Source organism: Caballeronia sp. LZ043, from assembly GCF_031451075.1.
In the GTDB taxonomy this organism is placed as follows: domain Bacteria; phylum Pseudomonadota; class Gammaproteobacteria; order Burkholderiales; family Burkholderiaceae; genus Caballeronia.
In genome coordinates this window covers 112,975-228,317 of the sequence record NZ_JARUXT010000057.1, presented here as the reverse complement: position 1 = coordinate 228,317, position 115,343 = coordinate 112,975, and the positions used below count along the sequence as shown (strand labels likewise).

Genomic DNA, 115,343 nt, shown 5'->3' with positions numbered 1-115,343 from the left:
CCGTCACGGTCAGCGCATCGCGATGAAGCCGGCCCGCATGGAGCAGCTCGCGCATCACGCCAGGCACGCCGCCGGCACGGTGAAACGCTTCGCCGAGAAAGCGCCCCGCCGGCTGGCAATCGACCAGGAGCGGAATCTGCGCGCCCACGTGCTGCCAGTCGTCGAGCGTATGGTGCACGCCGATGTGACGCGCGATCGCGATCATGTGTATCGGGCAGTTCGACGATGCGCCGATTGCCGCGGCGACCACGACCGCGTTCTCGAAAGCCTCACGCGTCATGATGTCCGACGGCCGCAGGTTCTCCGCGATCATCGACACGATCCGCCTGCCCGTCTCGTAGGCGAACCAGCCGCGTTCGCGGTACGGCGCGGGCACCGACGCGCAACCGGGCAGCGACATGCCCAGCGCTTCGGCGAGTGCGTTCATCGACAGCGCGGTGCCCATGGAATTGCAATGTCCGGCCGATGGCGCGGAAGCCGCCACTTTCTCCATGAACCCGTCATAGTCGATCTGTCCGGTCGCAAGCTCCTTGCGCGCCTCCCACACGACCGTGCCGGAACCCGCCAGCTTGCCGCGATGCCAGCCGTCGAGCATCGGGCCGCCCGACAGCACGATCGACGGAATGTTGACCGTCGCCGCCGCCATCAGGCAGGCGGGAGTGGTTTTATCGCAGCCGGTCGTGAGCACGACGCCATCGAGCGGATACCCGTGCAGCACTTCGACCAGGCCGAGATAGGCGAGATTGCGATCGAGCGCGGCCGTCGGACGCTTGCCGGTTTCCTGGATCGGATGCACGGGGAACTCGAGCGGAATGCCGCCCGCGTCGCGAATGCCGTCGCGTACGCGCTTCGCGAGTTCGATATGGTGGCGGTTGCACGGCGCGAGATCCGAGCCCGTCTGCGCAATGCCGACGATCGGCTTGCCGGACTGCAACTCCTCGCGCGTGATGCCGTAGTTCATGTAGCGTTCGAGATACAGCGCGGTCATGCCGGGATTCGCCGGATCGTCGAACCAGCGGCGGCTGCGCAGGCGCTTCGTTTCCGCCTGTGACTGATGGGATATCAACGAGGTCTCCGTGAACGATTCAGCGCGTGCGCAAGAGCACGTCATGACGATCGACGAACGACGTCACCGCTTCCGCGAAACGTTCGAGATCGCTCTCGTCGTGCGCCAGCGTCAGCACGATGAAGCCGCGCCGCGCGACGTAGCAGCCGCGCTCCAGCATGTGAAAGAAAAACAGGTCCTTGAGCGGCGACTCGCCTTCGACGAAGTCCTGCACCGAATGAATCGGCTGTACGCCCGCATGCAGGTTCATCAGCGAGCCGATGCCGGAGAACTGCATCGCCACGCCGCGCTCGCGGCACAGCCCGTTCAGGCGCGCGCGCAGCCGCTCGCCCTTCTCGCTGAGCGCGGCGGCCGCACCCGGCGTGTAAAGCTGCGATAAACCCGCATGGCCCGCGGACATCGACAGCACGTTGTTGTTGAAGGTGCCCGCGTGCGGCGTGGCGCCGGGTCTGCGCGGGTCGAACTGCGCCATCACGTCGGACCGTCCGCCGAATGCGCCGAACGACATGCCGCCGCCGATGTATTTGCCGAAGGTCGTGAGGTCCGGCCGAATCCCGAGCAGCGCCTGCCGCCCGCCGCCCGAGAGCCGCGAGGTCACGACTTCATCGAAGATCAAAAGCGCGCCATGCTGCCGCGTGAGCTCGCGCAAGCCCGCAAGAAAAGCCGGCTCGCCGACGATGCATCCGCCCGCCACCTGCATCGGTTCGACGATGACCGCGGCGATCTCGTCGCCGTGCGTGGCGAAGATCTGCTGCACGCCGGCCAGATCGTTGTAGGTCGCAACGATGAACTCATGCGGCACGTTCACAGGACTGTTGCCGCTGCCGAAGGTGAGCACGCCGCCGTGATATCCGCCCGTGAAAGCGACGACCTTCCTGCGCCCCGTGAAGATAAGCGACGCCGCGATGGCCATCAGGTTCGATTCGGTTCCGGAGTTGGTGAAACGCAAGGACTCGACCGACTCGAAACGCTCGCGCAACAGGCGCGCGAGCGGCACTTCCAGCGTGTTGTGGCCCGTCAGATTCAGGCCATTGTCGAGCGCCGCGATAATGGCCGCGCGGATCACCGGATGGCTGTGGCCGTACATCGCCGTCGTGTATTCGGCAAGAAAATCCGTGTACGCGTGGCCGTCGAGATCCCACAGGCGCTTGCCCTCGCCGCGCGCGATCGTCAGCGGAAACGGCGCGTAGAACAACACGGAGCGCGTGTTTCCGCCGGGCATGACCGCGAGCGCATCGACATGCGCAGCGGCGCTCTTCGGATTCGATTCAGCGAAGCGTTCGGCGGCTCGTTCCGCGGCGCGGGCGAGTCCTTCCACATCGAGCTGCGGGGTGGATGTGCTTTCAATGAGCATACATTTCCTGGATGGTTCGAGATTCGTTCATGACCGGTGTCGTGTTTCGGCTCAGTCGACCGGCACGATCGATCCGCCCGCCGACCAGTACACCGTCATCGGCGCCTTGATCCATTCGCCGCGCTGATCGAATCGCACCTGACCGAACAGCGTGTTGAAGGTTGTCTGATGCAGCGTCTTGTCGAGTGCTTCCGGAGACAGCGACTGCGCGGCGGCGATCGCGTCGCCGATCATCATGGTCGCGGTGTAGAACGACGGGCCCTTCTGGTCCGGATTCACGCCGTACGCCGCCTTAAAGCGCGTCTCGAAGCGCTTTCCTTCCGGCAAGGCGCCGAGCGGCGTGCCGCCTTGCGGGCAGTACATCTTCTTGTCGAGCGCGCCGTCCGCGAGGCGCGGAAATTCGCCGACGCACAAGCCGTCGCCGCCCATCAGGACGCCGTTGACTGCCAGGTCGCGCATCTGCCGCGCCAGATAAGCGGCCTGACCGTAGTAGCCGCCGTAGAAGACGCCGTCCGGCTTGGTCGGCTTGATCTTCGACAGCACAGCCTTGAAGTCCACCGTGTGATCGGTCGAGTACTCGCGCGTCACGATATCGATGCCGAGCTTCTTCGCGGTGGCGACGAACACATCCGCGACGCCCGAACCATACGCGGTGCGATCGTCGATGACGGCGACGCGCTTCAGATGCAGCGTGTTGGCCGCGTAGTCCGCCATCTTCGCGCCGAGCACGTTGTCGTCGGTGGTGAGGCGAAACACGTAGGGATAGCCCGGCACGGTCAACGCGGGGTTCGAGGCCGCGGGCGTGATCATGATCACTTTGGCGTCGTTGTAGATCTTCGACGCGGGAATCGTCACGCCCGAGTTCCAGTGGCCGATGACCGCGATCACGCCGCTGTCCACGAGTTGTTGCGCGGCCGTGACGCCAGCTTTCGGATCCGACTGGTCGTCCACCGAAATCAGCTCGAACCGGAGCGGCTGGCCGCCGAGCATCATGTGTTTGGTATTGAGGTCGTCGACAGCCAGTTTCGCGCCGCGTTCGTTGTCCTTGCCGCTTGCGGCCTGCGACCCCGTCAGCGGCCCCGCCACGCCGATCTTCACGAGCGTGTCCGCCTGAACGACCGGCGCCGCGAACGCCACGCTCACGCATAGCACGAGCGTCTTGATTGATGAGATGCGCATGATCGTGCTCCTGTTACCTGTCGATGAGACGTTCCAGCACGCTGCGCACGGGCACTAGCGTGGGAAATTCATAGTCCGGACGCGCCTGCCAGTCGCCCAGACGTTCATCGCCGCGATTGATCCAGGCGACCCGGATGCCGAGCGGCTTCGCGCCGTCGATGTCCGCCCAGGTCCCGATCGAGCAATGGAAGACCTCCTCGGCATTCAGGCCGAGCGTCGCGAGTCCTTTCCTGAAGATGGTTTCCGAGGGCTTGTACGCTTGCGCCATTTCGGCCGTCGTCACGTGCGTGAAATAGCTCACGAGGCGGCTTCGGCGCCACAGGTCCGTGTCCATATTGGTGATGGGCATCAGCGTGAAGTGTTCGCGGGCCCAGTCGAGAAAGGCGACGGCGTCGTCGAAAGGCGGCGACGACTCGACCAGATGCGTGAGCAGAAACTCGGTCAGCGCCGCCATGTCGCGGCCGTCCGTGCAACCTTCCGCAAGCGCTTCCAGTGCGCCCGTGAGCGCATGCTGCGCCACCACGCGATAGCGCATGTAGGCGTGGCTTCGGTAGGTCTGCACCGCGCGCATGTCCCAGTCGAGATAGACCTCGGCGGCAGACTTCGCCGAGTCGAGAGACAGACGCTGCAGCACCGCTTCGATGCCGCGTATGCCTCCCGCGGTCACGTCGACAAGCGTGCCGAAGTAGTCGAAGGTAAGCGCCTTAAGTTTCATGAGTCGGTCCTTTGCATAGTATGACTAATCAAATAGGAAATCCCGCCACTTGCGCCGGCGGCATTCATTTTCAGCGAGATACGGCAAGTAAGCAGCGTCCGTCCTGTCGACTGGATTTTAATGTACGCCGTACAATTAAATCGTGCAAGCGACCGTGTTCCCGGGTTTTCCCGGACGTGTCGCGTGACGGCACCGATTGCAGTAGAGTGACGCTCGGTCAAGTTTGAATTCGGGAAGTCACGTTGAGAAAAAAGAAAGAGGCTGCGCCGGAAAAAAAACGCAGGGGGCGCTCGGCACGCGATCAGGGGCTTTCGCGGGAACGCGTCGTGGAAGCCGCACTCGCGCTGATCGATGCCAAGGGTTATGCGTCCTTTAGCCTGCGAGATGTTGCGCGAGAACTCGGCGTCTATCCGACCGCGATCTACTGGTACGTGACGAGCCGCGACGAGTTGCTCGTCGAGGTAATCACGCGCGCGCTAGGCGACCTCACCCCCCCGCCGCTTCCCGCCGGCCGCTGGCGCGACTGGCTGAAAGAACTGTTTCATCGCTATCGTTCCGCAATTGCACGACATCCGAACGTCGCGCCGCTGCTCGGGTCGCAGATCATATCGAATGCCAGTATGAATCCCGCTATGGTCGAGGCGATACTGCAGACGTTGCTATCGGCGGGCTTCGAGTCGGAGGAGCTGATCCATGTCTACAACACTGTGATCACTGCAATGGTCGGCTTTGTCACGCTCGAATTCGCCGGGCACGGCGCCGATGAGCGCGACGAATGGGAGAACCGGCTGCGCACACGTTTCGAAGAGCTTGGCCGGGATGCTTTTCCGCTGCTGACCGCAAACATGACACGTATGTCGAATCAGGCGTTCATCGTGCGATGGAAGGGAGGGACGAACCGCGCGCTTGGACAGAGCTTCGATCGCTACATCGACGTCGTGCTCGATGGATTGCAGAGGCAACTGGCGGGCGATACCGAGGTCAAGAAGCATCCGCTAAGGGAATCTCGGGGTCCTGGTCGCTGACTGGCCTTGCCGATCCAACGAAGCCCTCGGATGGACGGGCATCGGGGTCGAACTGAAATTTGTCGTGCTCGATAGCGGCGAAAATCGTTGCAAGCCGTTAGCGATAAGCGCACAGACTTGGAAATCTTCGTAATCGCTCCGCTGTGCGGCGACCATTCGGTTTACCGCACCTTATGTGTTGACCGACGCGCCGCAGCGGATCTGCTCGCGCGATTCTGAAGGAAGTGAAGCTAAACGTTCGCCGCAGATGCGGTGAATCGGCACCGGATTGACACCGCTCTCGTGGCGTCTGCAGCACTGGCCTTGTTGCAATGTGCTGGGAGCGACTGTTACTGGCCGAGCCGTCCCGGATGCGCGACGCGCGTATTTCGGCCATTGCGGACGTTTATGCTGGCTGAGTTTCGCGTCTGCAGCCTGCTGGATTGCTGACGTTGGTGGGACCGCGCAGGTGGACGGTAGTTGCCCCCATCAGTGAACCCCCGCTCCCGACCCGTACTTGTCGATTGAGCTTCTGATCCGTCGATGACGGCTTTCAAGCATCTTCGAAAGTCAGCTTTCGGAAGGATCTCTGCTACGCGGCCAATCCCCACATTAGAGGAGAGCCCCAGCGGACTTAGTACAAACGACGCGCCCAACAATTGAGGCGCGTCACTGCCATGAGCGGTCAACGCGAAGTTTTCACGATGAGAGTGTCAACATCGCCGACCGATTATGAGATGGCTCCCAGAATGTTTGCTCTCTTCAATGTGGACGAGCCGTCATTACTAGGCTCTGCGTCGACTTGTCAGATGCCACCCGTTCCGATGTGGACAAGCATATACTCGGAGCCACACGCCGCGCTCTAGCTCCAGTAGCTCGGCACGACGCTCGGCGGTAATCTCCGACTCGTAGGCCTGTTTTGAACAAAAATCACAATGTTCAGATGGTGTGTAACGGGTCATGGGGCACAGATGCCATAAGCCGCAGTCCGTGCAACGATACGGCACCATGTGACTTTTGTACTTTGACAAGACAAGCTCTGCTCCAAGTTCGGCGGCCACGCGATCCGGATAGGTGCTTCTCGGGGCTCCACGGCGGCTGAAGCAGCTTTTAGCTGTAGCGGTAAGCATAGACTCACTCCGCGAGATCAATGACAAGACGGAAGGTAACCTTAACGTTCTTGTATGCGCCCCAGCAGTTTGGCGCAATTTGGCCCTCCCAGAAACGTCCGCTAATCCAGCCTTTCTCTTGACACCATTCATAGGCATCCCATGCGTCGATGAATTCGAGCCCGTCATACGCGGCTATCGGCAACGGACTCTTCCAGCAACCCCGCGGGGGAAAGTCGGCTATCCGCCGCTTACGTGATTTTTTATAGTATCCGCTGTCTGCTGGATACTGCGGCAGGTCTGCATGAGGCTCGAGGAAGCGAGGCTCAGACCATACAAGTGCCGATGGAACCTCGCACGCAATATCCGACGCGTTATCGGCAGCTATCGGCCGAGGCGGGAAGTCCTCCCAAGGGAAATCACGTCCCGCAAGCCTCCCATAATGGGACGAAAAAGCGGGCCTGATTGCCCGAAGCTCCTCCCTTGTCGGAAGCCGCAATGCGACGCCGATCTTCCGCTCTTTCCACGAGCAATAGACTTGAGCGTCAGTCCAGGAAGCACCGACGGGGGCTTTGATCGACGTATCTCCATTCGCAAACTCCCACGGCTCGTCGCTCATGGAGCGTCGGTCACCGTATCCGGTTTCCACGAGCATTCGCCGATAGGAATCGACAGTAATCATGTCGCTCAATGCGACCCTGCGCTCCCCAATTCGAACGATCCTGAAGCCATGAGGGAGCGGTCCCTCCCACCTAACGCGATCAGGTGTTGAAAGCAATCCCTTCTCTCGGATCCATGCTAACAGTACGTCGGCGTCACTCGTCGTCTGGCGTCGTGCGATGCTTCCGCCTCTGTCGTAAAAAGCTTGCTCAGCTTCGTGCGCTTCCATCTCCTCCCACACGTTTTTTCGGAAGTGAAGCGCGCGCCGGCGGTCGCTCTCGTTCATCAGATGGGATGGAAGGTCCTCCACGCTAAGTTGTAAAGCGTTTCCGACGAGCATAGGATTTGGCGGCTCCTTCTCCCGATAGTCTCGCCACAACAGGTCCCATCCGCCATCGTGCGCGCGAAGCACAACAAGACGGTCGCGATAAGGAAGCACATCCACCCATCCCTCAACCTGGCCGTCAAACACCGCACGAAACGCACTGACCGCGGCGGTGATCTTCTGCAAGCTTCGTTCTCGCTTATTGCTGTCCGAACCAAGTGTCCAATACGTTTTATCGACGACGATTCTCGGCGACCCATCGACCAACTTGTCATCAATGAACCCGAATTGCCCAAGTAAGTCATGGCGACGCGAGAAGAGATCGGCCGCACGTCGACGTGCAGTTTCGCCATCAGCCGGCGTCGGAGCAACGGCCGCGAAAGGAACCGTGTTGCCATTGCCGCAGTCCCAGGCCGCCCAATCAACGCCATAGCCCAAGAACACGCGCTTCGGGCGAGCGTTCGGTGCCTCGAAGATGCGATCTGCGAGTTGTCGCGGCTGCGGGCCACCATACGAGCCAAAATGCAGGTCGATGCTCCCGCCGTGATCGACTGGGAAAACTCCAACTCTGCGCGTGCAGCCATTACGATTTAGGAATTTTTGAAAATCGGGCCAACCTTCGTTTTGGAAGGTGCCGAAATCGCCGCTGAAACCAAGTCGATCGACAATGGCGTTGAGGCACTGGCGATGCCGCAAAGGCTCGACATCAGGGTTGGGCACGCGATGTTTCGCGCCAGCCTTTATTTCTTCGGGGGATATACCGCGGAGCGGTACAGCATGCCCGTCACGGAGCAGAAGGTAACCGAGCCGATTGCCGGCGAATGAGGGATGGTGAGACACACAATTCTCCACTTCAATGCCATCCCCTTCCCCAAGGCCGCCATTGGGAAGAAAGATAGCCCATGTGGGCGCGTGTCGTGATAGTCGTCCGTTTACCGATACGAGAAGAACTTGCTCTCGGCGTTGGCGGCGCCGACGATCCAGCAGGGTGTCTCCAAACCCGTTGGAAAGGTTACCGTCGGATTCCGCGCGTGTCAATGTCATTGCATAGCATAAACATCGACGCCTTCGACTCATCGCGTGCGCGTTCTGGAGGTGAATCCGGATTGCCCAGACGTCTTTCCGCTTCAGAGGTCGCACCCGCGCGGTTTCCATTCTAGGGCCATTCAATCTTGCGATCGACAGCAAGCGGCGAGTTCTGACCAACTAACTTGCGTTTGTTCCAGGGCTCACGGCTTTGATTGCTTTCCATGACAGACTCCCATTGAGTTGATGGGAGTTACATTTTCTTCCTCCATTCTTTTTCGCCGTGACCGTCGGAGCAATCGCATTGCCGAACTCGGCCATCTTGCGACGTTGAGTAGCGTTCCAATACGGACGTCCAAGTGGCGGCTCCGTCCTTAACAACGGACCGCAACGCACCGATGAAATAGGTGATGGCGTCAGAGGGACACCCTCACGTTCGCTCTAGCCTGAAGGCGATGAGTCTGCGCATTAGAGAGGTATCATGTTGAAGCCCGAACACTTTGCCAATGCCAATATGGTTACCCCCAAACTCGTTGCCAAAATCGAAGCGGAAGAACCTGCTCTGCGGCTTGCCGTCCTAATCGACGCCGACAATGCTCAAGCTGCGGTCATCGAGGGGATTTTGGCGGAAGTTGCAAGATTCGGGGAGGCAACTGTGAAACGCATCTATGGGGACTTCACTTCTCCGCACAGCGCTTCGTGGAAGAAGGTCCTCCAGAAGTACGCCATCAAGCCAGTCCAGCAGTTCGCGTACACCACGGGCAAGAACGCAACCGACAGCACCCTCATCATTGATGCGATGGATTTGCTGTACACGCGGCGCTTCGATGGCTTCTGCCTCGTGACAAGCGACAGCGACTTCACCGGGCTGGCGACCCGAATTCGAGAGGAAGGGTTGGTCGTGTTGGGCTTTGGGGAACAGAAGACCCCCGACGCATTCCGGAATGCCTGCAACAAGTTCGTCCTGACGGAGTTGCTGCGGCCTGCTGAGACCGGATCCCTATCGGCAGCGGTCAAGCCCGGACTCACGGCGGCGCCTGCGCTGCCGCCGGCAACAGCGCTTACCCAAGCCGCGGCACCTAGTCTCCCGCAGGATTTCATGCTTTCGGCGCTCGACCAGTCGTCGGGCGAGAATGGATGGGCGCATTTGGGCACGTTTGGGAGCTACCTCACGAAACTCAAGCCGGACTTTGACCCCCGGGTCTATGGGTTCAGGAAGCTATCCGACTTGGTGAGGTCGCGCAAGGACATCTTCGTGACGGAAGAGCGTGCCCTACCCGGTCAGGCTCAGAAGCAGCTTTATCTAAGGCCCCGGTGAGATGCCAGCGAGGACTCAAAGAGAAAACCCTTGAATTTCAGAAAGGGCAAGCGCGGCACGCGATAGTGCGCCACGGGTGTATGCCCAGACTGAAGTCTCTGGTAGGACCGACGCCCTTATGGACCTTTGGGGACGTTGAAGCCGCGTCTATTCGACGTCCGCAGCTCTGCGGGATGCTGACATCGCCGCCCTCCCACAGAAGGGACCGCAACTTGTGCATCAGCGAGTTCGCACTTTCGACCCTCAGTCACCATTCGACGCATGCAAAGCCCCCACGCCGCTTCGAACCTCATAATCGCCATTTACTTGCTCACTCCAGAGGACGTTCGCTCGGCCAACATTCAGATTCGGTTAGACTCTTTAATCACAAGTGGCCGGGTTGGTTGAGGAAGCGACAGCACCTTCAAACCGACGTCTTCGGCTACCCGAGCGGAAATTCCAATTGCAAGAGAAGCGCGGGCGAACGTCCGCAATACGTGGCCTATTCCAACCAAACTAATAGAACGAGAGATATGGAGCGAACTGGACGCAGACGAAGGGTATGTATATATCCTTGGGGTTGCAGACATCGATCTGCCGGTCAGCAAAATCGGGCGAACAGCTGGAGATCCGTTCGCGCGCTGTGCAGAGATCAATCGAAGCTCGACAGGCGAATTTATTTGGGAAGTAACTCATCAACTCGCAGTGAATGACTGCCGAAAATTCGAATCACTTGTACACGCCAAGCTATTCCCTTTTCGGCAGCGACGCCGCGAATTTTTCAATCTCCATCCCGACGACGCCATCGTCGCGGTTCAATCCATATTGACAAGCTCGGCAGACCTGAAGGAGATCACAATCGCGCGGAGCGAGAGGGTATCGGCAGTGAGCAAGGGAAAAGTGGGGGTACGAAAGAAACTCGAGGGTTCAAGCCGGAATTCGGAATCAGTGACGGATGCGAAGGTGTGCAATGGAATCTCAAGGTGTTTCCGAATGAAGGGAGAGCTCGTTTAGGAGTAAACCTCGAGGGATTGGCATATCGTGACTGGCCTATTGCTTCGTTAATTCGATCTGAGCTGGCTGTCCCTACGTTGTTGCATGTAGCCGCAGGTAAAGACGCAAAGAACATCAGCCTGCGATTTGCTCGCGATGCATGGCAAGGTCCCTCTAGGCCCGAGATAGTCCAGAAGCTCATCGGCGGGGAGGAGTTTCAACTTGATGACCTCACCAACGAGATTTGGCTGAATGTCCTGACAGAAGCACTTGGATGTTTGGACGCAGATCGCAATTATTCTTGGCCGCAGTCGCCAGACAGTGAGCGTGCTGAAAAAGGATGGTTTAAAGCCAGAACCCAAATCGATGACTGTATCCCCGCACCTTACGATCTCGACGGCGCTCAATCCTGCTACCGACTCTCTCGAAGATCTCAAAGCAGCGATAGAGCACTTAGAACCTTTCCACGACTGGGCAAGGAAGGTAAGTAGGTCATAGGGAAGACAGAACCGGCATCGGCGCGAGCTGGTTGTCCCGTATCCGCAGCCAAGCAACAAGCGATAGTAGGCAGCGGGGGCGTGGATCAGCAGCTTGCGGGGATCCGCGCAGCCGCCGATGGTGATCCTAGACGTCAAGGATGAGCGGTTGCGCACCGACGACCGGTCTTCAAGCGAGGTGGTCGCATGAGTGACGCAACCCTACGAAAACTAACGGCCCAGATTGTGTCAAAACACGTAATCTGTGGGAATCGACGAAACCTGTCCCAGCGCTGAGCGCAGCTTGTCGACCCGGCAAGCCGAACGTCAACTCACAGTCACCAGATTGCGAAGGATCAAATAAGCCCGTACGGGCTTCACGCCCGCATCGCACTCGTAAGCGCTTCTGAACCGAGTAATTTGATTACTCGCTTCATGTTGTACGCCAACACCTGCAAGCTCATCTCAGTACTCACCCGTTCAATGGTTCGTGTCAGGAAATGAGTGGCGCCCATCCATGCCTTGATCGTGCCGAACGGGTGCTCGACAGTCTGTCTCCGGATACGCATCATCTCGGGCGCATGATCAAGCCGTGCCTGCATCTCATCAAGAACAGCTTCGTGCTCCCAGCGCGCTACGCGACGTTGGGGCCCCGGCGTGCATTCCCCTTTTAGCGAACATTGCTGGCATTTCGAACTCCAGTACTTACTGATCTTCAGGCCGCGCTCAATGGTTGAGAATCGCCAGATGAGCCGCTCGCCGGCCGGGCATCGAAATTCGTTGGTCTTTGCGTCGTAAATGAAGTCTTCCTTGCCGAAGCGGCCATGAGCCGCTGCGCTCGATGTCACCGTCTTCGGAACGAATACGGTTATTCCAGCCTGATGACATGCGAGTATCTCCTCGCTCTTGTAGTAGCCACGGTCTGCAACTGCAGTCAGCTTGCCGACGCCCATCTCTGTACGGGCAAGCTTCGCCATCGACGCCAGCTGATCACGATCAATGCCGTCGTTGGTCACGACGTGTGCGACGATCAGATGGTGCTTCGTGTCTACCGCCGTTTGGACGTTGTAGCCGACGACACCAGTCCCGCGCGTCTTCATCGAACGGGCATCCGGGTCCGTGAGCGACACCTGTCGGTCCGGTGCTTCGTTCAGCCTGACCTCAATTGCCTTGAGGCTTTGCATCTGTTCCTTCAAGGCTGCAATCTTGTCCTGTAGTCGCTCTGTTCTGGCCTTCGCGATTGCAGGCTCCTGACGATCCGCCGTGTCCATCGCCTCGAGATAGCGGGCGATACTTGATTCGATATCGCGTATGCGTCGTTCGAGCTTGGCGCTCGTGAAGTTGCGGTCGCGATTATTTACCGCCTTGAACTTGCTGCCGTCTATTGCAACGAAGGCTTCTGCGAACAGGTCAAGACGCTGGCAGAGCATGACAAACTGACGACAGACGCTGCGGATTGCTTTGCCGTTGTCTTTACGGAATCGCGCAATGGTCTTGAAGTCCGGGGCAAGGCGACCCGTGAGCCACATCAGCTCGACGTTGCGCTGAGCCTCGCGTTCAAGGCGCCGACTGGATTGAATACGGTTCAGGTAGCCGTAAATATATATCTTGAGCATCACCTCCGGATGATACGAAGGCCGACCCGTTAGCGCTGGCTCGACACCTGCAAACCCGAGTGTCTGAAGATCAAGCTCGTCTACAAAAACGTCGACTACGCGCACGGGATTGGTGTCCCTCACGTAATCATCAAGTGCTTCAGGGAGGAGAAAGCTCTGTGTACGACTGTCGCCTTGAACGAACCGCTTCATCTCGCTCATCCTCCGCTGTAGGATGAGCCATTTTAATGCGTCAAAAATTGCGTTTTGACACAGTCTGGGCCGAAACTGGCCGCAATCGGCACTTCTCCACTACCATCGCGGACAGATGAGATTTTCTGCGGTCCGATCGCCGCCGCATTTGAGTCAACGCCCTCCTCGAGCGACTCAAGGCGCCAGGCTAGCACACACTAGCGACCTAGGGACGGAGTTGATGCTCACAGCCGGCATGCTGATGGCGCTACCGGTGGTGGCCGCGGTCCTCATCGCGAACCTCGCGCTCAGCATCCTGAATTGCGTCGCAAATCGGAATTTTCCAAATTGAGTTTCCCGTCACCATGCTGCTCCTGCACGTGATGCTGCCGAACATGATTCGCTTCTTCTCGCACCTGTTCGATCTTGGGATCAACGAAGTTGAGCGAGTTGCCGGCGGACTCGCCTCACGCTAAACGACGTGCCCATGCCACGCTAATACTGCCTGTACGGCGCCGGATCTAACGCATTATTTGTCTCCCCGCGCCCGAGAATATCGCAATGAGCTCGAGCGCAACGGCGCGACGTTCGAACAAGAATTGGAAGCGGACGGCTTATCGCCGGATGAGGCGTTCGATCGCGAAACGCGAGATATCGAAAGGCACTTTCGCGAACGGGCCGTCGGTCAAGTTGCTATGACCGCGGTGGTGCTCATGGGCATGAAGGCTACCCTCGTGCTGGCACTCAGTGATGTTCCAACCTGGCTCGCCTGCCTTTCGCAAGCGACCGGTTGCGCGCTGTGGTTTATCGCACAGTGTCACTACCATTGCCGGCCCGCGGCCGGCGATCTCGCAAAACGCCACGCCCGGAAGTGCCGCACTCGCACTTCCCCATGGCCCGCGCGCGACAACCTCAACGTTGGCGACGAGCCAAAGCCCAGCTTTCAGCTCGGAAAAACTTGCAGGGATATCGTCAGCAAATTGAGGGCTTCTGTTAGCTGCCGCACCATTACTAACCCTTCCTCTGCATATTATCCCGCCGACGTAGCAGTGTTTTCATTAAAAACCTAATAAATCGGGGATCGGGATGAAGACTTACCTTGCCTTGCTTACCGCCGTGGCTTTGGCAGCCTGCGGTGGCGGTGGTTCGAACGACTGAGACGTCCTCGGTTTGCTACATCAACGGCAAACTCGCGAAGACCTATGTGTACGTGATGCCGAAAACGGTGCTCGACAGCACGACGATCATCAAGGAAAACACGACCTGGACGGCTGAGAAATCGCCGTACTACGTGCCCAGCGGTGTTCAGGTTGCGGCAAACGCAACGTTGGCGATCGAGGCCGGGGCCGTGGTCGAAGGTCCGCGGTACATGCCGTGCACGGGCTGCGTCTCGACGCTCGTAGGCACCTCGCCCATTACCAATGCGGGCGTGATCAAGATCCAAGGCTCTCAAGCGCAACATGTCAAGCTATACAGCGCCGGCATCAACAACGCGCAGACAGGCAGCGTCAGCATCCAGTATGCGGACCTTTTTGAGACACCGCTGCCGTACAGCTCGGCGGGCAAGGTCGTTTTGCTCGACTCCCGCGTTGAGCGCGCAAACGTCCTGTTCAGCACGGAAGCCGGGGCTCAGAGCTTCAATGCGAATGGCGCACCGAGCGTAGGCCGTAATGGCGATATCGAGCGCAACACGTTCATCGACTCCGCAGGCTTCTCATTCGACGCCAGCACGACGGTCAAGAACAACTTGTTCGTCAGCATGGCGGGTCCGCTGACCTTGAGCACCGGCGACCTGGTGTACACCCCGGGCACGAGCCCGACGGAGCCGGCTGGCTACAACTGGACGCCGACTAACGTGACATTGAACTCGTTCATATTCACGTCGGACAACAAGAACGCAAATCGGCTTGCAGTAACGCTGTACACCACCGTCGGCAATTGCTATTCCATCGGCACGAGCTGCTCGCCGTACGCCTTCGATATGTCCAACAACTACTGGGGGACGGTCGACAACACGGTGATCATGTCGCGCATCGCGGACAAGAATAACAACGTGAACATCACGGGCGAGATCAGGTTCCTGCCTCCGCTGGAAGCACCTGATCGTACGACGCCGACTGTGAGCACGGCCGCAGCGGCCAACTAAGCTACAGCGTTTTCATGCGGTCGAAGAGCTGCTGACGTATCGCTTCTGACGCCTGGATTCCCGCAAGGGAGTCTGGGCTTTTGCGCTTACACTGGCGGCAACTCGAGAGAGCCAGAGATGCAAAATATCCACTCCTCATCCCGGAGCTTTAACCCGATTCGCGTTCAGACGGTGGGCCCTCCGCCTGTGCGAGCAAGGAAGTCTACAGTTGAAAAAGTTAAATCGTGCGGTTCGCCGGTAACGTGGCGGACGTCTGAAGCACAACTGCTATCTTCATTGAGCTACGGAGCTTTCAGTTATGAGCATCCATGCGCACTCGAGCGGATGACTCATAGGTTTTCGGCATGTTCGTGCAACCGCCTGTTTCTCTAGACCGCAGGCGAAGCAATCCGGTCATTCAAGCCGATCTCTCCAAAACAGTAGATCGGCCATTGCCGTCATTCGAGGATCGGCTTTGGTCAGGCGGCTGACCGCCGCTTTCCGGCCATTCGCTCGTCAGCCGTTCTTACATGACCGGTCACGCCGTCAGTGAATGCCAACTCGCGACCCATAGCTTAATCTCGTCGCGACAGGGCTCAATGGCGCGGATAGGACTTTTATCTTCACCGATCGGCCTACATGCTTGAGCGCACAACGCCTGGCCTTTCGCTTCAGAGCCTGCATATGAGCGCGCGTAGCCTGCCTCAACCTGCCGTGACCATGAAACCTTTCGGAATTGCTAGGCGGAGCGTGCGCCAGCGCGCTGATGGAAGGAACAGGTAAGCACACAATTCATAAAAATAAAGAGATAAACAGACATGAGGCGAGAACACGGGGAGTGCCTGGACCGTCCGCGGCAGGCCATTAACGATATAGATGCGCGCACGGAAAGCCGAAGCGTCAGCGCGAAGCAGGCTACTACTCCGGTCGTTCACCGAATGGTGGCCAGCTTTGCACTATGTGTCGTCGCAGCTCTTGCCTGCCACTTATTGATCCGGACTGTCAGTCCCGGCATTCTAGACGCCGCCGACCTCTTACTCGGAGTCGCAACGCTCCTGACGATTCTTGAGGTGCTGGACATTCCTGCCTGGCGTTTTGTCGGAAGCTGGATCTGGCTGCTGGTCGTGCTCATCATTCTCAAGATTCTGCACCGCTATAAGTCCGCACCTCCTGCCTAGCAGCTTTCTCGAGGATGCCCTGAGTGAGAAAAGATTTGCTAGATTGCTCATGTGCGAATGCACAGCTCTCGCGGCGAGATGCACGACGAACCGGCTGTCTATGCGGTCAAGAATCGGTTGAGCGTGCACGCTTTTCTCTTGTGCGTCGCCACGGTTTTGTGGCTCTCTAACTGCTTATCTGAATAGCCATGCCATATATCACGCTCTTGCTCAGCGGCTCTTGCAGTGCGCTCGCTAGTATTCTCCTTCGAGTGGCCGGGAAACTGCCGCCGAATAGTGGCACCGTGTTTTTCGAACTGCTCACGCGGCCAATGTTGTACCGTCTGGGCGCGCTTGGTGCCTATGGCACCGGATTCATCCTGTATGCCATTGCGTTGAAACGCTTGGAACTGAGCGTTGCCTATCCAATGATGGTCGCTGTCACGATTCTTGAAATCATGCTGCTGGGCACCGCCTTAGGGGAAAGCGCTTCTCCACGTACGCTTGCCGGCGCTGCACTTCTCATTGTGAGCGTGTTGTTGCTCTACGCTCCGAGTTCCGCGACGGCATGACGTCGCCAGCGTACTTCGCTAAGTCGTGTTACGTCTTTCCTTGATTACCTGACAGAGAACGAGGGCGTTCTAATGGTCCAGCAATCCAGATTCATGCGTCTCAGCGGTTGGATCTTTCTAGTGTTCATCTACTACATGGCCGCCGCGTCGTCGTTTGGCGGATTCATGCTCAAGTGGCAATTCTCCGAAGGCACACACTACACCCTTCCGATGATGCTCGACGGAACAGCGGACCGTCCATTTGTCTATCGCCAGCTATTGCCGATGGTCGCCAATGAGGTCGAAGCTCTGATTCCGGGGCGAGTGCAAGCGAGCTTCCTGACCAAGCTTGCAGAAGATCCGCCGGTGTCAAACCCGCTTCACCGATACTTTCCGAATGCCAGCGACGCAGCGAATCCGCGCTATGCGCTGCGCTACTTCGTGGTCTATGCGCTGTCTTTCCTTTCGATGTTCCTGACCATGTTCTTGATTCGCGCTGTGTGTCTGGAATATGAATTCGACAAGACCGCAGCGACGCTGACTCCGCTGGTCATTGCCCTGATATTTCCACTCATTCAGACGGAAGGCGGATACTTCTATGACATGCCGGAGCTGATGTTCATGGCTCTCGGCACCTTGCTTGCCGCAAGGGGAAAGACGGTCATGCTCGCGCTCGTCACAATTGTCGCAACGCTCAACAAGGAGTCGTATCTCCTTTTCATTCTGACGCTAATGCCGCTCATGGTGACGCGCTTTTCCATCAAACGCACCGCGCTCACATCGGGAGGATTGCTTGTCGTCGCAGCAGCGGTCAACATGGTAATCAAGCACAAATATGCGCTTAACAATGGCAGTGTCATGGAGTTTCAATTGTCGTCACACCTTCAGTATCTGCTCAATCCGCGCAATTATCTAAGAACGGAGATCAACTACGGGATGTTGATGACCAAGGGCTTCAATCTTCTGAATCTGCTGTTGGTCGCCCTCGTCGTCAAATCAGGATGGCATGGGCTGCCCAAGCACGCCCGGCAGCAGGGTTTGATCGCGATCGTTCTGACCGTACCTCTCTTCATCGCTTTCTGTTACCGGGACGAACTTCGCAATCTGAGCTTCATGTGGGTGACATTCGCGCTTGTGGTCTGCGTGACCATTTCAACCGCTCTGGCGGCAGCACGTGTGCGCGGCCAGGACGAATCAAGACCAAATCGGGCCAGGCACGATCTAGAATCGACGTTGCCGCATACGCAGTGAGCGGCTGCCACACGCCAGGGGCCTGAACGGGATAGTCCTCTTGCGTTTTCAAGTGCCCATAAAAAAGACCCAGCAGCGCCAATACCCGCTAACGCGTGCAACGACGACGAACATAGACATTCGCATCGTCGGCATAGCGTACGAACAAGTGGTCCCACCGCTCCAGTTCACCCTTCATTTCATCGAGCAGCAAATGGGCCAGAAACGGTGATCGCGGTCCGCCCTGCGGTGTGCCCCGATCGAGCCGCTGAACCATCCCGCCGTTCATGATGGCGCTGTTTAAATACGCCCGTATCAGCCGGATCACACCAGCGGCTCCGATACGTTTATGCAATCGGTCGATCAAGATGTCGTGGTTGACCCCGTCAAAGAACTTCTCCAGGCCAACGTCCGCTACGACTCACCGGCCCGATTGCACGTACGACTGCGCGGCCAAGACCGCGCCGTGCACACGCCGTCAGGGCCGGGAGCCGTAGCGGTGCACGCTGACGCCACGGTCCAGAATTGGTTGCAGCATTTGCAGCAGCGCCTGCTAGATCAGCCGGTCCGTCACCGTCGAGATGCAAAGCTTACGCTCGCCTTCGTCCGGTTTCGGGATCGCTACCCGCCGTACCGGACGGGGCCGGTACGTCCCCTACAACAAGTGCTCACGGATCGCTGGCCACGCCGTCATCAGATAGCGCGACGGCTGGTCAATGTCCAGACCATCAACGCCTGCGACGCCTTTGTTCGCCCCTACCCGTTCGAATGACCGCTTCAGGTTCTGACGCATCGCTTTCGGAAGAGCTTCTAACGGGATTTGTTCGACGCGCCGTGCGCCAGACTGGATCAACGCGACGTCGACTAGCAGGCGGGCCCCAAGCGAACGGCGAAGTGTTCAACAAAGCACGCGTCCGAATCGTTGTCCCCACACATCGCGCGCAAAACTACCATCCGCGCGGACCGCTCAGCCTTGTCCGAATCGTCTTGACTTAGCCTGTACTCGCGACGCTTGAACTCTGCCTTCAGCACGACGCGCGCGATCAGCGCGCTTCATCCCTCGGCGAGCCCTCAAACTCTTTCTCGTCAAACATCCCGTCGCGCGAGCGCGATCACCGCCGCGATTTGTTCCCACGATATTCGTCATACGATCCCTTGGGCCATAGGACGTGAGACCGGAGCAGGCGTCGCGGACGTCAGCGCAATGTTCTGCGCTTCAGACAGTGACTTTGATCCATAGCTCACTAGTCTCCGCATGCGATACTGCGCGCTCTACTCAAGACTACGATTCAATCAAAGTTTGATCACGACAAGACACTTATTGACCCTCTCGATGAATCTGAAAAAAGGTCGGTACGACTTCCGGCACTGCGAGGCCGTTACTGCTCCCTCACAAGTCGCGCTTCCTGCCTGCAGTCGGTTTCGTCGCAACAAGCATGAGCGAGGCCACGATAGGGCATGGTCAGTCTGGCGCATGCTTGTTGCTTAAAGTCACACCCCGCGCGTCCTGCCAGAGGGTGCGCAGTGCGACGACAGACTCTCCTGTTTCGAGCGTCACAAGCTGCTCTTTGTCCTCGACCCCTTCCAATGCTTCGATTAGTTGTCTTACGTTCATGCTTTTCCCTTTTGTGTCGATATGTGTGCGGGTGATCCCGCAGACCCAAACCAACTAATCATACGCCGTGCACGTACGAAGTATATGCGTTTTCGTCTGTACATCTGCACTCATATTGTCCAGTTTAAGCCTGCATCTCGATACCGTTGCCGTGAAAGGCGAAGCAGCTCTCAGCGCGAAAAGCACACACCTCGGGTCCTTTCATCGAGCATCCGTAGCTGGTACGATCCATTACCGATTCGCCATACCGCCGCGTCTCGATTGCTCTACTCTGTGAGTCGATGCGCGACTGCACAACAACATTGTCGACCCAGAACTAGGACTACCCGGGCTAGCTGATCCGGCAAGCGGTCTGATGGTGAACGGCATAAAGCAACTCTAGCTACTAAGAAAAGTGTAGAATCGGGACCGTCCTACGAATGGTTTACTAAGATGCACGCATTATTGATTCATCCTTTCCTTAAAAATGTTATCGAATTAAGACACACAGCCATTTTGCAAGACATCTACAGCACTCTTGGCTGCACGGTCGTCAACGCAATACACATAACGGAAAGAGATTCTATATTTATTGATGACGAAGCGTTGTTGAAACCAATCGATGGCAACTCCTTTTGGTCGCTGCCACAGCTTTACGGCACAAAACGAGCTTGGACTGGCAAAGGCCTGGTACTAAGTCGAGACAGAACAGGTGCTCCAAAAGACGAGCCCAGAATTACGCTGCAGGAAATGAAATGCCTTGTGCGATTTCTAAATCCGGACGAGCTACTGAGCTACCTTGAAGATTGAGCTGATAGCCGAAACGAACGGTTGACGCCTGACGCTTGCACTAGAAGATTATTAATCGAACGGTGCCATCTGCTTAGAATTTTGTAAAACGGAAAGCTCTAGCGCAAGCAATGCACGAGAAATCCTTAAGAGCCAATCGCGCCTTGCAAGCATCGCCAGATTACTTGTCGAAGATTTCAAAAAATCCTCAATTACTTTCAAGTGTCTTAGAAATAACGTCTCGCCAGCGTCGCTGCCATTCAATTTTAGAAAACGCTTGCGCCGATAAAACGCCATTGGCAGCAAACAAGGCCAGCTTTATGCGATCATCGACCAGTTCATCGATAGCCTCAACCAATTCCATGTAATCCGCGCTGATCATCCTGCCGTTGTAGCCATCGACGATCAAGTTGGGAAGGCCCCCTACGTTTGAAGCAATTACAGCATTATTAGTAGCCAGTGCCTCGATACAAGACAACGACGTTCCCTCTGAATACATTGTGGGAACGAGTACAATGTGGCTGTCAATATACGCCGCCGGCATATCCTCCATGGTGTATTCAACCCAAGTAACGTTGGATGGGTGCCTAGCTAGAAAATCGCGAATTGCGTCTGCATCCGTGCCACTTGCTTGACCACACAGCACTAGGCGGAGATCGGAGCGCCTCTCGAAGAGAATATCGAAAGCGTTGATTGTTAAATATAGCCCTCGTGCCTCGTAAAGCCGTCGAGGCAAAAGCACGCGCACCTCGTCATCGTCAAATTTTTTTTCATGCGCCTTGAACGTCTCTAGGTCAACATAATTTGGTATGTATGTAAGTGTATTCGCAAGTGCCCAATCGTACGTACGCAGCCAATTTATGAAATTGGTATCAACACAGACGCATCGGTCGCTGTTTCGTAGAGCCTTGAAAAGCTGATCGTATCGCGCATGGTCATATGAGGTCAGCTTATTTGACGTCCAGTCCCAATGCACACCGTGGTTTATAGAGATCACTCGGGTAAAACGGTCCAGCGACGCCGCAAGTTCGGTGGGTGATGCAATCACAAGGTCAGCATCTCCACATTCCTCTGCGTATCGGTTCGACATCGCACCAAAGTCGTGGGTTGCGCCCCCTGGAAAGCCATGGACCTTAAAGCCGCGGAACTCTCGAACGAAAGGAGTGGCGGCATTTTGTAATAACCGCACGCGGCATCCCATGCTCCGTAGAAGTACCGCTAGGTCATAGACGTAACGTTCTGCACCGCCTTTGTAGACCGTCTCTCCTTTTGAGTCGAAGAAGTTGACATTTACAATGTCGACGGTGATCTCAGCGCGTTCATGCTTAGCAGCTCTCCAAGCTATGCACCGTGAATTGACTAGCTCAAGTAAGGGCGCATGTAGCGCTGACCACTGGTGTTGACGAAGAACCTCCTCCAACGCCTCCGTGTTACTCCAAGATTCTTGAGCGATCGCCTCAACAAAATCTGCACCGTGCTTTATCGCGATCACCGATTCGAAATGATTCAACATGCGCGTCGGAGTTCCAACCACGGGTTTACCCGCAGCAAGAAACTCGAACAGCTTCAGCGGCAGAATCGAGTCTGTCATCGCGCTGACGACAAGTGGCAATATTCCGACATCGATCCAGGCAAGATAGTGCTTCAACTCAGAGTAACTCTTCGCCCCGATATGAAAGAAGTTTGAGCACCCGCGCAGACGTGTAATCCGCTCTTGAACCCTCAGTTCGTTCTTCGGGTCGAACGACAATACTGGGCCAACAAACAGAACAGCGACATTGCTCAGTCGCACAACTTCATCGAGTAGATCGAAATCAAGTAGATCGGAGATTGTACCGTGGTAGCCGACTACCTTCCGAGTTTCAGCCAACTCCCGCAGAGCTGCAGGAATCGCGAACCCGTCTCGACTGCCGTTACGGAAGTCTTCCGGATAAACTCCATTCTCTAGCAAGAGTGCGCTCGCCACTCTGTTTTGATTCTTAGTCAGCAAATCCTTCGACGAAAACACAACCAGATTCGCCGTCTGGATCAATACTTCGTGATCGTGTTGCATCACGTCGGAATAGCCTCTGAAGATTTTGAGATCGTCGAGAACGTCGTAAATTGTATAGGCAGAACTACAAAATTCAGCAAGATACCGAAAGCCTGGCCAATGAAGGTAGATGGTAACTGGCTCAAACCTGAAAAATGCGAAAAAATCGTCAAACATGTTCGATACAAAAACGCCTCCAGCCTTCGGATAAATGACCGGAAAAGCATCGTCCATGTGTAACATCACGCATAAGTAGCCGGCTCTTGTGAACTCGGCCATAATGTGGTCCGGACGTTGCTTTAAAGAAGCGTCATAAGCTACCGGGCACAGGATCACGCCCCGTCGCTGCGGATGCGCAGAAAGCAAGCGAGCGATCTGTCGTCGCTTTTGCCTGGATGGGTTTTCCGCATAGGATGCGACGAATGCCGCTTTCGCACGCGTCTCCGTCTCATAATCGCCAACCGACGAGATGGACTCTTTTAGAAGCGCATCCTGAACAATAGACACCTTTCCAAACTGTGCAGCCTTCTGACCCCGTAGCCCAGATAAGAAGGCATGAGCCGCCATAATCACCCACCGCAAGGGAGCAGTTAGTCTCCAAGACCTGCTGTCAAAAACCTCCCTCAGGGCTGTCTGAATGCGCTCTCGCTCGCGCGTTTCCAGTGCAAGGTTGTCAGTCGAAACACTAAGAGATTTCCGGAGGGTTCTGTTCTCCTCCATCGCCTCTGCGAGACGTTTCACGAGTGTAAAACGCTCGGCGCGTGCAAGTCGCTGTTCTGCAGCAATCCTGTCGACCTTGTCACCCGTCACAATTTCCTCTGGAGCAGGCTGAAGCTCACGCTTTTGATTTTTGTAGTGCTCTTCCGGCATGTTGACACTCGTTGGTTGTCTCTCTTGCATCTTGCCCTATTGTCCGTAAGTGTCAAAGATGAAAGTTTGCCTTAGGACGGATATCACGCATGTATCTCGCTAACGAGGTCTATCAGATCGCTGCAATGTTTGCGAGCTTGATAATATTCTGAAATATAAAGATGCGATTCCTGTCTACGGTTTCGCATTAAGACCTCTCGCAACACCCGGGCGAAATCTGCTGGATCTTCCGGCTTAGCGAGATCAAGGTAGGATTCGTATCCCCGCCGCATCGAAAGATTATTAAACTCCACCATTCCGGGCAGACCCGACGCCACCACAGGTATATTGGCCGCCAAAGCCTCAAGTACGGCAACAGGCAAGCCCTCGACTCTTGAAGGGACGACAAAGCAGCGAAAGTCTTTCATCGCCTCCCAAGGCTCTCGCGTCGCCGGAAGGAAAGTGGCGTTCACTCCAAGCTCAGCCGCGAGTTGTTCCAACTTAGGCAGATCATAACCGTCCCCATAGAATTTGACCGGGGTATCAGGAAATTCTGATTGCAACATAGCCCAAGCGCGGAGGAAGATATCGATTCCTTTAGTCTCGTAATAACTCGTGATAGCACCAACACATCCGCCGGCGTCCTTCTCTGGAGTAAAGCGCTCGATCGCGATAGGGTGGTCGATAACGCGGCAGAAGCGCCCAAAGTTTTCGTAGATGTACCGAGCTAGGAAGGCTGAGTGCGTAACAAGGCTCGTCGGTACCGTTTTGTCACATTCACTGGTGTCAATCCTATGAATAAACTCAATTGACGTGCAGTTGCTTTCCTTGACAACCTCCACAGCCCATTCCGGAATCCAATGGTATAGGACAACATCGAACCCGTTCAATGCTCGGCTAAGGGTCTCTCGATCATCCGCACGAGTATATGTAAAGGGACAAGTGTCGAATTTGTCGTGACCTCCACAAACGATGACGGGTGCGTTGAGGATTCTTGCCTCTTCGCGGATCAAGCTTTCCACTCCACCGTGGATTGCGTTGCGAGTGAGAATAATCCAGTTTTGAGACCGCTTTTTCTCTGCGATGACTCTCTCAGACGATGCGTCGCTTCTCCATTGCCGCACGATGTCATCGTTAATCCAGCCGTGGGAATGCAAAAGTTCTACCCAGCGACGACGCCAAGCGTTTAGCTCGAAATTCGACGCTGTCTCTGAAGCGCTACGTTGTAGGCGCTCACGCAATGAGTCGTCCTCGATAAACCTATTAATCGCGTGCGCAATAGCGCCGGCGTTAGGATCAACGAGTAATCCGTTAAATTCGTCGAAGATTACGTCAGGCAAACCACCGACGTTAGTAGAAACCACAGCACAACCACAAGCTAGCGCCTCAATGCACGACAGGCTTGTTCCTTCGCACGCGATCGTGGGGATAACTGCGATATCAGCCTTCTGATACCAAGCCGCCATCTCATCAAAATCCGCTACGTGGAAGCTCGCGCGATTGTCCGCTCGACATACTGCTTTGACGATCTCCGTATCCACCGGGTCGCCTTCCCCCAACCAAACGATGTCGACGTCGTGTGGAATCATCTTTAATACATCACCGAATATTCGGGATCCCCGATTGATTTGACTTCGCCTCGGGAACAAGACGGTCAACCGCTCCTTATTGCGCTTAGTTGAGTCAGGAAAGTACCCTTTCTTATCGAAAAAATTCGGTATAAAGCGCATGTTTTCCGATAGTTTTGGCCAAAAACTTCGGATCACCCCAATGGAGTTTGTATCGACGCTCACCACAGCAGAAGGACTAGCAAACGCATGATAAAGGTGTTCGAACCAAGGCGCCGTTCTGAACAACGCGCCTGGGTAATTGTCATGGTCGAACCATATTCCATGACATGTCATGATCGCATCTTCTCGCACTAATCCACTGGCGTATTCAGGAAGATGATAGTAGACGTGGTCATAGTCGGCAGTAAGTTCAGTAAAGTTGGTGCAGATACCATGACTGAATTCCCCCACCGCTTCATTAAGCCCAAGAAAATTCACCTCGAACGAATAATATTCCCCAGACTGCGCCGCTCGAATCGTCGGTTGAAAGAAAGTGACTTCAATCGACAAGTCGCGAAGCAATCTTGCAAGCTCAAGGGCATAGCGTTCGCCTCCGCCAAAACGAGGTCTTCCGTCATGCCAATCAAGCAACTGATTGGTCAAAATTGCCGCGCGACGCTTGCCGTGCGGCTGTCGAACGCCAAAATACGGAACCACACGACTATCATGCTTTTGGGCACCATTTATGTCGGCTGCTAAGGTTTCGAAAGCATCGTCTGCGGCCTCCTTCATCGGAGCGAGCGCACGGTCGCGAGGACCGTTGGAACTATCCAACTGGTTTAATTCTGCGCTTATCGCTACGTTTTGCGAGTGCTTATCCAACTCTGAGAGCTCCGGACGGTCGACGACCGGCCTTTCACTGCCAACGTAAGAACCTCGAATAGTTCGAGCGAGTACTCGCCTAAGTGCGGATTTCGGCTTGGATGGCAGCGGAAGATATCGATACACTGACTCCCCATAAGAGCGGAGCTTTGCCCGTTCACCTGCGCTAACCTGCTGTCGCGAGATAAGCCGACGAGCGAATCTCAAAGGCCGCGTTATCCTCCAGGAATGACTTTGGAGGATGCGATTAATGAGCGCATCGGATGAAAAGATATGGTTATCTCGTGCTTTGAGTAACAGATTCAGCTCGACTACGTCACTTTCGCGCTTCATCAGAGCCGCCTCGTATTCCGCTTTGGCGCTCTCAAGGGTACCGACCTCTAACACATACCGATCCAAAGCTATCGAAAGCTTCTCGGAAAGCTCAGCTTCGCGAGCTGCTGCAGCCTCATTCATACTCTCGACTCTAGACGCATACTCATTGTTACTGCTGCGGAGCTTGGATATCTCTACTTGTCGAGCAACAAGATCACGGCTGAGTGCATCGGCGTGCGCGTCGCGACTCACCAACAGCTTGGTGAGTTCGTCGACACGTGCTTCGCGATCTGAAAGCAGATGGCGAAGAGATGAATCATTTTCCATCTTCATCCTTCTGAAGTTCTCGTAGCTTCCGGCCAACTGAGCTTGAAACCGGCCCGCGGCATAAATAAGCTTGCTGAGGCGTTCGACAAGTTCGACGGATGCTAGATACGGCCCGGTGTCTGTCAGTGCCTCTATTTCCAACATGCGATACAAATCGCCCAACACCGTGGACGTACTTGCAGCATTACTCTCAATGGCGGTCGAGAATTGCAGCCACAACTTCTGTTCGCTGAACCTGTTACCGACCAAAGCATGAAGCGCTTCGAGATCAACGGCTGAGACACGGCTCGCCTGCTCAAGAAAGGCCTCAGCACTCATTGTGGAAAGGTTGCGCCCTGAAAAATTTGCACGCGCCGCTACAGCCACCAAGTCGCCATCCATCAAACCCTTTACACCATCGTATCCTACCAAGAAGACTGGTTTTCTACTCGCGAGGCCTTCTAAAACCACCCTTCCCATGCCTGCAACTCCCCCTGCGGCGGCCATGAGTTCATCAATGTTTGTGTGAGCCCCGATTAAGCGGGCGAAGTTTGTAAGCCCCTTCTCCGAAAGGCAGTCTTCTAACAGCGAGCGTGCGGGCCCATCTCCTACTACGAGGACACCTGGCAAGGCGGCATCAAATGCCTTGAGAATAAAATCGACAATCCCTGGAACCTTGGCGTGGTCGAGTCGACTTATGACCAACCAATGAGCGCCTGTGTCGCTGAGGGCTCCCTTATTTCCAAACGCGCTTGTGTCGACACCGTTAGAAATGACGATCAGATTATTGTTCGATAGATAGGGTGAAGCGATAGCCGCCGTTTCCTCAGATACACATGTGATTACACTTGCATTAGGCAAGATGACAGAAGTCAAAAGGAAATCGTAGATAGGTCCGTAGCAAGGCGCCAGTGATGCTGGACCATGAAGCGTCATGACGAAGGGGAGGTTCTCAAGCTCCGCGACCAACATGCCCGGAACTAGCGAGGTAAAGGGATGGGCATGGACGTAATCGATGGAATACGTGCGAATCAATTCTCGAAGTGACTCTATCGTTTCGAGAGCCTGCGCCCAAGTCGCCTCAGGACCAAGAGCCAGATCGCTTGTCACGCTTGAAACTTCGGGCGGGAGAAGCGCATTGTCGAAGCGCGGGCCAGTTGCAAGATGCACAGCATAGCCGTTGCGGGACAACCAAGTAATTTCGCCCCGAAGATGTGTTTCGAGTCCACCAATCTCGAACAGCTCCGTGATGATGAGTATTGACTTCATGTCACGTCCGTATAGCTTGAATCGAAGAAGGGAGTGCTGCAATGCCTGTGGACAGCGTGCGCGCCTCGCTGACATGGAGAACGATTACATCAGTTTTTCTATCGAGATACATCATGTCAGCGGACGACACCGCCTCTGCTATTGCAATTGTCACAAAATAGATGCCCGGGCAAAGTTTGAGTTCGACGTTGAACTTATATGAGACACTCGTGCCTGCTTTAACATCGAGCAGATTCTTTCCATGATAGAGTGAACTGGTTCCGAATGCCGTCACGCCTTCGACTGTCCGGATTAGTACTCCGGCTTGGATTTCATTAATCTCGTCAAAAACGCTCACGCCGAAGCAAATTGCAGCTTTGTCGCCGGATCGAAACGCCTCGGTCGGTGTGCCATCCTCGGCTACCAACTCCCAACTACGGATTACCGCACGCAATCCCCCTGATTCCCCTTCGGGTGGGCGTTTTTCCGCGGTAGTGTCTATGCCCGCTACTTCGTGGTCGCTCTGCTGAGCATTTGAATGCCCCTGATTGAGATACCGCAAGTACGCCTTTTCATCCGAGTAGAGCAAGGCATGATATTGATCGATGATCTCACTGGCTGGCCCAATTCCATGCACTTCACCCTGGTGCAACAGTACGCATCGCTGGCAAAATTTTTCAACCGTCGCGGTCGAATGGGTAACAAGGATTACCGCGCAGCCGCCAGCACGCAGCCGCTCGATATAGTCGAAACATTTGCGTTGAAATTTTTCGTCACCCACTGACAACGCCTCGTCGACAATCAAAATTTGGGGCTGCACACAAGCTTGTACCGCAAATGCAAGCCGTACATACATGCCGCTCGAATACGTCTTTACAGGTTGGTCTATATGTTCGCCAATGTCAGCAAAGCTGGCGATGCTTTCAAAGCGTTCCTGCATCTCCTCTCTCGAGAAGCCCAGTATGAAACCATTGAGAAATACATTCTCCCGACCGGTGAAGTCGGGATTGAACCCGGACCCTAATTCGAGTAACGCCGCCAATGTGCCGTGCGTGCGGACTGAGCCTCGATCGGGGTCCAGAGTACCGGCTATAATTTGGAGCAACGTGCTTTTGCCGCTACCGTTTCTCCCAATAATTCCTAACGTTTCACCCTTACGAACGTCGAATGAAACATCGGAAAGAGCCTTAAAAACCTTGAAATACTTCCTTTTTCGTAAAGAGACGTATTGACGAAGGCGATCAGCTGGGCGGCTGTACATCTCAAACGATTTAGAGACGCCGTTGACTTCGATTGCAACGTTGTTAGAGGACATCCGCAAATCCTCTCTTCGTGAGGCGGAACCAGTTGAATCCAAGCGACGCCACCAGTATGGAGATAAGAAAATAGACGAACCAAGCGGTCCAGTCAGGAAGCGTTGCCCATAGCATGACACCTCTTGCTTGCTCCACAACCAAGGTGAGGGGGCTGAGCAACATAAACGGCCTGAACTGAGGTGGCAACGTTGACAGCGGATAGAAGACTGGCGAAAGGTACATCAGCACTGTGATCGCAATGCCAATAACCTGGTTGACGTCCCGCAAAAAAACTCCAAGAGACGCTAAAAACCAACTTACGCCCGCAGTCATAGCGACCAGCGGCAGGAGCACTATTGGGAGACAGAGGATAGTCGCGCTCGGGATTCCAATCCACACGAGATGGAAAATAAACCACACAATAAGGTTGATGGCTAACTGGAAAGCCGCAGCACCTAGTGTGACGATGGGCAACACTTCAAGTGGAAAAACGACCTTTTTAACGTAATTGACATTCGCGATCACTAGGCTTGGAGCTCGATTCACACACTCCGCGAAGAAGTTGAAAACGATAAGGCCAGCATAAAGAATCATTACGAACTCTGATCTTGGGCCCGATTGCGTCCACTGCGCTTTGAGAACAGCAGTGAATACAAACGCATAGACGCCAAGCATAAGAAGAGGATTCACGAAAGACCAAAGGATCCCGAGCGTCGAGCCCCTATAACGAGAGAAAATTTCTCGCCAAATTAAACCCCTAATTAGGGTGTGATTTTTTCTTATCACGCGCAAAATTTCATAAGGCGCAGTAAAGAGATTTCCAAGCAAGTTCAATTATTTTCACCATATACTGGATAAAGTTATTCACACGGGCAAAACCGGTCACACGTCAACTGCTAAAACAGCACTTTATATTTAGGTCTGACTTGTATGCTCGCTTACAATCATCGGTTGCAGGGAAGAAAACCACTCCCTAATTCCGCTTCTAAGATATCTGTTATACGACGAGCCGATTGGCCGTCACCATAGGGAGATGCACCCAACGCCATCTTCGTATAAGCGACGGGGTCATCAAGCAACTGCTGCACAGCGTTGACAATAACCGAAGTGTCAGTTCCGACAAGTTGGGCGACCCCTGCCGCCACCGCCTCCGGTCGCTCAGTCTCATTCCGCAGCACTAAGACGGGCTTGCCCAAAGCGGGAGCTTCTTCCTGAACGCCACCGGAGTCACTAAGGATAATGTAAGACGCTTCCATAGCCGCAATAAAAGACAAGTAATCGAGCGGCTCGCATAGGGTCACACGTGCATGCTTACTAAGTAGCTCGCGGACTACTGAAGAGACGTTGGGATTCGGATGAACGGGAAATAAGAACTCCAACGCTGGATTGCGTTCCAAAAGCTGCAGCACTGCGTCGCAAATACGCTGCAACGGCTTTCCAAAATTCTCGCGCCGGTGTGTCGTCACGAGAATCATCCGTCGTCCTTCAGCGACGCTTCGGACTTGCTTCGATGGGTGCCGCCGCCCCTCCAGGAGCGCGTCGATTACAGTATTTCCCGTGAGGTAAACCTTCTCAGGAGAATACCCTTCTCTGATTAGATTCTCGGCCGACGACTGAGTTGGAGCAAAATGCCACCGCGTCAATCTTCCAGTCAAGACTCGGTTCATTTCCTCCGGAAATGGATTGCGAATATCGTGTGTGCGCAGTCCGGCTTCAACATGCCCGACAGGAATGTTGTTGTAAAAGGCGACCAACGTTCCTGCAAGAACGCTTGTTGTGTCACCCTGCACCAAGATTGCAGCGGGAGCGGTCTCTCGGACCACATCATCGATTGTCGCGATAAGACGTGATGTCAGGCCCGCGAGTGTCTGGTTCGGACGCATCAAGTCCAAGTCAAAGTCAGGCTTGACGTCGAACACCCGGAGCACCTGATCGAGCATTTCCCGGTGCTGCGCGGTCGCGATAACAAGCGGTTCGAGGTGTGAGGATCGTTGGATGGCACTCACTACCGGAGCCATTTTGATGGCCTCCGGCCGCGTACCAAACAGGACAGCGATCTTTTTCTTCATATTCGGTATAAATGACTCGACAATCGTATAGCACGGCGCGGCTATCGTGACGAGGTCATCGGAAGCTTGCGACACACAGATGCGGTGTCCCAGCAACTGAGCAAACCTCATGGGCCGCCGCCCGGCGTACCTTCGTTGGATAGGGGTTTACCACAATCCGCTTCGTTAGACCCCTCAGGTGGGCGATTCTACCTTGAAACGCGCGTCGCCTATCCAGCCTACGCTTGCGCCATTAGCTGCAATCGTCAGCGGATATTGTCGGTGATAGAGCGCGGCCAGGCGTGGCGCCGTTCTATGATCCAATTATGCTTCGCTCGCCTGCTAAAGCCGCGACATAATTTCTCTTTCGCCCCCGGCCGCGGTGGATGGTCGGAGTGTTCGCTGCGTCGGGTCACTCTCATCACCCCAGCGAGGCGACAAGCACACATCACTGCATTTGTAATCGATTAAGTTCGTGCTGCACGAAAACCTACATTGTGTATCATCCACCTATATTTTCAACACTCTCGTTCGCATGTCAGCCTCCTACAAATCGCAGCCCACTGCTCAAGATCTGAAATTTAGGCCAGAACTTGACTCGCTTCGGGCCGTTGCGGTGATCACAGTTCTTCTAAGTCACTGGGTCCCTGGTTTCGCCTGGCCAGTAAATTGGGGCTATGTTGGGGTGTACCTCTTTTTTGTGATAAGTGGATACGTTATTAGTCGGGGATTGCTAAGAGAGAGAGACAATAACGCGGGCGTTATAAACTTCAAGTTATTTTACGCGCGTCGAATAATCCGCATCTGGCCAATATACTATTTATGCCTTGGTTTTATGTATTTCATCTATCCCGGCATTGAAGCGGGACAAATAGTTTGGCACATAACATTCCTGACGAACGTTCTCTTCGGGCTGCAGCACAACGGTAGCTTTCCGGTACATTTCTGGTCTCTTTCGGTAGAGGAGCAGTTTTATTTATTTTGGCCTTTCGTCGCTCTCCTGCGAAGGCGCTACCTAACGGGATTTTGTCTCGCCTGCATTATGATATCGCCTGCTGCGCGGTGGGTTCTCATGATATACGGACACAACCTGACCGCTTCCGTGTTTTCTTTGCCCTCTAATTTAGATTGTCTCGCCGCCGGATCATTGTTGGCAATCTCAGAGCAATCATCATCCCCGTTTCTGCGTAAGGGGATCGAATATTCCGGTTGGGCAGGCGCGGCGGTGTTCGCATTTGTACTGTACAAGGCGTTGTTCAGTCCCTCCTATTTGTCTCTTTGTTTGTTGGCAACGTCTGTCGGTCTCGTCTCTGTATGGCTGATTTCATGGCTCGGTCGATCAAAAGGAGTCGCGGACTATCTTTGCAATCCTGTACTGCAATACCTTGGCCGAATCAGTTACGGGATCTATGTCTATCATATGGTTATCGGCACTTTTATCTGGGGTACTGCGCCATTCAACCAGTCCAACCGAATTGTGTATACAACCTATGCCTTTGCGTTCACCGTGCTAGTCGCATCGCTCAGCGCGTACGTCGTCGAGACGCCGCTGCGTATGCTTAAGGAACGTTACCTCGTCGTTCGAAGCAACCGGCTCACCGTAGTCGACGATTCGCGTAGCGTAGGAGCGATAGAACCGCGGTGATGTGGTCGATCGAATTCCGGCTAATAGTGACCAGACGCGTGGAAAGTCTAGCGGGCCTAAAGTATCGAAGTATTCTTTTTTAATAGAGCACCAGACGATCCGCGGTATCAATTTCCGCAACATCGCAATCAATCTCGAACGCAACCTTTCACTCAAAATGAAAAGGCTCAAATCGATAGACATACTTCGAGGTTTGGCCATATTCGGAGTTGTGTTCCACCATCTGTTCTTTGCCAAGTTTCGCTATGGACTAACCGTAGAACGGTTATCCGAACCGGTTACCACCTTCCTTTCGAGTGGCTGGTTAGGCGTGAACCTCTTTTTCATCCTCTCTGGATTCGTCCTCTATCTGCCCTACGCTCAAGGGCGGCGCCAAGTTACGACAGGCTCGGATGTGCTTCGGTTCTATAAAATACGTGCACAGCGCCTGCTGCCCCTGTACTACCTTTCCGCGGCGGTCGCTGTTGCCTCTGTGTATCACAATGTTCAGGTCGGGACCACTTTTTTCTGGAGATCAGTCGCTAACTATGCGTTCGTGACATATCCGTTCAGTTCTGAGACCTTCATGCCCCCGGGGAACTGGGTCCTATGGTCCATCGGCATTGAAATTTGGTTCTCGGTCCTGTTTCCAGGCCTTTTGTGGCTCACGAACCGTTATGGAATTGTTCGTGTGCTCATCGCCGCCATCGTGCTTGCACTCATGGTGCGCTATGTGGGCAGGGAATACTTCGCAAGCCATAGCACAAGAGTGGTGCTCAACCATGTCAGCGACTCAGTGCTTGGACGAGTCGACGAGTTCGTGTTCGGTATGGCAGCGGCCTCTCTGTACGTGGCGAAATATAGGCCGCCAAAAATGCAAAGCGCGCTGCTCTGTGTTGTTTTAATCGCGGTCTCGATGGAGCTTTGGGCCTTGTGGTATCGCTCCGAGCTTCCGTATGTTTCAAGCGTTTCATTTAACCTGCCGCTCGATTCAGGGCTATTTCTACTGATCCTCCTAGCGCCGCGTTTGCAGTCGCCTGGGCATGGCTTACTCTGGCCAATGCAGGCAGCTGGGATCATGTGCTATAGCATCTACGTCTGGCACGGCATTATCTTGATCCCCTTCCGTGAGCTTATCTCGCAATCTTGGACGTTTGTGCCCGTGTATCTGTGCGCCAGCTTGTTTGTGGCGTGCATTACGTTCAAGATCGTGGAATCTAGGGGAAGGCCTTGGAAAGAAATCCTACCGCCAATACTGCAAATCGACGCCTCTGACGATGTCATCTCAGAGAAGGGGTAAAGGCGCTGAAAAACCACGGCGACATTTCGAGAAAATTGTCTGATGCTGGTCCCAGCATTTCTGGTTTTATCGATCTTTTCGAGGGAACGCCGCGAGGTAATTGGAGGAAGACGTAAATCATGTTGCGATAACCCGCAGGGCTGAGAGCGTCTACTCCGTTTGTCGCCCTGACACGCTGCGCTTCAGCCTACGTGATTTCAAACAGCCAGCGTCCGATGCGGAAGTGGTTTGGCCGCCGACTGGGAAAATGCCGGCTATACGCACTGCCTGAGTTGTATGCCCAGATGTACAGTGACACGCGTAGTCTGGCTTAAGCAGCCTTGGCCCTCTGCTGCACTCTGCCTGACCTGAAAACTGCCCCCGCGTCGTCAGACCAGTGCGCCGGCGACAGAGCCCTCGTCGACTCGCGGCGGGAATCTCCGTCGCAGCGACGCAGCTAGTTGGTGCGCTTTGCTCTAAATTGAGGAGAGGTCTGGAAAGACGAAGTGCAATCAGGCTATAAGCCGTACAGGACGATGTGCTGAAGACGTTGGGCTTGGCGGTAATCGCGGGACAGGGCGTTGAACGCCTGATGAGCACCTGCCTGACGTTCCCATTGCACGGCGAGCCACTACAGACTGTGGAATAGTTTCAAGCCTTGTTTGAGCGGCATTCGAAAGCCACGTTGGGGAAACTGCTCAATGCGCTGCGGCAGCGGGTAGTTCTTCATCCCGCCTTCGACGACCAGTTGGCTCGCTTCCTCAAATACCGCAATGTCATCGCGCATAGGCTACATGACGTGCCCGGCGGTTTGGACCTTCATTCCGATTAAGGCCGGGGAAGGCTAAAGGCTTACCTGCTCCAGTACATGGATGACGGCCAAAGCGTCTCCATGGTATTGCTGGGCGTGCTGCGGGACTGGGCGCGTCAGGTGGGCATTGATCTTCCCAGTGACCACCATCTGAGCCGGCGGATTTGACGCCAATGTCATGCCGAACACGGAGTGCTTAATCGGGCCCAAAGGCCGCGGCGCGTAGCCATAAGGCCATAAGTTTCAGATGCCGGCTAACAGTGTCCCACCCCGCATCGGCATTCAGTGTCTCCAGTACTTGGCGCGGATGTCGTAGCCAGTTGACGGCAGTACCTCGGCCAATTGACCTTCACGTAGTTCACTGTCGCCAAGGCCGCAAACCGTTTGGGGATGATCCAGGGTGAGTTCCTCTGCGGGAACAGACCGGCAGCAACCGCTGCGCAGCAGGCCTTGGCTCCTGACACATGAAAGATCGAAACGGGTCGTGAGTGTGAGTTCGCGGATGCACGTTGTTGCGGTCCTCCCGCGCGACGCCGCCAAGGTCAGCAATCCGCCCGTCTGCTGACGTTAACAGAACCTGTCTCAATGTCGGCAATGGCCGAAAAGCCGCACGTCTCCCATCTGACACGGGTCGGCCCGCCTTTGCCGCCCGTCTTTGGAGCGCAGGACGCGCGGCCGCCTGCCCGGGTAGGCTCAATTATCGGACCTTCGGCGTAGACAACCGACGGCGCGAGTGGATCGGGGAGGGGGCAAATTATCCCAAGTAAAAAGACCAAGCACACTGCGTGAGCGCGCATGGTGAACGCCGAGTTTAGAAAACTTCAGAACCTCGATGCGTAGCTGTGCACCTCCTGGATGCATTACCCGCAAGATAATCAACTGACTCGTTCTCTGGATGCCCCTAGGCTAGGAGTGTTTTAACCAACTCGTGTGTCGAAGACGCGTCAAATTTCTTGAGCAGCTTTCCCCGAAAGACCTCGACGGTTCGAGGGCTGATCCCAAGGCTATGCCAATTTCCTTCGCGGTCTGATTCTGAATGAGCAACGCTGCCACATCGCGCTCGCGCTTGGTCATTGCATTCTTGGCCGCTGCGATCAGTTTGTGGGCGGAACTTGCGCCGCCCGACAAACTCGCCGCTACGCCCATCTCAGAGAAGAACCAAAGCGCTTCGCGGTACGGGTCATCCCGGTGTTCGCTGACGCCCGTTACATTCACCCAGAAAAGTTGCCCATCCAGCCGCTGCATCGCGCGCGGCTCCGTGATGCGGCCGAACTTTCTAAGTGCCGGGATCACGCGTGCGCCGAACCGCTTGAACGCCTCCTCGTTCGGATACAACACGCGGACCGACTGACCGATCAGCGCCTCGCCAGTCGCGCGAAACATGTCCATGAACTGCCGGTTACAGGCGGATATCGCACGCTGGCGCGTGACCATGAGGGCAACCGGAACGTCTTCGAAAACCCGCTGGTAGTCGATAGGTCCGATTGAATCGATGGCGGGCGCCGCGGCTGTATTGGTCTTCATACGGCCTCCTCGAAGTAGGGTGATTCCTTACGTAGCCGACACGTATTGGTGTACGTATCTTGCACTCGTAGACTCCTACGTGCAATGACATTCAACCCGTTGATCTGGAGGAAGAAATGGACTATTACAAGAATCGCTCGTATGGAGCCGTCGGCATTGGCATGCGTGGCAAGGTCGGGATAGTGGTCGTGGATTATCAACTGGCTTTCACCGACTCGAAATACCCGCTCGGCGGCGCGCCGTTGGTCATGCGTGGACTCGAAAATACGGCGCGCCTTCTCAGGATCGCCCGGGAGCACAACGTACCGGTCGCTACGTGTTTTACCGCCTATAAATCCGAGCGGGACATGCCGCACTGGAAAATTGCTGCTGTTCGCGATCAGTTCAGGCTGGATCATCCAAGTTCGGCCCTCGACCCTCGCATCTACGATGAAGACTACGACGTCGTGGTATGCAAATTCGGCCCATCTATCTTCTTTCAGACGCCGGTAGTGCCGTACTTCATCAAGGAGGGGGTCGAGACCGTCATCATCACCGGTTGCAACACGAGTGGATGTATTCGTGCCTCCACGATAGACAGCTTTCAATGGGGCTTTCGCACGATCGTCCCGGAGGACTGCGTGGGCGACATCGAAGAAGGTCCGCATCGCGACAATCTGCGCGATGTCAGCCGGCGATATGCAGACGTGTCGAGCGCTGACGAAGTGATCGCGTATATCAAGCAGTCGACGAGGTAGGCGCCGGCACGCTTGTGCACGAGAACGGATTGCGTACGCCGCGCGTCCCCGCGGCATACGGCGCTCAGTCGCTGAATGAGGTCAGCTCGAAGCGCCACGCCCTTGCTCAAACTTCGGCCAACCAGCCGAACGACAAATGCCGCCAGGTCCTCTCCTCGATCGTGTCCGCGTCCTTCGCGCGCGATCGGGCGGCCGACCCGCGCTCAATCTGCTTTTGGAGGTTCTTATGAATCAAGCCCCAACCATGGACGGGACACTCGAAACCGAGGAAGTGAAACTCGGCATGAGGAGGATTGCCGTCGCGAGTGTCATTGGCACCACGGTCGAGTGGTACGATCTTTTCGTGTTTGCGACCGCTTCGGCGCTCGTTTTCAATAAGGTCTTTTTTCCGGGGTTTGTTCCGCTGATCGGCACTCTGCTCGCGTTCGGCACCTTTGCTTCGGCGTATGTGGCACGTATCGCGGGCGCGGCTTTGTTCGGTCATTTCGGCGATCGCCGTGGACGTAAGTCGATGCTGCTCGTATCTCTGGTGACGATGGGAATCGCCACATTTTGCATCGGACTCTTGCCGGACTATGCGTCGATCGGGATCTGGGCGCCGCTCATGCTGCTCGCATTGCGCGTCCTGCAGGGGCTCGCGCTCGGCGGAGAATGGGGCGGTGCAGTGTTGATGGCGGTGGAGCACGCCCCTGCGAATCGGCGTGGTCTCTACGGCTCATGGGTGCAGATCGGTGTGCCGGCGGGGACATTGATCGCCAATCTGGTCTTTTTGTTGAGCAACGCGATGTTGCCCAATGGAGCCATGCTCGCGTGGGGCTGGCGCGTCCCTTTCCTCCTTAGCGTGCTGCTGATCGTCGTTGGGCTTTATGTGCGCATGAACACATCGGAGACGCCGGCGTTCCAACGGATCAAAAGGGCTGATGAGCAGGTCAGGGTGCCTCTGATTGAACTGCTGGGAAAGCATTGGAAACAGGTGCTTCTCGGCGGAGTGGCCACGATGTCGACCGGCACCTCGTTCAACCTCATTGTGGCGTTCGGACTGACCTATGGAACCCAGACGCTCGGCTTCACGCGCAGTGCAATGTTGACGATTGCGCTCATATCTTGCGCGCTTTGCATTCTGATGTTGCCTGCGTTTGGGCGACTCTCCGATTCGATCGGTCGCAAGCCGGTTATCGTCGGTGGCATTGTCGCCGAGGCATTGCTGGCTTTTCCTCTTTTCTGGTTGCTGGACACCCACGAGTTCTCCGTTGCACTCCTGGGGTACCTACTGATGATGACTGCCTTTGCCGCGAACTACGGACCGATTGCGACCTTTCTCGCGGAATTGTTCGGCACTCGGGTTCGTTACTCCGGACTATCGGTGAGCTACATGCTGTCCGGTCTCTTAGGCAGCGCAATGACACCTATCGTCACGACGGCATTACTCTCGGCAACCGGGCGGGCGTCCTCGGTCGCCTGGTTCATGGTGGGGTCGGCGGTTATATCGATTTCCGCGCTGTTGCTACTGGTCGAAACCCATCGGCGGCATTCGGCTCCGACGATCTCGCACGGTTGGTAGTATTGCGGGCCGCTCGCCGGACGTAGCGATGGAAGAGGTTTGCCTCGGCGGCCGCGAAACTCTGGTAGTCGTTTGCGTCTTTCCAAGCGTCAGCGATCCTTTCATCGTCCGGCATGGATTCGGCGAGTTTCTTTTGTTCGTCGTCGCAGCGACAAAGACCCATGATCGGCTGCTCCATTCCGGTTAGCGGACGTCCGGTACGAGGGACGTTGTACGGCGAGAGTGGGCCGATCACCGTTGAGTGGAAGGCGAACCGCCGCTCGGATTGAACTTGGTATCAACTTCCGCTTTAAGAAGTGGACAGTCGCTCCAATCCCGATCAACGAACGTCCGCATAGGCCGATCAATCACATTTCGAAGATAATCGGAATCTAGGTGAGCCGGCCGTTCGATCACCAGAGTGCGGGTTGCCCTAGCAGCAGTAATTGGTAAAGGCCGAAAACCAAATCGAAGGTCTGCAGATCACTGTCGAATACTGGATGACAACTGTCGAGTCGCCGAAGTCGACGCGCACATCTGGCTACATTCGGTCACTTGACGCGGACAGATAACCGGTAACAGCGAGGCTTGGTTACGACCGGGTCCACTGTACGAGGACAACGACTATTACGTATGCTCCGAGTCCTGCGAGAATCCCTAAGACGACGTTGCGCCAGATCGCTGTACTCTCCGACTCGTCCGCTTCTGATGCGCTACTGACGTGGCCGCCGTAGTGATGAACTTGTGGCTGCGGCTCGCCTGTATGCCAACCGGATGACTCGTGGCCTCCTTCGCTGCCGTGGCCTCCGCCATGACCGCCTCCGCCGTGTCCCCCTCCGCCCTTGGCGAAAGCAACAGCCGACACGAACGCGAACAGTAGAACCAGCAATATTTTCTTCATTTTGTCGGGGCTGCCTCAAGTGTCTTGTTAAACGGCTACACCTGAAGAATCTGAAGTTCAAGCTTCGCTTATTTCCGGAAATCCGCCCTTACGTGTATCGGAAGTCCCTCGTGGATCGTGGAGACGCGATGGTGACTTTCGGAAATGTAGGGCTATCTGCACCGAAACGCCAACGACAGCAAAGCGACACGCAGCAGCCGCACGACGACTATATGGCGAGATCCGCAGTGGCCGGATCTCGTAGGTTGAGCGTCGGGCGCATTTCGGATCGGACGAGGCGTACGAGTGGCAGCTCGATGATTCACGCGAACGGCAAAACTGGCGAGCGCTGATGCTCCCGAGGAATGCCGAACCTTCGCGATCTCCGTCTTTGCGCATCGGCTTTGGGTAGGCGGCAACCGATTGGTTTTCCCGACATACCCGGTTCGTGCTAGCCAATTGCCTATGCCACGGAGGCCGAGCCGCGTGAGCGGCTTCGTTCGCCGACCTACTGCCCTCGGTCGGGCTGTCGGGAATATAAGGTGGCTCACGGATCAGTCCGGTCTATGATCACTACTGGATTCTGCGCAAAATCTGCCGTTATTGCGAACTGTGACCGATGGATCGCCTTTGATCCTAACGACGAAGGTTCCGCGGGAGCCGCCACGCAAGACGCACCGGCGACGATACCAACAATTCGTATCACGGGGACAACAAACATGTTGCGCAGAAGCATTTCGATCAGAGGCCGCGTGGCGCTTGCCATGACGTTCTTAGCCGCACTGTTGCTCATGATCGGCATCCTCGGACTAACCGGGATGAGCAATTCGAACCAAGCGCTCGAAAGTACCGCAACCGATCAGATGCCGAGCGCGACCCACGTCGCAAACGCCGAAATCTATGCTGCGCGCGCACGTCTGGCCTTGGATCGTGCCGCGTTGATGTCCGGCACGCCGGAAGCGGCGTCAGTCCTGGATCGGGCAAAGATGCTCTACGCGACGTCGGAGTCCTGGTGGCAAAAGTATCTTGCCCTGCCTCGCGATGCCAATGAAGAGCGCCTCGTTCAGGAGGTCAAGGGTGCGCGCGCGCAGTACGCTGATGCCCTCGCGAAATTCGCGCAGGTCATCGAGGGCGACCGCCGCGACGCGCTAGTCGAGCATGCGAACCATCTTCAGGTCGCTTACAACAAACTCTCGCAAGCGGATGACGCGCTCGGCAAGTTCCAGGAAGAAAGCGCGGAACGCGGTCTGAGCGATGCGCGCTCGGACTATGCGCGTCTGCGCCTCCTTACGATCATCGCCCTGTGTGCCGGGTTGTGTGCGGCGCTTATGACCTATGTGACCTTGCGTCGTGCAATCGGAACGCCTCTGGCGGAAGCACTGGAGCATTTCGACGCGATTGCAGCTGGCGACCTGCGACGCACCATTAGCACGCGGTCCGGCGATGAGATGGGTCAGCTCCTTCGAGGCGTGGCACGGATGCAAAACAGTCTCACCAAGACAGTACGATCCGTGAGGGCAGGCTCGGAGTCGATTGCATCAGCCACCAAGGAGATCGCAGCGGGCAATTCAGACCTGTCCTCGCGCACCGAAGAGCAGGCGTCTGCGCTACAGGAAACCGCCTCAAGCATGGAGCAGTTGACGGGCACCGTCAGGCACAACGCCGACAATGCGCGTCAGGCCACTGCACTGGCAACAAGCGCTTCCGAAATCGCAAACAAGGGCAATCAGGTCGTCACTCAGGTGGTCGGAACGATGGGCGAGATCAGCCGCAGTTCGGCCCGTATCGCCGACATCATCTCGATCATCGAAGGCATCGCGTTTCAGACGAATATTCTGGCGCTAAACGCTGCCGTCGAAGCCGCGCGGGCGGGCGAAGAAGGACGCGGCTTCGCGGTTGTCGCGGGCGAGGTGCGCTCACTTGCCGGACGTTCCTCGGCCGCGGCGAAAGAAATCAAGGAACTGATCGAATCGTCCGCCTCGTCCGTCACCGCCGGATCGACGCTCGTGCATCAGGCAGGCGACACGATGAACGAGATCATCGGAGCAGTGCAGCGCGTCAGGGACATCATGGGCGAAATCTCGGCCGCTTCGGACGAGCAGAGCACAGGCATCGACCAAGTCGCCCTCGCGGTCGCGCAGATGGACGAGGTCACGCAGCAGAACGCCGCTCTCGTGGAGCAGGCAGCGGCTGCGGCGCAGTCCCTCGATGATCAGGCGGCCAGGCTTCAGCAAGCGGTTTCGATCTTCTCGATTGGCGCCATGGAGCATCATCCAGGCTGAAGCAGCGGATGCGTCACGTCGTCAAAGCGCCACGATGGGCATCGCTCGAACGTCGGCATTGGCAGAATCAGGTCCTTTGCTCATGCGTCCAGTTTCTGATTTTGCTCGGGTTGTCCCTTTCCCTATTGAAACCTGACCGAGGCAAAGAAATAACACCGGGCGGTCGAGGTCAGCTCCGCAAGGAAGCAGTAGAGGAAAAACGAGGCAATGGTATTCCAACTGCCCCTCGAAGGTCACTTTCCGGGCTATCTCCGGATGCTGCGACGAGAGGGATCAACTGTAGTACGGAAAATCGCCGCACAAGGCCTGCGCGGCGATCGCAGACTGCCTTATTGGCTCGGGTTTTCTGCTTCCGACACGACGCTTTGAGCAGCAGTTTCAACGGAAGCAACGCTCTCCGCTGGTGCTTGAGCCTTGCGAGCCGGGCCCGTGCCGACCGAGCGGGGACGTTTTGCCGCAGCACTTTTCGCGACCTTCTTCGCTGCCGTTCCTTTTTTCGCTGCTGCTCCTTTTTTCGCAGCCGCTCCCTTCTTGGCGACAGCGCCTTTGCTAGCCGCCGAACCTTTCTTGGCAGCCGCTCGCTTCTTCGCTGCAGGTCCCGTCTTGACAGCTGCCCGCTTCTTAGCAACGGTCTTCGTGGACGCCGCTTTCTTTGTGGTCGGTTTTGCGGTATCCGCCGCTGCGGTTGTTTTCGATGCTGACTTCTTTGCACCCGCACCCTTTTTGGCAACCGCTCGGGCGCCATCATTGTTCGTGCCCGCAGCACTGCCCTTATCGATCAGGAGCGCGCTACGGTCTTTCGCGCTTGTGATCCACTGGGGCGCGCGACCAAATCCGCTCCACGTCAACCCCGAAACGGGATCACGATAGAGTGCAGGCTGCGGTCCTTTGCGTGCAGCCGTTCTGCGCTTCCCCGAGGGCTTCGATCGAGCAGTCGATTTATTGGCGCCCGCCGCAAGGAAGGCGGTGCGATCGCTTGAACTTGCAATCCACGCCGGCGCCCTCCCGCGGCCACTCCATGTTGCACCTGTCTTCGGATCGACATACTTGGCGGAAACCGCTTGTCCCACCGCTTTTGCTTTGGTCTTAGCGGATGCCTTGTTAAAGAATCCAGTGACGTCATCGATCGAAATCCCATGACGCGCCATCAAGCCATGAATCTGTTTGATCACACCGCTCGATGCTTTAGCTTTTAAAGCTTGCGCCTGTGCTTCAAGCTTTTTGATGCGTGTTTGAATCGCTTCTAACGTTGCCATCTCATTCTCCTTTTGCGAAAACTATCCGCACTATGCCACGGGCGCGTGCCAATGGGCTAGCAGCATCCGCCTAACGAGGAGTGAAGAGAACGGAAAGCGCGCTTCGTTACCTTGTTTTTTACGAGATCTTCTGAAAGGCGCACTTCAAAGAGCCCCTTCCTGACGACCGCTGTTGGCGAAGCGCGAGCTTCGCGTTAGATTAGAGGTTAGCTAAATTCAGTATATCGATTTTATGCAAATCAACCTTTGGCTGTCCGATCCTGAGAACGCTTATGGGCAATGGCAGCGAGCCGAGGCAACCGGCGCCGATCGTCGTGCCTTCGCAGATCAGTCGGTCGTGCAACATTGCTCTATGTTTTCGCGATTCAATGACTATCTGTCGGCGCGCCGACAATGCGTGGCGACGTTCGGTGCTGATCACATCAGTGGGTTTTTTGAGGAACTCGCGCACGACTGTCAGCCCGGGACCACGACTCGCTTTCGATATCTGAAACTTATCGATCGACTCGCCCGTCATCTCGTTGCGCTCGAGTTGCGAAAAGAGAACCCCGCAGCCAGCCTGCTTGCTCGAGAGAACTGGCCCGTGGATGAACCGACGCCAATCTATCTGTCTGTAGAGGACGACAAGCGTCTGCAGGCGGTTTGCCGGACGACGACAGATTCCTCTGCGAAAGAGTTGCGCAACACGGCGATCGTCGCGCTCTTTCTCGGTTGCGGTGTCACAGCGGCGGAACTGAGCCTGCTGCGGGTCGCTGACCTTGACATGGAAGACAAGCGGCCCAGCGTCCTCGTTGAGAAACATGGTCCGCGGCTCGCCAGACGCGTACCAATCGACAGCTTCGCCATTGACATACTGCGCGCGTACCATGAGGCCCGAACGGTAATCATCTGCCCGACGGACTGGCTTTTCGTAGCGACGGCCGGCGGCAAGCCCATGAAACCGGACACATTAGTCAAGTGCGTTCGCACGGCGCTCAAGGCCGCTCGACTATCGGCGGCCGATGAAAGCCCTCGCCTGTTACGCAATACCTATGGCAGGCGCCATCTCGCCGCGGGAAAAACCAACGAGCAGGTCAGCAACCTGCTCGGCCTGTCGAGCCACCGAACCGCGACGCGCCTTCGGTTCACGCTTGATGCTGCAGTTGACGTCGCAGGTTGACAACGAGTGAGCCCAAGACAGGACGAAAGATCACAAGAAACTCCTCGACGACCAAATCCAGCGACGGACGATCGAGATCAACGACCTGGCCAAGAAGATCGCGGCGGCGAAAAGCACGAAGGGCGTGAATTACGCGCTGATCTTCGTCCCGCCGAAGCGCGACTATGAAGATGTCGCTCCCGAACTGATTGCAGAGGATGCATTGCGTGTCATGAATCACGATTGGCCGGGCGGCCTCGATATCGAAACCCTCGCTCGATCAAGATGAATCGAGCCGACACGCTGCGGGTTTAATCGACCAGCGCCGGTTCTGGCTCGTCGGGATCCTTGTCCGGAGGGGGCGGCTTCAATCCGGCGAGCGCGCGATATCTGAGATGCTGCTCCGAGAGCAACAAGCGGATCTTCTCCATCGCGACGAGTTGTCCGAGGTTCTCTTCTTCCCATACTCTGCGGACTGAGTCGAAGTATCTTCCGATCTCTTCGATGGTCTGGCGCGCCTGCGCAAGCTCGAGCAGCATACGCTCAACGTCCACATTTCCCCGGTATTTCTTCCAGAGCACCCGCCCCTCGTCGACGCCAACCGGTTCGAAACGGGGAAGCTGGCGTGTCTTCATGAGAGCTTGAGCGAACGTCTGCGCGACTCTTCAACTGAGCACGCGCTCATGTGGACCACCGCGGATGGTGTGACGCGCCGTCCGTCGTGGCCGTTCGCCGGCCAGCGGGTTCAATCATCTCACCCTCTCCTCGACGATCTCATTTGCGTCACATCTTAATGAGCATCAGGACAGTTCCTGTCTCCTTTTGGTGGCCGGCATCATTTTTCCAGTGCGGAGGCTTGCTGACCGGCGAAGGCATTGACGGCTCGGTTTGCCCGTCCCTGCCCATTCAAATCCGGCGATATCCGTTGTTCCGCCCGGCGACTTGACTTCTCGATCCGATGAATAGGCTTGGAGGGTGCCAAAACAACGGCGCAGGTGTTCAACCCTTCAATCCTTTCTTGCAAGACTCCATGCCCTATACCATCGATCCCTTGAGCATCCAATTCACCGAGACAAGGCACGGCGTCAACGCGACGGCGCGGATCCTTCTCGATGGAAAAAAGGCTGGCACGATCCACGACCATGCCGAACGGATCGTCACTGACGTGACGTTCACCACGGAGGAGGACCGCTTTGCCTTTGCCACCGAAGCACGGCGCGTTCTGGTCACCGTTTTCGGAAAGGCCAACCATCACGACAGCGCATTCATCTCGGAATATGCGCGTGCCTTATTGAAACAAGCCGAAGACGAACTGATCCAGCGGTCGCGAGACGATCACCTGTCGGATGACGGAGCATGACAGAGCGATATGCCGTGGGAGATTGGGTGTCGCTTGGGGCTGTGAGCCCTTCTTGATTCGCCGCCACGCGCTTGATCTCCGGTCCCGGTGCATCATTGCGGGCCAGGACCGATCGCATGGCAGGCGAGTCGTGGATCTGAACGACGAGATGCACGATGCTCTCAAGGTTGCTGCGTCGATTCAAGATGCCATCACCGGGCGCTTACTGCGTTGCGGCATATTGAGTTCAACATGAGCGCCTTTGCCGCTTCGAGTCGGCGGAAGGTGCTCACCTTCGACGCATGTCACTTCAAACGTTTCCTTGCCATCGTCGTGCACCGCTAGCAGATGCCTGAGACTCTCACGATCTCGCCCAGCTTAGCTGATGCTTCGCCTGCCATCACGTCCTCCTTTTGATTTGAGTTACGGGGCAAACCGCATGCCCTGCTCTCCACTGCAGCGCCGATTTTTCGCCATTCCCTCCGGGGCAAGGAGGTCGTGCAGCTTGCCGGCCGCACAATTCGCTTTCCCACGAGAGGAAATCAACTACTCATGCTCACGAAGTGCCGGGAGGACGTCTTCCAGAACTTCAGCCGCTTCAGCATGAAGGCGTGCACATGCGTCATCAAGCGCCTCTCCGCTCGGCATTCGGCGTGATTCAGCAGAATCTCGCAGTACGTTGATCGCAGCACGTAGCGCCAGCGCGGTGGTCAGTTGGGTCATGCGCTCCTCCTACTCGTGCGTTGATGGTTGACCAGCAGCGATGCGACAAAAAGTTTTAGGCAGCGAGACGGTGCTCATAATATGGCCGGTCGCGATCATCGAGAATGGCATACATCGATTCGAGATCGGATCCGTCTGGGCTCAGCCATGCCTCGATGTTTTCCGCCTTGATTGGGACGATACAACGGTCATGGCCTGCCGCTTCGACCTCAGGCGGCGGTTCATCGGTGATCGCGGCGAAGGAGAGTAAATCAGGCTCCCCAGGCGCAGCCCATCGCGACCAAAGGCAGGCGACGTGCATCAACTGGCCGTTGTTCGGACGGAATTCCAGGACAACATTCTCGTCCTGCTCATGCGATTCCAGGAGCGTGCCTTCCATCTTGGCCTTGCTGACGTTTTCATAGAACACGTCGACCAGCATGATGCCGTGCGTATGGCCAAAACATGGCTTCCAGAACCCTTCAAGATTATCCCGACGGGCGTTATACGTGCCGGGGAAGCGCCGATCATAGTTCTCGGGCTTGCCCGCAATACGACATTGATAGCGCATCGGCTTCACGACGTACTGCCCGTTTTCGATGATCAGCACCGGCGCATAGTGTCCGGGAAAGATTCGGGAGTCGCGATCCTTGGGTGTTGTGCGCCGCAGGTCGTCGAGGCGACGAAGAGCGGAATCGATCTTATCGGTGGCGATACGGCGGCTTTCTGTCGCCGCTTTCGTGACCTTGGTCTGTAACGCACGCTCGGCATCGGCGAGGCGGGTGCGCTGCTTGAAAAGATCCTGTTCGAGGGTGTTCGCCTGCCCTGTGTTGAAACGATCGATGAATTCCTTGATCTGGCGTTCGTCGTCGTTATCTGGATGAAGAAATGCGTCCTCCATCGCTTTCGGGATCTTGGCTTTGCTGCCTTCGGCGCGTTCCCAGAACAGACGCGCGAACTCGCGGATATCCATCTGTGCGCCAAACATCTTCACGTAGCGTCGATAGTCCGCCTGGATCTGCGCCGAGTAGCACACTGCCGCCTCCTGTAAGGTTCAGCTGTTTGCCTGATCGTCTATGTTGCCGTGCCGGTTGCTTCGCGGCACAGCTTCATCATCTTCTGGACCACCGTGCTCGCATGGTTCAACCCCATGTCGCCAGTGAAGAGCACCGGTACATCGGATTGACGGAGGGCGATCCCTGCGCTCTTCAGGTCACGGCGGGCAATTTTGAGGGCCAATTGTCCGATGCGCACGCGCTCCGGCCAGCTCATCGTAATGAGGTTTCGCTTAAGCCAAATGCGGCAGCTATCCACGGCGTGATCCACCCGCCACTCCTGTGTCAGCGCATGCGAGGCGGCAAGCGTCGCCACCAGAAAGCACAAGAGGTCGGCCCGCGCGCCATTCAGCTCGTCAATATCGGGTAGATCCATGGCACTCCTCGTGTGTTCTTAACATACTAGCCGCCTTCGTCGGCTCCGTTCGCCACCTCGCGAAATCAGCCGTTTCGACTGCCCGCTTGTACGCAAGTGCGGTTGGCTTGCTCACTTTCAACGACCTGAATCGATCGCGCGCTGCAGGCAACTCCGCTTCACCGCGCGATCGATCCCATCAGGCGTAGTCGCGGCGGCCCCACACTGTCGTAGCCCGACAACGGTTTGAACTCGTCGGGCGACCCTGCCCCCACGGGTCAGCCATTCTCTTGCAAATAAGGCTCGCCGACATTTGCATAGGCAACAGCCTCATCAATCGTCATGTCGCCAGACGTCTCGCACAGCTTGGCGACGGGGTCGTCGACCTCGGGCGTCGGTGTCTCGGAGCAAGCATAGGGGTCAAGTTTCTGCGGCTAAATAAAAGGTGCAGATCACCGCTCCGATTTCTGCGCTACACTCGATACTGTACATTTATACAGTGGTTTCGCGCCCCTCTATTACCGACCATGGCCGCTTTGCCTAAACACATCGAGTCGATTCACCCGGCGCTTTGGCGTGGGTCTCAGCTCGCGCGTGCCCATGGCAAAACCATCGATACCGGCTACGCCGCGCTGTCGGCGGAACTGCCGGGTGGCGGTTGGCCGGTTGGAGTGCTGGTGGAATTACTGGTGCAACAGCCAGGCATCGGAGAGATGCGCTTGCTCAACCCTGCACTCGTTGCCTCAAGCAAACGGCCAGTCGCCCTGTTACAGGCGCCGCACGTGCCGAACAGCTTGGCGTTCGCCTATCTGGGCGTGCCGCTGGACAAGCTCATGATGTTGCGCGCGCCCAAGACAGCGGACGCCCTTTGGTGCGCCGAGCGTGTGCTGAACGCACGAAGTTGCGGTGCACTACTCGTCTGGCAGCAGCATATCCGGTCTGAAGCATTGCGGCGCTTGCATCTGGCGGCACAAGCAACGGAAACCCTCCTGATTCTGGTCCGACCGCTTGCCGCTGCCCAGGATTCATCGCCTGCGACGTTACGGCTCGGTATACGGCCGGCCGATGGCGGAATCGTCGTCGACGTGATCAAGAGACGAGGACCCACGCGCACCGACCAACTCTCCATCCACCTTCAACCTTCACCGATTCTGCTCAGCCCTCATGGCCGTGTTCGTCGCCATCTTCCTGCCCCGGCTTTCGCTGGAGGTGTTTCGGCCGAGGTACTCGCCTCGGGCTGAACACGGCTGTGTCGTGCTCGAACGTGACAAAGTCATTGTGCTTGATCAGGTGGCAAGAGAGGCAGGGGTAATGGTAGGCATGAAGCGCGGTGGCGTCACGACGCTCGCGGTGGATGCGTTGATGTTTGACCGCAGCCCCACGCGCGAGCTTGATGTGCAACGCGAAGTCGCGTTCGCGCTGCTGCGCTTTTCGCCTCAGGTAGCGGTGCGGGAAGAAGAAACGATCGTCGTGGACGTGACCGCAAGTCTGCGTCTGTTCGGCGGCATCCGACACGTTTGCCGACAGATCCGAGAGACGGTCAACACGATCGGCGTGACCGCCCGCATGAGCGTCGCGCCTACGGGCCAAGGCGCGTGGCTTCTCGCCAAACGCGGCCGCCGGCGGGTACTCAAAATGGCCTCGCTTGAACGCAGTCTCGGGGAGCTTCCTTTCATGGTGGTCCCCGAAGTTCGGTCTTTTGGGGACTGGTTCAACGGCCTAGGTTGTCAAGTGCTCAACGATGTTCGTCGCCTGCCACGGGCAGGACTTAAAAAGAGGTGCGGAGTGGATTTACTGGATTCGCTTGACCGCGCCTATGGCCTGTCACCGGAACTCTACGAGTGGCTGGAGCTGCCGCCTTCGTTCAGCGCGCGCACCGAGTTGCCTGATCGCGTCGAGCATGCGGAAGCGATTCTGTTTTCCGCGCGACGGCTGATCGTGCAGTTGTGCGGTTGGTTGAGCGCGCAGCAGCTCGCGCTCACGCAGGCGACGATCACGCTCGAACATGAACGCGGCCGTCAGGCGATCGAGCCGACGACGATCGATATTGCGCTTGCCGAGCCGACACGGCAGGAAGAGCATCTCGTTCGTCTGTTGAAGGAACGCCTCGGCCGTATGGAACTTGAGGCAGCCGTGATTGCCCTGCGCCTGACAGCATCGAAAGTGGAGCCGGCAGAGCCGCCGAGCGACTCGCTGTTCCCTGAGCCCGGCGGATCGGCGCAAGATCACAATCGCTTGCTCGAACTGCTGGTCGCGCGGCTTGGCGCCGAAAGCGTCTTGCGGCCTGCACCGACTTCGGACCATCGCCCCGAACATGCGAATCAGTGGGTACCGGTGCAGGCGGCAACGAAAGCGTGCCCTCCTCCCGCCGAACTTCCCCGGCCGACGTGGCTGCTTGACGCGCCCGTGCGGCTAATGATCAAGCATCACCGACCGTTCTACGGGTCCCCGCTCAAACTCGTCTCGACGGGCGAGCGCATTGAGGCCGGGTGGCACGACGGTGAACTGGTGTCGCGCGACTACTATGTCGCCGAGGCCGCGGATAAAAGCTGCTACTGGATCTACCGTGAACGACCGAGCGTGAAGACGGAAGAAGTCCGCTGGTTCCTCCACGGGCTGTTTGGATAATCGGTGGTGTTGCCGTGGATCTCTTTTCGTCAACGCTTCCTGACTACGCGGAGCTTTTCGCGTTCACGAACTTCTCGTTTCTGCATGGCGCATCGCACGGCGAGGAGCTTGTGCTGCGTGCGTCGCAACTCGGCTATTCGGGCCTTGCGATCACCGACGAGTGTTCACTCGCCGGCGTCGTGCGCGCGCACGTGCAGGCCAAGCAAGAAAAGCTGCCGCTCATCATTGGCTCCTACTTTCGACTCGTCCACGCTGACAAGCGTCCGGCATTCGGCCTTATCCTGCTTGCACAGAACCGTAACGGCTACGGCAACCTGTCCGAGCTGATCACGCTCGGGCGCATGCGCGCAACGAAAGGCACTTACCTGCTCACGCCGCACGATCTGTCGAAGCCCGACAAGGACTACACACACTTGCGCGGCATGTCCGATTGTCTGGCAATCCTCGTGCCGGACTTTCCGGCGAAAGAAGAGGCGCTCTCCGCGCAGGTCGAATGGCTCAACGAGACGTTTCCGTCGCGCGGCTGGGTCGGTCTGATCCTGCATCAACGCGCGATGGATGATATTCACCGCGGCAGCGTCGAGTATGTCGCGGAGCAACATCGGGTGCCGGTGGTCGCGCTGGGCAATGTGGTCATGCATGTGCGCTCCCGCAAACCACTCCAAGACACGATGACGGCGATCCGCGTCGGCAAGCCCGTTGCCGAATGCGGTTACGATCTCGCGCCCAATGCGGAGCAACACCTTCGCTCACGCCTGCGGATCAGCAACTTATATCCAGCTCATGCAGTGGCTCAAACGCTCAACATCTTCGAGCGCTGCACGTTCTCGTTGGACGAACTGCGCTACGAATATCCCGACGAGCTCGTGCCGGACGGTTTTACGCACGAAGCGTATTTGCGGCAGGAAACCTACATCGGCGCGCATAAACGCTTTCCTGCGGGCATTCCGCATGACGTGCAAAAGCAGATCGAATACGAATTACAGTTGATCGGCGAGATGCGCTATGAAGCGTACTTTCTCACGGTCTATGACATCGTGCGTTTCGCACGTAGCCAGCACATCCTGTGTCAGGGACGCGGGTCGGCCGCGAACAGCGCGGTGTGTTACTGCCTGGGCGTGACTGAAGTCGATCCCTCGCGCGGCAACATGTTGTTCGAGCGATTTATCAGCAAGGAACGCGGCGAGCCGCCTGATATCGATGTCGATTTCGAGCATCAGCGGCGTGAAGAGGTCATCCAGTACATCTATCGCAAATACGGACGGGATCGCGCAGCCATCGCGGCAGCGGTGTCCACGTACCGGCCGCGCGGCGCGTTGCGCGAAACCGGCAAGGCGCTCGGCATTGATCCACAAATCGTCGACAAGGTCGCGAAGAGCCATCAGTGGTTTGACCACTCACAGGACCTGTTGCGCCGCTTCGAGGAGTCTGGTCTTGACCCGCAGAACCCTCTCATCACGATGTGGGCGAAACTGGCCGCGCAGATTCTCAACTTCCCACGACACCTCTCGCAGCACTCTGGGGGCTTTGTCATCAGCCGCGGCAAGCTCACGCGGCTCGTGCCCGTCGAGAATGCGGCGATGGCCGATCGCAGCGCCATTCAATGGGACAAAGACGACCTTGAAGCGCTGGGCCTTCTGAAAATCGACGTGCTCGCGCTCGGCATGCTCTCGGCTATTCGGCGCACGCTCGATATCATCTCCGACCAGCGCGGCGAGCGCTTCGAGATGCAGGACATTCCGCCTGAAGATCCCGTAACCTACGAGATGATTTCACAGGCGGATACGGTCGGAGTCTTCCAGATCGAATCGCGCGCACAGATGAGTATGCTGCCACGCATGCAGCCCAGGACCTTCTACGATCTCGTGATCGAAGTGGCCATCGTGCGACCGGGCCCGATCCAGGGCGGTGCGGTGCATCCGTATCTGCGGCGGCGGCAGAAGATCGAGCCGGTTTCGTATCCGAGCCCGGAGCTGGAGACCGCGCTGGGCCGCACGCTCGGCGTGCCGATTTTCCAGGAACAGGTGATGCAGGTTGCCATTCTGGCTGCCGGCTTTACTCCTGGTGAGGCAGATCAACTGCGACGCGCGATGGCCGCGTGGAAGCGCAAGGGAGGCTTGGAGAAGTACTACGATCGCATCGTGAATGGCATGCAGCAGCGCGGTTACGACAAGGCATTCGCGGAAGCGATCTTCGAGCAGATCAAAGGCTTTGGCGAATACGGCTTTCCGGAGAGCCATGCGGCAAGCTTCGCGCTGCTGGTGTATGCCAGCAGCTGGCTCAAATGCCACGAACCGGCTGCTTTTCTCACGGCGATGCTTAACTCGCAGCCAATGGGCTTCTACTCGCCCTCGCAACTTGTACAGGACGCGCAGCGTCATGGCGTCAAAGTCGTGCCAATCGATGTGACGATCAGTGGCTGGGACTCGGCGCTCGAACTTCAGTCAGGCTGCCTGGCGCCAGTTGTCCGTCTCGGACTTTCACTGTTGAAGGGAATGCGCGATGGCGCCGCGCAACGCATCGAGAACGCCCGAGCGGTGAGACCGTTCGGGAGCGTGAGCGACCTGGCGCGCCGAGCGCAACTCGACCGCCATGATCTGCAAGTGCTAGCGGCCGCTAACGCCCTTCAATCGCTCGCGGGCAACCGGCGCGACGCGCTCTGGCAGTCGGCCGCTGCCGTGCCTGACCGAGATCTCTTGGCTGATACTCGGATCGACGACGAGACGCCAGCCCTCGGCGCGCCTTCTGAAGCGCAAGATATCGTCAGCGACTACAACTCGACGGGGCTAACGCTCGGGCGGCATCCTTTGTCGCTTTTGCGTCCCACGCTTCTTAAGCAACGATTGATGCCGGCTTCGACGTTACGCACCTTCCGTAACGGACGCTTGGCTCGAGGTTGTGGACTTGTGACCGTACGGCAACGACCGGGGACCGCGAAGGGCGTAATGTTCGTCACGCTCGAGGACGAAACGGGGAATGTGAACGTCATCATCTGGCCATCGCTGCTTGAGAAGCAACGCAGAGAAGCTTTAGGCGCCGCGCTGCTGGCGGTGTACGGCACCTGGCAATGTGAGGGAGAAGTCCGACACTTGGTCGCTCAACGGCTGGTGGATTTGTCGCACCTCTTGGGTGGCCTTACGGCCGTCAGCCGAAACTTCTGTTGATCTCCTTGACAGTCGATTGGCGCATGCCGGCCTACCTTAGCTGCTTGACGCCCCTCGATGCGATGCTAAAGCATTTCAATATCGGCCCTTAGAAAGTCCTCTGCAGAGCGACCGCGACCGCGTAGCGCTGTTGCCACCCTGCTCGCGATCTCGACAGCGCTCACGAAATTGCGCTTTGCGCACTGCAGGTCGCTGACCGGTCGGATAGCACAATCGTGCTCAAGTTGAAAGTCGCAATTCTGGTTGTATCACAGGAATGCCCGTTGCTCTGCCTCTATAGGCCTGCCAACGTTCAGATAGAGGAGCGAACCATGAATCCAGAACCGTCCGATCCGGTCGAGCGCGCGGACAAACGCAAAGAAGAACTCGGCGCCGGCGACGTGCGCGAAAATGGCGATGGCACGATTGAGCAAAAGGAACATGGGAATATGGATGCGTCACTCGTGCCGAAAGGCAAGGATCATCCGGAACAGGGACCCTATCAGCCGGAGCACGACCTGATCGATCCCGACAGCAGCCCGGATGCTGATGCCGACCATCCTCTCGGTAAGCGAGACTTAGAAGCCTAGCGTCGTCTAAAGCTCGCAACTTTTTCGGATCCTCTCCAAAGAGACGAGTAATTTAGATCGCGTCAGCATGAAAAGCACGCGGGAAGATCACGGTTGTCATTTGATGAGTATCAGATGCACGTAGGACCGCCGATTTAAATTTCGCACTGCGCTTTCGTTACTGCCGCTTCCGGCCTGCGGCCTGCGGCCTCCGTCCGACGTTGCCGACAGGTTTACAACGTCCGGTACTCTTCTCTCGGACGTTGGCATGCCCATTGCTGCCCATCGATCAAGCCTTGCGGTGCGTTGCGACGTACACGAGGCTTGCCATTAACTGGGCGGCACCTCCGTCGCCTTCAGCCAGCGCAACCCTGCGCTGAGACTCGCGAAGCTCACTGCAAGTGACGTCACCGACGCTCCTCTCAGTGTTCGCGAGACCAAACATCTACACACAGTCCACTGCGCTTGTCCAAGGCAGGGATAAGACACGTCCCCTTAGGAGTTGATATGTTCGTTCATAACAAGCGTCTGCAATACACTGTCCGTGTCGCGGCACCTAATCCGGGTCTCGCCAACTTGCTTCTGGAGCAGTTTGGTGGCCCTCAGGGTGAGCTCGCCGCGGCGTGCCGCTATTTCACACAGGCTGTCTCCGAAGACGATCCGGGCCGCAAGGATCTGCTCTTCGATATCGCAACGGAAGAGCTGAGCCACCTCGAGGTCATTGGATCGATTGTGGCCATGCTGAACAAGGGCGCGAAGGGACAACTTGCTGAAGGCGTCGAACAAGAGGCCGAGCTCTATCGCTCGCTGACGGGCGCGGGCAATGACTCTCATATCACCTCGATCCTGTACGGGGGTGGCCCCTCGCTGACCAATTCGGCAGGCGTGCCGTGGACGGCGGCGTATATCGATACGATCGGCGAACCCACGGCCGATTTGCGCTCGAATATCGCGGCGGAAGCGCGCGCAAAGATCGTCTACGAACGGCTCATTAATGTCACCGATGATCCCGGCATCAAGGAAGCGCTTGGCTTTCTGATGACGCGTGAGATCGCGCACCAGAAGTCGTTCGAAAAAGCGCTTCATTCAATCCAGCCCAACTTCCCGCAAGGAAAGCTGCCCGGGGATCCGGAGTTCACCAGCGTCTACTTCAACATGTCCAAAGGCGACGATGTCCGGGGCCCGTGGAATGAAGGCGGCGACTGGCGCTTCATAGAAGATCCGCAACCGGCAGTCGATGGCGGCGACGGCACGGCATCGGTGAACGTCTCGGAGCAAGACATCACGACTCTTCAGTCGATGGCCTCGCGCACCGCATCCGATCCGACCGCGCAGCCCACTACCGGAGCCGACCTCGGGGCGGGGCAAGCCACGAAAGTGTAAGTACGCATGCTACATCACGAACCGGACGGCTGTCGCAGACGTCGTTGTCGCAGCCGCCTGGTTCGCTCTCAAAAGCTAGGAGAGGAATTTGGCTACCATCACATCCAAAGGGACCGTCGTCGTGCGTCGCAGCCCAATCGACTGGGTCGTCGGCGCGCTCGTGATCATTAGCGCGCTGAGCTGGGGACTCGTTGGTCTCGCGCAGATTGACCTTGTTGCAGCGGTTCTTGGCAACGGCTCGATTCCGGCAAGAGCGGTCTACGCGCTTGTCGGGGTCGCCGGTATTTATATGTTAGTGAGTGCGTTTCTTTGGCGAGATCAACGGCTCGCGAGTCGATAGGGTCGCAACGGTAGCGCGTTCGATTCAGCATTCACTATTTCAGGGAGGTCACGATGAAAGCGCTCACGTGGCATGGAAAGAAAGACATTCGCTACGACACGGTTCCCGACCCGCAGATCGAACAGCCTCGTGATGCCATCATCAAGGTCTCGTCCTGTGCCATCTGCGGGTCGGACCTGCATCTGTTCGACGGCTTCATGCCCGGCATGGAATCCGGTGACATCATGGGTCACGAGTTCATGGGCGAGGTGGTTGATGTGGGCGCCGAGAATCGTTCGCTAAAGATCGGCGATCGTATCGTTGTCCCCTTTACGATCACGTGCGGCGAGTGCGATCAGTGCAAACGCGGTAATTTCTCGGTTTGCGAACGGACGAATCGCAATAAGGACGCGGCCGACAAAGTGTTTGGTCACTCGACCGCGGGACTTTTCGGTTATACGCACCTGACGGGAGGCTACGCCGGCGGTCAAGCGGAATACGTTCGCGTGCCGTTTGCGGATGCCACGCACGTCAAGATACCGGACGGCCTCTCAGACGAACAAGTCCTGTTTCTCGGCGATATCTTCCCGACCGGCTGGCAAGCCGCAGTAAATTGCGAAATCGAGCCCACGGATACCGTCGCGATCTGGGGCGCCGGCCCTGTCGGACAAATGGCCATTCGCAGTGCCATCCTCCTTGGCGCGAGACAAGTCGTCGTAATCGATCATGTGCCTGAGCGCCTGGCCATGGCGCAGGCTGCCGGCGCCATCACCATCAACTTCAAAGATGAGAGCGTCCTCGATCGGCTGAAGGAACTGACGCAGGGCAAAGGACCTGAGAAGTGCATCGACGCAGTGGGTATGGAGTCGCACGCGACCCGCTCATTCGATTCGCTATACGACCGTGTAAAGCAGGCGGTCATGCTCGAAAGCGATCGACCCCATGTGCTGCGCGAGATGATTTATGTTTGTCGACCGGCGGGCGTGCTATCCGTGCCCGGCGTGTATGGCGGGCTCATCGACAAGATTCCATTCGGCGCGGCGATGAATAAGGGGCTGACCTGGCGCATGGGCCAGACACACGTGAATCGGTGGACAGACGATCTGCTCACACGAATTCAGGAAGGTCAAATCGATCCTTCCTTTGTCATCACTCATCGAGTTTCGCTTGCGGACGGACCCGACATGTATAAAACCTTCAGGGACAAGGAAGACGGGTGCATCAAAGTCGTCATGACGCCCTGATCCGCCTTAACAGAGTCACTTTCTTCATATTTGCATCACTTAAGCGAGGCTCACATGGCCAACCAGATTCCATCGCATTCCGATTCGTCCAGCAACGATCTTCAACGGAACGAAAATGTCGAACAGGAGGCTAGCGCAGCGCTCGAACGGGGGGATAAGGAAAAGATCGACCAAAAACTCGATGAACTCCACGTTTCAACGACCGACTCGGGTCGAGATCAATCGCACGACGAAGATACCGAGGGCTCAACCTCATCAAGTAAAAACCTTGATAACCAGAGCGAATGATCCCCTTCGTCCGGGTAAGAAAAGGCCCGCTCGAAATAGGGGCGGACCTTTCCTCGCGAGTCGTCGAATTATGCACTCGCCGCCTGCGCTTCCTTTGAAACCTCCACTTTGGCAAGCTGCGTTAGCTTGTCATCAGTGGACTTCTCTTCAGCAAGCGTTTCCAGAAGAAGTTTGCTGGCGTCCGCAAATCCCAGCTGAGCAGCGAGGGGCGCCAGCGTGCCATAGGTCGCAATTTCATAATGCTCGACTTTTTGCGCGGCACCGATCAATGCTGCATCTCGAACCGGCCCTTCCTCGAAATCTTCGATCTGTTCTTGCCCTTCTTCGACGAGCCCTTCCATTGCGACGCATTGATCCGCTTGAGCTTGATCCCGCAGCTCTCGACAACTTGGTCGATGCGCTCGACCTGGCCACGCGTTTCTTCAAGGTGCGTTTCGAACGCTGCACGGAGGTTGGCATTGTGGCTGGCACGGGCCATTTTGGGTAACGCCCGGGTGAGCTGCTTCTCCGCGCTATACACGTCCGACAGTGAGTGAATAAACAAGTCCTGCAGTGTCTTCGAGGCCATGACGACTCCTTTAAACATCGGGGGTAAATAACGGGCTTTTGCATGCCGCGATTTCATTGCAATCAACGTTCCTAACCCGCCTGATGTTGCAATGTCGCGCAGCGTGCACCATGGCCCTACCCCGATACGGCGATTGCGCGTTACCGCTGGTCAGTGGTACCCAACGAATCGACACAAGGAGACGACCATGAACGAATCACCCGCCGAAGATCGCATTGAGGAATTGGCGTATCGACTATGGGAGGAAGCCGGCAGTCCGGAAGGACGTTCGGATGAATTTTGGCGCCAGGCGCAACGACAACTCGCTAAGGAGCCCGGCATCGGAAATGAGGCAGAACGCGACGCAGTGAATTCTGAGCCTCCGATACGCTAGCAAGAACGCCATACGCGCCCGTCGATTTGCGCCGGGCGCGCAAGCCTTATTGGATGCCCTTCTTCGCGGCAAGTTGCTGCGCCATTTTCAAGTGTTCCTGAATCGTCGGAAGCGCCTTCTGTGCGGCCTTCTTCAAATCAGCATTTTGACCTTCTTGTGCCTCTTTTTGGAATGCCTCAACTGCTTGCTGGTGGCCTTCCAGACCCACCTTCTTGATGTACATTGCGTCGAATTCCTTTCCCCTGAGCGGCTTCAAAGCACTGATCACCGTCTCATCTGAGTTGTCCTTCGGAACTGTAACACCGTGCGGAGCCGCCATCTTCAATTGAACAGTCAGTTTCGTATGATCCATCATCATGTGATGAGCAAAGTTTTTCACATCCTTGTCTTGAGATTGATTCGTCGCAAGCTTCGCCGTATCGATTTCCGTCGAACTCGACTGAGACGCGGCCTGTACAAAAGCCTTGTCGGTCTGCGGAAGATCATTGGCTTGTGTAGTGCTGGCCGCTTGAGTCTGAGCGCTGCTCACGACCGGCGTTGCTGCGAATGCAGCGGCTGCAATGACTGACAGTCCAAAAGCTTGATATTTCATGACTTCTCCTCGGGTGATGTGTAGATCAACACAGCAAGCGAAATGCCATGCAAGCCAGTCGCCGGTCAGAAACGTCACGGTCGTCGCTGCGTTCGCAACATTCAGAAGATGGCAATGCCGCATGCGTCCACGTCGCAACTCCTCGACACGCATCCGAGTTATGGATGTGCGGCCGTCGAACCTGTAAAGGCAGCAGTCGCGCCACTATTGGATTGAACGATTGCCGCATTGGGCGTGCGAGCACAACTACGCGGCACGCCGCCGTCTTGGACCTTATCTAATTGCGGCGGAAGACATCGGCCATTTGATACATGCAACTGGTATCGTGCCGGTGGGTAGCCAACCGTGACCGTTCCTACAGAATGACCGCTGCCGGGAGTGAATGGGCGTTCCGCACGTCACCGGGAACCGAGGCCAGCATCGCTAAATGGCGGCCCACTGCTTTATGCACAGCATGCGCATAGACAACATGGATAGACTTCGTCGCGTCGTCGGAGGCAAACTATCAAGAGCCGCCCAAACGCATCGAGAAGCAGCAGCGGTTGTTCGCGGAAGGACCGGCTGATGTGGACGGATGCCGGTCGGCGGGGTGGCGTGCGGTGAGCGCGGAATGCCTCCAGGCCGGAGGAACTCGCTCGGGATCACGACGGTGTGCAGGGCAGGCACACGGTGAAGCGGGTGGTGTGGCCGGTCGACTCGACTCCGATCGTCCCTTGGTGCGCGTTCACAATACAGCGGCATATGTAAAGACCCAGGCCCATGCCCGCTGCAGTGCCGCTACGGTTAGGAACGCCTGCACGTGTCAGTGGATCGAATAGGGTCGGTAACGCTTGCTCCGGGATCGGATTGCCTTCGTTGGAGACGACGAGCGTCATTCTTCCATCATGACTAGCGGCGTCCACGACAACGGGACCTGATCCATAGCGAACGGCATTCGTCACCAGATTGACGACCAGTTGGCCAAGCCGCCCGCCATCCCAGCGCCCACGAAGATCGCCCGCGACCTGCAAGTCGATATGCGCATCGGGGAAGGACGCACGGACCTCGTCCACCGCTTCGCTACAGATACGTCCGATGTCCTGCGGCGTGAAGCTGACTGGCATCGCGCCTCCCAGCCGGGAGCGCGTAAAGATCAGCAGATCATCAATCATCTTTCTCATGCGCATTGCGCCTCGCTGAACAAAGGCGACCGCTCGCACGCTTGAGGGAGAGAGGGCATCGTCGCGCAGCAGTACTTCGCCCGCATTCAGTATGGCACCCAGCGGCGAGCGCAAGTCATGCGCCAACACGCCCGCGAACAGATCGCGAATGCTTTCAGTGCGGCGCGCATAGTGCCGCACGGATTCTGCGAGCACTTGGTCGATGGCTTCGTTGAAACGGATCATTTCCTGGAACGCCGCCGCGCCTGCGGGCGACGTTTTCTGCCATCGACGAAACACCGTGGCGCGCAGCGCGCGGAACTCCGCAATCACATCGTTGATGTCAAATCCGTGAGAAAGACGATCCTCTGCGTGACATCGCGCGACGTGGTCGAAGCCGGACTCGGCCGTATCTTTGTCGCCGCGCGACTTGGTCCGCTGTTGAGCTGCACTCTGTCCCTCGCGCATGTCGACCGCGATCGCTGCCAGGATCTCGGCCGCTGAGTCGCGAAGCTGGGTCTCCGACAGCATGCTGTCCGGTTGGCTGAGCGCCAGGGCGTAGCTGGTCCAGTCGTCGATCAGACCTGACAGATCACCCTCAATAAAGTCGGCTAGGTTCATCGGACCTCCAGTGGGTAACAGACAGGTTTGTGCGATCTCAAGCCGCGGCAGTTTTGCACTGGAGCCTAGCCGGGACAGCTGCCAGCGGGCAAGGTCCCATCTCCAGTAAATCGGATGTCGCCAACGATTCTACTGGAAGCCGCTGTGCCACCGGCGTCGACTTATATAACCGTAATTAGCGGTTGACCCAAAAGCGCCATGGGTCGATGACCGGCTCGTCTACATCTGATCGTAAAACTCGCCGCTCTTCACCTTGACAGCCACGATACTCACGGTCATTAGCAGCTGCCCGTGTCACCTATGACGCGTCGGCATGACGTCGCGCCGTTGAGAACAGAGTTGGAGAGGCACGGCTCCTGATGGAACGTCAGGAGAGTTTTAACGCGGTGAAGCCCGCCGTGATCTGGACCGAACAAGCGTTTGCTCCGACATCTCAACACCTATAGGGAATTGACTTCAGCTTGGCTGTTCCTGTTGTTCGGCCAACACGCTGTTTGTGCCGACTCGTGGTGCACTTGCGATATCCGTCGCCGACTTGGATGGATTCCTTGCATAACCGCAAAGAGTGTCAACGCTTCAGCCAGAATAAGACCAGGCGACCATCTCCGTAGAACAAAGAGATCTAAGATTCCATCGTGCGGACAGATTGCATACTGATTCCGTCCTCGCCACCGGCAGGAAGTCCAACCAGGCGGCGTACACGGGCAAGCGTAGCGCCGAACCCCGCAGGGGCTCTAAATGATTTCCGCGCACTAGTCGATACTTTGGTTTTTGCGGTCCAGCAGATTGAAGCCCCCGACTGCTCCAGCCGCCTCACTAGGTCGACATCCTCGTGACTTGCATAATGCTGGAACCCGCCTGCAAGCTGATACGCTAAGGCGGATACACCGAGATTGGCTCCATGAATATGCCGGTGGCCTTCTTTTGGAAAGTAGACTTCGCTGAAATCCTGCTGGACAAACGTGTCTTCGGGGGTCCAGTCGTGCACATCAACTACGCCGCACACGGCATCCGCCTGACAGGCAAGCTGGCTGGACAGCCAGTCATTGGGTACCAGCGTGTCCGCGTCAGAAAACGCGAGCCATCGCGCACCCAGTCCAAGGGCATATGCGGCACCTGCCGCGCGCGCAGCGCCCACGTTTCCCTCGAAAATCGTTAGGGTGATCACGGGAAACCGGGTCGCGATTCTTTCGGTAGCATCTGAGCATTGATCAGCGACGACGATGATCTGAACGGACTCCCCTTCCAGCGCTGGATCAGCTGCAGCAGCCACTGCGGAACGCAGACACCGATGCAAAAAATCTTCTTCGTTATGAGCCGGAATGATGATTGCAAGCATGGTAGGTTCTCGTTGTTCGCTGGCAAGTCCCGAGCAAGTGCTGGGCCACCGGCTGCAGGACGGCAGAGCGCGCTACTCACGACCGCATCTCAACGAATCTCAAGGTAGCCTTAAATGGCCCAGGCGGCTGATGGGGGCGTAGCTAGCGTGGAAAACCCGCCAATTTCGATTTCATGTCGCGTGGCTTGTCGGCGGGTTATCAGCCGGTCTGCCGAGCCGCGGGCGAAGCCTTGCTGGACGTTTCGGTGACTCGCTGCTCGAAGGTTGGTGATGCAGCCAAACGCTGGCAACGGTTCAGCACGGATCCTGGGGCCGCGTGCCGAGCAACCGGGCGGTTGTTTCCTCATACTTTTGCGGTCGACTGCTGGTCGGCGCTGTCAAATCAGTTTTCAATCGATACAGGTCCAAGCAGGCTTTGTCATGCCGCGTGGATGGGCGCTCGAATTCTAGGCAGCCACAGTCTTGAAGAATGAAGAATCCTTGAATGGCCCGGGCCGTAAGCATAGTAAATTGCCGCTTGTGGCCGCTGGCCGATCATGTCGGATCGCGACTTTGCATTGGCGCTCAGTGATCGGCGTTCATCCACCCTGATGAGTCATTGACACGATCGCTCGGCCCATTTTCGACGAAATCGTCCTCGAAGCTCCGTCCGACCAAATCGTCGTAATGTGCGAAATCGCTACTGACGATGGCTCGGAACATTTGGATTAGCGCGTTTCCGTCCTGTAAATGTGCGACAACTACCCGGGCGGTTCGTAGAGATATCGATTCTCGGACGGGCGGAGCCGCACTTCCATCGTTCAATTCGAATGAGAAACGATGGATTTCTTCATGCCCTTCGGGCAACTTTGTGTAACCGCAAATCGTTGCTTTCATGCTGGTCGATTAACGAATTTTTTTTGGAGTTAGCAAATGGGGTGCCTGGCGATAGACGCTCACGTCCTTCACCTTCTCGCGGGCGTCCGCAGCGATCGCTTCATCGGCGATGTTCTTGGGAGGCAGCGCCTTGTCGGCGCGCATCTGTTCGTCGGCGGTGATCAGCGCGATCGGGCCGACATCGACCAGACGCCCGTTGAGCGAGTTCGATGAGAAGCCGCCGAACACGACCGAGTGTGTGGCGCCGATGCGCGCGACCGTCCGCATCTCGACCACGCCTTCCAATAACATCGGCAGATGGATCACGACGCGGTCGCCCTAGATCTGATAGGTGACGATGGACTCGCGCGACCTTTTGACCCTCGTTACTGGCCTTCGCCGGGCTCGAGAACAGGATCACAACATCCCGCTGAATGACGCGCTTCGAGCGATCGCGGATCTGATAGACCCAGATATCGGACCATTTGCATCTCACGTCGCAGCTAGCGAACAAACTGCTTCTAGCGCGCGCTAAAGCTCAGGTCGGTAAGCCGTTGGTCGCATTGGAAAAATTAGAGACGCTCTTGCTGGCGCGGCATGTATCGAACGTAGCAAATGACCGCGAAGACAGCCAAAATTAATCCCAGCGTCATTTCGATACTGCGGAGGTGGGTCTACGACATCACGTCCACCGCGGGACGGTCGTGTTACAGCAATTGGAAAGCTCTAAAAATTGCTCGAGTGGCGAGGTGAATTCGGGAAATCTTTCATTCCGTAATTTCCCTACTATCCGGGCTAAACACGTATTTCATATGATTATTCACATTACCGAGGCCCAATATCAGACACCCCGTTCTGATTCTTGGTGTCTGGCTGCGCACAGAGTCAACGACCGGCGCGGACGCCCGCGGCAGAACTGTCGCGGGCTTTTTTAGAACCGGAATTTAGGGGATGAGAAAGGCGTTTTGGGATTTTGGGAGGGTCCCAGCCTCGACAGCGGACTTCTAACATCGACCGCGAAATCGCCATCTGCCGTCGAGCAATTGACGGCAAGCATGACGAGCTAGCGCGGCCCTAAGCCTCAGAGGGCGATGTCGCAGAGCTCGCGCAAGACATCGACGCGTTGATGAGTCGGAGGAGGCTTCTGGAGCGGCTCAGGCGATGGATGAGTGGTAAGCGCAGCAGCCTGGCGGTGTTGAGGCCTCGCCGGAGCGTGCGCTGTTTCTCACTGAGGGTGCATCAGCGACATGCCATGGCGAACGAGTTCCCGATTTTCGACTTCTCCAGAAAGAGATCCACTCCTGCACGGTCGGCAGGCTCTAGGGTTAACGTCGCCTGTGCATGAGATCCGCAAGACGCGGCCAGGTATGTACGATGTTCTGATCATGGTTGGGTTTGCAGTTGCTGCCTTGGGGATGCCGGTTGTCTTGCTTATGTTCTGGTTGTTCGGAGCATAAAGGTTGAGTGCTCGAGCGTAGCAGGTCCGCACAGGGGGTCGATTCAGCACAGCAGCTTCTCGCTGCGCGCCACGGAGCCCGTGAGAACCAGTCGTCCGATCTAATTCCAGCATGGACTCTAGAATTTGGCCAATCGCCGCCACTGTTCGTACTGCTTTGTTATCTCAAATGTTCTACGACACAGTAGTCCTGGAACGAAAACGGGACACCCCCAAACCAAGGCGGACCGCATTCGTGGCGGATTGAAGGAGATGAAGAGCGCTGTCAAGCGGGGTCGGTGCGACGCGCCTCGGATTTGGCCTGTTGCTGCATTTTGGCGTCTCTTGCAGGAATTGCAATCTCTCGCTTCCGGCATGCACACTTACCGTACGCCGATCCTTGTGGGATTGCGGTGTAGCGCACATACCGCTATGCCCGCTTCGGCGTGTTGATGCCCGCAAACGTTTCCGTTCGTCAAACTAATCTCGCTGCAATCGACTTTTTCCTCCCGACTTAAAGGTATAAAGATTGCGTTGTTTGCCGGCCCGCCGATAAACAACCTATTCGATACTGCTCGGCGCGGCTTACGGGGAAAGTTTTGAAGAACACCAAGCAGCCGAAACGAGCGACGGGACTCGCTGACCGCGAACTCGCGCATCTCGAAGCCATGTTCAGTGGATTCCGTCAGCGGATCGACGCATTCACGCGCCTGCCAACCGCATATTGGATCGCGCGACTTAAGCGGATCAACGTCGAATATGCGCTTGTTGTCACCCAACAGAAGCGTCTAGCCACGCTGATGCAAAATCTGGAAATCATGAAGTCGGAACTTCAGCAAGTGGAGGATCGTCCGGGCCACACGGCATAGGCCTGAACAGCCTTGACGCTGTCGTGCAGATACGAAAATGAGTCAGCTGTTCGACTTCCTCTTCGCCAATGCTTCAGACCATCAACCTATCTTCGCGTTATCGCCCGCAACGCCTACGCTCCGTTCTGTCACACTCGCGCCCGAGGTGTCAGGATTGCTTGCGACCGCCGCTGTCGTCGCTATCGGGACGAGCGGCGGCAGAATCGCGTCGCATGCTTCGGAGGTCGCCCGCACGGCGGTGTGCACACATCTCTAGGCGACTCCAGAGATGTCCGTATTGCTGCGCTACCTCAAAGCTTTATATGACACAGTAGGACTAGAATATACGGCGGTCTTCTTTGAGATCGGGATCATCAAGCTGACGAGGGCGCATCGCTCCAAGCGGTCGGTGATACATTTCCACCGATACTGGGAAACATAACGATCAATTAGCGCAATTTTTTAGGGATGCTAATTGAAGATTACTTGCTGGGCCGCGGACCGAGCAAGCGGCGTCGCATCGTGTCATCGCACGCGTCAGCTTGTGCGCACAGTCGTCGGATCAATCGCGCGAACGGGCGTCGCCGGTCCTTCACACGAAGAGCAAGCCCACACCTGGATCAAGGATAGCGTTGGCGCGCGTGGAGCACATTCACGATCAGTATGCGATTGCGCTTCACGCGATAAACAATGATGTAATTTGGCAGCACGACCATCTCGTGCATGTTCGGCACGCGGCCTTCGCGGTAGGCGTACGGGTGGCTAGGTAATGTGGCGGCCGCCGCGACAATCGTGTCGAACACTGCGTCGGCCGCAAGGAAACTTTCTTAGCTAAGGTGGGCGTGTATCTTATCGAGTCGGCGTACCGCACGCGGGCGCCAGTCAACGATCATTCGTTACTTTGCGCCGCTCGGCAATACGTGCGCGCATCCACGCCACAGCTTCATCGTGAGGAATGTCCGCACCTTCTTCTTCGAGCGACATGCGCACCTCTTCGCGAAACCAGACGTCGTAGGCTTCAGATTCTTCCCTGGTGTCATGCCCGCTGATGGCGGGTTCGGTCCAAATATTTCCCATGCGTCACCTCGTTGCATATGCCTTACATAATAGCGTGGGCGGGCTACCGCGTCACGGCGCAGACGCAGGCGCCTGCGGTCTGAATAGCGCCGCAAAGCTAGACCGCACGGCTTCTTCGGACCGTGCGCTCCAGCGGGCCGGTCCTAGTCGGCTGCCGATCTGACGCTCTAACTTCTAGTGCCCCTCACTCGCCATGCTTTCGCGCTACCAACGTGGTAGAGGTGCCCAGAAGACCACAACGTAAACGAGCGCCCGTCCGACAACGTTGCGCTAAATCCAATTTTCGAGCAACAAACATTTAATATCCGTCGATTTAACTGGGTAAACGACGAGCATACTTGATAGTGCGAATTATCACCGTTGAAGCGCGGCAGTGGCGTGCGCTTTGCGGCCTCGAAGCGTTTCAATGGGTCCGTGGGACAGCCTGCGCGTCCTAGCTTGGCTGGCGGCTTGACTACCAGCCGCGGCGGATAGTCTTGAAGTCAACGAAACATGTAAGAAAACACTCAAAACCAGCCCGCGAATGCCGTTATGCACTAAGGGTGAACCGTGGCCGGCTGCACTAGAGGGCCGTCGCCGACTCCGTGTTCTCGCGAACACAAGCCAATGGAAATGGAGACAACGAGTTCGTGCCTAAAAAGAGCCCAGCCAATGTTTTCGCCTTCGGCGAAATATTAGTGAAGTACAAAGAGGAAGCCGTCAGACGCTGCGTCGACGAGGCAAAGGGCGAGGGATCCAGCGTAGCCACCGCCGAGCGAAAAGCAGCATCCCTCTTCTACAGATTTGCCGCAGTTAAATGGGGCGTGTCGAAGCCTACGACCGCCCGATACGTGCAAGTCTACGAGCGCTTTGCCGACTCGCGGCATCGTGCAGAAATGGAAGAACACTTCAGTGCAAGCGAACTCGTGGTCCTCGCGGCGTATTCGGACGATGAACTGACTGAGGTGGTGCGGGACACGGCAATGAATCCATCCCTTACTCGCGAGCAACTCAAGCAGCTACTCAAAGCCCGTCAAGCAGCATGAAAAAGTAATCGATCACGTATATCGAGAAGGGCGATCAACCGCTGGCGCGTCCACCACGCGCCCACCAATGATTTCGCAGTCTGGCCAATGACGGACGTCCCGGCGAACGCCTGCAGCGCGACGATCTATCACTTTCTATACAAAGGAACATGTCCGAACTTGATGGAGCAACGATTTTGTCGAACTAGAACGCGCCGGCACCGGCCGCGTTGAAATTTACTCGCGCCAAGCGACGAAGGAAAAAGCGCTGCGGATATTTGAATCCGCCAGCAACGACAGGCGAGCTATCGAGGACGATCTTGCCTAGTGTCGCAGCGGAGGTCAAGGGCGACCTGCTCTGCGCAGGCTACTTCTTTATCGAGGGCGGCAAAGAAGCCCACGAGAATGTGGCATTCCCGATTTTGCACGCGGTCGCTGCTATCAGCGAGCATTTTGGCATCGACGCCGAAACGTTGGAGCGAGCTTTAGAACCCGCGAACGTGGCCGCGCTCGGTTCCGCGAGAGACGCGGAACTGGCTTCGTTCCTCGAGGACCATCCGGAAATACTAGCTGGCGCCGAAGCATTTCGCGAAAAGCACGGACACGTACAGGCTGCGTTGGCCGCGGAACTGGCCATCGAGTTGAAAGGCGAAGTAAAGCACTAGCACGGTGCCGCTCGACCGTCGCGCTAACGCCGTTGCCTTTCGCTCTGAACCGAAAGAGATGCGATGCGATCGTCGACGCGTCGGCGACACGACCCGACGAAGAGGGAATATCATCCGCACTTGATAGAGCAAAGGCAGCTAGCAGGATGAACGAGTACACAATCACTGATTTTGAGAACGCTATCAACTACTGGCGATCGCGGCAGGCGGCGACGGATGACTTAGCTGTCTGCCCGAAAGCAAGGGTGTTGGCGGACGTCTACGGAACGATGATTTCCCATCGACGAGAGCGCGTCGAAGCAAGAAACTTGACGCCGGAACAGAACGAAGCGCTATGCCTAGCGCTCGCCCAGCAGCAACTTTTCTGAACCCAACCAGCGAGGCAAACATGTTGGACGATGATAGAGCCTTGGTATGGGTCGACGCGCAGGCCGGCGGCGGCCGCGTCGAAGTTTATTCGCGAGAAGTAACGAAGGCGGACGCTCTGCGCATGTTTGCCTCCGCCAGCAGCGACACGCGATCGTTCGAAGAAGACCTCACAGACTGGGTGGCAACGGAGATAGTTGGCGACGTTTTATACGCCGGCTATTTCCTCCCTAAGAGCAAATTCTGGGATGAGGAAAAACAAGTGTCGTTTGCGCTCGTACATGCGTGTGACGCCATCAAGCAAGCATTTCGGCATCGACGCGGGGATCCTCGAACGCGCATTGCAACCCGAGAACCTTGCAGAGCTAGCAGCCGCACGGGATGCGGAGATCGCATCCCTGGTCCATGATCTTCCCGAACTTATGAAGGACGCCGAGGACTGGAAAAATGAAGGTCCCGCGCAGGTTTCCGTGCGAGAAAAGCATGCGTCGGTGCAAGCGGTCCTTGCCGACGAACTTGCGAAAGCGATCGCTGCCGGCAAGATCACGTCCCACTGAGCGCTCGGGGCGGAGCAGCTCAGGCGGATCGCGCCGACGCATCTTGAAGACACCAACAAGCCTGACTCGGGACGCCGCGACGCTCGCCGCCGGTCAACGCGCGTAGAGAGGCGACGACGACACTTTTTGGGTAGACACCAAGCGCCTGATTTTGAGCAATATTTAATTGGCGCCGGAAGGCAGAGCCTTGTCGAAGCGAGTGTGCCCTAACCCGGAAACTGCGCTGAAATCAAAGTCACGCCCTTAGGGTCGAAAAGCAGTGCCGGTGAAGACGCGGACCGACGGCGGATGTGTTTCGCGGCGACTGATAAAATTACAGACTGACTTCAGGCACGCACGATGGGATTCGAACAGCTCGCTGCGCTCAAAGCGCAGCTGAATCAAGGCACGAACCGCAAGGACGCAGTTTCGCGCTCAACGTCATCGCCAGCGGATGTCACCCGGAAAGTCAAACGGACACCGAAGCCTCCGCGAACATCTGCTGACGCAGCCGCACAGGCAGTTACCACGCTGCAACGACATTTCCCCGAACGCCTTTCCGCGCAGTCCCGCACCCAAGGTCCCTCTCAAGGTTGGGATTCTCAAGGACGTGCTTGCCCGGGCGGCGTCACTTGGGCTCAGCGAGCGAGACGCTCGTAATGGCCTGAAGCTTTGGTGCCGCGGCCAACGCTACTGGACCTGTCTCATTGAAGGCGATCAGCGCGTGGATCTCACCGGCGCAATGACGGGCGTGGTCACCGCTGTCGAAGCAGAGTACGGCAAAAGCCAGGAGAACACTCGGCTCACGCGCAGGCGGGAGCAGATTGCGAAAAATCGTAATGGGCCACAGCGTTGACCAGCAAAGCACACATCACTTGCAGAATCGTCAATTTCCGATCGTCGCTGCGCGGCGGATTTCTCTTTTTGGTTGGTCGCTACGCGAGCAGACTCCTTCCAAGCACGGCGTAAGGTGTGGCAACGCCTGCCCGCAGTTCGCGCGCGTAGAAATGCGTCGGCTACGCTTTTGCGGGTAGACAGCAAATGACTCATTTATAGAGATATTTTTTAAGCGCCAGAAGGCAAAGCACTTGTCGGAGCGTGCGCGCCCTAACCCACAACTTAAACGGAAATCAAGACCACCCTTCATTCGATTCCGTCTCTTAGATCTCGCTGGGCGCGTAGCAACAGGGGCCACCAGATTGGGCCGACACGATCGAACGCCTCGGCCAGCGTATAGCCTTGTTCCTGCAACCAATGCGGCTTGTTTAAAACGATCGCTGCAGCTAGACGCTCGCCCGTCAACAGCACGTGATAGTCGTTCATCATTTTCGCTTCGCGACATTTTCGAAGCAGATGCGTATATTCAGCTTCACTCATTGCGAATCTCTCTGATTGGTTGGTTTCGGCGCTGTCCCATAGGCGCGGCAGCCCAATTGTCAGTTCCGTCCCTCGTATCGATGCCCACGACCGGCGGGCCTGAGCCTCTTCGCGTCTGGCCGTTTCGCAGCCCAAGCGGAGTTTCATTGGTCTGCGCGACCGCCGCGGTCTTAGGCTGGCCCGTGCTCGAGGTCACTATGCCACGGGAGCACTTACACCGCCGTGCGCCCCTTCTTCTGTATCGAAATTTCGTAGTGCTTTCACATATGAAGAAATCGCCACCACGTGGTAGCGGAATTTAACGGCTTGCGGCGATTCAGGAGAGTTTTCCGGCGATACAGCCAAAGTGCGACCGGGAGCGATTGGCAATCGGTCCGAGAGACAGCTCTGGTGAGTCGTCACATCAGGGCAATCTGCCGCTGCCCACGCCTTGTTGCGCCATGCAGCCGAACGGTGCATAATAGGTCATGAAAGTCATGTATTTCATGACTGGGAGCGCTTATGAGAGCCACGAACGGACGTTCGACCCGAGAATTGGCAGCGACCACCGCTCGAGCGCTTGGCGTTGATGGCCGGCCCGATGTGATCGATTACCTTCAAGACGCCTTCGATAAAGTGCTCAGTGGCGGCGTCGGCAATGATCCCCATTATGCTAATCAGCTGTTCTCTGCGGGAAATTTTGATCCACTAGCGGCGGCGCGCGCTCGTGGCCGCCGGTTCGCCCTCGAGGAATATCGCAATCCCGACAATCTGACGCTTCTTGACGCGCGCGACTATGCAGGGCGCAACGAGCGCGCCATCAACGAGGACCGTCAAAAGGGAGCGTTGTACGCGTTGCTACCTGCAGGTAAGGAGCGTGGTTTTCGCTATCCCAAGTGGCAATTCGATGCTGATGGCTCGCGATTGAAAGCGGTGCTTGAACCGTTTGTGTCCGCTAAGGTCAATGCGTGGTCGATCCATTCCTTTATGCGCTCGAAGCGTGAGGAACTTGGAGGGCGCTCGCCCGCGGACGTCATCCTCGACTCCAACGCGTCTGTGGCTCGAGTCGTCGATCTAGCGATTCAGGAAGTGGGTGGTGAACAGGGGCCGTTGTGATCGACGAGGTTCACGACAAGTCTCCCGGTTCCTGCCCCCTTCCCCCGCCTGGCTTTCGCAGCGCGCGGATTCCTGTCCGAGAAATCGACCTCTCGGTGACGCCGCTGCTGCGTATCCACTGGCGACATCGTGGTCCGGTCTATTACAACCGCCAATCCACGTCATCCACAGTCTTTCGGTTCGACGCGCCCAATAATGAGTACGGCGTTCTCTATGCCGCGTCGACCTTCGAAGCGTGCATGGCCGAAACATTGATGCGCGGGCGCTTCCGTGGCGTTGACGCCGGAATGCCGCACGTGATTGATGAGAAAGCCATCACGGATCGCTGTGTCGCCGTGCTGGAAATGGAAAACGCACGTCCGTTGCGCCTTGCAGATCTGACGCAGCCTCTTTGGCAGTTGGGATTCGACACGCAGGTTCTCTCAACGCCGAATTATTTTGCGCCGAATCGATGGAGCGCTGCGCTCCACGACAATGAGGCAAGCGTGGACGGCATCTACTTCCACTCACGCTTCGCAAATTCGGTGTCGGTCGCCCTGTTCAGCGATCGTGCAATTCTCGTTCAAAAGGGAAACACCGTTCCGCTGAACGAGCACTCAGCTCTTCCCGCCTTTCTTGACCGCTTCAGTATTGGCATCGCCGATCCAGGCGGTGCTGACTGGCGCAGAGAAACAGACTCGTGACGCGCAGCGCCGTTATGCGAACTTGCAATCGCTCACGAATGGCTAACATCAACATTCTTCCAGCGGGTAGCGCCAAGTCCGGCGAGAGACGAGTCACTCAACGGATGCCGCCGCCCGCGCGCTCGGCGCGTTAATGCGTTGATTTGCTTTCGACTGAGTTGCTCTTTTTCACTCCCTTCCGTACAAAATAAGAGAAGCGACAGGAAGAGCTTGAGAACGGCGTATCCCGAGAGTCCGATGAGAATGGCGCCGACAAGCGTGAACCCAAGGGCAATGAAACGTTCCGTCATCGAGACTTTCATAACCCGCGTCCCTAGCTTGGATTCCACCGCCAAGCTTAGTACCAAAGTTTCGACTACTAGACAGTTTCCGTCGCTCCTTCGAGCGCGCGAACTAGCTCCTTGCCAAGGCCCGCCGGACGACCGACGTACGCGCTTCGGCCTTTGCGGTCACTGGGCCGATCGCCGGCTATGGGCCGCAATGGATTGCTCTGCGGTCATTCGATCATCGGTTATTCATGTGCAAGGGCAGCACTCGACCGGAAGCGGGTCATCGCGAATCTACAAAACGGACGTCCAGGATACTGGCCGCAGCGCTTTCGCGACTAGGCTATTCGTACTATGACGAGGCCCGCCCGCACTCTGCATTGCAATAGGCAGCGCCCGCCGAGTTCGCCAGTCAGGCAAAGGAACCTTTCTTGCCTCACCCTCAACCAAGTGTTCTGCCGTCGATTTTAGTCAACCGCAGCTAAAGTCCGAGGCCAGATCAATGGGGTTCCACTGGGAGACCGATGTCATCGAGAAGGTCCTCTGCATCCTGATGGTGTAGCCAGATCAGAAAGCCCTTGTCGACGACATACAATGTCTTGCTCGACTGGTCGTAGTCAATGACGATTGGCATGATGTTGCGCTTCACCTGAAGCGACGCGCTCGACTGAAGCGACTGGGTGATATTGCCGGAATTCAGCTCGCGCTCGCGGGGATGCTTTTCGCGCAGGATAGCCTTGATATCCCGGTATTTCAGGCCCTGCTTCAGGCGATCTGCGTTCGTCGTCAGCAGCGGGTAGAGCAGCCATTTGTGCATCTGCAGTTCGGTCTCCTGGAACCCGTCCGCAAACGTGGACAGGAATCCGTCGTAACGGGCCGACTGTTCGTCGACTACCTGCTTGACCAGGGCATCGACGTCAAGATTGGCACCGATAAGGGGATTGTCGTCGCGCGTCGTCCGGACACCCGCACCCAGACATGCGCGACGACAGACCTCCTGTACAACGTAGATGCTTTCACGCGCGAGGACGATCAGCGCGGCCGTGAAAACGGCAGCAAAGCTGACACCGAGTAATGCCCCTCCGGTAGCGATAACTTCCCGCAGTTCGACCATGTTCCATCGATCGGCGTTGATCGACACCACGCGTCCCGTAAGATCGCCGTTATAGACGATCAACCGGTTGTCTTCCAGCCAGACGCCGACGATGACGAAGGTGATGTCGGACGCCTCATGAAACGCCTTGAGTTCGACCGCGAAGTCACGCTGCACCTGATACTCTAGGTAATGAAAATCCTCCAGTACGATCTTCTTGCGAAAACCGATACTCTGCAGCGCGGCGATTACGTCGTTGACATCGTCGATGTCCAGTTCCAGCGCGGCCGTTGTCTGCTCCATTCCGGTTACCGTCTCGCGCTCCGCGCCCGCCGTCCCCTCCATCTGGACGCCCTGTCCGAAAAAAGTCGCTTTCATCGCGGCCTTCAGACTGGCGATAACCTTGTGCCGCCCCGACGAACTGCGCTTTTGCGACAGGGTGATCTCGAAGCCGGCACGCTTGAGGATATTCGAATGCAGGTCGGCGATATCGCTGCGGTTCGAACACTGGACCAGGATGTACTCACTGCTGTCCATGCAGCGTTTGCGCAGCGACGTCTTCCCCTGCTTTGAGCTTCCGTAGATCACGACGTGGTGCGCGGCCGACAGTTCATCGCGTAACCGGCGATCCACGTCGGCACGTTCGACGTAATTCAGAGGAAGGTTGCGCGTGATGCCGAAGACCTCATCAACGGTATGGATGGTTGCGCTGCTCGTCATGGCTACACAGATTGGGTTGACCGACTCGCCGGAAGCTTACCGGAACTTGTTGGGCTGCACTAATTTTGTAAGATCATGCGCTGACTTCCCTGCCGATTAGGAAAAAGTGGAGACGGCTGTCGCCGCATCCAGATCGACCTTACCGACGGCGCGAAGCCGGCGATTTGGCCCAGTTCGCGTGGAGCGCGCTTGGACAAAGCGCCTCAAATCTGCCCTGGTTGGTTACACGAGCCCGATTGTTACCGGTTTCGGAAGGCGTTTCGACGAAGGAAAATGAATGCGCACAGCGGGCCATGAAGCGTCGTTCGGATTTCTTCCCCTTTCAGTCGCTCGGTCGTCCGTTCCGTTACGCGCGCGGCCGTTCGAACACATGCCGCATTACGCTTCTGGAGGCGTGCCTGCAACGATGCACCGGTAGAAGCCTGATTGTCTCTACCACCAGGGTGTAGGCGAATATGCCCAAAGCGACATTGCTTCAGCGTAGCCGGTGACGGTAGCCCCAACAGCGGTTTCCGGTTACTAATATTGGCGGCCCGCCCCGCCAACCAACGGTCAGGCGTCTCCTCGAACGTGATCTAGTATCATTACGGTCGGAGGTTGGGAAATGGCAACAGCTGAACAAATCAAGGCGTTATTGCGGAGCCACGCTGATCGCGATGATCGGCGTTTCTACGCTGCTGCCCTGCAAGTTGCCGCTCAGGAAGCACGCCAAGGACATCACAAGCTCGCATCGGACATCAAACAGATGGTCGAGAAGTCCCAGGCCGCTAGCAATACGGGGCTCTCGCTGGCGCGCCCAACACCCTTGACTAACCAGCCCAAGGGCGATCTTGGGGGTTTGCTTGAGCTCACGCATACGCCTGTGCGATTCGCGGAACTGGTGCTTAACCCCGAAGTGCGGGACCGTCTCGATCGGATCGTTCTTGAGCAGCGACAGAAGGACAGACTTGCACAGTATGGGCTGCATCCTAGGCGAAAGATCCTGGTTACTGGACCGCCGGGCACCGGCAAGACCATGTCCGCTGCTGCGCTCGCAACGGAATTGAAGCTGCCGTTGTACACCATCGTGCTCGACAGCCTGATTACCCGTTTCATGGGCGAGACAGCCGCAAAGCTGCGTCTGATTTTTGACCAGATCAAACAGACGAGGGCAGTTTATCTGTTTGATGAGTTTGATGCGATCGGAACTCAGCGTGGGTCGCAAAACGATGTCGGCGAAATCCGACGCGTGCTGAATTCATTCTTGCTCTTTGTGGAGCAGGACAGTTCCGAAAGCTTGATCGTTGCGGCGACTAACCATCCTGAACTTCTCGACAAAGCGCTGTACCGTCGTTTTGACGACATCATCCAGTTTGAACGACCGGGCGAAACTCAGATTAAGGCGATCATCGATAATCGTCTGTCAATGTTCGAATTATCTGAGCTGAACTGGAGCCTGCTCACCGCAGCCTCGGTCGGGCTGAGCGCGGCCGAGGTTACGAGGGCTTGCGAAGACGCGGCGAAAGAAGCCGTCCTTCACCACGAAGGGCGTATTTCAACGGAACTTCTGCGTAAAGCGATTGAACAGCGACACACTGGCAAAAAATAAGGAGAAGCAATGCCAGATTGGAAACGGCACCTCTTTCTCGATGGATTTAACTCCAACGAGGAGTTTAGATCCCGCCGTACGGGACGAAATCCGATTACCCCTCCGCAAGATCGTGCCAGCCACGGGCCCGCGCTGGCGCAACGATACACCGCCATACTTGACGAATCAGTCCGTCGCCACGAAGAGATCGACGCTCCGATTACAGAAGATACGGGCGTGTTCATCGAGATTTCTTCCTTTCCAGGCGTCAAACTGCCCTTGGACAGTCTCGACACTAGGGACTTCAGGCTTCATGCCTGCAAGCAGGCTGGTGACATCGAGGTTGCTGTTGTCTTCGTGCCCGAAGCAAGGCGCGAGGTATTTCTGCGAAAAGTGGCGCAGTACCTTGATCCTGACAACGACGGGCGTGGCGGTCCTCGCAATCACGGACTTCTCGACAGCATCGGCGAGATGCGCCTAGCCGATCTTCGCGCATTTTGGACCGATGATGCAAACCTCTTCCCCCGCGACGCGAACCAGTCAATATGGTGGGAACTATGGCTGAAGAAGCGCGAAGGCGAGGATGCGCGGACTATCGCACGACAGCTTGCCGCTCGCATTGGCGCCCGGCTTGGCACGACTTCGCTAAGTTTCTTCGACAGCATGGTTTTTCTGATCAGAGCTTCCGCCCGTCAGCTTGAGCGAACCCCTGAACTGATCGGATCGCTCGAGGAACTACGCAGGGCACAAGAGACCCCTAACGTCATTCTCGATTCCTCGCCAAAAGAGCAGCAGCAATGGGCGGATGATCTTCGCCAGCGGTTGAGTATCCGCGACGATGCGATGACGGCCGTGACCATCCTTGATACGGGTGTCAATTACAACCACCCTATCCTCTCTGTCGCGACAAGCCGTGACGAGGCCGTTTCGTGGGATCCGGACTGGCCGCATTTCGACGCCGCGAACGATCATGGGTCACGCCAGGCAGGACTCGCCATGCTCGGAGATTTTCACGATGCACTTGCCAGCAACAGTGAGATCGTTCTTGCACATCGCGTTGAATCCGGACGCATCCTTCCTCAGCAGGGCGATAACGATCCCGAACTGTACGGCGCGGTAACGGTAAATACCGCTAAAGCGCTGGAGGGCAATCGGCCCGACTGGCAGCGCGTGTATTCATTGGCCGTAACAGCCGATCCGGAATCCGCAGGCGGTTTGCCGAGTTCCTGGTCTGCCGAGATCGACAGTTTTACGTCTGGCATGGAAGATGGCACGCAAAGACTTTTTGTTGTTTCTGCCGGTAACAATCGCACCATATCACCGGATGTTGGCGCGTGGGAACAACTGGAATTGGCTGAGATAGAGGATCCTGCTCAGGCTTGGAATGCATTGACCGTCGGTGCGTACACCGAAAAAACGACGAACGATGATCCCGACTTCGACGGATGGTCGCCGTTCGCTAGAGCTGGCGAGGCCGCACCCAGTTCCCGGTCGTCAGTGAACTGGGGTTGGCGAGCGCAAGCGCCTTACAAGCCGGATGTTGTCGCCGAAGGAGGGAACCGTCTTCTCTCACCGGACAAAACCGAGATCACGGACGCGGATGTGGTTGCTTTGTTGACCACATCCGGGAGAGCGGTCGGTCAACTGTTCGAGGTCACGGCGGACACAAGCGCCGCCTCTGTGCTTGTTTCCCGACAGGCCGCCATTCTACGAGCCGAGTACCCGACCTACTGGCCCGAAACGGTCCGTGGCCTGCTTTGTCATTCGGCCGACTGGACTGTCCGCATGTGGGAGCGGTTTGGTCTGCTGAACAGGCTCCATAGTCCGAAGGTGGCCAAAGAGACGATGCTGCGCTGCGTCGGCTACGGCGTGACCAATCTTGATCGTGCCCGCTTCAGCGCAAACCACGCACTCACGCTTGTCGCCCAAGATAGCCTGACGCCCTTTACCAGAGCAGAGGACGCGGCCGCCTCCGTGGACCCAAAGCTGAACGAGATGCAGTTGTACCGGCTGCCATGGCCAGCGGAGTCTCTGCGCGAGCTTCCGCCCGAGCTGGAGGTCAGGCTGCGGGTTACCCTGTCCTACTTTATCGAACCCAACCCCGGCAGGCGAGGGTATCGTCGGCGATACAGCTATCAGTCTCACGGCCTTCGATTTGAGGTCATCCGACCCAACCAATCGCTCGACAACTTCCGCGCTTTCATCAACGCGAAAGCGGAACTCGACGACTACGATGGCCCCGAAGGCGATGCAGAAGGTTGGCGCTTCGGCCCTCAACTGCGTACCCGCGGCTCGCTGCATTCTGATGTATGGACAGGTTCCGCTGCTGCCCTGGCAGATATGGATACCATCGCCGTATACCCTGTCGGCGGATGGTGGAAATACCGTACCGCTCATGAAAGGTGGCGAAACGATGTTCGTTACAGCTTGATCGTGAGCATCGACGTACCGGACGAAGCCGTCGACATCTACACGGTGGTATCGAACTTGGTCGAGACCGAAATCGAAACCTGACAGTTGACAGCGTTGCGGTGCGACCACGTAAAGCCGCGTTAAGAGCCTGAAGCTGGCAGTCCGTTCGCTTGCAAGGCGATCGTTGTCAAATGGGATCACTATTACTCACCGGCCCGGCGAGATCCTAAGGCGGTCGGTTCAACGTCCAAGTTGCCTATTGCAAATCTGCGATGAAACGCTTCGGGTTGAATGCCATCAAGGGTGGTGTGCACGAAAATGGACGCATCGGCCATGTGCATCTGAAACCTCGCCAACTAGCTAAAGGATGGTGCCGCGCTCAACGTTCAGCTCTGCTCGGATTTTTGGACTACGAACTGCGAGGTATTGCGAGTGAACTTTAATCTCTGAGACGGTGCAATCTGGTGAAAAGTAAAGATCGACGAAACCTTCAAGTCGCACCTCGCGCTGCTCGCAAAGATCCACCACCCCGTCGCCGGACACCGAACGCTCACCTATCGTATCGCGCTCAGCTATCGACAGATTCATGTAATCAGTGTAGCTAGCGCAATAGTCGATACGGCACGAGGTAGTGAACTCGACGACGATCGTGAAGTGTCCCGGCTCGATAAAAGCGGCATCTCCAAGTCTCACGTTGTGAACGTCAGTAAATTCGGGCTCGTTGATAGAGATGCCCCAACCTGAGAGTGCCAATGACTCGGTGCCGCCGATCGCTTCCGACCCGAGAAAAACGTAGCTAAGGATGGCGTTCGATCCGAACACATGTTGTTCAAGGTCATCTCTGAAACTTGTAGAGGTGAGGAATGTCTTAATTTCCTCCACGCTCTTCGTCCGCGCATCAGCGTCGCGCACAAGTCTCTCTACTTCTTTCATCGCAAAGAGTTCTTTTAGCCCATTAATTGTTGTTATTCCATGGCGGTATCAAATCTGAAGTGCAACACCTGTTTCGTATAAGGTGTTGCGATGCACGAAAGAACTCAATATCAACAGCTTCAACCCGAAGCGCGCCTGACCATTGCCAGCCTGCATTTGCAGGGTTCGAGTATCCGGGCCATGGCCCGGATACTCGGCCGCTCGCCAGCCACCGTAAGCCGTGAACTGAAGCGAAACGGTTCTCCTGCTGGCTACGCGTCCGTACCTGCAGAAGCGCTCAGCGCCGCACGTCGCAGTGCGGGTCGTCGTCCTACAAAGCTCTGCCCGCATGGGGTGTGTTGGCGCATCGTTCTCACCCTGCTCGAGTGGAAATGGTCACCTCAGCAGATATCGGGCACACTGAAGCGCATGTATCCGACCGACCCGACCCAGCACGTTTCGCACGAAACCATCTACACGGCCATCTACGCTCAGCCGCGCGGCGAATTGCGCCGCCAGTTGATTGCCTGCCTGCGCCACGGCCATAGCACCCGTATGTCCCGCACACGCGGCACCGACCGGCGCGGGCAGATTCCCGACATGGTGAGCATTCACGTGCGCCCGCCCGAAATTGAGGACCGCCTGCTGCCTGGTCATTGGGAAGGAGACTTTATCAAGGGCGCCGGAAATCAATCGTCTGTCGGCGTCTTGGTCGAACGGACCAGCCGTCTGGTGCTGCTCGCCAAGATGGAAGACGCCACCGCCGCCTCAGCGCTGGCGGGCTTCTCTGCCAAACTCAACTCGATTGCAGCACCGCTGCGACAAACTTTTACCTACGACCAGGGAAAAGAAATGTCGCGGCATCAAGAACTCACAGCAGCCACTGGCGTGCGCGTGTACTTCTGCGACCCACATAGCCCCTGGCAGCGCGGGACCTGCGAAAACACCAACGGATTGCTCCGTCAATATTTGCCTAAGGGCACCGACCTCTCGGTCTACACCCAGGACGAGCTCGATGCCATCGCCGACAGTCTGAACAGTCGGCCGCGCGCAACCCACGCGTTCCATTCGCCATTCGAGGTCTTCGCTGCAACACTTGCCTCAGCGAGCCAACCTAAAAGAGCTAAACATTAACCGCCGTTGCACTTCGGTTTGAAACCGCCAGGTTCATCCGCTTTTGACTGACGGCGTTACCTGCGGTTGAAACCTGAAAGCAGTGCTGCAAATACGCAATCAATTCACCCCAGATGGGTTCGAGATCCTGAGCCGCCAGCCACCATCGGGGCCCTTCTCCATGACTTGGGTCGCAGTCCCCTCTTCTACGTGCTTTCGGCCGTCGGATCGCGTGATGCTGAGGGTCCAGTTCAATACAACGAGTGCGATCTCGCCGCTAGACAGTACAAGGCTCACGGTATTTCGAATATGCGGGCGCATCGCCAGCAACTCAGCAAGCGAGCGACGTCGATCGCCTGGACTTTTCACGAGGTCACCGTTCGTCATTCGCATAGCGGCGTTGTTGCTGAATACGCTGAGCAATGCATCGAGATCGTTTGCGTTCATCGCTGTATCGAAGGCGGTCGGGACGTCCTCTGGCGCGTTGCACACGACAGACTTGTCTTCAATCGCGGCGACAAAACTTGCGATGCGTTGCGCAACCTCCGCTGGTGCTTCGAGTGGCGACAGATGCCCAATGCCGGGAAGAATGTGCATCGCCGCGTGCGGGATGCGAGGCAACAGTTCAGCTTGTAACGTCGCGACCCGGTCCACCTGATCGCGCTCTCCTGAGATGATAATGGTCGGCACGACGATGGACGCCACCGCTGCAGAGATGTCCTCGCGCATCGCGATCTCGGGCCACGCAGCCTTCGCTTGCGGTGCGGCCTTCAGGCTGTCTTCGATGACCCTTTCTCGGCACGCAGTGTCGAGCGGTTTCGCGGTGAGGACGTTGTCGATCACGAATTCGACCGATTCGCGCGATTGGTAAGCGCCCGACAATGTCGCGCGTTCCTCCTCCGAGAGAAGCATGGGCGAGGGCGGCGACGGAGCGATCAGTACGAGACCTTCGAGTCCCTCCGGCCGCCGCGACGCAATCAGTTGTGCGACCTTGCCGCCCATTGAATGACCGACAAGCACGAAGCGCCTTAAACCCAGCGCCTCGATCACGCTCTCGGCGTCGTTCGCCAGATCCTCGACTCGGTAGCCATGCGCAGGTGCATCGGAGTCGCCCCAGCCGCGATGGTCCGTGGCCACGATGCGGTATCGCTCCGGCAGCGCCTGCGCCACCTTGTCCCATGTACGCGATGATCCGCCATAGTAGTGCAGGAATACGAGCGCAAGCTCTCCGCTGCCTCGCTGCGTGACGTGGATCCGTGTACCGTTCGCTTCGATGTCCATTTCGTGTTCCTCGCTGGTTGATGGAAACAGCGTAGGGCCGTGCAGGTGATTTGATAATTGCTCGAATATTGGCGACAGTCGATAATCTTGCTATCGAATTAGGTGGCAATATGGATCGACTGACAAGTCTTGCTGTGTTCGTTGCGGCCGTAGAAGAAGGCAGCTTCGCGGCGGCCGCGCGGCGTTTCGGGCTGTCGCCCGCAATGGCGGGCAAACATGTAAGTGAGATCGAGGCACGGCTGAATGCGCGACTGCTGCAGCGCACGACGCGGCGCCTTAGCCTGACGGACACGGGCCACGCTTATTACGAGCGCTGTAAGCAAATTCTCGAGACATACGACGAAGCAAACCGTGAGGCCAGCGATTCCCACCGCACGGCCCGGGGTGTTCTGCGCGTCGCAGCGCCCGTTACGTTCGGTGCGATGCATCTCGGACAAGTCGTTGCACGCTACGTCGAAGACCATCCGCAGGTGAATGTCGAAGTCGTGCTCGGAGATCGTTACGTCGATCTGCTCGACGCGGGCATCGACATCGCTATCCGGATCGGGCGACTGGAGGATCCGGCGCTTGTAACACGCCGGATCGCTTCTTGCCGGATGGTCATGTGCGCATCGCGGGCGTATCTCGAGCGGCATGGAACGCCGCGCAAGCCGCGCGACCTGCTTCAGGCGCCCAGACTCGCGTTCAGCGAAGCGGTATCCGGCGGGGACTGGACGTTGGTTGATGCGAAAGGCCGTGCACATGTTATCGAAGGACCCTTGCGGGTGTCGGCTAACAACATGCAAATGTTGCTGTCGGCCGCGCTCGCCGGCGCCGGAATAGCGTACGGCCCGACATTCGTCTTCGGGGAGCATCTGCGAAAGGGAGAGCTCGTCGCGCTGCTGCCGGAACACCGCGTCACCGAGCTGGTAGTGCAGGCGGTCTATCCGAGCGCTCGCCGAATACCATTCAAAGTGCACCGGTTCGTCGATTACCTTGCGGAAGCGTTCAGCAACGATCCGCCCTGGGATGGATAGAGCGTGAGAAACGCCAGAGACTGATTTAGAAGTTAGGCGCTTCTTCATTAAGCCTGCAGTTGGCTCGTCGCGAGCATCCTCGGTGATAGGGAAGAACGCTCTCGCGGTACACGCGACCGCTTCCTGACCTTGTACGGGTTGCCGAACCATCTCCAAGTCACCGGGACGCCTTTCGTGAATGGAATCGAGGTCACCCCCGGAAAATGGCTGTCAATTGGCAAGCGCGAGAGATGCCGGTGCGCGAATTTTTTTCGCGAAGTGATCCAATGCGGTGGCGAGCTCTAAATTTTGTTCGTCGAACATGGCGTGCAAGGAAGCCGTAATATTCGTATCGAAAGCATTACGGCGACACCAATCGCAGAAGTATCCAGCGCTAGTGAAAATAAACAAAAATTAACATTTGTGCGGCGCGCTGCTAACGCATCGCACAACAGTGAAAAGTGAGAGGCCTGACATGGTCCGATTCGATTGCGGAGGTAATTGATTTCATCTAGTATTTTTCGAGATATTGCACTCATCCCCGCGCGTCATTCAGCCGTGTCACGACACCACAAATGGACCCCACGCACAGTGCCAAGGTGAAACGCTCAATTCGATTTGGGGGCTTTTGCCTCTATCTTGACGAGTGCCGGCTCGATGCGCACGGTGTTGACGTGGAGATTGGTAGTCGCGCCTTCGAAATCCTTCGGCTCATGGCTAGCGCTCCGGGGAAGATCATTTCTCACCGGCAGTTTCGCGAGCACGTATGGCCCAATACTGTCGTTGAAGATGGCAACCTCCGTGTACATATCACGATCTTACGGAAGATACTGGCACGGAATGGCGACGGCACGATCCAGATCCGCAGTGTCAGTGGACGAGGGTACACACTGATCGACACGGCGCCACCGATGTGCGCTGATGGTGATCCGCAGAATCCCGACAAAGCGCGTTCAGAACATGCGGCCGGTGAACTGATCGGCCGCACTGCCGACATCGAGTCTATCTGCGCGCTATTACTGGAGAAAAAATTTGTCTCGATCGTCGGTCCTGGCGGTATCGGCAAAACAACCGTTGCCCGACCAGTACTGGCGCAGGCTGGGCAACGCACTGGTCTAGCGGTGATCGACATTGCGCTGTCGCCGGTCAGTCGAGCGGAATTGGTCGAGAGCACGATCGCATCGGCGCTAGGTGTCCTGGCTCAGTCCACCGACACGCCCTTCGATGCGATCGTCAGTTTTTTGCGCAGGTCACCGCATATCGTGTTGCTCGATTGCTGCGAACACGTCATCAATGCGGTCGCCGATGTCGTCGAAAAGCTTCGACACGCGTTAGGATCGTCGATGGTTCTCACGACTTCGCGAGAGCCGCTGCGCCTTGTCGACGAGAGAGTCTATCGGTTGGAGGCGTTGCGGATTCCGCAGAGCCAGGACTGTCGATCTCCCGAAATGGCAGTCCGATATTCTGCCGTCGCGCTATTTTGCGAACGTGCTACCGCGGCGCAAGGCGAGCGCTTCAAGTTTTCAACGAGCAATGTCTGGGAGGTTTGCGAGATATGCCGGCGATTGGATGGCATCCCTCTGGCAATCGAACTCGCGGTCTCGCAACTTCATATGCTCGGCCCCCAACGGCTCTTGCTTGCCTTGGAAAATCGCTTTGATGTTCTGACGCGTGGGCAGAGGACGGCTTTGCCGAGGCACAAGACGTTACGCGCCACCATCGACTGGAGCTACGATACGCTCTCTGACAACGAGCGATTCGCATTACGGCGACTGTCGCTGTTTAGAACGACTTTCACTGTCGACCAGGCTATGCCCCTTTTTGAATCATCGGGCTTAGACGCGTCACATGCCATGACCGCTCTAGCCAATCTCGTCGACAAATCACTCGTATTAACGGTAGCCGGTCGTAGCGCGCCCGCGTTTCGTCTGCTGGATAGCACGCGTGCATACGGTCTGGAAAAGCTAATTCTCAGCGGCGAGTTGGATGCTGCAGCAGACGGTCACGCGCGATACTTCTTATCTTTATTTAGTGAGCCGACGAAGTGGTCATCGTCCTGTCATTCGCCCGACCCGTTATCAAGCGATAAGCTTGTCATCGACGATGTCCGAAATGCGCTTGAATGGGCCTTGTCGCCCGCGGGCGATGCGTCGCTCGGCGTAGCACTGACATGGGCTTGTGCCCCGCTGTTCTACCAGTTGTCGTTATTCGACGAATATCGTCGATGGGTCAATACCGCACTCCAGACAGAAGAGGCGCACCATCCAGACAGCGCCTTCCGCCTGCAACTGGCTCTGGCGAATGCCGATTTTCTGACGCAATCACTGAAGAACGGTGTGTCGACGAACGCATTTCGAGCCGCACTCGCTCTGGCGGATCGTCACGCAAACGAGACGCGTCAGACCGATGTCCTCTACGGCATGATTGTGATGAAGGTCATGTCCGGAGAGTATAAGGAAGCGGATACATTGTGTAGGCGGCTTGCTGTCCTGACAACATCCAGAGACATCGGGTGGCCGCTCTATCATCGTTTGCAGGCCCTGGTCGACACTCAGACCGGCACGTTCGCGTCGGCTTTGCACCATGTCCAACGATCGCTGTCACTGTACGGGCCAAGGCATCTGATGCCGAAGTTTCGTGATCCTACACGCTACGATGCGCGCGCGGCTCTCATCTCACTCGAGGCCAGGGCGCTTTGGCTTGCAGGGTATGTCGATGATGCGGCAGATGTCGCAGCGCAAAGCGTCGAAGAAACCATGACGCTGGAACATGACCTGTCGCTGTGTTGCTCGTTGGCATCCGGTGCCTGCCCGGTAGCGTGCTGGCGTGGGGACGTGCAGGAGCTGAGGGCGTATCTTGCGATCCTGGATCCGCTTTCCGCCAAGCTGTCTCTGACGAACTGGCAAGATCAGGCTCAATGCTACAGTTATGCGCTAAGCGAAACCCGGAGGCCGAAAGGCTATCGGTGGTGGACCGCCTTTGAACATTGGGCACCGACCGCGCACGAAACGCTGGCGACGATCGACTGGCGCCTGCTCACGCCACTTGCGATAGAGCGGGCGAAGGCCGGTGCCGCAGGTTGGGCTAGCGCGGAGATTCTTCGAGCACTTGGTGAGCGAGAGTTGGAAGCCGGCATCGACCGCAATGCGGTTCCGGAACAACTGTTCAGAAAAGCCTTGGCGATTGCAAACGAGCAAGGTGCCTTGTCGTTCGAACTGCGAGCTGCAACAAGTTTAGCCCGCATCCTGATGATCAGAGGTGCCAGGTCGGAAGCTGAAGATAAACTCTCGGCAACCCTTGCCCGTTTCTCGCAAGGAAATAATACGCGTGACATTAAAATGGCTCGCGGTTTGCTCGCGGCCACGCATGAAGATTGCAATTGTCCGCCAACGCGCGTGGTCTCCATTCGCTGACCGAATGCTAATCTTCGAGAATCGCGGACAAAAGCTGCATCAGTTGATCGGCGTCGTTATGTGACAGCTTTGAGAAACGCGCCTCTAGGACGGGTCCCGCCGCATGGAAGAGGGCGGTAAGTTGTTCTTCTCCATTCGCCGTTAGCTGCACCTTGATGACGCGACGGTCCTTGGAACTAGGGGACCGCTGTATCAGTTTCTTCGCGTCCAGCCTGCCCAGCAGCCGTGTCACGACTGCTGGGTCGACGCGCAATTGATTTGCAAGTGCCGTTGGTGTGCTTTCCACGCCACTTGCCAGAAACATCATCAAGCGCAACTGATAGAAGTCGGCGCCGATCGCCGACAAGCTGTCGCCTAGTTCACTCTTGACGATATCTGACACCGTCTGGAGTTTCGACGCGAGTCGGTGAATATACAGGAACCTGTCGTTCAATCTTTCTCTCGTCGGGATGACGCGGCGGCTGTACGCAATAATCAGAAAGACACGTTTCGACATCGTTCAAATACGATAGCAGTAAAACCTGAAATAGCCCATCAGGCATCCATCGGGCGATATCTGTTTAGCAAAAATTAACGTTCTTTTAACGTCACTGCTTTGGATTTTTGCCATCCTTCGTGTGCGTCTCTGCTTCATCTCTGAACGTATCCAGCCAGAGCAAGAATCCGAGCCATACGCGCCTGAATTTCTGCTGCTTGAGTCCGGGGTCGGCCTGGGAGGATTCGCGCGCGACCATGAAGCGTTGTGACCCAACGTTCCATAGGGAAGACTATGGTCGCTAACGCATTTCGGAGAGGTATTGATCAGAGATTTTCCTAGACGCTATTCAAATGCCGGACCCTCTCGGAGAAGTCATGAGCAAGCTAACCACCGCCTTTGGGGCGCCTGTAGTCGATAATCAAAACGTTCAGACCGCTGGCCCGCGAGGTCCCGCTCTTTTGCAAGATGTGTGGTTTCTTGAAAAGCTGGCTTATTTTGATCGGGAGGTGATTCCCGAACGCCGAATGCACGCCAAGGGATCGGGTGCGTTCGGCACGTTCACGGTCACGCAAGACGTGACGCATTACACGCGTGCCAAGATCTTTTCCGAGGTCGGCAAGTCTACCGAGATGTTCGCACGCTTCTCCACGGTCGCCGGCGAACGTGGCGCCGCGGATGCGGAGCGAGACATCCGTGGCTTTGCGCTCAAGTTCTATACCGAAGAGGGAAACTGGGACCTGGTCGGAAATAACACGCCAGTTTTTTTCCTGCGCGATCCGCTGAAGTTTCCCGACCTTAATCATGCGATCAAGCGTGATCCGAGAACTGGACTGCGATCGGCAGAGAGTAATTGGGACTTTTGGACCCAACTACCAGAAGCCTTCCATCAGGTCACTGTCGTGATGAGCGACCGGGGCATTCCACGATCGTTCCGGCATATGCATGGCTTTGGCAGCCACACGTTCAGTCTGATCAACGCGAAGAACGAAAGGTTCTGGGTGAAGTTCCATATGAAAACCCAGCAAGGCATCGCAAATCTGACAGACGAGGAAGCATGCAATATCGTCAGCACTGACCGTGAAAGTCACCATCGCGACCTCTATGAGGCGATTGAGCGTAAGGAGTTTCCGCGGTGGACGATGTTCTTTCAGATCATGCCCGAGAAGGAGGCCGCGACCTACAAGGTCAATCCTTTCGATCTGACAAAGGTCTGGTCGAAAAAAGATTATCCGCTGATCGAAGTGGGCTACTTCGAGCTGAATCGGAACGCAGAAAATTGGTTTGCTGATGTGGAGCAGGCGGCCTTTAATCCTGCGAATGTCGTGCCCGGAATCGGCTTCTCGCCGGACAAGATGTTGCAAGGGCGGCTTTTTTCATACGGTGACGCACAGCGTTATCGTCTCACAGTCAACCATCACCAGATTCCGGTCAATGCACCGCGAGCCACTACTCATTACAACAGCTATCACCGAGATGGTGTTCTTCGAACCGACGGCAATCAAGGTGGTGCAACGTCATACAACCCCAACACAAAAGGCGCGTGGCTGGATCAGCCGGATTTTACGGAGCCACCACTGCCAGTCGAAGGCACGGCCGCTCACTGGGATCATCGGGTCGACGGTGACTACTTCAGTCAGCCCGGAGATCTCTTCCGTCTGATGTCAGAAGCCCAGAAGCAAACCTTGTTTGAAAACACTGCTCGCGCAATGTGGGGTGTGTCGACGCCAGTGCGCGAACTTCACATCACGCATTGCACCAAGGCCGACCCTTCATATGGCGCAGGAGTTCGTGCAGCCGTCGAGTCGCTGGAACGGCAGAGTCTTGAGCACTGACGTGGCAGCCGCGTGCTTTGTCGTCGTCGTACTAACAGTGTCTGATTAAGGAGATCTGAAGATGTCAATCGATATTGGCGGTATCGCAGTCCCCGATAGCAGCCTTGCCAAACAGGTGACGGAGTTCGTACGTGAAACGGTCACCCCGTTGCTGTTCAACCATTCAGCCCGCGTCTATTACTGGGGGGCGCTTGCAGGTCGCGAGCGAGGGCTGAAGTTTGATCGCGAATTGCTCTATTTCGGCGCGATGTTTCACGACGTCGGGTTGATGAAGGACTACAGCAGTGACACCGAACGTTTTGAGGTCGACGGGGCAAATGCCGCGCGCGATTTCCTGAAAAGCCACGGAATCGGTCAGCAAGATATCGATACCGTCTGGACGGCGATTGCGCTTCACACGACGCCGGGTATTCCGGTGCACATGCATCCCGTCATTGCGCTGGTTACGGCGGGCGTTGAGATGGACGTGCTTGGGTTGACCTACGACCAATATCAGAACACGGAGCGTGACGCAGTGGTTAGTGCGTATCCGAGAGGTGGCAATTTCAAGGAGGAGATCATTCAGGCCTTTTATGACGGCATCAAGCAAAAACCTGACACGACCTTTGGCAACGTGAAGGCGGACGTGCTAACCGACAAGGATCCTCACTTTCATCGCGGAAACTTTTGCAGTGTCATCCGCTGTTCGCATTGGCCATCCTGAGACGAATAGTTGGATATCGCAATGACAGACGCTCCGGGGCGCGCGGTCACTAGCTCCCGACATGTTCGGCACGTTATTTCCGAACAGGGCGAACCGGGGTAATGCCCGCATCGCCCGCCAATACCTGATTAGTTAAGGAGAAGGCCCATGCTTAAAAAAACTGATCTTAGCGAAGATCTCTTGACCCCAACCGATCTTGGTGCCGATGCACGGGATGCGGTCGCCGGTGGCCTCACTGTATTACTCGCGGATATCTTCGCGCTGTTCCTCAAAACCAAGAATTTCCATTGGCATGTCAGTGGTCCGCACTTTCGCAGTTTGCACGAGATGTTCGACGAGCACGCCGGGCAAATCTTCGCAATGGTTGACGATGTAGCCGAACGCGCTCGAAAACTTGGAGGCACGACCTTACGCTCCGTCGGTCACATCGTTGGGCTTCAGCGGATCAAGGACAACGATGAGACGTTCGTCACTGCTCGCCAGATGCTCGAAGAGCTGCGCCTAGACAATCAGCAGTTGATCAAGGCGATGCGTGAGCTGCACGAAATCTGTGACGATAAACAGGACATTGCTACGGCCAGCGTTATCGAAAACTGGATCGACGAAACCGAAGGTCGTGTGTGGTTTTTGTTCGAAGCGGCACGTGAAAGCTAGGAGAGAGCTTCCCTGACTAGGAAGCGTTTCTGAGGCAGCTCACCCGTTTCACGGAGAACGCAATGAGAAATCCGCAGACGGAACTGTATCCCGGAGTTGTTCGGGCCGATGTCGAAGGATGGATCGACCAGGCGAATCAGGATTCGTTTCCCGCCAGCGATCCTCCGGCTATTGGAGGAATCACCCGATTGATAGACTCTGTCGAGCTCACCATTGGCTCCGTGATTCGGCCTCGTCACCTGCCCACCTTCGAACCGACAAACGTGAATGAGTCGCTCCTCGATAATAGCAGGCGGGCCGCTGAGCTTCCGATCGAAGAACGTGCGACCGACAATTGTGGGACCTAGCCGTCTCGATTTCGTGTACCCACGAGCCGATATGGGCAAGCGCTACGGCGCGGGGCAGCTGACAATGTTGCTGACGGACGCAAGGTGTGCGGCAGACGTGTGGAGGGCTGGCTCCAAGATACAAAACCAGAGGCTGACGACGCAGTTTTGTCGTGTACGAGGGCTAGAACCGACCGTCACAGAAATGAACCCTGCGGACGGCCCACACGCTCCCGCGATGCGCGCACTGACGGCACTCGGGAGACACGGCAAGCCGGACGAGGTCGGGGCCGCCGTTGCGCTTCTGGCCAGTCCCGCGGCCAGCTTGATTACGGACTCCGTGATTACTGCGGGCGGAGGAGCAAACGCATAGCTGCGAAGCCAACTGCGAGGTCGTAGAGAGGTCCGTGGCAGGGGCGTACGCGCGTCTAGACGCCTTCAAAGTTGACTGCCGACATGGTACCGATACTAAATCGTGGGGCCGATCGAATGGCCTCGATCAGTCGGTCCTTATGGACGTTGGACGTGCGGATGACGCTTCAAAGCAGATAACCGCCGTTGACCGTGCGGCTGAACGATTGACCGAAGGGGGTCGGGCCGCGTCATTCGGTTTCCCGAACTAAACGCTCGGAAGCGGTCACTGACTTCTGCGGCCCCGAAGCGGCCAGTCGGCAGTGCGCACTTGCGACCCTCTACCGCCGTTCATCGCGGTGAGCCAGCACTGGCGATTACGGTTTACTTCGGTCATTCTCACGATGCTTCGGTGCGGTGCTGACCGCAGAATGAAAACGATCCTGCAAACAACGGACCAAACCGGTAATCTGCGCAATAAATGCCTCTAGGAATTCACGAGGACTTTCAGTTCTGAACCTGCGCGCCATGACGAAGCCCAGAGAAGAATGCCATCGCAAAGCCGCCGTGCGCGCCATCGTCTGTGCCGCGCTCGGTGTTGCCAGCGCGTCGGCACACGCGCAGGAATTTTCGGTTCTCGCCGGCGCGCTCAAGAGCAGCAGCAACAACACGTATTCCTGGGAAGGGACCTATCGCGAGGGGCTCGGCCGCTACGCCGCGTGGAGTTTCTCGTGGCTGAATGAAGGCCATATTCCCGATCATCACCGCGACGGCCAGGCCGTGCAGTTCTGGGGACGGCTGCCGCTCTGGAACAACCGGCTGGAATTGTCGGCGGGCGCGGGGCCGTATCGCTGGTTCGACACCAAGCAGGCGCAGCTGGGTGGCGACTATTCGAACACGCACGGCTGGGGCGGCCTGTTTTCGCTGCGCGCCGCGTATTACTTCGACAACCGCTGGATCGCGGAGGTGAAGCTCAATCGCGTACAGGCGTACGGCGGCCCGGATACGACCGCGCTGCTTTTCGGCATCGGCTATCAGCTCGACGCCCCCGAGGGCCCGGGTCCGCGCGCGCGGCCGCCGTCGCGCTTGACGAACGTCACGAGCAACGAAGTCACCGTGATGCTCGGCACGACGATCCTGAACAGCCCGGACTCGGAATCGAATCTCGCGGAGACCATCGAGTACCGGCGCGGGTTGTGGCATTACGTCGATTCACCGCCTCGTACCTGCATGAAGGCGGCCACGCGCAGTCGCGCCGCGATGGCGTCGCCGCGCAGTTCTGGGCGACACGCGCCTTCTTCGACGACAGGCTCACGTTAGGCGTCGGTATCGGCCCGTATCTGTCGATCACGCAAAACGACGATCTGCCGCAAAACCGCGCCGGCGACGGACGCTTTTCCGGCCTCGTCTCGGTATCGGCGAGTTACCGGTTCACGGACCGCTGGCTCGCGCGCGTCACGTGGAATCGCATGGTCACGCGTTACGACCGCGATGCGGACATCTTCGAAGCGGGCGTCGGCGTGCGTTTCTAGGGCTTATAACAGCTCTTTCTGACCGCTGATGTCCGGCCCATCGCAGAAGACACTTAGAACCAGTCGACCGCAATCGATGGCGGTCAGTTATGCAGTTGAGCATCAGGAGACGGCTAACCGATGCCCTGCAGCCGCCTGCCGGCCTCCGACCGAACGGCGACGACCGTCGCATGTTGGCCGGGTTGGGGCGGTGCCCCCGGCAATTCGCTCGCCGGAAACCAGCCATTGAGCGTGGGCAAACGAGACCTTGGCTGACCAAGCTGAATGTCCGCCTCGACCGGCGACTCCTGGCCGGCGGGTTCCGTCAAAAGCAGCAGCGGACGATCCATTTGAGCAAATCTAAACAATAGGCATGGGAGCAGATGCGAAGGCAAGCGCTCGTGGCATTGCAATGGCTCGCCCGCACGGCTAAGTGTCAACAAAAGCGCTTTTCAGAGGCGGCTTCGTCTACAATTGTTGACGCTTTTCTTTGCCTCAACGCATCAAATGCGCTCACGCCCTTACGGACATGTGTTTCAGAAATATTGTTCACACTTGACGGGCACCATAATCCGCGCACGCCCTAGTCCGTCTACCATCACGCACGCCATTCGCAGGTGTGCGTACCAACGTGCCACGTCCAATCGTCGACACTACGAACTGGCTTGCCAACGACGGCTTCGTCACGTGGATCGCAACGGGCAGCGCCGACGCTTCGATATACAACTGCAACTCGTCCAGCACTGAGTGCAGAAAGTTAGCGATCACTGGATTCTCGATCGAAGTGTCGGCCGACTGAACATGGTGGGTGATCGTCGTGCCGCCGGCACGGCGAATCGCCTCAAGCATCAATACCAGAGCGCAGGTGCTGTCTTTGCCGCCCGAATAGGCGCAGCTCAAGCTATGGCCCTGTTCGATGTAACGCCGCATAACGCTGATCGCAGCTTCCATCTTCGAGAGAATTTCCTGTTCCATTCGTTGCTCCAGAGGAATAGGAGCGCCCCTTACGGGATGCGCTCCCGAAAGGGTTAATGGTCTAGATCAAATCAAAAGGTGAGCCGTCGCACGTTGCGCCTCTTCGAGGCCCTCGTGGGCTGCGGCGAACATGTCCGCTTGCCGCGTTGCGCGATCCAGCCGCGGAAGCGACTTCGCATACCGGCTCACGCTTGTTCCGTCGAAGCTATCCGCACCGGCGGCCGCACAGATGCGAATCCGCCGCGCCGAGTTCACGCGACCGACGTGCAGGTAGCAGTGACGCCGTCGCGCGAGGGACCCCCACACGTGCGCCGTCTGCTCTTTCCACTCCGTTGAACCGCCGATGAAGATGCCAACCGCAGGGGACAAGAGCGACGCAAGGTCATCGACCTGCATACCGTTCTGAACGGCGATCAACATCCGGCACGGCATCCCGCGAAGTCGTTCTAGCCACTTGAGCGAGTAGTCGAGGGAGGCCATCCCGCCCATGACGATGTCCGGTAGTACAAGCCAATCGGCCCGCTCGCCGAGCCGTTCGACAGCAACGGAAAACGCGTGCTCATCGAAGGGCTGACTTTGCTCATAAGCGGTCCAAGCGCCGTTATCCAACGCGTAGCGATGGAAGCCCTCGGTACGCAGCTCGCCCTTTGCCGAGATCAACAAGCGCCAGTCCGCGCCCTGCAATGCGGCCAGGTTGCGGCGGGTGCCGGTGCGACTCGCGTAACCGACGAGCGGCTGCCGATGCATGGCGATTCGTTCTTCGATTTCCGGGTCATGGTCAGCAGAGCCATCGACTCCGTAATAGTCGGAACTGTAATCTAGTAACAGTTACATCGGGCAGCTCTTTCTTCGCCTATATTTCGTGGCAGTAGTGTCGTTCAGGAGTGCTTTCATGGTTCCGTGGACTACTGCCGAGATAGAGTTAGCGAGGGGCGTGCCCTTCCATGTCCTACTCCATTTCCTTGGGGCGTATTGCAAGTTGGATAGGGAATATCGGTCTGCCAGTCCGGCCGAGGGCATCCGTGTTCATGTCAACCACGCGGGCCGTAACTTTCGCTTCGTCTTTACAGGTGAAAAATGGGTCAACGAACTGATACCGCCTGCCAAACGAGGGAGAGGCGGTGCGGGAGCGATCGATCTTGCCGCCCATATCACTGGGCTCGACTTTGTCCGGTCTGTAAAGATTTGCATCGATGCGCATGACAGTACCAATGGGACGCCCTGATGAGGCTCTTCTACACGACGCACGATTTCGTCTACAAAGGACTGTCGTACCCGGGCATACCTTTCCTTTGCTCGGAAGACATGGAACTCGTCAAACCGGCGAGCGACTATCTGCTGTGGGTTGCACTCGAAAACGGCCAAACGCGAAGCCACGCAACGTGGAAAAGCTACGCAGAAGCGATTTACGATTACTTCGCGTGACTTGAGGCTAACTTTTTCGACTGGGACGCATTGCTCATCGATTCCGTAGATCTCGGCGAAATATCGAACCTTGCGCTGTATCGCAACTGGTCGCTCGACGTCCTCGACGCGAACTCCAGCCGACACTCGATGCAGCCCAGTACGGTACGCAAGCGAGTGTCGCAGATCATGCGCTTCTATGAGTGGGCCGCGACGCACAATCGTATCGCTCATGTTCCGTGGGACGTTCATCTATCGCGCACTGGAGACGAATCGCTTCGCGATGCTATCAGGGCATCGACCCTTCCCCGGGTACCCCGCCAGCCGATCCGGTTCCTCACGATCGAGCAGTGCCGCGCGCTTCTTGAGAACTGCAATAGCAGCACTGTGCAGCTGATGACGAAGCTGATGCTTCAGACTGGCTTGCGCAGCGAAGAATGTAGAACGTTTCCGATGAAATACCTCTTCGACCCAGCGCCCGAAAGGCGTTGGCGTAAGGTCGCGATCGACCTGTCACCGTCCGATATGAAGATCAAAGGAAGCAGACCTCGCCGCATCTATGCATCCGGGCAACTAATCAAGGATCTGTTCGACTTCGCCAACTTCGGCGAAGGCGCGGTGCGGGCTAAGCTTTATCGAGCGGCTCAAGGTGTAGCCTCCCCATATGTGTTTCTCAACCGGTTTGGGGCACCCTGGAGCGAGAAAGGACTGTGTAACGCCTATCGAAAGCTGTGGAAGCCGACTGCGCCTGCGCGGCCTGTGCTCGACTTCAAGGTGACGCCGCACATGTTGCGCCACACGTTCGCTACCTTCGAGCTGTACGGGGAGAGTCAGAACCGTAACCTTGGGTATGCACTCGCGTGGGTGCGTGACCGACTTGGGCATGCATCGATCTCGACAACAACTGCATACGTTCACTGCCTCGACATGCTTGGCGAAAAGCATCTGAACCGGTACGAGAAAGAAATCGACGCACTGCTTCTTGCAGGAGATACGCGATGAAACGGAAGAATCATCAATTCGACCGGGCCCCGAGGCGACGCGCAGCGCCCGGCGCGGCAAGCGATGATCTAAGGGTCGCTACAGCGAAAACAACCTTAGACTTCGGTCGCTGGCGATGTCGTACAGGAACGCAAATCGACGCTGGCCGCGACGAACTCTTACTGTCGATGACAAAAGCGCTGCGACGTCTCCAGCCGATTCTTGCTGATAACACTATCACGGCCATTTACTGGAGCAGTGTAACAGGATGGTTCGATTTCCTCGACTCAACCATGGGCTCATGTCATCCTTTGCACCGCATATCGGATATCGATCGTCACTTGCTGGAGGCTTTCGTTGACTGGCTAAAAAGTCGACCCGCCAAAACGAAGACTGGGCGACTGTCTCCGCTAACTGCACGATCGCTATACGGAGGCCTAAAAACGATGCTCATGCAATGTGTTGCGACGGGCGAGCTTCGAAGGGACTGCTTCCCGCGACAGCCGTTTCCAAACGCTCTACGCGCTTGCAAGCCACCTCCGCCGTACACCAAAGAAGAGATGCAGGCACTCCTGGGTGCGCTAGCAAATGACCTCCGATCGATCCGGGCCGGGTTCTTTTCTGGGAATGAAGCCGATCGGTTGCTTGTGTACTTCCTTCTCGTTGCAGCCAGAACCGGCCGGAATCCAACTTCCCTCTTTGAGATGACACGCGATGCCGTGCGGCCTCATCCTCTGAAACCGCAGACGCATTCGCTGCTGACTACCTATAAGCGCCGCGGCAACAGCATCTTGACGCTGTCGATTGGCAAACCCCACAAGGTCGAAGAGATCAGCGTACTTGCTGCAGACACAAGCGCCCTTATACGCGATGTGCTGGACCTCACTCACGAACTGGTCGTCCTCGCTCCACCAGAGCTGCGCAACTACCTGTGGTTGTATCGTCGCTCTCACCATTTGGCACGCTTCGGCGCTTTGTCGGTGTTCTCCCAAAAAGTCCTTTCCACGTCCATCAAACGGTTCGTCGGGCGACATCAACTGCTCGTCGACGACGCAGACGAACGGGCAGGTGGCCAAGTCCCACTCGCAGTGTCTGTCATGCGCCTACGGAAGACGTTTGCATCTCGGGTATGGCATTTAACCGGGGGCGACGTTGCCACGACTGCGAACCTGCTCGGCAACCGACCGGATGTCACGGATACCCATTACCTGGCTGTGACACCCGAGATGGTTCGCAACCATCACTTCCTCACCAAATGTCTGGAAATAGACTTGCGCGGGACCGCAAGGGATGCGCCAACGCTAGCGCGACTGGCAAAGGAAATGCACGTCGCCCGCGACGAAGCGAAACGCATCGTCGCGGGGGAGAACAATACAGGTGTCGGCCGATGCTCCTCGCCACTCGATGGGCGGTATGCACCCAAAGACGGCCACACTGCATGCTCGGCCTTCCTTCACTGCTTCCGGTGCCCCAATCAGGTAGTAATGGAGAGCGACCTTTACCGTATGTACAGTTTCTACTGGTTGCTGGTGAAGGAAAGAAATCTAATCGGCAGGAGTCAATGGCAGAAGGTCTACGGATGGGTGATCAGGGAAATCGACCGGGTCATTGCGCCCCGCTTCCCAGCTGCAGTCATGCAGCAGGCGAAGGAAAAAGCGTTCGTCGACCCTCACCCGATGTGGCGCGATCGATCGATGCTTCTTGTGCAAAACCATGGCTAACCCGACCCATCATCTTGTAGACTTGGCTTCAGTCAACGATGACGAACTGAATGAGGTCATCGTCAGTCGGCAAGGCAACACGATCATTTCCCGCTATGGAGACGACGTATGGAATCTCGCGCCATATGTCGCACAAAAAAATTCGACGGGCGTTCGGATCGTGTTTTCTTCCAAGCCCAATAAAGGCGGTCGGCTCACGGATCCCTCTTACGCGCGGCTGATCGCATCGGCGAAACGCTTCTTGTACACGCGATGGCGTGTAGGCAGTGGACAGCGTGGCAGACCCGTATTGGCAGGTACGCTCATAGGTAACTGGAATCAGATCAAAAAACTGCTTGCGTGGATGACAGATGAGGACCTGACGGCCTTCAGTGAGCTGACGCCCGAGCACTGTGCTCGCTTTGCGTCAAGCCTGGTTGGAACACTGCAGCCTGGAACAGCTGCTAGCATTCTCGGCACGATCACAAGCTACTACGAACTTGGCGATTACCTCGTTGATCGCATCCCGGAATACCCGTGGAAATATCAAAATGGCGGCACGACACGTCTTGCCCGGGGCGGCCGCCAACCGCGACTGCAAAGCTGGAGGCAGGCGAGAACAGAAGTCATTCCTCAGCGGCTGATGAGCAGGCTAGTGCGTACAGCGCTTGACTACATTGAAAATCGCGCGGATTCACTCTTGACCTTGCGTGACCAGCTGGCGGTGCACGCAACTCGCAAGTTGGCCCAGGTCAAAGCGGCTCACCGTAAGACCTACCCAAAAGGGTTCTCAAGTGTATATGCCACTGAAGCTGAATACCTTCATCGCAAGGCGAACCATCGAAGTTCGCCGGAGGAGCGACGACTGCTTGCCGCGCATGGTTATAAGCAACGGCTTGAGGTAACGGCCGTCCTCCTCCATCTGAGGACCGCCTGCTACATCGTATGCGCTGCTTTCTCAGGCATGCGGGACTCGGAACTCGCGTCGCTCGAAGTTGGATGTTTCGTTAAAAGAAAAGGATTCGACGGTGAGACGTTCGTCTGGCTCCGTGGAACGACATACAAGCTCGAGCATGAACCGCAGCCGGCTGAGTGGATGGTGCCTGAGATTGTTGGAAAAGCGGTTGCCGTAGCAACTCGGTGTGGCGAGCCCGAACGTGCGCGGGGAGACGAACGGATCAAAATCTTGGAGCGCGCAGCGAAGGCACGTGACCTCGATGAGCAGTCCCGCGCGAAGATTCAAGTCAAGCTTGAACGGGCTCGCCGGAATCGCAACGCTTTGATGGCCATATATAACCCGGAGTATGGAAGTATTTCTGTTATAGGAAATAAGAGTGCCCGATATAGCTTGAAAACGTTCAGCAAGGTGGCAAACATGATCGTCGAGCAGCAGGACATGGACGGCGTGATCAAACGAGACCGGATTCGACCTGGGGAGCCATGGCCGCTCACTCCGCACGAGTTCAGGCGAACCTTTGCAGTCTATGTCGCCCGGCACGTGCTCGGCGACATCCGGTATCTGCGCGAGCACTTCAAGCATTGGTCACTCGACATGACCCTGTACTACGCCCGGTATGACAGCGGCGCAGATCGCACACTTATTAGCGACATCATGACGGAGCGTGATGAACTGCAAAGCATGATCATTCAAAACTGGATGCATCCGCACAGTGACCTCTCGGGCGGGGGTGGCCAACGCATCATGGCCTTCCGTAGCCGGGGCGAAGTTAAGGCCGTTCGCGACATGCGCGACTTCTGCCGCAAACTTGGCGAAAGTGTCTTCATCCGAGGAACCGGGCATTCATGGTGTATGGCAAGCGGCGATAGTTGCGGAGGTCAGGGGCTCTATGATGCGGTGAGATGTACATCGTGCGGTGAAGGCGTGATCGATTCAACTCATATTGAGATCTGGAAAGGGATCCGGCAACAGCAGATTGACGTGCTGCAATGCACGGACCTTGGAAGACCGTCACGTGAACGCAGTGTCGATCATCTGCGTAAGGCCGAACGTGTACTTGCAGATCTTGGTGCCGAAGTACCGCCCTTCAAACTTCCCAAAAAGGTACGTTGTGCGAGCTGAGCGCAAGAGCCCGACCCGTCGTCGCCTAGAACTCGCACTTCGCCGATTGCAACTTGGCAGGATGCAGTCCGACACCAGTGAACGGATTAGCATCGCCGCTGTTGCGCGAGAAGCCGGGTTAAGCAATGCGACGGTACACAACCGATATCCAGACATCGCTGAACGTGTGCGCGCACTTCATGTTAAGACGAGTAGACACCAGACGAAGCCGCTTCCAGACAGTACCGACGTGCTTCAACGCAAGCTCAAAGAAGCACGCCAAGCGATCAAGCAACTGAAACGGGATCTGGTGAAATCGCAGTCGATCAACCTGCGCTTGGCCAAAGAAAACGAACAGCTCACCGTTCGTCTGAAAAAAGTATCCCAGTGACTCGGGCTCAACCCTCGGCGGCGAACGCGATGCTCACTTGCTGCATGCGCAGCCGTTCATCGCCATGCACATAGCGTGAGGTCGTCGCGATCGAGGCATGGCGAAGGTTGTCGCGAACGCTGCGCAGTTCGACGCCACGGGCGAGCGCGCGGGTCGCATGAGTGTGTCGAATCCAATGTGGGCTGGCTTGCTCGAGTTTGCGAGCGACAACGGAATCCATCGGTCGGATTTGTTCGGCGACAAGGCGAAAGAATCGCTTCAGCACGGCGCGGAGCCGCGTCCCGGAAATACTCACCGAATGATCCTGACCGAGTGCGGACACAAGTGGTAGGTTCCGACTGCAACGGCGCGGGTCAGCGTGCAGCCCTCGCTGATGAAGATAGGTTTGAAGGGCGTGCATGGCAAGAGGAGGCAAAGCGACCCGTGCGGTGCGGCGCCCCTTCCCCACCACGCGAAGCCAGATGTCTGCGGCGTTGCCGAAGATAACGTCGCCGATCCGCGCGTGAATCAACTCGTTCGCACGCAGACCGGTCGCCAGCTGAAAGTCGAGAATGAATCGCAGCCGCTGAGCTGCTTCGAGCGACCAGCCATGTTGCGTCGACAGGTCATTGGCAACCTGCCGGGCGAATTGCCATTCCTCGTCATGAAGCGATCGCACGCATATGGAAGCGGTTTCACGCGCGGAGCCAGCGTTCACGCCGGCGAACGGATTGGCAACCACGTATTGTTGCTCGACCAGCCATCGAAACATGGCTGAGAGCACCGATAATGCATAGGCAACAGATGAGGGACTTAAACGTCCGAAGAACGGACACCACGCATTAGATAGACGAGTTTGCCGTGGACCGATCCATTGATCTCGAGGCTCAGGAGCGCGCAGGAACGTTCGGTAGGCAATGGCGTCGCTGGTGTTCAATGATGAAAGCGCTCGCTTGCGCTCAACGCTAGCCCAGAGTAAAAGCCGCTCGGCTTCCTTTCGATACGTCCGCGATGTTGTGGCGGGTTCGTGCAAGGATAGCCACGCTTCGATCGCCTCGCGATCCGTCGTGACACTGAGCAGGCACCTCGCCCCGGGCGCGCGATACCGACCCTTCGAACCATCTCGACTGCGCGCGACCATGACATCACGCCAAACAACGCGCCGAGTCGGTTGTGATCGTTCCACCAGCCGGCGTGCCGAATCGGTCAATGACGGGTAACGCGAAAAGAACGCTTCGATGCTGTGTGCTGACGCGGGGCCAATCCCCACCATCTCACTCCACCAGCGAAGACGGCGAGGTACGCGCAATGTCAGTTCGGCGAACGTCGTGACACCCATTCGTTTCAATGCCAGACTCGCTCGCGGCGCCAGCCATAGACTGAGATCGTCGCTGATTTGTGGCTCGCGGTCCTGCAACTCCCGCAACGTCTCGATTGCCCGATGAACGGGCATCCCCCGTCGTGCGTAGACTGTGTTCCGATCGCGGAAAACAGCGGCAAGATCGTCTCGTCCATTTGCTTGGGCGATATCGATCAAGCGGCGCCTGATCCGGCCAAGCATGCCACGAGACGATTGCGGCTGGATTCGCCGGTGCGACAAATAGCGCTCGACGGCCGCGCGCGCGGAAAGGCCCTCGCACCACGCGCGCAGTGCTGCGAGGGAAGCGTGGTCGGGAAACCCGACATAAGTTTGTCGGTGTTGATCGATGCGATGGGACTGCTTCACGTTCGCCTCCCGACGCGTGCCGCGGTTCCACACACTATGCCACGGTTGCTATCCTTGCCTACCCCGCATCACCAACGGCGGCCTTTCGATAATCGATCTTATTGAAATAGCGGTCCGCCATGCGAAAACTACCTCGCTGGAAACCTTGCCTTAGCCTCGGATCGCCATGTAACAGCTTCGAAGGTTACGGTTACTCGGCGTAAGCCATGTAGGCCTGCGAGAAGCCGACCCTCGTGCCATTCGCATACTGCTCGAGCCACGGCGGGTTCATTGTCGTTCCTCGGCGCGCGGCTGCACTCTGCCGCCGATGATGACAAAGGTCTGGGTTTCGATGTTCCGGACCCAGGGGCGAACTTCGGAGGCGTCGGTTGGCGTGCCGGCGATATAGTTGATTGCCGCGTCCAGGCTGACGAACTGTTCTGGCAATGCGCCGATTTTCGCTGCTTGAAACATGTGCTGCTCCACAGTTTTCGCGGAGCGACCCCTACGGGTCGCTTGCCCGCAGGGGTAGTAAGAAATGAGCGAACAGCGTGCGCTCGTCTAAGTCACCTTCACGTGTCTCCACCAGCGACTGCCTGAGGGCAGTTCTCTGACGAAGGCGAAGGTCTCGGCCTGCTCTCGTGACAGTTCGATAAAACCGCCCTTCAAAACGGCCGCCTGCAGATAGACGACATTCGCAAGCGCCAGCGCGCCGTACTGCTCGGCGATGTCGCTGAGCGCGTCGACAGAATCGATCAACTCCGCGTGAAATTGCTTCGCATCTGCGGCGAGATGCAACGACACGTCCGCATCGCCGATCGCTCCCACAACTGCGTTGCACTGTGCTTCAGGGTCGTCAGGCCCATACTGCTCAGGTCTGATCCAGCGCCGAATCACCATGTCGTCAAGCACATCGTCGACGAAATCGGTACATGAATAAGCCATAGAAAGCTCCCTGGATAGTTTGTGAGATGAGCGCCTGTCAGATGCGACGCAGGCGGCCGGAATCGAATGCAGAGGTGCGGCGGAAGGCCGGCGCACGCGGTGGCTACGACTGGGCTGCGGCGGACGCCGCGTGTTGCGCCGGCGGCCGGTGCTCAGTCGACATCGAATGAGACGGACTGCCCGCTGCGGCGAGCAGCAGCATGAAAAGGTTTGCCATAGGGATGGATTCGCGCCCGACGGGCGCACTGAATAGATCGAAGAGACAGGACATGCCCCGTGTGGGGCACGCCCCACAAGGGTTGAAAATCAAGCGGCGAGCGCCTGGACGTCGATGACTGCGTCTGCTTCCGCGACAAGCTCGGGCGTTTGCGAAATGAAGAACTCCCGCCCATAACCGCCCTGCCGAAGAACCTCGCGCTTCATGCTCATGAATTGCACTTTGCGCTGCGAATCCAGCGGCCCGTCCGACTCATCGCTGAACAGGGTCTGGTACGGCTGACCGGTGTTCTGCGCCAAGTAAAGCGCAATGCCACGCGTGAGGCATTCGTTGATCCACACTTTCTGTCCACCCGACATCACCGACACCGACTTGCTGCTGTCGGAGTCAGCGTCGTGGACGAGGATCTCGAAGCCCTCTCGCAACTCACCGCTGGCGAGCGCTCGCTGAGTGCGAATCTCGACGGTGAAGCGCATCCCGTAACACGCGAGCAGGAGCTCGTTGACGGTATGCGTCAGCGCGGGTCCAGCATCATCGATGGTGAGAGCGATCACACCGTCATTGCCGAGGCCCTTTGCCAGCAGCCTCCACCGCGCGATCTCATCGGAGAGGCGGTCCGCGCGAGACTGCGTCGCGGAAAACCCCTCCAAATCAGCGAGCAACGCCGCAGCTTGCGCCTGAAGCACACTCTGCGACCGGATCAATGCTTCGATCCCTCCGTCGAGCGCCGCGATCGCCTCACGATTCGCGACAAGGTCACGATCCAGCTTCGAAATGGCAGCCGTCACATCGACGACGCCCAGGCGCGTCACTTCGTCAGCGATACGCGCCAGCTCAGCAGTCAAACGAGTCTTCTCAGACTCGTATTTCGCTGCTCGCGCGGCCGCTTCTTCTGTGATCGCATGGACTTCCGCCCGTGCAGCTTCCAGCCCGGTGCTCGCCGCATCAAGCAGCGGTTTGCTTGCCGCCAGTTCTGTCGCGACCTGCAGCGTCCGGCGGAGCGTTGCGACCGCTTCCGTCACAGCCAGCATCTCTACACGCTTCGCCGCGAGTTCCGCGGGAATCAGGGAAAGCTCCTCCGACTGCCGCTTCTTTTCGCGATACTTCTCACGAAGATCTTCCACCGCGATTCGTTGGACACCCGCCTGCTCGAGCGCCAGAAGCGCCTGCGTGAGCAGTGAGCATTGAGCGTGTATGGCATGCCCGACGCAAGGAACCTGGTCGACCACCGCAGCCTGCTTGGTCAGTACATCCAGATGCGATCGCTTCGCGGCGCCCTCGCTCATCAAGCCGGAGATCGATGCGTTGAGTGCTCCAAGCGTCGCCTGCTTTACCTCAAGCTCAGCTATGGCGCGCTGCAGAGGCTCAGCCTTGGCTACCTCCCGGGCGATGCCCAGTTCGGCAGCCTCGCGTGCCGCGGCCGCGCCCAAAATCGCGTCTCGTCGCGCGAGCGTCGCCTGATGCGTGGCGATCGTACGATTGAAAGCGAGAACGCGTTGCTGAACGCGTGCGACTGCTGCACGTTCGTCCTCAGCCGCCGTTTGCGACAACTTTGTCAGCTCGTCGCGCCGCACGCCCAGCTCGCGCAGGCGCGCTTCGACGATTGCCGACTCGCTCTGTTTTGCCGCGAGCGTGGCGCGCTCCTGGGTCAACTTACCGGCATGCTCAAGTGCCGCCTCACGTTGATCGCGCGCCGTGTGCAGCTGCCCGTCCTGCATGCGAATCGATTGCTCGACCTCCGCCTTGCGATTGCGCTTGCCGGCAAGCGAGCTCAGCTCCGCCTGAACGCCGTCCAGCGATTTGCCGAGAAGCTTGGCGACCTCTGCCGCTTTCGCGGACAAACCCTTGAGATGTTCGATGCCGAGTAGCTCCGCAAGCAGCGTCTTGATCTCTCCGGCGCCGTATGACGCAAGAGGCCGACGATTCTGTGCCGAGAAGACGCTGGTGAAAAACGTCTCGAGAGAACCGTTGATCGCTTCGACGCAGCGGTTGTATGTCTCCGCCTTGCCGTCCGACACGGTCCCGTCAGGGAGCGACACCGGGCGCCACGTGCCATCGACGCCGCGATAGGCCAGGTAGTATTCCGCCTTGCCAGTCTTCCCGGGCTTGCGGAAGGTGAACGACGAACGGTAGCGAATGCCATCGTGCTCCCATTCCAGTTCCTTCAGCGCATTCGATCCACACACATGATCCCAATACGAGAACGCGTCGACCGACAACTTCGAGGCGCGTGAGGGCATGATCGGATACGGATGGAGGTTGTCCATGATCGTCGTCTTCCCAGCCCCGTTCGGACCGGTCAACGCGATCAGCCCTTCCGGCAACGACTCGAGATCAAGCGTGATGCTGTCTCGCTTTATGCCATCGCGAACGCCGACGAAGCCTTCCAAGGTGAGTTTTAAAGGTCGCATCACGTACCCCGTCCAACCGCCAGGGAAGCGGCCACTGCCGCCATCTCAGCATAGAAGGCATCGTCCTCATCGTCGGGAAACGAGGTGTTGAGCTCCGTTGCCACCGCGACGCGCTCCGGGACTCGCAGCGTCCCGTCCATTGCTGACGAAACGTAGTCACATGCCCTGCTGAATTCGCGCCGGGCGTTCGTCAGCAGCTCGGGCCAGCCGCTGTACCCGGTGATGCTGCGGATTTCAGCCGCAGACCACTGGCTCGCATAGCCCTGCTGATACGACCAGAGCAGATGCTGCATCTGCACGGTCGGAGTAACTGCCACTTCTGCGGTACCCGGCGTGGTTGCGAGCAACAACAACATCTGACCAAACTGAGCGAGGACCGCGCCGCGATGCTGGCCAAACGGCTGATGCTGGATCGCGATCGTGAAGCCTGCGCAATCCACCAGTGCCTTCTGTACGTCGCCCGCGGCGCAGTCGCCAAGCGCGAACGCGCGGACCCATTCGGGACCTGCAGGATAAAGACCAAACATGATGCACTCCATGAGATAGGACGGAGTGCGTACCCGGAGGGGATCGCGCCCCGCCAGGGTAGAAAGAAATGAACTGCTAGAGAAAGGTGCCGCCACTACTGAATCGATGCGCCAAAGACGCGGTGAAACCTCTGTTTCGACAGCTCACAAGAGCTATCGGAACACGGCTTGCATGTTCGAGGCGAAGGAGCCGTACTGGCCTCCCTCGCGCATGACCCGGTGCGACACCTACGCCGCAAACAGATCATCATCAAGCCACGAAAGCTGTGGCGAATCGGACTCTGCTGACGCGACGATTTCGACCGTCGCATCCGGCAACGTCAAGTCTTCGACATCGTTCGTGCTGAGCATCGGGATCGGTGCTTGAGCCGCCGGCTCTGCAACGAGCTTTTCAGCCTGCATCAGATCCGCCAGCACACGAGCCGCGATCGTCTCGGCATCGCCGCTTTCCAGAAGCTGGAAGCGCTCGAGCAACGGGCCAGCCGCGACATCCGCATGTTCAGCCCACCGCTCGATCTTTCGATCGATCGTGACCTCAAGACTGATGCCCTGAGCACGCGAACGTACGACCGGCAGTATGCGAGCTTCAACCTTCAGCTCGGCCGCGCCGGCGAACAGCGCCGCGATGGCATCGCGATCGACGCTCTGGCGATGCTCTTCGTCCACCTGCCAACGAATGCGGACGAACTTGTCGGTCGCATTCAGTGCCAACGATGCAAGACGTTGCATGTCCGGAGGCCCGTCGAAGTCGATACAGACTGTCTCTCGCGCCGGCGTGGCGATGAGCTCCGCTCGCGTGTCGCCGATCTGCACATCCCACATCAGAAAGCCCTTGTCGCCTTCTTCACCATAATGGAACCGCCCGATGGAACCGGGATATGCGACCAGCCGGCCGGCACGCTCCCACTGTTGCGCCTTGTGGATGTGCCCAAGCATGAACGCGTCACATGCCGCGTCGAACAGACCGCCCAGGGAGAACTCGTGATCGAAGCCGGCCATCGTCACGCCGTGCTCAGTCGTGCATCCATTGACCGTGCCGTGCGAAACACCGACCGTGCGGATCCCCGCCGAACGAAGCTGCTCGTTGATCCGTCCAGCCGATGCGAGGTAGTCGGCCAGCACCGCCTCGAGTCCGGTCGCCGCGTCTTTGGCACCGACCGCGATCGCAAGCTGCCCCTTATTGATCGTCGGCAGGCATGTGAAGACCACATCAGCCCCCATCTCGATCACCTCGCCCAGCTCCGCATCGGAAAACACGGGTCCAGCGGACGCATAGAAGCGACTGCCTCGAAGACACGCCTGCTGAACACGGTCGGCCACGTAGATTTCGTGCGTGCCTGCCATCAACTCGAAGTTGCGCAGCAGGCCCGGCGGCTCGTGAGAAAAGGTGCCCTGCAACATCAGCACCGGCATGCTTCCGCTCAGACCGTTGATGCGTCGCGCCAGGCGATTCAGGGACGGCGCATGAGCGTCGAGCCGATGGTCCGTTGCGTCACCGGAGATCACCGCGACATTCGCGTGTTCGAGTACCGCGCGGTCGGCCGCAAAACCGAAGCAACGATCCGCCTCCTCGAGGTTGCCGGGGGCGTAATGCAGGTCAGAAAAGTGAGCGATTTTCATGTCGCCTCCTGGAAAATAAAAATGGCCACCCGAGGGTAGCCAGTTGGTGTGATCGCGCCCCACAGGCGCATAGAGAAAGGATTAGGAGGTAAGTGTGTCGCGGACTTTCATCAGCGCAATGCCCAGCAGATTCTTGCCGCGCCACTTCGTCTTGTCCGTTACGTCCGGATGGCGTTCACCCAGGCCAACGCCCCAGACCGTGTCGTACGGACTGGCCTCGACAAGTTCCGTGGGTGCGGTCGCGAGCAAGAGCGATCGCAGGCCAGGGTGCTGCGCGAACTTTTCGCGGCATCCGACATAGACGATCGATTCGCGCTTGGCTACCCACATGTTGAGGTCGAAGCCCTTGACCTTTCGGCCCAGCGCCTTTTGTTCCTTCGGCAGATGCGTGGCGATCACCAGTTGCGCAATGTCCTCATCGCCGAACAACTTGGCTTTCGAGAACATCATGAACTGCTCGACGCTGCTGAAATCGACATCGTGATAGGAGAAGCGGCACGGATGCCAGTTGCTGAAAGCGTCCTCTGCGCTAAAGAACAGCGTGAAATTGCCAACTCGACGCATCGGAGACTCCTCCGCGTGAACAAGTAGATGGGCCGCCGAAGCGGACTGATTCGATGCGCGTATGCAGCGCGGTCGAAAACACTTGAGCAAGTGAGTCTTGCTGAAATGTTCTCACGCGTCATGCGTTGCAGAAAGAGGGAGACCAGTCCCCGAGGGGACTGGTCATGGTCAGACGTATGCCGCTTCGGCGACAGCGTCCTGGATTTCAACATCAAGCGAAGCCGGCTCCCCGAGTGCGATCGTGAGACGCGCGTTCATCGCGTCGACATCCGCCACACGTTCGATCCATCCGCGCCCGTACATGTGGTGTGCGTACATCCGAAACCCGCGCTGGCGACCCGGTTGACTGAGCCCCAGACGGTGCAGCAGGTCGGACATTCGATGACGTTTGTCATCGAGCGTTTCATCCGGATCGAAGTGCTCATCGTCGCTGCCGACGACCGGATCCGGCTCCGTTGCTGCCATCGGCACCGATAACGCGTCGATCGCGCCACCAGCTTCGATGAGCGCAACAGCACGGCTCGCGGCCTCCAATGCCGGCTGCCCGCCTTCAGCGCCATCCAGCAATGCGCCCAGGTCGATATCCGCTTCGAGTACCGTCAGCATCTGCTTGCGCCGAACCGGTTGGCCGTCATCGTCAATGCGCGTGATGTCGAACTCTCGCTTCGAGAGCCAGAAGCGCGTGCCTCTCAGCCGACCGCGCGCGAGCGCCACGATCTGCATCGCAGAGTACGCCTTCTGCAGCACGTAGATCGAGATCGTCCGCAGCTCGATCAGGCCGAGGCCTTTCACATCCGGCACCGCAAACACCAAGTTCGCGGTCAGGTTGCATTTGCGTTCCTGGTATTGCGGACAGACATGCGGATCGCAGATGCCGTCGGGGATGTCATCGTCCTGCCGATGCACCACGAGGCGTCCACCGAATGAGCGGCGCGCACGCTGCGCGCGCGAGTCTCTTTCGACTGGTGCGTAGGTCTTGCAGTATCGCTTGCCGTCGCGGTCGTACTCCGAGAAGTACTGCCGCCCCGAGGTAATGTAGGCCGCCATCTGGTTAGGCACGTTGCGCAGCCAGTCATCGAAGGCAAACATGACCGGGAAGCGATACAGCTTCACGCCCTGCCCACGATCCTCACCGTAGAGCCGCATGATGTCGTCGGCCGTGTCCGGATTCGAGAAGTCGGACCGTCTGCAGACGAAGTACGGCACGTTCTTGGGGATAAGCGCATTGCGAAGACCGAGCGTCGTTTCGAGCAGCTTGCCGATCGCTTCGAACGACTCTCCCGCGGCCACCCTCTCGTTGTAGAGTTTGACGGCCTGCTCGTTGGACTGATGCGCGCGCGTCAAAACCTTGATACCGGGCCGGATCTTGCCGATAGTGGGCGGACGGATCGCCCGCTCTTCGACGAGACTGCGCGGCGCTTGACCAAACGTCTGGACCACAGCGTTCATGATGGTTTCCTTGCAAGAAAAAAAATGGCGTTGGTCCGCGGCGTCTCGGCCTGAGTTTGCATCTCCCGGGCCGCCGCACTGCCGCGACGTTCGCTCACATGCTGAATGAAGTCGGATCGCTCGCTATCGCTGAACATCGCGACGCGAGCCACCTCGCAGCGCGCGCGCCAGTCAGCGGACGTGGTATCCGCCTGCTCGCGCTCGTGATCGATTTGACGTTTGATGGCCTCGGCAATGCGCAGGTTGAGGCGGTCGGGCAACAGCATGAACAGCACCTCCGTTGAGAAAGCTCCGGTCGCAGGATGCGACGGACGAAAAAAAAGCCCGCTCCGGTGAGGGAGCGAGCTTCGTGCGATCGATAGAGGAGAAGACCTACGCGCCACGCCCCTTCTGGGGACGTGGCGTGCAGGGAGCGCCCGGAAATCCGGGGCGCTCAAACAGAGAACGTAAAGTCGTTCTCGCGCAGCATGGTCACGCCGCGCAACAGCCCTTTTCGGAAATACTTCCGCCGCAGGTCTCACGGATCAGCCAACTTCGATCGTTCTGCCCAGATCAGGCTCTGAAGAGAGAACACCCGAGGGGTTCGAACGATGTACCGGCGCAAATGAATGCAGGCCAGGTTCGAGTATCACGGCTGAAAATGGGGAGTGTGTAGCGAGCACACTCAGCACAAGGGAAGAATCCACACCAGTTGCTACCTGGTCGGAGCATGCGCGACGCGCGAGGCGGGCACGGCTTGGAGAAAAGAGATGGACTCCGGGCTTGGAGTCGATGTCGATGCGCCAGGGACGCAGGGGATAGAGGCGAGTATCCAGATTGTGAGCGGCTGTGTGTGGATGAAAGCTCGCGAAATTTGCATAGCTTTCGCCGATTTGGTTCTTTCTCAATCAATGAGAATCTTGTGTAAGAGAGAACACAGAACCGAGCACACGATTATGGCTGTCATCGACATGGAAACGCCCGCGGAAGACCCAAGAAAGTCCAAGCGTCCGAGCAGCGAAAGTGGGGAGACAAGTGGGCTGCGCCCTTTGCACCGACTGACCAGCGACAGTCGGCTTGCGCGAATCCACGCCGAGACGCTAGCTCAAACGGAGCTCCCGTACTACTCGCTGTTCGCACGCGAATTTCTGCGCTCCGACTTCAACTTCGCTGCGGCGAAAATGACGGTGGCGCGCGGCGGGAAGCTGCATGCGATCGAAGCGGAGTTCAGAACCGCTGAAGCATTCTTCAAGAAAGCGCTTGAGTGGGCGAACAAGCTACCCGGAAGGCGAGCGCCCGCGCATCCTGAGATGGTAACGCTGGAAATCAAACACGCTATGTCCGGCAGGCTTGTGCGTCTGCTGTCGATGTACGACCAGCTCTTTCTCAAGACGATGGAAGCGCTGATGCTGCGATCCATATCCGCCCAGACGCGTCAAGCCGCGCTGGAAGCCGCCGAGGCACGAATCAAACAGATCCCCTTCCTGTGCATGCCCGATAACGACCGCTTTGCGCCGGAAGGTGTCCTACTTCCGGACGCGAACGAAAAGCATTGATCCCCTCAGGCCGATGCGCGCGCGACTTGGGTTCCGGCCGCGCCGGATAGCTGCGGCTGAGCACCGCCCGGTCAAACACATCAACTGGAGACACGCCATGGAACTGCGCGAGATCCAACGACTGCATGCGAAGTACGCACCCGACGCGATGACAATCGATCTGCCTCGGCAGATTGCGGCATTGCCTGCGCCGGTGTCGGTCGAAGCTGACACAGGCGCGTCCCGACTGACGTCGCGCCTGAGCCGAACCCGTCCGTTGCTGCGTCGTTGCACGAAGCCGGTCGCAATCGCCGTGCTGATTGCGCTGGCCGGCGTTGGCGCCGGGCGCATCTATCACGCTGTCGGGACCAATTCGGCCTCGCAACCTAACAGAGAGGAAGTTAAAGCGCGAGCCCGGGAGAAGGGAATTCAGCCAATCCCCAAAAGTGAACCTGCCGTTCGACCCATCCACGCATCACCTGCACAACCCACCGTAGGCGCTCCCCCGCTGAGCGCCAGCGACCTCGGAGCACCGGAAATCGGCTTGACCGCCGATCAGTTCCGCGATTCGTTGCATGCGCCGACGGCCATCGCGCCCGCAGCGAAAGCGGCAGCGGCTAGCTCCAACGAGTCAGCGCTTGCGGCCGCGTCTCCGATCCGCCAGACACATCACGAGCTCAACGGCGCTCGTCAGGCCGCCACCGCACCAACTAACCTCGCGCAAGCGTCCGCGCCGGTTCAGGCGCCCGCAACAATGGCGACAACGAATTCCACACAAGCAGCGCCGCCGTCGGTCATCGATCGCGCCGCGCCGTCAATCGACGTCCCCGCGCGCCAGCACGGTTCCAAGCATCACACCCAGCGCGCTCGCGATGACCAATCCGGCGGGAGCGACGCCGCGCCCGCTACGTCGAACAAGAAGCCGGCGTCTGCCAGACGCGCAGGCTCCAACGAAGTGCAAATGTTTTGAGGCACCGACTATGAAAAATGAACTCAACATCACACTGATTTCTCCGGGCTGCGCGATCACTGGCCAGATCGTGGTGGATCACGGCGTGTCGTGCTTTGGCCTGCTCGATGGCGGGATCATTTCGACGCAAGCTCTGCTGCATATCGGCGAAGGTGGCTTCGTCAAGGGAAACGCCCAAGGTGAACATGTCCGCATCGATGGCCGCGTCGCCGGCGATGTCCACGCGCGAGGCTCGCTCGAAATCAACGGTCAGGTGACGGGCGACATCTACTACTACGGCACGATCCGGCTTGGGCCGCGCGCAGCGCTCGACGGTTCGCTTAAGCGAGTGGCGCGCGTGCCGACGGTCGAAAGCGAGCCCGTCGAGGAGCAAGGCTCAGTTGCCAGCGTCCCGGTTGCCGGATCGCGTGATTCGTCGAACGTTACTGAAATTGTCTTAGCGATGGGCTGACGTCTGGCCGGAATTCATTTATTGGGAAAATCCATTATTCCTCAATCTCACACGGACATCGGCATGGGTTCACTCACGAACTAATCTTCGATTTCCGTGCCGAAACCTGGGACGCTGTGTCGCACGAAGCCGCCTTCGAGGGCAGATGCTTCTGCATGTTGAAGGCTTGGCAGACGGCGGCTAGTCACGCAATGCCGACGGATACGCGCATTAAAATCCATGCGTCAGCACCGGGATGGTCGTTCAAGTCGGCGCATTGCGAACAACAAAATGGGGGTTTATACTTAAGTCGTCTCCTCCATGTCTCCGACGGATATGGATTCCAGCCCGCCGCGTGCGGGCTTTTTTCTCCGTCACATGGAGATGCGAAGAGGATCAGCGACTCGATTCCAGCCGGCCGCCCTAGAGATGGCGTATCTCTCAGGCGGTTCTATCCTCCGTGCCCTTTTTCTTTGCGCGTGGATCGATATGGAAAGCCGCACCCTGTTCTACGTTCCAAACAACCAGAACATCAGTAGGACAGCCGGCATCCCCAACGCGACTATCGCAAAGCCAAGCATGATCAGAACGTCGTAAAGCTCTGTTCGCGCCTTGCGGATCTCATGAATAGGCGGCGCAATGTCCAGTGACAGCCGATCGAAATTTAGCGAGTCTCTTTCTGAAGTAGTCGAAAATCGCTGACTCGTCCGCCATGGCATGTCGCTAATACACCCCAGTGAAAAAATGCGCGCGCTACGGCAAGGAACTCAATTCGTTAGGTTACCGCGCTTACCGCGTACCCATTGCTTTCAGCCGCGCCAACAGCCTTATCCGAGTTACCAGCCTGTCGATGTCCCGCTCCCAATCTGCTGTCGCCTCCAGACGCGCGAACCCGCGCAAGTTCGTCATGCGCTGCGTCAATTGCTCGCCGGCAAATCGCTATCTCGCGATCAATTGCAGACGTCTGGCGCCGAGACGCCAGACGCCAGACGCCAGACGCCAGACGCCAGACGCTTCTATCGTTCTTCAACCATCAGCATCTAATCCACCTTCAGAAAAAGTGCCCGCGGCATTCCTGCCGCGGGCGCCCGCGCCGGTTTGTTGACTCTGTGCGCAGCCAGACACCGGGTACCAGAACGGGGGCTCTGGTATCGGCCCTCGGCGATGAAAAACATCATATTAAAATACCTCTTTAACCCGAATAGTAGGAAAATCGCGGACTGAAAGATCTCCCGCCAACATTGGGCGTTGAGTATTTTTAGGCTCATGCGCAAGCTTCGATGCAATAGACGAATGTTGCTTGGCTGCACTGTGTCATTGCGCTTCGTCGCAGCCTCGGTTGTCGGCCGTACCCCATACATGGCGCGCTGGCAGAAGCGTCTTTAACCTTTCGAGTGGCATCAACGGCTTACCGGCCTGCGTCTTGACCCGCGCCTATAGGAGTTCGTTCGCTACCTACTGCGTGATGCGTACGTTGTCCGACATCTGGTCTATGAAATCGACAACTGCTCGAATTCCGTCATTGAGCGGCATGTTCTGACCTTGTTCAAGAGTGCGACGAAGACCAGCAACAAGGACCAGAAGGTCGCGGGAATCCATGGAATGCTCCGTTTTCGCAAAAGGAACACTACGCATGCCTAGCGGGAGCGTTATAAAGAAAAACAGGCGGGTGTTAGGTACGCCGCGTCGCGCGAACTTTGCGAGGCGTTGACGGCATCGATCGCAGAGAAGCGGCAACCGTTTCGTACGCCGACAGCAGCAGGAGACGACGGCCTGTCCAGCGCGCTCGCGGCCTTTGCGGCTGCGGCTCGCATGAGTGGGATATGTCGGCGACGGTTGATGAGCAAAAAAATAGCTGCATACTTGGCTTCAGATTGAAACCAGTGAGCGCGTCATGATTACGGCAGAAGGGGTTGACAGTGCCGAGGTCATCATTCGGCCCGCCAGTAATGGCGGCTGGCAAGTGGAGTTCCCTGGGACGGCCGGCGTCGCACTTGCGTATGCTCAAACGCAGTGCGAAGCCGTGTTTCTTGCTAAGCACATCAGGCCGGATGCAGCACTCCGCTTTTTACCAGCCCGCGAGTCGTACTTGCGCGGCTCAACGGTCCTCAGCTAAACGCAGGGCTGACTCCAGCACAGCGCTGCTCGAACACACAAAGGCACGCGCCCATTGCGTCGCGGCACGTTCGGCCGCGCCCCTACTTGCTTCTGCCATGTGAGTCTGCAAGGAAACCTTCGGTAATTCCGCATGCCGTTTGTAGTCGCTACTGCGGGAAAAATGGGCAACGGCGGTCCATCCGTCGCCGGCAGTATGCTCCGGACTTATTTCTACGAAAAATGGCGGCATCGAGTACATTGTGCCCTCCTAGTCGCGAACGAGTCTGTCCAGCATAAGTCGAGCCATCCCACCTCAACTATTGATCCCTGGCCGCAACGAGATCAATCATTACCCGTTCTAGCCGCTGCAACGCCGCCAAGGGCCTACCCGCAAGCGCCGTGGAGCGCACAAGCAACACACCGTAGTGCAACTCCTTCGTTGGCTTTAACAATCGTTCGGCTTGATCGGTGATCCACATAACCTCATTGCGCAGTTGCATGCTCGTCCATTCAGACGAAGTACCTATCCGCCGCTTGAGCGACTCGATCAAAAACAAGACGTCTGATTCCTTCACTGTGGCACCGTGCAGATCGCGACTCGCCCCGGTCGCACAGTCCGTTGCAGCAACGATCATGCTCGTATCGACGAGCCGACATTAAAGGAAACGTCTGCAGCGGGCACAAGCCTGACATCGGCGCCAGGCCGGATTTGCTCAGCCAGCCACAAGGCCTGTGGGAACCCTACCAGGACTACGGTGAAGATTCCGCGAGGCTGGTGGAATTCGATTTGGTAGACGTTTCGAAGCACCGGGCGCACGAGCACCTCGCGGACGTCGGTGCCTTCGGCGGTGAGCGTTTTCATGAGCGCGTTCGCGATTCGACCGATTGATTTCAGACTCTCAAACCCGATTTGCCGCCTGAGCGGCCAAAAGGCTAACAGGCTGCTGCCCTCGCTGCCGGCCTGCCTTCAGCACGTTCAATCAAAGCGACTGTTACCACCAAGCGTCTCAGTTCCAAAATTGCTCGAATCGTTGGCCGCCTGCGAGAATCGAATGCTCGCGGCAATGGCCAACACCGACGGTGAATCGCAGGCCGGACAGTGATCGCCGGCTGGGCGGTGCTCGTCATCAGAGAAGAAGGACTCCCCGCAGGTCGAGCAGTATTGGATAAGTCCCATGATGGATGAAATGAACAAGCAAGCCGTTGCCGCAGGGATTCACGCGACGCAACCGTGCAGTCTGCGCGCGGCACCTTAGGAATCGCTTAAGCGAAAAGAAGCCCGCGTAAGGGCGGGCCAAGAATTTCCGAGGTACACAAAACGCCGGGCGACCGGCGCGAGCGCAAGTATGCACAAGCTACGTACCTTTGTGGTGGTACGTACGGGACGCTTGCGGGGTATTGGTCAACGGTTGGTGCGACAATCTTCGCGCGCACCGGCCTCTTGCTCAGATCTTGCTCTCTACCCGGCATCAAACGAAATGCAAACATGAACTTAGACGACGAGAAACAGCATCTAGCCAAGGCGGACATCGACATCGAGCAAGCCCGCGCGCGAATCGTGCGCCAACGCGAACTCGTTGACGAACTCCGCCGAGACGGCCATGAAACCGAAATGGCCGTCAACCTGCTGATAACACTCCAAGGCACGCTGAATGCCATGATCGAACATCGCCGACTCATAGCGGCGCGCATCGAGCAACTTGAGCGCGATGAAAAAAGGCCATCCTGAAGACGGGCCAAACCTTGAGTTTGAGAATGCGCCGTGCGACGCGACGCGGTTGGCTGGACCCGACGCCGAGCGGTCAGTCGACTTTCTCAGAGGCGGCCGTTCCCGCAGCGTTGCACGTGGCCATTGTCGACAGCTGCCCGTCCGCAGCCACTCTGCATAAGATTTCGCGTCGCAAATGCACGCAGTAGCAGCTCGTGAACTTCGTACCAGTCGGATCCGCCAGCGCGATCGGGTCGGCCGCTTTCTTAAAGAACGCGGCGTGCCCTGACCTCCCCTGACCGAAGCGCTAGAAAGGCCGCGTTCATGGTTGGACCACCGTCATCCTGAACGGACCGCCAATCGCCGCAGCATGACTGATGGCCTCGTTCACGTCGTCGAGTTTGAAGGCCGTCACGTTGAAGTGACTGAGATCGAGCAG

98 protein-coding genes and 7 pseudogenes (2 of these 105 only partly in view) are annotated in these 115,343 nt (G+C 57.3%); 56 read left to right on the top strand and 49 right to left on the bottom strand.

The features are described 5' to 3' along the window. The 4 genes in view from QCE64_RS37525 to QCE64_RS37510 are tightly spaced (at most 51 nt apart) and all read right to left on the bottom strand, a layout consistent with a single transcriptional unit that may run on beyond the window. On the bottom strand, positions 1–1,111 hold the 5' portion of the coding sequence (locus tag QCE64_RS37525; protein ID WP_404988026.1) for an IlvD/Edd family dehydratase. Its footprint begins 731 nt before the window's first position; only the first 1,111 of its 1,842 coding nucleotides appear in the window; the start codon lies at positions 1,109–1,111; the stop codon falls past the left edge of the window. After that, entirely contained in the window at positions 1,086–2,420 is a 1,335-nt protein-coding gene (locus tag QCE64_RS37520) for an aspartate aminotransferase family protein (protein ID WP_310009467.1), read from the bottom strand. Before QCE64_RS37520 ends, QCE64_RS37525 begins: the two co-directional genes overlap by 26 nt. A gap of 51 nt (positions 2,421–2,471) precedes the next feature. Then, a complete protein-coding gene (locus tag QCE64_RS37515; protein WP_310009466.1) occupies positions 2,472–3,599 on the bottom strand; it encodes a branched-chain amino acid ABC transporter substrate-binding protein in 1,128 nt (375 codons plus the stop codon). Between the two features lie 13 nt (positions 3,600–3,612). Beyond that, positions 3,613–4,314: an HAD family hydrolase gene (locus QCE64_RS37510; RefSeq protein WP_310009465.1), complete on the bottom strand. Its 702-nt coding sequence runs from the start codon at positions 4,312–4,314 to the stop codon at positions 3,613–3,615. A 242-nt stretch (positions 4,315–4,556) separates the two neighbouring features. On the opposite strand from QCE64_RS37510, the gene QCE64_RS37505 reads away from it, so the two are divergent. Then, positions 4,557–5,339: a TetR/AcrR family transcriptional regulator gene (locus tag QCE64_RS37505; protein ID WP_310009464.1), complete on the top strand. Its 783-nt coding sequence runs from the start codon at positions 4,557–4,559 to the stop codon at positions 5,337–5,339. Between the two features lie 1,113 nt (positions 5,340–6,452). Here the strand turns inward: QCE64_RS37505 and QCE64_RS37500 are convergent. Then, positions 6,453–8,252: an SUMF1/EgtB/PvdO family nonheme iron enzyme gene (locus QCE64_RS37500; RefSeq protein WP_310009462.1), complete on the bottom strand. Its 1,800-nt coding sequence runs from the start codon at positions 8,250–8,252 to the stop codon at positions 6,453–6,455. A gap of 667 nt (positions 8,253–8,919) precedes the next feature. Here QCE64_RS37500 and QCE64_RS37495 point away from each other — a divergent pair. The 3 genes from QCE64_RS37495 (at position 8,920) to QCE64_RS37490 (ending at position 11,219) form a co-directional block, all read left to right on the top strand. Further along, positions 8,920–9,756: an NYN domain-containing protein gene (locus QCE64_RS37495; RefSeq protein ID WP_310009461.1), complete on the top strand. Its 837-nt coding sequence runs from the start codon at positions 8,920–8,922 to the stop codon at positions 9,754–9,756. Between the two features lie 435 nt (positions 9,757–10,191). Next, complete coding sequence (locus QCE64_RS38070) at positions 10,192–10,749, top strand: GIY-YIG nuclease family protein (protein WP_404988051.1); 558 nt, start codon at positions 10,192–10,194, stop codon at positions 10,747–10,749. Then, entirely contained in the window at positions 10,701–11,219 is a 519-nt protein-coding gene (locus QCE64_RS37490; protein ID WP_310009460.1) for a hypothetical protein, read from the top strand. The genes QCE64_RS38070 and QCE64_RS37490 overlap by 49 nt, the downstream gene beginning before the upstream one ends. A gap of 362 nt (positions 11,220–11,581) precedes the next feature. Here the strand turns inward: QCE64_RS37490 and QCE64_RS37485 are convergent, their stop codons facing one another. Next, positions 11,582–13,012, bottom strand: coding sequence for an IS1182 family transposase (locus QCE64_RS37485; protein ID WP_310009517.1), 1,431 nt, complete (start codon positions 13,010–13,012; stop codon positions 11,582–11,584). A gap of 232 nt (positions 13,013–13,244) precedes the next feature. Between QCE64_RS37485 and QCE64_RS37480 the strand changes: the two are divergent. From QCE64_RS37480 to QCE64_RS37455, 6 genes and pseudogenes are all read left to right on the top strand, one after another. Next, positions 13,245–13,467: pseudogene (locus tag QCE64_RS37480) on the top strand (flagellar biosynthetic protein FliR); the annotation flags it as partial. Between the two features lie 57 nt (positions 13,468–13,524). After that, a complete protein-coding gene (locus QCE64_RS37475; protein WP_310009459.1) occupies positions 13,525–14,061 on the top strand; it encodes a hypothetical protein in 537 nt (178 codons plus the stop codon). Positions 14,062–14,126: 65 nt separating this feature from the next. Further along, a complete protein-coding gene (locus QCE64_RS37470; protein WP_310009458.1) occupies positions 14,127–15,137 on the top strand; it encodes a hypothetical protein in 1,011 nt (336 codons plus the stop codon). A gap of 797 nt (positions 15,138–15,934) precedes the next feature. Beyond that, positions 15,935–16,294: a hypothetical protein gene (locus QCE64_RS37465; RefSeq protein WP_310009457.1), complete on the top strand. Its 360-nt coding sequence runs from the start codon at positions 15,935–15,937 to the stop codon at positions 16,292–16,294. Between the two features lie 188 nt (positions 16,295–16,482). Next, on the top strand, positions 16,483–16,845 hold the full coding sequence (locus QCE64_RS37460) for a ligand-binding protein SH3 (RefSeq protein ID WP_310009456.1): 363 nt from the start codon (positions 16,483–16,485) through the stop codon (positions 16,843–16,845). A gap of 72 nt (positions 16,846–16,917) precedes the next feature. Beyond that, positions 16,918–18,075 (top strand): hypothetical protein, encoded by a 1,158-nt coding sequence (locus QCE64_RS37455; RefSeq protein ID WP_310009455.1) that lies wholly within the window; start codon positions 16,918–16,920, stop codon positions 18,073–18,075. A 91-nt stretch (positions 18,076–18,166) separates the two neighbouring features. Here QCE64_RS37455 and QCE64_RS37450 read toward each other — a convergent pair. Then, positions 18,167–18,874, bottom strand: a pseudogene (locus tag QCE64_RS37450) (reverse transcriptase domain-containing protein); the annotation flags it as partial. 1,227 nt (positions 18,875–20,101) lie between these two features. On the opposite strand from QCE64_RS37450, the gene QCE64_RS37445 reads away from it, so the two are divergent. Beyond that, positions 20,102–20,458 carry a hypothetical protein gene (locus tag QCE64_RS37445; protein ID WP_310009454.1) on the top strand — a complete coding sequence of 119 codons (357 nt, stop codon included), beginning with the start codon at positions 20,102–20,104 and terminating at the stop codon, positions 20,456–20,458. A 187-nt stretch (positions 20,459–20,645) separates the two neighbouring features. Here the strand turns inward: QCE64_RS37445 and QCE64_RS37440 are convergent, their stop codons facing one another. The 5 genes from QCE64_RS37440 to wecB all read right to left on the bottom strand — a co-directional run bounded on the left by QCE64_RS37440 (position 20,646) and on the right by wecB (position 30,983). After that, a complete protein-coding gene (locus QCE64_RS37440; RefSeq protein ID WP_310009453.1) occupies positions 20,646–23,339 on the bottom strand; it encodes a glycosyltransferase in 2,694 nt (897 codons plus the stop codon). 83 nt (positions 23,340–23,422) lie between these two features. Next, positions 23,423–27,640 carry a glycosyltransferase gene (locus QCE64_RS37435; protein WP_310009452.1) on the bottom strand — a complete coding sequence of 1,406 codons (4,218 nt, stop codon included), beginning with the start codon at positions 27,638–27,640 and terminating at the stop codon, positions 23,423–23,425. 1 nt (position 27,641) lies between these two features. Next, positions 27,642–28,934, bottom strand: coding sequence for an ABC transporter ATP-binding protein (locus QCE64_RS37430; protein ID WP_310009451.1), 1,293 nt, complete (start codon positions 28,932–28,934; stop codon positions 27,642–27,644). Beyond that, positions 28,924–29,748, bottom strand: a complete 825-nt coding sequence (locus QCE64_RS37425; protein WP_310009450.1) for an ABC transporter permease — start codon at positions 29,746–29,748, stop codon at positions 28,924–28,926. The genes QCE64_RS37430 and QCE64_RS37425 overlap by 11 nt, the downstream gene beginning before the upstream one ends. 110 nt (positions 29,749–29,858) lie before the next feature. Beyond that, on the bottom strand, positions 29,859–30,983 hold the full coding sequence (gene wecB, locus QCE64_RS37420) for a non-hydrolyzing UDP-N-acetylglucosamine 2-epimerase (protein ID WP_310009516.1): 1,125 nt from the start codon (positions 30,981–30,983) through the stop codon (positions 29,859–29,861). A gap of 514 nt (positions 30,984–31,497) precedes the next feature. Between wecB and QCE64_RS37415 the strand changes: the two genes are divergently transcribed. Both QCE64_RS37415 and QCE64_RS37410 read left to right on the top strand, forming a co-directional pair. After that, positions 31,498–32,607, top strand: a complete 1,110-nt coding sequence (locus QCE64_RS37415; protein WP_310009515.1) for an acyltransferase — start codon at positions 31,498–31,500, stop codon at positions 32,605–32,607. Between the two features lies 1 nt (position 32,608). Further along, positions 32,609–33,886, top strand: a complete 1,278-nt coding sequence (locus QCE64_RS37410; RefSeq protein WP_310009449.1) for an acyltransferase — start codon at positions 32,609–32,611, stop codon at positions 33,884–33,886. A 610-nt stretch (positions 33,887–34,496) separates the two neighbouring features. Here QCE64_RS37410 and QCE64_RS37405 read toward each other — a convergent pair. The 3 genes and pseudogenes from QCE64_RS37405 to QCE64_RS38060 form a co-directional block, all read right to left on the bottom strand. Further along, entirely contained in the window at positions 34,497–34,652 is a 156-nt protein-coding gene (locus tag QCE64_RS37405) for a hypothetical protein (protein WP_310009448.1), read from the bottom strand. Between the two features lie 925 nt (positions 34,653–35,577). Further along, the gene (locus QCE64_RS38065) at positions 35,578–35,673 is read right to left on the bottom strand and encodes a hypothetical protein (protein WP_404988048.1); all 96 of its coding nucleotides are present in this window, start codon (positions 35,671–35,673) and stop codon (positions 35,578–35,580) included. A gap of 212 nt (positions 35,674–35,885) precedes the next feature. After that, positions 35,886–36,200 (bottom strand): annotated as a pseudogene (locus QCE64_RS38060) (PAS domain-containing protein); the annotation flags it as partial. A 116-nt stretch (positions 36,201–36,316) separates the two neighbouring features. On the opposite strand from QCE64_RS38060, the gene QCE64_RS37395 reads away from it, so the two are divergent. The 3 genes from QCE64_RS37395 to QCE64_RS37385 all read left to right on the top strand — a co-directional run bounded on the left by QCE64_RS37395 (position 36,317) and on the right by QCE64_RS37385 (position 41,639). Further along, entirely contained in the window at positions 36,317–36,937 is a 621-nt protein-coding gene (locus QCE64_RS37395; RefSeq protein ID WP_310009446.1) for an isochorismatase family protein, read from the top strand. Positions 36,938–37,163: 226 nt separating this feature from the next. Next, positions 37,164–38,498 (top strand): MFS transporter, encoded by a 1,335-nt coding sequence (locus tag QCE64_RS37390; protein ID WP_310009445.1) that lies wholly within the window; start codon positions 37,164–37,166, stop codon positions 38,496–38,498. A gap of 1,578 nt (positions 38,499–40,076) precedes the next feature. Then, positions 40,077–41,639, top strand: coding sequence for a methyl-accepting chemotaxis protein (locus QCE64_RS37385; protein WP_310009444.1), 1,563 nt, complete (start codon positions 40,077–40,079; stop codon positions 41,637–41,639). 329 nt (positions 41,640–41,968) lie between these two features. On the opposite strand, the gene QCE64_RS37380 is transcribed toward QCE64_RS37385, so the two are convergent. After that, positions 41,969–42,895: an H-NS family nucleoid-associated regulatory protein gene (locus QCE64_RS37380; protein WP_310009443.1), complete on the bottom strand. Its 927-nt coding sequence runs from the start codon at positions 42,893–42,895 to the stop codon at positions 41,969–41,971. Between the two features lie 232 nt (positions 42,896–43,127). On the opposite strand from QCE64_RS37380, the gene QCE64_RS37375 reads away from it, so the two are divergent. Both QCE64_RS37375 and QCE64_RS37370 read left to right on the top strand, forming a co-directional pair. Beyond that, the gene (locus QCE64_RS37375; RefSeq protein WP_310009442.1) at positions 43,128–44,054 is read left to right on the top strand and encodes a site-specific integrase; all 927 of its coding nucleotides are present in this window, start codon (positions 43,128–43,130) and stop codon (positions 44,052–44,054) included. A gap of 124 nt (positions 44,055–44,178) precedes the next feature. Further along, the gene (locus QCE64_RS37370) at positions 44,179–44,322 is read left to right on the top strand and encodes a hypothetical protein (protein WP_310009441.1); all 144 of its coding nucleotides are present in this window, start codon (positions 44,179–44,181) and stop codon (positions 44,320–44,322) included. 22 nt (positions 44,323–44,344) lie between these two features. Here the strand turns inward: QCE64_RS37370 and QCE64_RS37365 are convergent, their stop codons facing one another. Then, positions 44,345–44,668, bottom strand: a complete 324-nt coding sequence (locus QCE64_RS37365; RefSeq protein WP_310009440.1) for a hypothetical protein — start codon at positions 44,666–44,668, stop codon at positions 44,345–44,347. Positions 44,669–45,063: 395 nt separating this feature from the next. On the opposite strand from QCE64_RS37365, the gene QCE64_RS37360 reads away from it, so the two are divergent. Beyond that, positions 45,064–45,393, top strand: coding sequence for a hypothetical protein (locus QCE64_RS37360; protein ID WP_310009439.1), 330 nt, complete (start codon positions 45,064–45,066; stop codon positions 45,391–45,393). Positions 45,394–45,573: 180 nt separating this feature from the next. On the opposite strand, the pseudogene QCE64_RS38055 reads toward QCE64_RS37360, so the two are convergent. The 4 genes and pseudogenes from QCE64_RS38055 to QCE64_RS37345 all read right to left on the bottom strand — a co-directional run bounded on the left by QCE64_RS38055 (position 45,574) and on the right by QCE64_RS37345 (position 47,505). Continuing rightward, positions 45,574–45,773 (bottom strand): annotated as a pseudogene (locus QCE64_RS38055) (hypothetical protein). A 145-nt stretch (positions 45,774–45,918) separates the two neighbouring features. Continuing rightward, entirely contained in the window at positions 45,919–46,095 is a 177-nt protein-coding gene (locus tag QCE64_RS37355) for a hypothetical protein (protein ID WP_310009438.1), read from the bottom strand. 55 nt (positions 46,096–46,150) lie between these two features. Next, a complete protein-coding gene (locus tag QCE64_RS37350; RefSeq protein WP_310009437.1) occupies positions 46,151–47,110 on the bottom strand; it encodes an SOS response-associated peptidase family protein in 960 nt (319 codons plus the stop codon). Positions 47,111–47,148: 38 nt separating this feature from the next. Then, entirely contained in the window at positions 47,149–47,505 is a 357-nt protein-coding gene (locus QCE64_RS37345; RefSeq protein ID WP_310009436.1) for a hypothetical protein, read from the bottom strand. A 506-nt stretch (positions 47,506–48,011) separates the two neighbouring features. On the opposite strand from QCE64_RS37345, the gene imuA reads away from it, so the two are divergent. The 8 genes from imuA to QCE64_RS37305 all read left to right on the top strand — a co-directional run bounded on the left by imuA (position 48,012) and on the right by QCE64_RS37305 (position 57,058). Next, a complete protein-coding gene (gene imuA, locus QCE64_RS37340) occupies positions 48,012–48,725 on the top strand; it encodes a translesion DNA synthesis-associated protein ImuA (protein ID WP_310009435.1) in 714 nt (237 codons plus the stop codon). Continuing rightward, positions 48,649–50,112 carry a DNA polymerase Y family protein gene (locus QCE64_RS37335; protein WP_310009434.1) on the top strand — a complete coding sequence of 488 codons (1,464 nt, stop codon included), beginning with the start codon at positions 48,649–48,651 and terminating at the stop codon, positions 50,110–50,112. Before imuA ends, QCE64_RS37335 begins: the two co-directional genes overlap by 77 nt. A gap of 14 nt (positions 50,113–50,126) precedes the next feature. Further along, positions 50,127–53,276, top strand: coding sequence for an error-prone DNA polymerase (locus tag QCE64_RS37330; protein WP_310009433.1), 3,150 nt, complete (start codon positions 50,127–50,129; stop codon positions 53,274–53,276). Positions 53,277–53,587: 311 nt separating this feature from the next. Beyond that, the gene (locus QCE64_RS37325) at positions 53,588–53,845 is read left to right on the top strand and encodes a hypothetical protein (protein ID WP_310009432.1); all 258 of its coding nucleotides are present in this window, start codon (positions 53,588–53,590) and stop codon (positions 53,843–53,845) included. Positions 53,846–54,331: 486 nt separating this feature from the next. Continuing rightward, positions 54,332–55,207 carry a manganese catalase family protein gene (locus QCE64_RS37320; protein ID WP_310009431.1) on the top strand — a complete coding sequence of 292 codons (876 nt, stop codon included), beginning with the start codon at positions 54,332–54,334 and terminating at the stop codon, positions 55,205–55,207. Positions 55,208–55,295: 88 nt separating this feature from the next. Next, positions 55,296–55,547 carry a DUF378 domain-containing protein gene (locus tag QCE64_RS37315; protein ID WP_310009430.1) on the top strand — a complete coding sequence of 84 codons (252 nt, stop codon included), beginning with the start codon at positions 55,296–55,298 and terminating at the stop codon, positions 55,545–55,547. A 53-nt stretch (positions 55,548–55,600) separates the two neighbouring features. Further along, a complete protein-coding gene (locus QCE64_RS37310; protein WP_310009429.1) occupies positions 55,601–56,770 on the top strand; it encodes a zinc-dependent alcohol dehydrogenase in 1,170 nt (389 codons plus the stop codon). A gap of 54 nt (positions 56,771–56,824) precedes the next feature. Beyond that, positions 56,825–57,058 (top strand): hypothetical protein, encoded by a 234-nt coding sequence (locus QCE64_RS37305; protein WP_310009428.1) that lies wholly within the window; start codon positions 56,825–56,827, stop codon positions 57,056–57,058. A gap of 68 nt (positions 57,059–57,126) precedes the next feature. Here the strand turns inward: QCE64_RS37305 and QCE64_RS37300 are convergent. Continuing rightward, positions 57,127–57,626, bottom strand: a pseudogene (locus tag QCE64_RS37300) (ferritin-like domain-containing protein). A gap of 187 nt (positions 57,627–57,813) precedes the next feature. On the opposite strand from QCE64_RS37300, the gene QCE64_RS37295 reads away from it, so the two are divergent. Continuing rightward, a complete protein-coding gene (locus QCE64_RS37295) occupies positions 57,814–57,999 on the top strand; it encodes a DUF2934 domain-containing protein (RefSeq protein ID WP_310009427.1) in 186 nt (61 codons plus the stop codon). Between the two features lie 46 nt (positions 58,000–58,045). On the opposite strand, the gene QCE64_RS37290 is transcribed toward QCE64_RS37295, so the two are convergent. The 4 genes and pseudogenes from QCE64_RS37290 to QCE64_RS37275 all read right to left on the bottom strand — a co-directional run. Next, the gene (locus QCE64_RS37290) at positions 58,046–58,591 is read right to left on the bottom strand and encodes a DUF4142 domain-containing protein (protein ID WP_310009426.1); all 546 of its coding nucleotides are present in this window, start codon (positions 58,589–58,591) and stop codon (positions 58,046–58,048) included. Positions 58,592–59,232: 641 nt separating this feature from the next. Next, a complete protein-coding gene (locus QCE64_RS37285; protein ID WP_310009425.1) occupies positions 59,233–60,351 on the bottom strand; it encodes a sensor histidine kinase in 1,119 nt (372 codons plus the stop codon). A 622-nt stretch (positions 60,352–60,973) separates the two neighbouring features. Beyond that, on the bottom strand, positions 60,974–61,690 hold the full coding sequence (locus QCE64_RS37280; protein ID WP_310009424.1) for a glycosyltransferase family A protein: 717 nt from the start codon (positions 61,688–61,690) through the stop codon (positions 60,974–60,976). Positions 61,691–62,611: 921 nt separating this feature from the next. Beyond that, positions 62,612–62,884 (bottom strand): annotated as a pseudogene (locus QCE64_RS37275) (acetyl-coenzyme A synthetase); the annotation flags it as partial. A 1,695-nt stretch (positions 62,885–64,579) separates the two neighbouring features. Here QCE64_RS37275 and QCE64_RS37270 point away from each other — a divergent pair. Beyond that, positions 64,580–64,849: a hypothetical protein gene (locus QCE64_RS37270; protein WP_310009423.1), complete on the top strand. Its 270-nt coding sequence runs from the start codon at positions 64,580–64,582 to the stop codon at positions 64,847–64,849. A 599-nt stretch (positions 64,850–65,448) separates the two neighbouring features. Here the strand turns inward: QCE64_RS37270 and QCE64_RS37265 are convergent. Both QCE64_RS37265 and QCE64_RS37260 read right to left on the bottom strand, forming a co-directional pair. Further along, a complete protein-coding gene (locus QCE64_RS37265; RefSeq protein ID WP_310009422.1) occupies positions 65,449–65,631 on the bottom strand; it encodes a type II toxin-antitoxin system RelE/ParE family toxin in 183 nt (60 codons plus the stop codon). Positions 65,632–65,710: 79 nt separating this feature from the next. Then, complete coding sequence (locus tag QCE64_RS37260; RefSeq protein ID WP_310009421.1) at positions 65,711–65,905, bottom strand: antitoxin; 195 nt, start codon at positions 65,903–65,905, stop codon at positions 65,711–65,713. Between the two features lie 629 nt (positions 65,906–66,534). Between QCE64_RS37260 and QCE64_RS37255 the strand changes: the two genes are divergently transcribed. The 5 genes from QCE64_RS37255 to QCE64_RS37235 all read left to right on the top strand — a co-directional run bounded on the left by QCE64_RS37255 (position 66,535) and on the right by QCE64_RS37235 (position 69,332). Next, a complete protein-coding gene (locus QCE64_RS37255; RefSeq protein WP_310009420.1) occupies positions 66,535–66,930 on the top strand; it encodes a hypothetical protein in 396 nt (131 codons plus the stop codon). A gap of 299 nt (positions 66,931–67,229) precedes the next feature. Beyond that, the gene (locus tag QCE64_RS37250) at positions 67,230–67,574 is read left to right on the top strand and encodes a hypothetical protein (RefSeq protein WP_310009419.1); all 345 of its coding nucleotides are present in this window, start codon (positions 67,230–67,232) and stop codon (positions 67,572–67,574) included. A 146-nt stretch (positions 67,575–67,720) separates the two neighbouring features. Beyond that, a complete protein-coding gene (locus QCE64_RS37245; protein ID WP_310009418.1) occupies positions 67,721–67,942 on the top strand; it encodes a DUF3717 domain-containing protein in 222 nt (73 codons plus the stop codon). Positions 67,943–68,188: 246 nt separating this feature from the next. Then, entirely contained in the window at positions 68,189–68,497 is a 309-nt protein-coding gene (locus tag QCE64_RS37240) for a hypothetical protein (RefSeq protein ID WP_310009417.1), read from the top strand. A 433-nt stretch (positions 68,498–68,930) separates the two neighbouring features. Then, a complete protein-coding gene (locus tag QCE64_RS37235) occupies positions 68,931–69,332 on the top strand; it encodes a ProQ/FinO family protein (RefSeq protein WP_310009416.1) in 402 nt (133 codons plus the stop codon). Positions 69,333–69,619: 287 nt separating this feature from the next. Here QCE64_RS37235 and QCE64_RS37230 read toward each other — a convergent pair whose 3' ends face one another. Continuing rightward, positions 69,620–69,853 carry a hypothetical protein gene (locus tag QCE64_RS37230; RefSeq protein ID WP_310009415.1) on the bottom strand — a complete coding sequence of 78 codons (234 nt, stop codon included), beginning with the start codon at positions 69,851–69,853 and terminating at the stop codon, positions 69,620–69,622. 501 nt (positions 69,854–70,354) lie between these two features. Between QCE64_RS37230 and QCE64_RS37225 the strand changes: the two genes are divergently transcribed. Next, positions 70,355–70,948, top strand: coding sequence for a hypothetical protein (locus QCE64_RS37225; protein ID WP_310009414.1), 594 nt, complete (start codon positions 70,355–70,357; stop codon positions 70,946–70,948). Between the two features lie 95 nt (positions 70,949–71,043). Further along, a complete protein-coding gene (locus QCE64_RS37220) occupies positions 71,044–71,631 on the top strand; it encodes an RES domain-containing protein (protein ID WP_310009412.1) in 588 nt (195 codons plus the stop codon). A gap of 32 nt (positions 71,632–71,663) precedes the next feature. Here the strand turns inward: QCE64_RS37220 and QCE64_RS37215 are convergent, their stop codons facing one another. Together QCE64_RS37215 and QCE64_RS37210 are read right to left on the bottom strand one after the other, a co-directional pair. Further along, positions 71,664–71,933 carry a hypothetical protein gene (locus QCE64_RS37215; RefSeq protein ID WP_310009411.1) on the bottom strand — a complete coding sequence of 90 codons (270 nt, stop codon included), beginning with the start codon at positions 71,931–71,933 and terminating at the stop codon, positions 71,664–71,666. 463 nt (positions 71,934–72,396) lie between these two features. Further along, positions 72,397–73,710 (bottom strand): hypothetical protein, encoded by a 1,314-nt coding sequence (locus QCE64_RS37210; protein WP_310009410.1) that lies wholly within the window; start codon positions 73,708–73,710, stop codon positions 72,397–72,399. A gap of 604 nt (positions 73,711–74,314) precedes the next feature. Between QCE64_RS37210 and QCE64_RS37205 the strand changes: the two genes are divergently transcribed. Both QCE64_RS37205 and QCE64_RS37200 read left to right on the top strand, forming a co-directional pair. Continuing rightward, positions 74,315–75,298 carry an ATP-binding protein gene (locus QCE64_RS37205; protein WP_310009409.1) on the top strand — a complete coding sequence of 328 codons (984 nt, stop codon included), beginning with the start codon at positions 74,315–74,317 and terminating at the stop codon, positions 75,296–75,298. A gap of 9 nt (positions 75,299–75,307) precedes the next feature. Next, positions 75,308–77,791: a S8 family peptidase gene (locus tag QCE64_RS37200; RefSeq protein ID WP_310009408.1), complete on the top strand. Its 2,484-nt coding sequence runs from the start codon at positions 75,308–75,310 to the stop codon at positions 77,789–77,791. A 258-nt stretch (positions 77,792–78,049) separates the two neighbouring features. Here the strand turns inward: QCE64_RS37200 and QCE64_RS37195 are convergent, their stop codons facing one another. Continuing rightward, on the bottom strand, positions 78,050–78,622 hold the full coding sequence (locus QCE64_RS37195; RefSeq protein WP_310009407.1) for a hypothetical protein: 573 nt from the start codon (positions 78,620–78,622) through the stop codon (positions 78,050–78,052). 90 nt (positions 78,623–78,712) lie between these two features. Here QCE64_RS37195 and QCE64_RS37190 point away from each other — a divergent pair, with 90 nt between their 5' ends. Next, positions 78,713–79,735, top strand: coding sequence for an IS30 family transposase (locus tag QCE64_RS37190; RefSeq protein WP_310009406.1), 1,023 nt, complete (start codon positions 78,713–78,715; stop codon positions 79,733–79,735). A gap of 99 nt (positions 79,736–79,834) precedes the next feature. Here the strand turns inward: QCE64_RS37190 and QCE64_RS37185 are convergent, their stop codons facing one another. Then, entirely contained in the window at positions 79,835–80,995 is a 1,161-nt protein-coding gene (locus QCE64_RS37185) for an alpha/beta fold hydrolase (protein WP_310009405.1), read from the bottom strand. 110 nt (positions 80,996–81,105) lie between these two features. On the opposite strand from QCE64_RS37185, the gene QCE64_RS37180 reads away from it, so the two are divergent. Together QCE64_RS37180 and QCE64_RS37175 are read left to right on the top strand one after the other, a co-directional pair. Continuing rightward, positions 81,106–82,011, top strand: coding sequence for a LysR family transcriptional regulator (locus QCE64_RS37180; protein ID WP_310009404.1), 906 nt, complete (start codon positions 81,106–81,108; stop codon positions 82,009–82,011). A gap of 554 nt (positions 82,012–82,565) precedes the next feature. Continuing rightward, positions 82,566–85,403 (top strand): winged helix-turn-helix domain-containing protein, encoded by a 2,838-nt coding sequence (locus QCE64_RS37175; RefSeq protein ID WP_310009403.1) that lies wholly within the window; start codon positions 82,566–82,568, stop codon positions 85,401–85,403. 7 nt (positions 85,404–85,410) lie between these two features. On the opposite strand, the gene QCE64_RS37170 is transcribed toward QCE64_RS37175, so the two are convergent. Beyond that, positions 85,411–85,836 (bottom strand): MarR family transcriptional regulator, encoded by a 426-nt coding sequence (locus tag QCE64_RS37170; RefSeq protein WP_310009402.1) that lies wholly within the window; start codon positions 85,834–85,836, stop codon positions 85,411–85,413. A 419-nt stretch (positions 85,837–86,255) separates the two neighbouring features. Here QCE64_RS37170 and QCE64_RS37165 point away from each other — a divergent pair, with 419 nt between their 5' ends. The 6 genes and pseudogenes from QCE64_RS37165 (at position 86,256) to QCE64_RS37145 (ending at position 91,279) form a co-directional block, all read left to right on the top strand. Continuing rightward, the gene (locus tag QCE64_RS37165; RefSeq protein ID WP_310009401.1) at positions 86,256–87,713 is read left to right on the top strand and encodes a catalase; all 1,458 of its coding nucleotides are present in this window, start codon (positions 86,256–86,258) and stop codon (positions 87,711–87,713) included. A 61-nt stretch (positions 87,714–87,774) separates the two neighbouring features. After that, positions 87,775–88,416: an HD domain-containing protein gene (locus QCE64_RS37160; protein ID WP_310009400.1), complete on the top strand. Its 642-nt coding sequence runs from the start codon at positions 87,775–87,777 to the stop codon at positions 88,414–88,416. A gap of 147 nt (positions 88,417–88,563) precedes the next feature. Next, entirely contained in the window at positions 88,564–89,070 is a 507-nt protein-coding gene (locus QCE64_RS37155; RefSeq protein WP_310009399.1) for a DNA starvation/stationary phase protection protein, read from the top strand. 62 nt (positions 89,071–89,132) lie between these two features. Beyond that, entirely contained in the window at positions 89,133–89,417 is a 285-nt protein-coding gene (locus tag QCE64_RS37150; RefSeq protein ID WP_310009398.1) for a hypothetical protein, read from the top strand. Next, a complete protein-coding gene (locus tag QCE64_RS38050; protein WP_404988010.1) occupies positions 89,338–89,769 on the top strand; it encodes an SDR family oxidoreductase in 432 nt (143 codons plus the stop codon). Before QCE64_RS37150 ends, QCE64_RS38050 begins: the two co-directional genes overlap by 80 nt. 506 nt (positions 89,770–90,275) lie before the next feature. Then, a pseudogene (locus QCE64_RS37145) lies at positions 90,276–91,279 on the top strand (hypothetical protein). 528 nt (positions 91,280–91,807) lie between these two features. Here QCE64_RS37145 and QCE64_RS37140 read toward each other — a convergent pair. Continuing rightward, positions 91,808–92,233: a hypothetical protein gene (locus QCE64_RS37140; RefSeq protein WP_310009397.1), complete on the bottom strand. Its 426-nt coding sequence runs from the start codon at positions 92,231–92,233 to the stop codon at positions 91,808–91,810. Positions 92,234–92,299: 66 nt separating this feature from the next. Further along, complete coding sequence (locus tag QCE64_RS37135) at positions 92,300–92,980, bottom strand: hypothetical protein (RefSeq protein ID WP_310009396.1); 681 nt, start codon at positions 92,978–92,980, stop codon at positions 92,300–92,302. 477 nt (positions 92,981–93,457) lie between these two features. Here QCE64_RS37135 and QCE64_RS37130 point away from each other — a divergent pair, with 477 nt between their 5' ends. The 5 genes from QCE64_RS37130 (at position 93,458) to QCE64_RS37110 (ending at position 98,768) form a co-directional block, all read left to right on the top strand. Beyond that, on the top strand, positions 93,458–93,658 hold the full coding sequence (locus tag QCE64_RS37130) for a hypothetical protein (RefSeq protein ID WP_310009395.1): 201 nt from the start codon (positions 93,458–93,460) through the stop codon (positions 93,656–93,658). Positions 93,659–93,688: 30 nt separating this feature from the next. Continuing rightward, positions 93,689–94,639, top strand: coding sequence for a tyrosine-type recombinase/integrase (locus tag QCE64_RS37125; protein ID WP_310009394.1), 951 nt, complete (start codon positions 93,689–93,691; stop codon positions 94,637–94,639). A 539-nt stretch (positions 94,640–95,178) separates the two neighbouring features. After that, on the top strand, positions 95,179–96,339 hold the full coding sequence (locus QCE64_RS37120; protein ID WP_310009393.1) for a hypothetical protein: 1,161 nt from the start codon (positions 95,179–95,181) through the stop codon (positions 96,337–96,339). Next, positions 96,332–98,398, top strand: a complete 2,067-nt coding sequence (locus QCE64_RS37115; RefSeq protein WP_310009392.1) for an integrase — start codon at positions 96,332–96,334, stop codon at positions 98,396–98,398. The genes QCE64_RS37120 and QCE64_RS37115 overlap by 8 nt, the downstream gene beginning before the upstream one ends. A gap of 61 nt (positions 98,399–98,459) precedes the next feature. Then, entirely contained in the window at positions 98,460–98,768 is a 309-nt protein-coding gene (locus QCE64_RS37110) for a hypothetical protein (protein WP_310009391.1), read from the top strand. Positions 98,769–98,775: 7 nt separating this feature from the next. Here QCE64_RS37110 and QCE64_RS37105 read toward each other — a convergent pair whose 3' ends face one another. The 9 genes from QCE64_RS37105 to QCE64_RS37065 form a co-directional block, all read right to left on the bottom strand. Next, positions 98,776–100,473, bottom strand: coding sequence for a phage integrase family protein (locus QCE64_RS37105; protein WP_310009390.1), 1,698 nt, complete (start codon positions 100,471–100,473; stop codon positions 98,776–98,778). A 267-nt stretch (positions 100,474–100,740) separates the two neighbouring features. Continuing rightward, the gene (locus QCE64_RS37100; protein ID WP_310009389.1) at positions 100,741–100,926 is read right to left on the bottom strand and encodes a hypothetical protein; all 186 of its coding nucleotides are present in this window, start codon (positions 100,924–100,926) and stop codon (positions 100,741–100,743) included. Between the two features lie 87 nt (positions 100,927–101,013). After that, entirely contained in the window at positions 101,014–101,397 is a 384-nt protein-coding gene (locus tag QCE64_RS37095) for a hypothetical protein (RefSeq protein WP_310009388.1), read from the bottom strand. Positions 101,398–101,703: 306 nt separating this feature from the next. Continuing rightward, positions 101,704–104,025: an SMC family ATPase gene (locus QCE64_RS37090; RefSeq protein WP_310009514.1), complete on the bottom strand. Its 2,322-nt coding sequence runs from the start codon at positions 104,023–104,025 to the stop codon at positions 101,704–101,706. Then, positions 104,025–104,552 carry a hypothetical protein gene (locus tag QCE64_RS37085; protein WP_310009387.1) on the bottom strand — a complete coding sequence of 176 codons (528 nt, stop codon included), beginning with the start codon at positions 104,550–104,552 and terminating at the stop codon, positions 104,025–104,027. Before QCE64_RS37085 ends, QCE64_RS37090 begins: the two co-directional genes overlap by 1 nt. A gap of 228 nt (positions 104,553–104,780) precedes the next feature. Beyond that, on the bottom strand, positions 104,781–106,172 hold the full coding sequence (locus QCE64_RS37080; RefSeq protein WP_310009386.1) for a metallophosphatase family protein: 1,392 nt from the start codon (positions 106,170–106,172) through the stop codon (positions 104,781–104,783). An 81-nt stretch (positions 106,173–106,253) separates the two neighbouring features. After that, on the bottom strand, positions 106,254–106,736 hold the full coding sequence (locus tag QCE64_RS37075) for an NADAR family protein (protein ID WP_310009385.1): 483 nt from the start codon (positions 106,734–106,736) through the stop codon (positions 106,254–106,256). Positions 106,737–106,904: 168 nt separating this feature from the next. Then, the gene (locus QCE64_RS37070) at positions 106,905–108,185 is read right to left on the bottom strand and encodes a hypothetical protein (protein ID WP_310009384.1); all 1,281 of its coding nucleotides are present in this window, start codon (positions 108,183–108,185) and stop codon (positions 106,905–106,907) included. Further along, complete coding sequence (locus QCE64_RS37065) at positions 108,182–108,448, bottom strand: hypothetical protein (protein WP_310009513.1); 267 nt, start codon at positions 108,446–108,448, stop codon at positions 108,182–108,184. Before QCE64_RS37065 ends, QCE64_RS37070 begins: the two co-directional genes overlap by 4 nt. Before the next feature lie 672 nt (positions 108,449–109,120). Here QCE64_RS37065 and QCE64_RS37060 point away from each other — a divergent pair. The 3 genes from QCE64_RS37060 to QCE64_RS37050 all read left to right on the top strand — a co-directional run bounded on the left by QCE64_RS37060 (position 109,121) and on the right by QCE64_RS37050 (position 111,120). Further along, entirely contained in the window at positions 109,121–109,720 is a 600-nt protein-coding gene (locus QCE64_RS37060; protein WP_310009383.1) for a DUF1845 domain-containing protein, read from the top strand. A gap of 97 nt (positions 109,721–109,817) precedes the next feature. Further along, positions 109,818–110,669 carry a hypothetical protein gene (locus QCE64_RS37055; protein ID WP_310009382.1) on the top strand — a complete coding sequence of 284 codons (852 nt, stop codon included), beginning with the start codon at positions 109,818–109,820 and terminating at the stop codon, positions 110,667–110,669. Between the two features lie 10 nt (positions 110,670–110,679). Continuing rightward, a complete protein-coding gene (locus QCE64_RS37050) occupies positions 110,680–111,120 on the top strand; it encodes a polymer-forming cytoskeletal protein (protein WP_310009381.1) in 441 nt (146 codons plus the stop codon). A 1,434-nt stretch (positions 111,121–112,554) separates the two neighbouring features. Here QCE64_RS37050 and QCE64_RS37045 read toward each other — a convergent pair. From QCE64_RS37045 to QCE64_RS37035, 3 genes are all read right to left on the bottom strand, one after another. Then, positions 112,555–112,698 (bottom strand): hypothetical protein, encoded by a 144-nt coding sequence (locus QCE64_RS37045; RefSeq protein WP_310009380.1) that lies wholly within the window; start codon positions 112,696–112,698, stop codon positions 112,555–112,557. 815 nt (positions 112,699–113,513) lie between these two features. Beyond that, complete coding sequence (locus tag QCE64_RS37040) at positions 113,514–113,831, bottom strand: hypothetical protein (protein WP_310009379.1); 318 nt, start codon at positions 113,829–113,831, stop codon at positions 113,514–113,516. Beyond that, a complete protein-coding gene (locus QCE64_RS37035; RefSeq protein ID WP_310009378.1) occupies positions 113,828–114,058 on the bottom strand; it encodes a hypothetical protein in 231 nt (76 codons plus the stop codon). The genes QCE64_RS37040 and QCE64_RS37035 overlap by 4 nt, the downstream gene beginning before the upstream one ends. Positions 114,059–114,682: 624 nt before the next feature. On the opposite strand from QCE64_RS37035, the gene QCE64_RS37030 reads away from it, so the two are divergent. Beyond that, positions 114,683–114,925 (top strand): hypothetical protein, encoded by a 243-nt coding sequence (locus QCE64_RS37030; protein ID WP_310009377.1) that lies wholly within the window; start codon positions 114,683–114,685, stop codon positions 114,923–114,925. Between the two features lie 301 nt (positions 114,926–115,226). Here QCE64_RS37030 and QCE64_RS37025 read toward each other — a convergent pair whose 3' ends face one another. Further along, a protein-coding gene (locus tag QCE64_RS37025) for a zinc-binding dehydrogenase (RefSeq protein WP_310009376.1) crosses the window boundary here: on the bottom strand, positions 115,227–115,343 show its final stretch. 963 nt of this gene lie beyond the right edge of the window; 117 of the gene's 1,080 nt are visible here — the last part of the coding sequence; its start codon lies off the right edge, out of view — the gene reads right to left on this strand; it ends in the stop codon at positions 115,227–115,229.

What these genes read in the sequence shown, in the direction of transcription:
- QCE64_RS37440 (WP_310009453.1), bottom strand. Translation starts at nt 23,339, where the DNA reads ATGCCGGAAGAGCACTACAAAAATCAAAAGCGTGAGCTTCAGCCTGCT.
- QCE64_RS37245 (WP_310009418.1), top strand. Translation starts at nt 67,721, where the DNA reads ATGAACGAGTACACAATCACTGATTTTGAGAACGCTATCAACTACTGG.
- QCE64_RS37515 (WP_310009466.1), bottom strand. Translation starts at nt 3,599, where the DNA reads ATGCGCATCTCATCAATCAAGACGCTCGTGCTATGCGTGAGCGTGGCG.
- QCE64_RS37485 (WP_310009517.1), bottom strand. Translation starts at nt 13,012, where the DNA reads ATGAAGCGGTTCGTTCAAGGCGACAGTCGTACACAGAGCTTTCTCCTC.
- QCE64_RS37115 (WP_310009392.1), top strand. Translation starts at nt 96,332, where the DNA reads ATGGCTAACCCGACCCATCATCTTGTAGACTTGGCTTCAGTCAACGAT.
- QCE64_RS37185 (WP_310009405.1), bottom strand. Translation starts at nt 80,995, where the DNA reads ATGGACATCGAAGCGAACGGTACACGGATCCACGTCACGCAGCGAGGC.
- QCE64_RS37235 (WP_310009416.1), top strand. Translation starts at nt 68,931, where the DNA reads ATGTCACCCGGAAAGTCAAACGGACACCGAAGCCTCCGCGAACATCTG.
- QCE64_RS37445 (WP_310009454.1), top strand. Translation starts at nt 20,102, where the DNA reads ATGCACGCATTATTGATTCATCCTTTCCTTAAAAATGTTATCGAATTA.
- QCE64_RS37080 (WP_310009386.1), bottom strand. Translation starts at nt 106,172, where the DNA reads ATGAAAATCGCTCACTTTTCTGACCTGCATTACGCCCCCGGCAACCTC.
- QCE64_RS37280 (WP_310009424.1), bottom strand. Translation starts at nt 61,690, where the DNA reads ATGCTTGCAATCATCATTCCGGCTCATAACGAAGAAGATTTTTTGCAT.
- QCE64_RS37075 (WP_310009385.1), bottom strand. Translation starts at nt 106,736, where the DNA reads ATGCGTCGAGTTGGCAATTTCACGCTGTTCTTTAGCGCAGAGGACGCT.
- QCE64_RS37085 (WP_310009387.1), bottom strand. Translation starts at nt 104,552, where the DNA reads ATGTTTGGTCTTTATCCTGCAGGTCCCGAATGGGTCCGCGCGTTCGCG.
- QCE64_RS37460 (WP_310009456.1), top strand. Translation starts at nt 16,483, where the DNA reads ATGCCATATATCACGCTCTTGCTCAGCGGCTCTTGCAGTGCGCTCGCT.
- QCE64_RS37215 (WP_310009411.1), bottom strand. Translation starts at nt 71,933, where the DNA reads ATGAAAGTCTCGATGACGGAACGTTTCATTGCCCTTGGGTTCACGCTT.
- wecB (WP_310009516.1), bottom strand. Translation starts at nt 30,983, where the DNA reads ATGAAGAAAAAGATCGCTGTCCTGTTTGGTACGCGGCCGGAGGCCATC.
- QCE64_RS37355 (WP_310009438.1), bottom strand. Translation starts at nt 46,095, where the DNA reads ATGACCCAACTGACCACCGCGCTGGCGCTACGTGCTGCGATCAACGTA.
- QCE64_RS37290 (WP_310009426.1), bottom strand. Translation starts at nt 58,591, where the DNA reads ATGAAATATCAAGCTTTTGGACTGTCAGTCATTGCAGCCGCTGCATTC.
- QCE64_RS37345 (WP_310009436.1), bottom strand. Translation starts at nt 47,505, where the DNA reads ATGGATCTACCCGATATTGACGAGCTGAATGGCGCGCGGGCCGACCTC.
- QCE64_RS37375 (WP_310009442.1), top strand. Translation starts at nt 43,128, where the DNA reads ATGCAAATCAACCTTTGGCTGTCCGATCCTGAGAACGCTTATGGGCAA.
- QCE64_RS37510 (WP_310009465.1), bottom strand. Translation starts at nt 4,314, where the DNA reads ATGAAACTTAAGGCGCTTACCTTCGACTACTTCGGCACGCTTGTCGAC.
- QCE64_RS37160 (WP_310009400.1), top strand. Translation starts at nt 87,775, where the DNA reads ATGTCAATCGATATTGGCGGTATCGCAGTCCCCGATAGCAGCCTTGCC.
- QCE64_RS37465 (WP_310009457.1), top strand. Translation starts at nt 15,935, where the DNA reads ATGAGGCGAGAACACGGGGAGTGCCTGGACCGTCCGCGGCAGGCCATT.
- QCE64_RS37430 (WP_310009451.1), bottom strand. Translation starts at nt 28,934, where the DNA reads ATGTCCTCTAACAACGTTGCAATCGAAGTCAACGGCGTCTCTAAATCG.
- QCE64_RS37225 (WP_310009414.1), top strand. Translation starts at nt 70,355, where the DNA reads ATGAGAGCCACGAACGGACGTTCGACCCGAGAATTGGCAGCGACCACC.
- QCE64_RS37040 (WP_310009379.1), bottom strand. Translation starts at nt 113,831, where the DNA reads ATGATCGTTGCTGCAACGGACTGTGCGACCGGGGCGAGTCGCGATCTG.
- QCE64_RS37165 (WP_310009401.1), top strand. Translation starts at nt 86,256, where the DNA reads ATGAGCAAGCTAACCACCGCCTTTGGGGCGCCTGTAGTCGATAATCAA.
- QCE64_RS37180 (WP_310009404.1), top strand. Translation starts at nt 81,106, where the DNA reads ATGGATCGACTGACAAGTCTTGCTGTGTTCGTTGCGGCCGTAGAAGAA.
- QCE64_RS37305 (WP_310009428.1), top strand. Translation starts at nt 56,825, where the DNA reads ATGGCCAACCAGATTCCATCGCATTCCGATTCGTCCAGCAACGATCTT.
- QCE64_RS37050 (WP_310009381.1), top strand. Translation starts at nt 110,680, where the DNA reads ATGAAAAATGAACTCAACATCACACTGATTTCTCCGGGCTGCGCGATC.
- QCE64_RS37195 (WP_310009407.1), bottom strand. Translation starts at nt 78,622, where the DNA reads ATGAAAGAAGTAGAGAGACTTGTGCGCGACGCTGATGCGCGGACGAAG.
- QCE64_RS37095 (WP_310009388.1), bottom strand. Translation starts at nt 101,397, where the DNA reads ATGGCTTATTCATGTACCGATTTCGTCGACGATGTGCTTGACGACATG.
- QCE64_RS37320 (WP_310009431.1), top strand. Translation starts at nt 54,332, where the DNA reads ATGTTCGTTCATAACAAGCGTCTGCAATACACTGTCCGTGTCGCGGCA.
- imuA (WP_310009435.1), top strand. Translation starts at nt 48,012, where the DNA reads ATGGCCGCTTTGCCTAAACACATCGAGTCGATTCACCCGGCGCTTTGG.
- QCE64_RS37495 (WP_310009461.1), top strand. Translation starts at nt 8,920, where the DNA reads ATGTTGAAGCCCGAACACTTTGCCAATGCCAATATGGTTACCCCCAAA.
- QCE64_RS37210 (WP_310009410.1), bottom strand. Translation starts at nt 73,710, where the DNA reads ATGACGAGCAGCGCAACCATCCATACCGTTGATGAGGTCTTCGGCATC.
- QCE64_RS37045 (WP_310009380.1), bottom strand. Translation starts at nt 112,698, where the DNA reads ATGGATTCCCGCGACCTTCTGGTCCTTGTTGCTGGTCTTCGTCGCACT.
- QCE64_RS37090 (WP_310009514.1), bottom strand. Translation starts at nt 104,025, where the DNA reads ATGCGACCTTTAAAACTCACCTTGGAAGGCTTCGTCGGCGTTCGCGAT.
- QCE64_RS37055 (WP_310009382.1), top strand. Translation starts at nt 109,818, where the DNA reads ATGGAACTGCGCGAGATCCAACGACTGCATGCGAAGTACGCACCCGAC.
- QCE64_RS37325 (WP_310009432.1), top strand. Translation starts at nt 53,588, where the DNA reads ATGAATCCAGAACCGTCCGATCCGGTCGAGCGCGCGGACAAACGCAAA.
- QCE64_RS37395 (WP_310009446.1), top strand. Translation starts at nt 36,317, where the DNA reads ATGGACTATTACAAGAATCGCTCGTATGGAGCCGTCGGCATTGGCATG.
- QCE64_RS37230 (WP_310009415.1), bottom strand. Translation starts at nt 69,853, where the DNA reads ATGAGTGAAGCTGAATATACGCATCTGCTTCGAAAATGTCGCGAAGCG.
- QCE64_RS37190 (WP_310009406.1), top strand. Translation starts at nt 78,713, where the DNA reads ATGCACGAAAGAACTCAATATCAACAGCTTCAACCCGAAGCGCGCCTG.
- QCE64_RS37520 (WP_310009467.1), bottom strand. Translation starts at nt 2,420, where the DNA reads ATGCTCATTGAAAGCACATCCACCCCGCAGCTCGATGTGGAAGGACTC.
- QCE64_RS37335 (WP_310009434.1), top strand. Translation starts at nt 48,649, where the DNA reads ATGGCCGTGTTCGTCGCCATCTTCCTGCCCCGGCTTTCGCTGGAGGTG.
- QCE64_RS37405 (WP_310009448.1), bottom strand. Translation starts at nt 34,652, where the DNA reads ATGCGCGATGACATTGCGGTATTTGAGGAAGCGAGCCAACTGGTCGTC.
- QCE64_RS37150 (WP_310009398.1), top strand. Translation starts at nt 89,133, where the DNA reads ATGAGAAATCCGCAGACGGAACTGTATCCCGGAGTTGTTCGGGCCGAT.
- QCE64_RS37060 (WP_310009383.1), top strand. Translation starts at nt 109,121, where the DNA reads ATGGCTGTCATCGACATGGAAACGCCCGCGGAAGACCCAAGAAAGTCC.
- QCE64_RS37260 (WP_310009421.1), bottom strand. Translation starts at nt 65,905, where the DNA reads ATGGGAAATATTTGGACCGAACCCGCCATCAGCGGGCATGACACCAGG.
- QCE64_RS37385 (WP_310009444.1), top strand. Translation starts at nt 40,077, where the DNA reads ATGTTGCGCAGAAGCATTTCGATCAGAGGCCGCGTGGCGCTTGCCATG.
- QCE64_RS37110 (WP_310009391.1), top strand. Translation starts at nt 98,460, where the DNA reads ATGCAGTCCGACACCAGTGAACGGATTAGCATCGCCGCTGTTGCGCGA.
- QCE64_RS37030 (WP_310009377.1), top strand. Translation starts at nt 114,683, where the DNA reads ATGAACTTAGACGACGAGAAACAGCATCTAGCCAAGGCGGACATCGAC.
- QCE64_RS37120 (WP_310009393.1), top strand. Translation starts at nt 95,179, where the DNA reads ATGCAGGCACTCCTGGGTGCGCTAGCAAATGACCTCCGATCGATCCGG.
- QCE64_RS37240 (WP_310009417.1), top strand. Translation starts at nt 68,189, where the DNA reads ATGAGGAAAAACAAGTGTCGTTTGCGCTCGTACATGCGTGTGACGCCA.
- QCE64_RS37455 (WP_310009455.1), top strand. Translation starts at nt 16,918, where the DNA reads ATGGTCCAGCAATCCAGATTCATGCGTCTCAGCGGTTGGATCTTTCTA.
- QCE64_RS37310 (WP_310009429.1), top strand. Translation starts at nt 55,601, where the DNA reads ATGAAAGCGCTCACGTGGCATGGAAAGAAAGACATTCGCTACGACACG.
- QCE64_RS37130 (WP_310009395.1), top strand. Translation starts at nt 93,458, where the DNA reads ATGAGGCTCTTCTACACGACGCACGATTTCGTCTACAAAGGACTGTCG.
- QCE64_RS37295 (WP_310009427.1), top strand. Translation starts at nt 57,814, where the DNA reads ATGAACGAATCACCCGCCGAAGATCGCATTGAGGAATTGGCGTATCGA.
- QCE64_RS38050 (WP_404988010.1), top strand. Translation starts at nt 89,338, where the DNA reads ATGAGTCGCTCCTCGATAATAGCAGGCGGGCCGCTGAGCTTCCGATCG.
- QCE64_RS37415 (WP_310009515.1), top strand. Translation starts at nt 31,498, where the DNA reads ATGTCAGCCTCCTACAAATCGCAGCCCACTGCTCAAGATCTGAAATTT.
- QCE64_RS37360 (WP_310009439.1), top strand. Translation starts at nt 45,064, where the DNA reads ATGCCCTATACCATCGATCCCTTGAGCATCCAATTCACCGAGACAAGG.
- QCE64_RS37285 (WP_310009425.1), bottom strand. Translation starts at nt 60,351, where the DNA reads ATGAACCTAGCCGACTTTATTGAGGGTGATCTGTCAGGTCTGATCGAC.
- QCE64_RS37200 (WP_310009408.1), top strand. Translation starts at nt 75,308, where the DNA reads ATGCCAGATTGGAAACGGCACCTCTTTCTCGATGGATTTAACTCCAAC.
- QCE64_RS37155 (WP_310009399.1), top strand. Translation starts at nt 88,564, where the DNA reads ATGCTTAAAAAAACTGATCTTAGCGAAGATCTCTTGACCCCAACCGAT.
- QCE64_RS37365 (WP_310009440.1), bottom strand. Translation starts at nt 44,668, where the DNA reads ATGAAGACACGCCAGCTTCCCCGTTTCGAACCGGTTGGCGTCGACGAG.
- QCE64_RS37035 (WP_310009378.1), bottom strand. Translation starts at nt 114,058, where the DNA reads ATGAAAACGCTCACCGCCGAAGGCACCGACGTCCGCGAGGTGCTCGTG.
- QCE64_RS37380 (WP_310009443.1), bottom strand. Translation starts at nt 42,895, where the DNA reads ATGGCAACGTTAGAAGCGATTCAAACACGCATCAAAAAGCTTGAAGCA.
- QCE64_RS37390 (WP_310009445.1), top strand. Translation starts at nt 37,164, where the DNA reads ATGAATCAAGCCCCAACCATGGACGGGACACTCGAAACCGAGGAAGTG.
- QCE64_RS37175 (WP_310009403.1), top strand. Translation starts at nt 82,566, where the DNA reads ATGGACCCCACGCACAGTGCCAAGGTGAAACGCTCAATTCGATTTGGG.
- QCE64_RS37100 (WP_310009389.1), bottom strand. Translation starts at nt 100,926, where the DNA reads ATGTTTCAAGCAGCGAAAATCGGCGCATTGCCAGAACAGTTCGTCAGC.
- QCE64_RS37205 (WP_310009409.1), top strand. Translation starts at nt 74,315, where the DNA reads ATGGCAACAGCTGAACAAATCAAGGCGTTATTGCGGAGCCACGCTGAT.
- QCE64_RS37135 (WP_310009396.1), bottom strand. Translation starts at nt 92,980, where the DNA reads ATGCATCGGCAGCCGCTCGTCGGTTACGCGAGTCGCACCGGCACCCGC.
- QCE64_RS37435 (WP_310009452.1), bottom strand. Translation starts at nt 27,640, where the DNA reads ATGAAGTCAATACTCATCATCACGGAGCTGTTCGAGATTGGTGGACTC.
- QCE64_RS37140 (WP_310009397.1), bottom strand. Translation starts at nt 92,233, where the DNA reads ATGGAACAGGAAATTCTCTCGAAGATGGAAGCTGCGATCAGCGTTATG.
- QCE64_RS37070 (WP_310009384.1), bottom strand. Translation starts at nt 108,185, where the DNA reads ATGAACGCTGTGGTCCAGACGTTTGGTCAAGCGCCGCGCAGTCTCGTC.